Source organism: Butyrivibrio sp. LC3010 (assembly GCF_000424385.1).
Classification (GTDB): domain Bacteria; phylum Bacillota; class Clostridia; order Lachnospirales; family Lachnospiraceae; genus Butyrivibrio.
The window spans coordinates 1-115,343 of the sequence record NZ_AUJU01000004.1 but is presented as its reverse complement, the minus strand read 5'-3'; the positions used below and the strand labels follow the sequence as shown (position 1 = coordinate 115,343).

Sequence of the window (115,343 nt, the reverse complement as noted above, 5' to 3'; positions counted from 1 at the left end):
CGATTGATTCTGTAACAGCATAAGCAGCTCCGTGATAAGGGCTCCAGGATGAAAGATAAGGATCAAAGCCATAAGCCATCATGGTTACTGTATCTGTTTTACCACCGAGAACAGGAAGCTTTGCAACCATAGCCTGTGTTTCTGTGAGCTGGTATTTTCCACCGTAAGGCATTGTTACAGTGCCTGCACCGATTGATGAGTCAAACATCTCAACAAGACCTTTTTGTGAACATACATTGAGGTCTTCCATAAGTGAAAGCCATGCCTTCTTTACATCATTTGTTTCGAAAGCCTTTGCAACGCCTTCGCTTGCATATTTATTGAAGTAGTTATCATCTTTTTCAGGAAGAAGTACCTCTACCTCTGTCTCCTGATGTGCGCCGTTTGTATCAAGGAATGAGCGCTTGATATCTACAATCTTCTTACCTCTCCACTTAAGGACAAGTCTGGGCTCCTCTGTTACTACAGCAACCTTAACTGCCTCAAGGTTTTCTTCAGCAGCATACTCAAGGAACTTATCTACCTGTGAAGGATCTACTACAACTGCCATTCTCTCCTGTGATTCAGAGATAGCAAGCTCTGTTCCATCAAGTCCAGCATACTTCTTGGGCACCTTATCAAGATCTACGTCAAGACCATCTGCAAGCTCACCAATGGCAACTGAAACACCGCCGGCACCAAAGTCGTTACACTTTTTAATAAGCTCTGAAACCTCAGGTCTTCTGAAAAGTCTCTGCAATTTACGCTCTGTAGGCGCATTACCCTTCTGAACCTCAGCTCCGCAGGTAAGGATTGAATCAGCTGTGTGAGCCTTGGAAGAACCTGTCGCACCGCCGCAGCCGTCACGTCCTGTACGTCCGCCAAGGAGTACTATGATATCTCCGGGATCTGAGCTCTCTCTGATAACATGCTCCTGAGGAGCAGCACCCATAACTGCACCGATTTCCATACGCTTTGCAGCATAATCAGGATGATAAACTTCCTTAACATAGCCTGTTGCAAGTCCGATCTGGTTACCATAGCTTGAGTAACCTGAAGCAGCGCCTCTTACAAGCTTCTTCTGTGAAAGCTTTCCTTTAAGTGTGTCAGCAACAGGAACTGTAGGATCTGCCGCACCTGTTACACGCATAGCCTGATATACATATCCTCTGCCTGAAAGCGGATCTCTTATAGCACCGCCAAGGCAGGTTGCAGCACCACCGAAGGGTTCAATCTCTGTAGGATGGTTGTGAGTCTCGTTTTTGAAAAATACAAGCCAGTTCTCTGTAACAGGGCCGTTGCCATAATCAACGTCTACAGGAACAACAACTGTGCAGGCATTGTTCTCTTCAGACTCTTCCATATCTGTGAGTTTTCCGTCTTTCTTAAGCTTTTTCATACCCATAAGAGCGATGTCCATAAGTGAAATGAACTTCTCTTCGCGCTTCTTGGGATCAGCATAGATATCTTCTCTTGCGCTTAAATATTTATCATAAGAAGCCTTGATGGGAGCCTGATAGAAGCCCTCTCTGAAGCTTACATTCTTAAGCTCTGTTCCAAAGGTTGTATGACGGCAATGGTCAGACCAGTATGTATCGAGAACGCGGATCTCAGTCATTGAAGGATCGCGCTTTTCATCATCATGGAAGTACTGCTGAATCCACTTAAAGTCATTAAATGTCATGGCAAGTCCAAATGACTCGTAAAGCTTTTTAAGCTCGTCCTCTGCCATATCCTTAAATCCATCAAGAATCTTTACATCCTCGGGCTCATCGAAGTTGTCAACAAGAGTCTCGGGCTTTTCTTCATCTGCAATTCTTGAATCAACCGGGTTCATTACGTACTCTTCTATTTTCTTAAGCTCATCTTCTGTAATATCACCCATGAGCATATATGTAACAGCAGTTCTGATAACAGGCTCTTCATCGCCCTTTATAAAACGTACACACTGAACAGCAGAGTCAGCTCTCTGATCAAATTGTCCGGGGAGTGCTTCTACGCTAAAAATGCACGCACCTTCGGGAATTTCAATCGTTTCATGGTATAAAATATCAACCGGTGGCTCTGAAAAAACTGTGGTACAAGCTTTATCAAAAACCTCATCTGAGATGTTCTCCACATCATAGCGGATAAACTCTCTCACCTTAGACACACTGTTAATTCCAAGATAGCTCTTGATCTCTTTTCTGAGTTCCTTCGCCTTTCCTGCATAGGGTGCCTTTTTCTCAACATACACTCGTCTGACTTTGCTCATAAATTCCTCCTAAAAAGTAATATAAAATGCTCCAAGAAAAAAATCTTGAAGCATTAATTATCAATCGGCACTAAGCCCTCCAATATATATAGCAATTCGCGGTCAACCGCGGCCTCGCTAACACCAATAGTTTTTGCGGATACTTTTAGACCCTCAACCACATACATAAGGTTGCGGGCACATCCGTACGGATCAGCGCAGAGAAATTCTCCCTGTCTAACACCATTTTCAATTAATGTCTGAACAATCTGAACACCTGCATCGAACTGCTTGCGAAGAGGATTATCAGAAGGTGTAACTTCAACAGTAGAAAAATATTCATAGGAAGCTAATACAAGGCTATTCTTCTTTCGAAGTATTTCCTTTTTCTGCTCTTTTAAGAAAAGAGCAAGCATATCTGCTGCTGCCATATCATTATCAAATGCCTGTGAAATAGAATCATCGTCTTCATCATCCGACAATTCAGATAATATCGCCAGAAAGATTTCTTCTGTAGATGAAAAATAAAGATAAAGCCCTCCACGACTGATATCACAAGATTCCACGATATCCTTCATGGTGACATCCTTAAATCCCTTATCTGCAAAAACCTCACGGGCTTTTTCCAGAATGTATTTTCTTTTCTGAGTAGATTTCTCACTCATTCAAAACACTCCTGAAAATACTTAATTAATAAGACATTGTTCCCCAAAAATGAATCAGATCATCCATCTTATATACAAGCTGGTACAGTACTCCGGTGTAAACACCCTCTGCCCAAACAGTTCCTTTAGTCTGACCTTCAAGTATATACTTCGAGAGAATTCCTGCAAGATCATCCATATCAGTGATCTCAGCATCATTTATAAACAAAAGTTCATCCTTGTAATTCGCAATATGATTCCTGGTATAAACATATGTATAATTACGGTTCATCATCTTGGTCTGCTGAGCCTGCTTTACAAAACTAAGCAAATTGGAATCATATGCAGGAAATGGCATTGATTTTTTTAAATCACTGCCAGAATAGCTCTCAGCGACCTGCTGCTTGGTATGTTCCTTAAGCCAGGTCATATACGGTACAAGACTTGCAACATCATCCTTATATCTTGAGATAATATCTTCTACACTGTTTTCGCCATCTTTTCCTTCAAACATATGCTAGCCCCTCGCCTTCACATAACGTCTAAATCTACGGAACTTATCTCAAAGAATTATAACATAAGAAAGAAAAATGTATAGATGGCAATTTGTTCAATAATTGTTTTTGGGTTATACTTGTTGCTAAAAGATTTGTACATAGCAGGTTAGTAGGAAACTTTTCCAAGTGATCTGTTCAGATTTAAAACAAAATAATTATGAAAACGGAGATTTAAAATGAAATATTTTCTTCTATATATAAAGCAAACTTTACGATTTGTATTAAAGCCCATGTCTTTCTTACCGGCTATAGTAATGATGTGCCTTATCTTCAACTTTTCGGGACAGGATGCAGATACAAGCTCGCAGCTAAGCTACAAAGTCGGAATTGAAGTTCTCACCATGACAAATGAGATGCTGGACAAGGGATGGTCACAGTCACATATTTCAGAGCTTAGCACCACATATCAGTTTTATATAAGAAAGCTTGCGCACTTTTCAGAGTATCTTCTGCTGGCAATAACTGTTGCCTTCCCATTATATGTATATGGACTAAGGGGATTTCCTCTTGTAATTATTGCGGGGCTTATCTGCGTTGGCTACGCGGCACTTGATGAGTACCACCAGTCTTTTATCGCAGGCAGAACTCCTCAAAGACGCGATGTCATTATCGACAGCAGCGGAGCTTTTGTAGGAATTATAATAACGAGGGTCCTTGGCTGGACCGGGCGAATGACCATATTCAGGCCCCTTGCATTTGAAAAAAACAAAAAGAAGAAGCGATAATCCGGCAAACCGGCATGATGATAATATGGCAAAAAATCAGCGTACCAATCAACCGGTATTTCATTATTGCCTGATCAGTTTTGAAAAGGGACTTTGTACCATTTTTGTACAAAGTCCCTCTTTTCATTTCTTGTGCTATACGCCCCTGCAATTAGTACTGTGGGCTGTAATATCAGCTAATATAAATTACTTTGAAATAAGTAAGGTGATTATTTATTTACCTTAACCTTGAAAAGAACTTCCTCTTCATGAGCCTCATAGTTCTCATTTCCTGCTGTCGTTATCTTAACCTTTACTTTATAGGTTCCCTTCTTAAGACCCTTCTTGACAGTTATCTTTCCGGTTTTGGAATTAACCTTGATTTTCTTATTTCCACTTATCTTCTCGTAAGTAACATCTCCCTGTGCAGCATCAACATTTACTGCTTTGCTTGCTGAATACTTGAGGGTTTTCTTTTTAACCTTAGACTGTTTTACTTTGATTGTCTTTCCCTTTAAGGAAACAGTATTCTCAGCCTTTTTGATTGTCCATGAAATTGTCTTTGCATCCTTGCTGCCATCACTCCAGGTATAACCATCCTTTAATGTTGCAGTTGCTGTATAAGTACCTGCATTTACTGCTTTATTACCGGTAAGAGTGAATCCTTCTCCCTCTGTAACACCAGTCTGCTCATTACCATTGTAGACAAAAGTTTTTCCCTCAGGAACATTTGTCTCAATTAACACTGACTTAACAGCAGGTGCAGGTTTTGTATTTTTATCTGTCTTTGCTGCTCCGTTACCATTACCGTTATTATTTTTCTGAGCGTTATTTCCCTGGTTGTTATTCTTAGGAGTTACAGGCTTGTTATCCTTGGGTGTTACAGGCTTGTTATCCTTTGGAGTTGCAGGCTTGTTATCCTTTGGAGTTGCAGGCTTGTCTTCCTTTGGTGTTTCAGGCTCGTCTTCACCTGGTGTCTCAGGCTTGTCTACTTCAGCAACATCTTCTGTAAGAAGTATAGTTCCAAATCCTGCTGTAGATGCATAGCCCTGTCCTGAATTATCTGCCCAGTTGAGTGTTCCTATTCTGCTTCCTGTGCTATCTGCATCATTAAGCTGAAGATCAAATCCAACCTTTGTTCCATTTGCAGGCTCAATATCTGTCCACTTGAATGCAGCCTCAATCACATATCCATCAGCTGTTGCAGCAGCTGCAGAGTTTACATTGTCAGCGACACACTTTGTACCATTAAAGCTCGGTGTGTTCTCATAGTTTATTCTGTACTGCTTATCATCCTCCTGATAAGAATTGGTCTTGCCATTATTCTCATCAATGAAGAATTCAACTGAATCCTGCTCCCATGCATTACTATTATCTTTGTTCAGATCTGAATCTGTCACCTTGGCAAGAACATAGAGATTCTCATTATCCCAAAGGATCTTAGCGCTTGCCCTTGATTTTACACCTGTATCAATTGTGAGCTGCACATCTTTAGCGTTAGCCCATGCATCATCTGTAGGATCACCATCTACTACAACAGTACCTTTATTTACTACGAAAAGAGGCTTAACCAGTGTAGTTGCAAAGTACTTGCTGGACTCACTCTGCTTCAGTGTTGTATCTCCAAATGCAAAAGTCTGATCACCATCAGTGAAGATAACATCCATTTTTACCTTATTTGAAGAAAGTGCCTCTGCATTAACATCGATAGCAACCACCTTTTCATAACCGTTTTCAGTGCTTTCAGCATCTGTACGATTAACTGTTACAGGTTTAATTTCTGATCCGTCATCTGTAAAAATTGTAAAGCTATCATTTTCATCAACTGTAGCATCTGCAACTGTTACCTTTACATCAATTTCTCCATCCTTCCACATCGGAACGAATGTAGCTTTGCTGTCACCCTTACCAAATTCGTAGGTCTCTCCTGCTGTAAAATCATCACTAAGTTTCTGAACCAATGTGATATTCTTTATCTCAGGTTCAAGCTCACCTGCATTTGCGATTACATAGAAGCAATCCTTAGCCTTGTAGTAATCATCAAAAAGAAGCGGATACTGTTTTGCATTTCCATTTGAGCCGCCACCATTGTTATTGGCAGTCTGTAACCATGAATGTTTATCTGTAATTCCCCAGATTGTCATTCCGGTGAAGTTAACGCCTTCATCTCTAAGTCTTCTGATTGTGTCATATACATCTTTATATCTCTGTGCAAGCCTTGAATCAGTTGCACTTGATGCACCCTTAAAATCAAGCTCTGTTATCTGAACTTCATCAACTATCTCAGCATATCTCTTAGCTGCATCCTTAATCTGTGAAACAGAAGGCTGCGCTGCATCTATCTGATAATGAGCCTGCATACCCATACCATCAATTCTGGCTCCGGGAGTAGCTTTAACTGCTCTGAGAAGTTCACATATACCGCCAACTTTACTTGAAACAGTTTCATTATAGTCATTGTAGAAAAGCCTTATATCGGCAGGCATGTATCTATTAGCATACACGAACGCATTCTGTATAAATTCAGGAGAATTATATACTCTCCACCAGGATGAGTTCTCACTGCCGTTTCTATAAGTACCTGTTCCATCGCTTACAGCTTCATTTACAACGTCCCAGCCATAGAACATTCCGGCATATTTACTTCCTTCTGCTGTGAAATGCTTTGCAACGCTTCTAATATAGATCTCCAGACGTTTGTTCATAACTTCAGGAGTTACCAAAGGCTTGCTTTCATCATAGTCTTCATGGAAAAAGAATTCAGGTGTCTGTGAGTGCCATACAAGTACATGACCTCTGATTTTTATCTGCTTATCAGGATTCTTCTCATTCCATTCAACAAATTTATCAAGACGGCTTTCCGGAGTTGAATAATCAAGTACAGGGAATGGAACATCTTCTCCATTAAGCTCAACTGTTGTAATCTCTGCACCTTTCTTAATCATTGCATCAGGCTTAAGCTCATTACCAAGTGTTACACCGTTAAAGTGCTTGTAAGCAAGCTGCATATCAAGCTCGTCGCCAAACTCATCATAGCTTGCTGCTGTACCAATGATAAAGTCATCGCCTAAAAGAGCTGTAACCGGATCACGAAGATCAACAATTTCATTCTCAACTCCAGCCTGAGGCCTTAATTCTGCGGGAGTTGTATCGATTACCACCTGAATCTCCTCAACATTGCAGGTAAATGGATAAGTCTGCTCGCTCATAGCCATAATAGCTACCGCATCAACATCTTTAGATACACCGGGATACATAGTGTAGCTTGTCTTTCCACTTTTGCCATAGTCAGCCTTTAGTTCCTTGTGCTTGCCATCTTCATCAAAACCACCATATACCTTAAGGCCAAGAGTCTTGGTAGGCTCGGTAAACTTAAAGGTTACTGACTTTACATCTCCTCCGGGAATTGTCTTTCCAAGATCAAGTCTGTACTCGCGCCATGCCTGCTCAAATTCAAGTTCTGTGCCTTCTACAGCAGTATCTCCCCAGCTTTCAACGAACTTAAGGTCATCACCTTTGAAGGAAAGTGTCTGCTCAAATTTGTCAGCTTCAGCCTCTTCTTTATCAACAGTGATTTCATTAACAGTTATTCCATATGGTGTTTTATAACTATCATCAGTATCATTCGGCTCCATAGCCATAATTCCAATGTATCTTACTGATCCATCGTAATTAGGTGAAATAACATATTCATCTTTTCCTGTAGCGTTATAATCTGCTAATTTCTCATTCATATCTCCATCGTACAGTTTAAGGGCCATTTTACCACCCTGATCTTTTACTTTGATGGTGACATTTTTGATTTGTTCAGTAGGAATAGCTTCTCCAATATCATAGACGAGCTCATCATACTGTGCTGCAAATTCTAATCTACCCTTTGCAGTTCTGCTATTATTCCATCTACCGTAAAATTCCGGAGCATTCTCACTTACTTCATACTCTTTTACTTCTTCATTCTCAGCATTGTCAGCCTTTTCACCAGTTTCACTTTCGGTTACAGGAGCTGTTTCCTCTGACTCCTTGCCCTGTTTATCCTCTGTTACTTCAGGAGCTTTTTCTTCCTGCGCTGCTCCCTGTTCATCTGCGGACTTTTCTGCAACTTCTTCCACTGTTTTTTCTTCAACCTTTTCTGCAGCTTCTTCCACAGGCTTTTCTTCAGACTTTTGTTCTGCTTCTTCCGCTGATTTTTCTCCGGTTTTTTCTGCAGATTCTTCTACAGCTTTTTCTGCAGATTCTTCTCCAGTTTTTTCTTCTGGCTTTTCTGTAGATTCTTCTTTTGCTTTTTCATCTTCTGAACCTGTTTCCCCATTTGGCTCAGTTCCTTCTGCAGCTTGTTCAGCCTCCGGATTTACATTCTCAGCAGTTCCTGCTTCTTCACCTTCTTTCCCCTGTTCAGTTGAATCGGCATTCTCTGCTTCAGCTGCTCCTTCAACTGCCGGTACTTCCTCAGCTGCATAAGCTTGCAGCGTACCAGTTCCGACAGTTGAAACAGTCAGCATTCCTGCCATAAGTAACGATGACAACCCCAACTTCTTTTTGTGCATACCTTTCCTAAACCTCCTTAAAAATAAAGTGTTATTGTGCAATTCCCCAATTTGCACACAGTTGCACTTCTAATTATTCTGTAAATTCTGACAGTACGCTTATCAAAAGATGCTGACTTTTTATCACTTTTTGCCAATAAATTCTTGTTATTTTTTAAAGCACGACTGGATTTTACTAAAGAATATTGTATGCAAGCGTTTCATCTTACGACTTCTTGAATGTAAATAGGAAAATAAATTTAAGAATATGGAAATCTAACAGAAAACTAATAGAAAAAAGGCTCGATATCAATTGATATCGAGCCTGTAGCTAGCAGGGGAAGCAGGATTCGAACCCGCATGAACGGTTTTGGAGACCGCAATACTAGCCATTGTATGATTCCCCTATCCTTGACGTTTTCTGTCGCCAACGAAAGAAATTATAGCATAGCGAAAAAATGTTGTAAACAGTTTTTTTTAATTTTTTCAAATAGTAAAATTGATTAAACTAAAAATTTTTTATAGCTGAGGAGGAGTTATGGAAAACAAAATTATTTCCTGCATTCTTGCAAGTTTTTTTATGTGCACTGCGCTTTCCGGATGCGCTAGTAAAAAGGCACCGGAGATTCCGGTGATCGATGATTTTTACAGAACAACCTATGAAATTTTTGTATATTCATTTTATGACAGTGACGGCGATGGTATTGGTGACCTTAATGGTGTGACCGAAAAACTTGATTACATAAATGATGGTGATCCATCAACTACCGACGATCTTGGGTGTAATGAGATCTGGTTAATGCCTATTTGTCCATCAACAACTTATCATAAGTATGATGTTACAGATTATTTAAATGTGGATCCGGAATATGGAACCCTCGATGATTATAAGAAGCTTGTGGAGGAAGCCCATAAGCGTGGAATACGCGTGATAAATGATACTGTTATGAATCACACTTCATCTTCTCACCCATGGTTTTTGGAGGCAAAAAAATATCTTCAGAACCTGCCTTCGGGAGAAGCTCCGAATCCACAGGATTGTCCTTATATAGATTATTATCATTTTACTGATAAAGCAGATAAGGGCTATAACAAGCTTGAAGGCACAGACTATTACTATGAATGCCAGTTCTGGTCAGAGATGCCTGACCTTAATCTCGATAATGCTTCTGTTCAGAAGGAGTTTGCTGATTACGCAAAATTCTGGCTGGATCTTGGTTGCGACGGCTTTAGAATGGATGCTGTCACCTCGTTTACAACCGAGAATATCGGTGAAAGCACTAAGGAACTTGGCACTTTCGTTAAGGCAGTTAAAGATATAAATCCTGACGCTTATATTGTTGGCGAAGCATGGACTTCATCCAGCAGTTATTCAAAGTATTATGCAAGCGGTATCGATTCTCTCTTCGACTTTGATTTTTCAGGAAGTGAAGGTTTAATTGCAAAATGTGCCAAGGGCAAGATGACTCCCATAAGATATGTTCAGTCACAGATTGATGAGGATGAGCTTTACTCTTCTTACAATGAGAACTATGTTAACGCGCCCTTTTACACAAACCATGACATGGCAAGAAGTGCAGGTTATTATACAGGCAAAAATGCAAAGAACAGCATTAAGCTCTCAGGTGCACTCAATCTTTTGATGAGCGGTAATGCCTTCATATATTATGGTGAAGAGCTTGGCATGAAGGGTTCAGGTCAGGATGAAAACAAGCGTGCTCCCATGCAATGGGCTTCCGAAGGTTCAACCGGAATGACCAAGGGTCCTGCCAATATGGATAAGTTTGAAATGCCTTACGGATCATTGGAAGATCAGAAAGATGACCCTGATTCTATCTATAATTATTATAAAAAGGCAATTAGTCTAAGGAACACTTTTCCTGCAATTGCAAGAGGAAAATGCAGTCTGATTGAAAGTCTTTCAGGAGACAGGAATGTTCTGTGGATCAAAGATGCCTCAGATAAACTGGATGATACTATCAAAGATTCCAAGGTACTCCTTGCGCTAAACAATGGAGATGAATCTATAGAGATTGATCTTAGTAAGGATGCTGCCACTGAAGGTTTCAGAACCCTCTCTGCTACCCTTTCAACGGGAACTGATGAAGCCACGCTGGAAGGTGATAAGCTGATTTTACCTGCAGGGGGAATTGCTGTTATTACGATGTCAAACTAAGTCAAATACAACGCGGTTGTCGCCAGATGAACATGCAATTATGTTCCTCTGGCGACTTCTTTACACGAATAAATAAAGAAAGCCTTAATTCTTTATTAAATACCTCTTTATATAATAAATTTATACTATTTAGGAAGTATAATAAATAATCATGCAAGTGTTAATTGCGTCATAAGGTTACATTATTTATTAACTCTTTTGTTATACGTATAATCGTTATTATTAGGAGGTACTATGGATAATAATACTGTTCTAACCGAAACCAAAAGCAATGTAAAAACTACTCAAGGGGTGAAATTCAAGCTTATTCTGTCCATGGTATTAATAGTTGTTATCCCACTATTAATATCTATAACGATCAGCTTTCTAAATTCGATAGAAAAAGCCAAAACTGATGCTGAGACCATTAATGTTAAGCAGGCAGAAATTGTTGCCAGCGCATTCTCTGATAATCTTTATCAGCAGCTAAGAACTCTTGAGTCTGCAGCAAGCTCTCCGTACACGATTGAATTTGTGAAAAAAGCTGACGCCCTCACGGATGAAGACAAAGCCAGAATGATTTCATTTTTGGATAATCTCAACGTCCCATATAACGATGGCAATAGCATAGTTATTACTGCATCAACCGGTGATCAGCTTGCAAGAACAGGTGATGGAGCTCTTTCCAACATCAGCGACAGAGACTATTTTAAGAGTGCTATTGCAGGTCAGTCAGTTATCTCCGATATGGTTATATCCAAAGCAACAGGCAGCCGAATAATAATTCCTGTAGTTCCTGTTTATGATGACGATTACAAAACTCCTATAGGCACAGCTCAGAGAAGTTATGATCTATCAACTCTTCATAGTCTGCTTAAAAATAATATCGAGCAGTCTCAGCGCGCGTTTATAACAGACTCAAAAGGAATAGTCATTGCACACTCTGACTACGAAATAGGTCCGGACGATCCTGAAGATAACAGAAGTGATAGAAAATTCTTCACATTAGCCAGTCAGAATGGTGAAGGAACATATATTTCCGATGATAAGGGAAGTGAAAAACAGATCGTTTCTTATTACAAAGATCCACTGACAAACTGGGTTGTAATCGTTTCTTCTAATTATGATGCTGTAATGTCGTCCGCATACAGAAGTGCAATAGTAGTAATCATCATAGCTGTTATCATGACAATTATTGCTATATTTATGTCATTTGCCATGGCGAAATCCTTCACCGGTCCTATGCAAGAAGTAAATAAAGCCCTTCATCATCTTGCAGATGGTCAGTTCCTTACAATTAACAAGTACACAGATCGCAAGGATGAATTTGGTGAGATGATAGGAAATACAAATTCAGTTTTGAGTGTACTTGGCAAAATTGTAACAAGTATCAAAGAATCTGCAGTTGCAGTCAATGGTTCATCAGTAGACCTTGCTGATACCGCTAACCAGATTTCTCAGACAGCGGAGGATGTTTCAAATGCTGTTCAGGAGATTGCTTCCGGTGCTACACAGCAGGCTGATGAGATACAATCCGCTACTGAAAATGTTGGCAGAATCGGAGAAGCTATAGCTGATGTTCGGACATCCTCAGATGATCTTTCAGATATCGCAGGCAAAATGAAGGAAGCTTCCGAAATATCCAGTAATTCGTTGCGTTCTCTGCAGAACTCTTCAACTGAGATGACAACAAAAATCGACGATATTTCACAAACAATCCAGGCTACGAAGGATGCTGTTAATACTATCAGCGAAAAAGTTGAAGGTATTACATCCATTGCAACCCAAACCAACCTTCTATCCCTTAATGCGTCTATCGAGGCTGCAAGAGCCGGCGAAGCAGGAAAAGGATTTGCTGTTGTAGCTGAAGAAATCGGAAAGCTTGCTGAAGATTCCAAGCAGATGGCAGATGACATAAAGCTTGAGATGGAACAGCTTCTTTCGCAATCTAATGCTGCAGTAGCAGCCGCCGCAGATGTCAAGCAGGGCAACAATGACCAGCAGATAGCGCTTGGTGAAACTCTTGCTGCCGTTAACGGAATGCTCGAAGATATCAGTAATACGGTTAGCGGAGTTAAACTCATATCAAATGGCGCTGAGACCTGTGATAACTCCAAAAATGCTGTTGTTGATACCATGAGTGCACTATCAGCCATATCTGAAGAGAATGCTGCATCCTCAGAAGAAACCGGAGCCTCCATGCAGGAGCTTTCTGCAACAGTTACTACTCTTGCAGGATCTGCTGACAAGCTTAAGCAAATTTCCGAGAAGCTTAGCGCAGATATAGACTTCTTCAAATAAGATAAAGAAAGACTTCAATGCAACGTACATACTGCATTGAAGTCTTTTTTCATATATTATAAATGTCTTACCACTTCAAATCTCTCAAGGCTTATCTCCTCTCCCTTGGGAATTCCTGCCTTCTGACAGGCGATGTTTATCTGCTGGATTACATCATCAACTCCGTCAAGATTTGGAAGAAGCAGTCCTCTCTTGTGCCCGGAAGTCACTATAACTCCATACCTCTTAACATCAAGATCATCAGGCGAAGATATGGGTTCGGGTTTATCAAGAACATCCACACTTATTTCAAGCCAGGGAAGTTCTTCTCTTGTTATCATGGGAAATCTCGGGTCATTGGTTGCTGCACTTATGGCGTTTTGCAGTATCTCCTCTGCAACACATTCGCAGGTAGGAAGTATTGTTCCAATACATCCGCGGAGAGCGCCATTTTTATGAATTGATACAAAAGCGCCTGCTGTCTGAGTCAGCATTTCCTGTGGCAGATTTTCATAATAAGTTCCCCTTAAATCCTTCACATGATAGGTTTTCCCTGCACTTATGTAGCTTTCAAGAGAAAATCTTGCAAGGCTAACATAGGGATCCTCATCTTTTTGCCTCTCTCTAAGTTCAGACAGTTTCTCTTTTCTCCATTCATCCAGAAAATGCCTGCTATCATCAGGACCGCCAACTTCAAAGGTACAGATTCCATAGCCTACTCCAAAGGTAGCCTCATGAACCAAGGCTTTAGCCTTTACACTAAGTCCGTCCAAAGCTCCTGCCATCATCACAAATGACTTATGCCCACATTCTGCGGCTTTTTCACAAAAGCTTTCGTCAAAGTCAAAAAGGTTTTTAAACTCTCCACTGCCACACACCTCCATGATTCGCTTATCATACTCAGGAGCCTCGGGAGCAAAGCCATATGGACCTTCTTCTTTCATTTTATGCGCAAGGTCTCCACTTGCCACATAAACAACTCTTCTTCCGGTTTCTTCAACTGCCTTCTGAATAATCTGACCCATCTGATAATGAAGCGCAAGAGGAAGCCCTGACAGCCCGATTCTTACAAGCTTAAAATCAGTATATTTTTTACAAATGAAATAAAGCGGAATTAACGTTCCGTGATCCAGGGAAGGATCCCTCTCCCCGAGAGTTCCTGCAGGAAATTCATGAATTGACAGTCCGCCCTGTCCCTTTTGGTTTCCATTTGACTTTTCATGAAAATCGGGTCCACTCTGTCCCATTTTTGTTCTATCTGACTTTTCATAAAAATCGGGTCCGCCCATCTCAGCAATCCGGGAAATTTTCTTCACAAACTCCTCATCATACTCAGCATCAAAGCTCACTTCCTCAGCCTGAAACCTCCCCATATCACCATAGGCATTTTTCCCCGGAGAAATGTGAAAATAATCAGCATACATGACGCTGTGAGGACTTGAAATAATTATAGTTTCCGGCTTTAGAGACGCTATTTCATCAGCAACTTTTTCATAAGCCTCAGTAACGTTACTTATTTTCTTCTCCTCACCTCTTCCTACTTCCGGCAGGATAATTGGCGGATGTGGTACCATAAAAGCTCCAAGAATTGGCATAAGTTACCCCCCTCTTCATCTATAAACAATGGTTTTTATCTGACTCAGACCGGTCTGCTGGCAGTACCGTTACCCAATCATGCTCCGCATTCCTTAACGGTACCAGGCTCTATATTCTTTCAGAGCATGGATTTCGCTATCTTCAGAAATTCATGACTTTGAGATAATTATACACTAAATTATGATATAATCAGATAGAACAAACAATTTTAAGGAGGAGATGAAAAAATGTTTTGTCCTAATTGCGGAACAGAGAATCCGGATTCAACAAATTTTTGTACTAACTGCGGTGCAAAGCTTGTGCCGGATAATGATGCTCAAAACCAGGCACCTCAGAATGGTCCTTTTGGTTTTGACCCTAATAATACTTACAATGGTAATCAGGGGAATCCTCAAGGATTCAATTATCAGAATGATAGCCAAAATGGCGGTTTCAATTATCAAAATGGCAATCCAACCGGATTTAATTATCAAAATGGTGATCCAAACGGTTTCCAGCAGTATCCCTACTACAATCCCAATCCCGGTATAACAGGCAGAAGTATAGCTCTTGCTATAATTTTCTCTCTTATAACCTGTGGTATTTACAATATTTACTGGTTCATTGTTCTTACAGATGAGACCAATGTTTTGTGCAATCGTCAACATGAGACTTCCGGTGTAGTAGCATTTTTACTTTCAATCGTTACTTGCGGAATTTATAGCTGGTACTGGGCATTTAAGCTCGGCGAGAAGGTTGATCAGATAAAAGGTGAGCAGAGTTCAAGCAACTCTATTCTTTTCATCATTCTTCAGCTTATCGGTCTTGGTCTCGTAGTTGAAGCTATAGCACAGGATGCGATAAATAAGGCTGTAAATTATCAGTAATTCTTTTCAGACTATGATGGCTACAGAAGGGGGACAACATGATTCGCGCGATTAAAGATGACATAACAAAGGTCACAGGCTTCGATGCTATAGTTAATCCTGCTAACAACAGTCTGCTTGGCGGCGGCGGTCTCGATGGTATGATTCACCGTGTTGCCGGTCCTCAGCTTAAGACAGAATGCCGCAAATTAAACGGCTGTGAAACCGGAGATTCAAAGCTTACTCTTGGTTATAATCTTCCATCCGAATATGTTATCCATTCTGTAGGCCCTATCTGGATGGGCGGTATAGCCGGTGAGGCTCAGCTTCTTGCCTCATGCTATACCAGTGCTCTCAAATTAGCCTCTGACAACTACATCAGAAAAATCGCTTTTCCTCCAATATCAACAGGTGAATATGGCTATCCCATGGATAAGGCTGCTAAGCTCGCCGTAGCTACAGTCTCTGCTTTTGTTGCAAATCATCCCGATTCCTTTGACGATATATGTTTCGTCCTTCAGGATGACCTTGGATTCAATGCTTTCTCTGAAGAGTTAAAAAATGTTGAGCTGGTCAAAAAGGCAGAGCCTAAGAAGAAGCCTTCAAGAAAAGGAAGAAAAAATGCTTCTAAAGATGTAGATGAGACTGATGAATTATTCTCCGAAAATGGTGAAGATGAAGCTTCCCTGGAGAATGGTGCAGGAACCGCTGCGGATGAGACTTCTCAGAAGGATGATGGAGAAAACAGCGCGGATGAGACTTCCGAAAACAGATTCAGTGCGGAACCTGTTTCTTCTGCAGGTGATACAAATGCTTCAGATAACCTTCAAAACTCAGAAGGAATCTGTAGTGCCACCAACAGTAACTCAATAATCTCTTCAGCTGATACTCAGAGCATTCCGGAGATTGCGCTTCCCGAGACACCGCCGGATTTTCCTATTGCCCTTTACAACAAATATCATATAGACTGGCTTATCGATGAAGTTTCAAATGGCAATCCCCACACCTATGTGTGCTTTTATCTTGCAGAAAAAACCTATGAATTCTGCCAGTTTTCACTCTGGTATCAGGGCGATCCGATATTTATCAATGGCAGGAAATACCTCACAGCCCAGCAGTACATAGCAGCTGAAAAAGCTCTTCTTTTCAATGATTTTAATACCTATGCAAAAATCATGAATGAGCCTGATCCTGCTCTATGCCAAAAGCTCGGTTCAGAGATCAGAAATTTCGACGAAGTAGTCTGGAAAAAGTGCTACCGTGAAATCATATTCAACTGTAATGTGGGAAAATATCTGTCAGATAAAGCCTTTGCCGAAGCTTTAATGTCTACCGGAGACTCCGTTATTATTGAAGGAAGTCCTATGGATGATATTTTAGGCGCAGGATTATCAAAAGAAACTCTTCTGTCCAAGGAAGGAGTTCTGAAGATTCCGCCCCAGAACTGGCACAAAGAGGATTCAGATTTTCAGGCAAAAAATGAACTGGGCTTTATCCTTATGGCAGTCAGAGAATTTTTTAGTAATAGAAACTAATTTCCTAGGCCATCTTTGATGGCCTTATTTACTTTCTCATCCATCTCTGAAGCAACCTGCGTTGTAAGCATATCCATTATTCTGCTACTACCTTTTGAGAAGGTCATTGCAGAATGTGCATCCTTAACATTAGTTTTCTTGTAATCATCTTTATGATTCATGTCATAGCTCTGCCTCATTACCTGATCAAGAGTACGCATAGCCTGCATTGAGTCATAAACCTCATCAAATTCTTTTCCAAACTTACCCTTAAGCTCCTCCCCACGACTGAGCTGGTTTGTTATGGAGTCGATTATATCTTTTCGGTTTCCTTTTCCAAGCGATAAAGTACTGCCCTGCCTGCTACCGCGCCCTGCGTTATCAAGATACAGATCCGTAAGTTTATTCATTGAAGAAGATAAATCATATGACATAGATGTAACCTCTTATTATTTGTTGTGTTGACGATGCACCCTGTGAAAGCCCCAGCCATTGCATGCTTCTGTAATTATATCTAAGCAAGATGACACTATATTCCATTTTCTATATCGGCATGTTCTTATTATTTCATAACAGAGATATCTTTGTGCTGATTCTAAATGTTGAATTACCAATTCAGGAACATATATAATGATGTATGGGTCAAAATTTGGTTTTGGCCTTACTTGAAAGATTCGAATAAGCTCGTTTCTTCAGGATTCTCGCGATTCAAAAAGGATAAGACAAAATTTATATGAACAATACTACAACTTATGATACAACAGAATATACAGGAATTCCCAAGGCCATCCTGGTGGGGCTTTCAACAAGTGACAGAGACACCGGTTCCTTTGACCGCTCCATGAGTGAGCTTTCTGCTCTTACTAAGGCTTGTGACCTTGAACCTGCTATGACGATCACACAGACACTTCCTCATCCTGACCATGCAACTTTCATTGGAAGCGGTAAGGTTGAGGAGCTGAAAAACCTCATCAGCATGCTTGATGCAGATATCATTATTTTCGGTGATACCCTCTCTCCTATTCAGCTAAGAAATCTTGAGAGAATCCTTGATACTGAAGTCATCGACCGCACCGGACTCATTTTACAGATTTTTGCGAAAAGAGCCAGAACCAGAGAAGCCCGCATGCAGGTTGAATATGCACAGCTTCAGTTTATGCTGCCAAGACTTGCAGGTATGAGAACAGAACTAAGCCGTCAGGGTGGCGGCAGCGGCAGACTCTCCAATAAGGGTGCCGGCGAAAAGAAGCTTGAGCTGGACAGACGCCGAATCGAACAGCGATGTGCAGAACTCAGAAGAGAGCTTGAAACCATAGAACGTGAAAGGGATACTCAGAGATCAAAACGAATGAATTCAGACATCCCACGCATTTCATTAGTTGGCTACACGAATGCAGGTAAGTCCACTCTTCTCAATTCATTTCTTGATGCAAGCCATATTGAGGAAAAAGAAAATAAAAAAGTCATGCAGAAGGATATGCTTTTTGCGACCCTTGATACCACAGTAAGAAGAATAGATCTTCCGGGCCACAGACCGTTTCTCTTATCTGACACCGTCGGTTTTATCAATGAACTTCCGACAACGCTGGTAAAAGCCTTCAGGTCCACGCTTCAGGAAGCCATATATGCTGATCTCCTGCTTGAGGTTATTGATTTTTCAGATCCGGATTATATGACTCATATCGAAGTCACAGAGAAGACTCTGCGAGATATAGGCGCTTCTCAGATACCTATAATATATGTGTTCAACAAGGCTGATCTGGTTGTCGGGAACTCAGAGCACACCGCCATGAAGATTCCCCATGTCCGTGACGATAGGATTTATATGTCCGCAGAAAATGCTATAGGACTTGATGAACTGACTACTCTTATTGAGCATACCTTGGAAGGTGAGAAAATAGATTGCGAATTTGTAATTCCCTACTCTGATGGTGCTGCACTTTTTGACATCACTTCGCGTTCTGAAGTTTCAGAGACTGAATATACTGAAAAAGGAACGCACCTCATACTTAAATGCAGCAAGAAAATGGCTAAAAAATACCAAATTTATACAATATAAAAAGCCCGCACTTGGCTCGATATTATCGCGTCGAGTGCGAGCTATTTTTGTTTTACTCAGTAGCTTCAGCCTTAGGCGGAAGTGGTAATCTGCTGTAGGTCTCAGTCATCAGCCTTAGGCGGAAGTGGTACTCTGCTGTATGTCTCAGTCATCAGTCTTATGCTGTTTGCAAGATCTTCAGACAGATAATTAGGTGTAAGTCTCCACTGCCAGTTTTCTTCAGAGGTTCCCGGTGTGTTAATTCTCGCCTCTCTTCCCTTGCAAAGATAATCCTGCAAAGGCACTATGCATAAATCTGCTACTGATCTGTAGGCCTCTCTGATAATATCCCAGACAAAAGCTCCGTAATCGGTATTTATAGAATTAATATACCTTCTTGTAAAATCACGTTCACCTTCGGATATTTCCTGTACCCACGCAAAGGTTGGAGTATTGTCATGCGTTCCTGTATAAACCACACAGTTGTTGATATGGCGGTGATTAACATACATGCTGTCCCAGCTGGTAAAGCCATACTGAAGTACCTTCATTCCGGGGAATCCTGAATCCGCAAGGAGCTTCATGTTTTCCTCTGTGGTATTCCCAAGATCTTCAGCTATCATATTCAACTTCCCAAGTTTTTTCTCAAGAGCTCTGAAAAGATCCATTCCGGGTCCTTTCATCTGTTTTCCGTTTTTGGCAGTTTCATCACCGTAAGGAACCTCGTAATACTCAGCAAAACCATGAAAATGATCGATACGAATAACATCAAACCATTCATAATTTCTCTCAATCCTGCGAACCCACCAGGAATAGCCATTCTTTTTGAGAGCCTCCCAGTCATAAACAGGATTGCCCCAAAGCTGTCCGTCTGCTGAAAAAGCATCAGGAGGACAGCCTGCTACAGACTTTGGTGTAAGATCCTTGTCCATTTTAAATACTTCAGGATGTGACCAGCTGTCTGCGCTGTCCATGGCAACATAAAAAGGCAAATCTCCTATTATTTTGACGCCATGCTTTGCAGCATATTTATGAAGCTTTCTCCACTGCTCGTCAAACTTAAACTGCTCAAAGAAGATAAATTCAATTTCATCCTTGAACTCTTTTTTTGCTTTTTCAAGAGCCTTTGAATCTCTCTGTTTTAACTCCTTTGGCCATTCAAGCCAGGATTTTCCACCCTGATCTTCCTTTATTGCAACATACAGAGCATAATCTTCCAGCCAGTATTTTTGCTCTTTCTGATACTCTTTGAATTCCTTCAGTTCACCTTTTTGCAGGAAATTCTCGTATGCTTTTTTTAGAATAGGCTGGCGGTTCTCATATAACTTTCCATAATCAACGCGCTCGATATCGTTCCCGAAATCTACTCCATTTATATCATCCCAGGTCAGAATTCCGTCTTCTATGAGTCCTTCAAGAGATATAAAATATGGATTACCTGCAAATGCTGAAATCGGCTGATAAGGTGAGTTTCCAAAACCGGTAGGTCCTATAGGAAGTATCTGCCAATACCCTTGGTAAGCCTTTTGCAGAAAATCCACAAAATCATACGCTTCTTTTGAAAAACAACCAATGCCAAAATTAGATGCCAACGAAAAAATTGGCATAAGAATTCCACTTTCTCTGTGCATAAATTCCCCTCCAACAAAACATTCTGTCTATATTATAGCTCTTACATCTGATTAGTGCCATAAAATTACATTTTGTGAGCATTGTTATCTGTGAATTTGTGCTATAATTAAAAAATATTAGTAAAATTTTTCTAAAAGAGAAAGGAGATTTATATTTATGAAGGGGAATAAAAAGTTAGGATTGGCGCTTATGGCATTAGCCATGGCAGTTACCGTTACAGTAGGTGTGAAGGCCAGCGCAAAGGACGAGTTTTACGAGAAAGGTCATGAGTTCTACAATGAGAAGAGCTCAGGTAATGGCGAACTTGCTAAGTCCGTTATGTACAAGGTAACCAAAGTTCCTACAGGAACAAGTGAAGACAAAGCCGGCGAAGTTATCGTAGTTGGCTGCAAGGACGACGCTAAGAAAATCGTTATTCAGGCAAACATTACTGCTCCTGATGGCGCTTATTACAGAACCAAGGGTATTCAGGCCGGTGCCTTTAATGGCAGAAAGAATCTTACATGGGTTCAGATCAATGATTCTGATATTACCGAAATTCCTGAGTCCTGCTTCAGCGGCTGCACAAAATTAAAGACTATCCAGATTCAGGATCCCGATATCAAGAAAATTGGTAAAAAGGCATTCTACAACTGCAAGAATCTTAAAACTTTCAAAACAACATCTACAAAAATCACTAAGAAGAGCGCTGTTGGAAAGAACGCTTTCAAGAACGTAAAGAACGTTAAAGTTTATGCTACTTCAACAAGTCGTGCCAAGAAGCTTGCTTCATTCTTCAAGTCTCGCGGCGCAAAAGCAACCTCTTATGATGACATCGATGACGAAGATGAAGATGATTGATTTTTAGTATAGCAATAGATAACAATAAGGACTCCGTTTACGCGGAGTCCTTTCTCTTTTGTAGAATACTTATTCAGATTATACAAACTCTTGTCTTGCTTGTAGTAGAGTACTTAGCCCCCTAGTGTAGCTGTTTTATATTAACTCGACTATATGCTTGCTAAAATTTGAACTTTTATTATTTGTCTGCCTTCCTGGTAGCCTTCTTTTTCTTAGCCTGATTGCCAATTGCAACACCGGAGCCGATACCAACTACACCAAGCAATGCAAGGAGCCAATATGGCTTGGAATCATTTGCAGGAGCATCTGATTTTGCTGTATTCTCGTCTTTAATTTCTGTTGTCTTTCCTTCAGCATTATCTTCTACACTTCCGTCAATGTCAGCTATCTCGTTCTTTGTCTCTTCTATTGCTGCTTCTTCAGCTTCTGCAATCTCATTTGCAGCATCTGTAGTTTCTGCAACAACAGTTTCAGACTCAGTGTTTGCAGAATCATTATCTGCTGCTTTTGCTGAAATAACTCCGGGTGTTCTCTCTCTTCTTACTCCGAGTACTGCAGGCTTCTCATCTAAAGTCTTAGTTGTATTACCAGAAGTATTGTTATCAGTAGTGCTGTTTACCTTATCAGAATTTTTAGCCTGAACTGATACAGAGTCATTATCGTTTGAGCTTTCCGGATCAGAAGTCTGATTGCTATCATTATTTACATTATTTGAAGTAGCCTTCTTTGACTTCTTATTCTTTTTATCCTTCTTATTATCAGAGACATTTTCATCTGATGCGTTATTTGAAGTTTCGGTATTTGAAGTTTCGTTATTTGAAGTTTCGTTATTAACCTGCTCAGATTCGCCTGCTACAACAGGTGAAGCACTTCCGGTGCTATCACTTACGTTACTGCCTGAACCATTATCAACAATTCCGCTATTGTTCTGTAAATCGTTGCTATCAGATTCGTTATTTCCAGTTCCATTAGAAGGATTAGCAATCACATCATTACCATTTTGATCAGCGACATCTGAACCGTTACCCTGCTCAGTTTCGCCTGAACCATTGCCCTGCTGGTTATCATCAGCACTATTATCATCAATGGTTGCTACAACTTTGAAGCTACCCTCAGCATTGTAAGCATCCTCTGCTCTTTCAGCTTCCTTCTTTGCAAGATCAACGTTTTTTGCCGCTTCCTTAGCACTTTCTTTTGCGCTGTTATAGCTCTTAAGTGCTTCGTTGTAATCCTCTTTCATATCATCAAGAGCCTTGGAGCTAACACCTGCACTAGCCTGAAGCTTTCTAAGTTCTTCTGCAAGAGCCAGTACCTTGTCTCTTGCTTCTTTAACAGCATCACGCTTCTTTTCTGCGATATCCTTAGCTTCTGCAAGCTTTTTAGCAGCCTCATTTGCATCTGACATTTTTTCATTAGCTTTTGTAAGAGCTGAGTTAGCTTTTTCCAGAGCCTTATCTGCTTTAAACTTAGCGCTGTTTGCATCCTCTAATTCCTTATCTGCCTTTTTCTTGGCTTTAAGTTTATTATCATAGTCCTTTTTAGCATCGTTGAGCTTATCTTCTTTTTTAGAAAGCTCCTTATTTGCCTTTTTAAGATCTTTTTGAGCATCTGCAAGTTTTTCCTGCTTCTTTGAAAGCTCTTTTGACATTTTATCCAGATTCTCAGAAGCTTTTTTTGCTGTATCTGAAGCCTTCTTCAATTCTTTTTCTGCATCCTTAGCCTTATCAGATTTATCTCCATAGGTTTTAATTGCCTTTTTATAAGCTTTTTCTGCTTTGTTCTTGTCATCCTCTGCAGCCTTCAGTTTCTTATCGGCTTCATCTTTTTCATTTTTTGCCTTTTTCAGTGACTTTTCTGCTTTCTTAACTTCACCGTTAGCAGTTTCTACAGCTTTTTTCTTTTCATCAACCGCATTTTCAGCTGCTGCCTTATCACTTTCTGCTTTTTCATACTCAGTATTTGCAGTATTCCTTGCTGCTTCTGCTTTAGATGCCTTATCAGCTGCATCATCTGCCACTTTCTGTAATTCAGCCAGACTTCCTTTTTTATTCAAAAGATCATCCTGGGCGTTTATAATGTCCTTATCTTTAGAATCCTTACTATTCTTATAGGAATCAATATCATTCTTAAGTCCTTTGATTACAATATTAGCTGATTCAATAATTTCATTTTGCTTATCAATCACATCCTGAGCAGCCTTCTTAACGGAATTATAATTAGCTATCTTACCCTCTGCTTCTGATTTCTTTGTATTGTTTTCATTCAGCTTATTATTTGCATCAGTTATTGCCTGGTCAGCTTGTTTGATTTTCTCCCCTTCTGCAGCTGCTTTCTGACTAGCCTCACCCTTTAATTTTGAAGCTTCATTCTTTGCTTTCTCAGCATTAGTCTTATCTGTATTAAGAGTATTTATATCAGCTCCTAAGCCCTGAGCCTCCTGCTTCTTGCTATTTACAGTTGTCTGAAGGCCTTCAATTGTCTTATTTACCGCATTATTATTCTCATTCGCTTTAGTTACTTTATCAGCTGCGGCAATGTATTTTTCATTTTCAGTATTAAAGTTTTCCTCAGCTTTTTTAGCAGCTTCACTTGCCGTTGTGGCAGCCTTCCTTGCGTCTTCAGCATTCTGCTTAGCTTTTTGTGCTTCTCGATAAACTTTTTTATTATTGCTAATTACACTATCCAATTTTTTCTGAGCATCAGTCTTTTCTTTCGTTGCATCTGATTTTGCTTTCTCTGCAGCTGCTACCTGCTTTTCTGCCTCATCAAGGGCATTTCTTGCCTCTTGTGTACTCTTCTGATATTCTGTATTACCAGCCTTGAAAGTAGCCTCATCTATTACAGTCTTTTTCGTGTTTTTATCAAAAATTTCAATATGATCCGTCGTTCCTCGATTTATTACTGATAGTTCCTTACCATTTTTATCCAATGTACGGAAATCATATGTGCCAATTAACTTATAATCTACTTTATTCTTTTTCTTTACAACTTCATATACTTTAATGTAATGGTCAAAAATAATATTTGATTCTACGAATAAATCAGTTGCTTTTAATTCTTTATTTTTTTGAAGAATATCATAAACTATTAAAGCTTCAGCAATTTCTACATTATTTTCTGTTTCACCGGTCCATAATAAAAACTTCCCTCGATCGCTATCTTTCTTTGTGATATCATTCATCAGTTTCTCAATATCACTTGCACCTTTATATTCCTTACTGGCATCTTCTAATTTTTTCTCGGCTTCGGTTTTTTTCGAATTAGCTGACTCCAGATTCTCTTCTGCTTTACTAACTTTTCCTTCTGCTTCACTTACAGCTTTCTCAGATTCCTCAAATTTCGTGTTTGCTTCCTGAGCTATTTTTTCTTTCTCTGAAGCATTATTCTCTGCCTCGTTTGCTTCACCTGCCTTAGTATCCCATTCACTCTTAGCAGCATCAGCCAAATCTTTAGCAGTTGAAGATTCATCCTCTAATTTCTTAAGATCTTCTTTACTAACTAATTTCTTTTCCTCTTCTGTAATCTGCTTTTCAGTATTTGTTACGATTTCTTCAGCAGCATTCTTGGCATCTGTTTTTTCTGAGATTTGCTTATCAAGGCCTTCAATTTCTGCAGTCTTATTTTTCTCTATCTCCTCCTGATCTGATACAGTCTTGTCATACCCTGCCTTGGCTTTCTCTGCGTCGGACTTATCTTTTTCTGCTTTATCCTTTGCTATTGTTGCTTCACCAATTGCAGTTTCTGCATCTTTTACATTTTTGTTCTCTTCTCCGATTTTTCCATCAGTTTCTGAGATGATTCCGTTCTGCTTAGTAATCTCTTCGGTTGCTCCTGTTATGATGTCTTCCTGACCTTTAACAGAATTTTCTGCATTTTCAATATCTCCGGTGATCTTCTTGAGCTCTGCAATTGCATCATCAAGTACACCCTGTGCCACTTCCTGCGCATTCTTTGCAGTATTTAGATTATCATCTGCCTTTTTCTTATCTGACTGCTTTTGGGAAAGTTCGTCTTCTAAGCCCTTTAATTTTTCAGCAGCTATAGCTTCAATCCCGGATGCAGTTTTCTTAGCTTCGATAGCCTTGTCAAGTTCCGCTTTAGCTTCTTTCGCATTAGCCTTTTTGTTGTTTACATCAGCCTTTGCATCCTCATATGCCTTATTAGCAGCTTTGGCATTATCAGATTTTTCACCATATTTTTTAGTTGCAGCATCAAGATCTTTCTTCTTTGAATCTACAGTTTTCTCAGCATCAGCAACCTCACCAACTGCCTTATTGTACTTATCTGATTTGTTTATAAGATCTTTAGCAGCGTCATCAAGATCTTTTACAGCAGCGTCATATTTGTCCTGAGCCTTATCACGTTCATCAGTAGCCTTATCAACCTTTTCCTGCAATTTCTTGGCATTCTCTTCGCAAATCTCTACTGCCTGCTTAGCATTTTCGTATTCCTTGCTGCTCTTTTCAAGTTTCTTCTGAGCCTTATTTGCTTCCTTTTCTTTTTCCCTGGCTTCCTCTTCTTTCTCGGAAACCACCTCACTTGCATCCTGAACCTTCTGTTCTTTTTTGGTTACATTAGCTTCAGCCTTTTCCTGAGCTTTCTCAGCTTTTTCAAGATCATCCGCGGCATCCTTTAACTTCTGCTCTGCTTTCTCATAAGCCCTCTCAGCTGCATCAATTGTTGCCTTTACATCTCCGGAAAGCCCAGTATTTTCAGCATCTTCAGAATCATTAAGTCCATTCTTCTCAAGAATCTCTTTAAGTTCGTTCTTCGCATCGTTGACAGCTTCTGCTGCCTTGTCATATTCAGTCTGAGCTGCATCAACCTTTTCTTTTGCGTTGTCTTTCAAAGCCTCTGCTGTCTTAAGAGCACCCTCTGCTGTTTCAAGCTGATTCTTTGCATCTTCTACAGCATCATTGGCTTCTTCAACAAATTTCTTTACTTCTTTCTTTGCTTCATTTGCAGCCTGTTCAGTTTCATATTCCTTCTTGGCTTCTTTCTCAACAGCATCTGCTGCATTCTTCGCATCTATTACATCTTTATCAGTTTTTTCTTTTGCCTTCTTAGCAGTTCCTGCGGCGCCCTGCGCAACATTTTTGTCAACCTCTACAGTCCCTACGACATCCTCATTTGTTGCCTCTTCATAAGCGCTGATAGCCTTATTTGCTTTTTCATTTTTCTCATCAAGGACATTTATATCACTCTCAATATTTTCAAGAGCTTCCTTAGCTTTACCGAGCTCTGTGTCTACTGGGTCATTTGTTACAGCAGAAGCATCATTCTGTGGTGCCTGATTGTCAGCGGAATCATTTACTTCCGGCACTTCCATCTGTGCAGGTGCTACATCCCCTGACTTTATATCATTTTCTATGGATGCCTTAGTGTCTGCAGCATTTCCGTTCTCAGCACTTCCCTGATCTGCTGCAGGTTCTTCACTTTGTACGAAGGTCTGATTTTCAGCAGGCTTTTCACTTTGTGCAGGTGCCTGATTTTCAGCAGGCATTTCGCTTTGTGCAGGTGCCTGATTTTCAGCAGGCATTTCGCTTTGTGCAGGTGCCTGATTTTCAGTAGCTGCTTCGTTCTGTGCCTGTTCATTTGTATCTGTCAGAGACTGATCATCAAAAGTCTCATTGTTACCATTATCTGAAGTATTTTCAGGAGTAGTTACTTCCTGGATATTTTTATCTGAATTAACAGCCGCATCTATAGCAGCTTTAGCTTCCTCAACTGCAGCTAAGGGCTCTTCATTAAGTGAAGCTTCTTCTGTTTTCTCGTTGTTTGTTTCCCCTTCTGCAACCTGCTGATCACTGTTTGGAAGTGCATCAGCTTCCTCAGCCAGTGCTGTTACAGGCTGAATTATCATGGCTGCACTAAGCCCCAATGTTGCAGTTTTTACAAGATACTTGTTGATTGTTTTATTTTTCATAGCTTTCCTCATTTCCCCTTTACTAGCTGCAATGGCTTTTGCCATTTGTTAATTCCTATGTTGAGGAGTATATAATATTTTATTTCAGAAAAAATAGCAGAAAATGAAAGAAAACTTCCAAAACTCGTACTTGAAAAGTTAAAGTTTCCATGAATAATTGAATATTCAAGACTTGGCAAATATCGAATAAAAATCGTAGTTTATTTAATTTAACTATATAAAATTTATTTATGATACAACTAAATGGATATTTCGTTCAAATATCGTCAATTATTAATTGTTAAATAATGCATCAATTAATTCAATATCTATAATACGTTGATATTTATATGTTATATAGTTATAAAAAACTGGGAAAAGAATTATTAGTATGAATCTAAGAAGAATAAAAATAACAAATGTGAAATTCTCGCGAAGCGAAGCGCTTTTTATTTTTAAAAATCCAACAGATTTTCCAGAAGATAAAAAGCCCGTCCAATCTTCATGATTGAACGGGCTGAATATATAATTTTTTTACATTTCTTTTAGCAATGCACACAAGTAGTCCCAGGTAGACTTGGTAGATGCTACACTCAGCTTCTCATTTGTGGAGTGGATATCCTGCATATCAGGGCCTATGGAAACACAGTCCAGATTTTCGATTTTCTCTGAGAAAAGACCACACTCAAGTCCGGCATGAATAGCCTCTACTCTCATATCCTTTTTATAAAGTCTCTTATAAACTTCAAGCATCTTCTCACGAAGAGGAGATTCCTCACGGTATGCCCAGCCGGGATACTCGCCGGTTGTCTCAAATATTCCTCCAAAGCTTTCAATTATGATTTCCATCTTTCTAAGAAGTGCATCTTTGGCAGGTGCAATCGAGCTTCGTACAGAATAATCAAGAAGGAAGGCTTCAGTCATTGTTCCGGCGCTCTGGCTTGCTGCACTGGCCCCTTCTATAGCGCCTGACTGATTGCTTACAATCTTCAGAATTCCAAGGTTAAGAGATGTCTCCACAAGACCTTCAATAGAAGCGCTCATTGCCTGCACACCATAAGGCATTGCACAGATACATCTGGCAAGCTCTATAACTTCTGAGCAGGGTATAATTCCGGATACAACTTCGCGCTTCTCATGAATTTCAGTATATGCGTCAACACTTGAATCCAGATTGACTGATTCCATATTTGAAATATCTGTCTTTTCAGGCGGAAGACTGTTTTCAACAACTTCCTCAACTTCAATGGAAAGTCCGGGATCCTTAATTCCAAGCTCTGCCTTCAGGTCCGCCTCAACCTTATATGCTATTGATGAGAGTTTTCCAAAAAGTGAGAAGAATGATACATCAGGTCCTTTGATCTTGCCATGCATCTGAGAAGCAAGTCCCATAAGGAGAAGCTCTGCTTCACAATCTGAAGCTATCGCATTATCAGCAACTCCGCCGTTTAAGCTGATAAGGCCAACCTCAAGAGCATCTGTTATTTCGAGGAGAAGTCTGCCCATAATCACATTGGCATTTCCTCTTCCCTTAACGATCATTTCACCTGAATGGCCACCCTGAAGACCTTTTACATGTATCTTTACCTTGATTCCACTCTTATTTTCTCTGGTAAGAGGCAGGTATCCATGAAAACGGGCGCCACCTGCACAGCTGACAATCATTACGCCCTCTTCTTCATTATCAAGATTTATCAGTTTTTTACCTGTAATATCAAAGCAGTCAAGTGCAACTGCACCGTCCATTCCAACTTCTTCATTTGTTGTAATAATGATTTCAAGCGGCGGATGAGGTATATCCTTGCTGTCAAGAAGAGCCAATGCATATGCGACAGCTATTCCATCATCACCTCCAAGACTTGTACCATTAGCCCAGACGAACTCACCATCTGTGGTCACATCAAGTCCGTCCTTCTCCATGTTGATCTTAGCACCTTTTTCTTTAACCGCTACCATGTCCATGTGTCCCTGGAGAATTACAGGCTCATGATCTTCATAACCCGGTGTCCCCGGCTTTTTGATTACTACATTCAGTTCCTTATCCTGTCTTACATAGAGATTTCTATCTTTAGCAAATTTTACAAGAAAGTTGCTTATCTTTTTAAGATTCCCTGATCCATGAGGTATTTTACAAATCTCTTCGAACCATTTAAATACTTCTGTTGGTTGTAAATTTTCAAGTGCCATTATTACGTCCTCTCGTTATATAAAAATTATGTTTTATAGTAAACTTCATATACTTTTGACGCTTACTATAGCTTCCTCATAACATTACTTATTTTAGCACATTTATCACTAATATGTTCAACCTCTTAAACCTAGTGCTACTGTCATCAAATAAGTCGAGGTATTTAATGACAGCAGCACTAGCTTACTGTTTGCACTTTGCTGAGTTCAAAGCTACGTGATTTGCCCCATATTTTATTATCTCATACATTTATTTTTACCCATAAACGCTTCATATCATCTAAATTACAGGTTGAGTAAAATTTCGATTTTTATCAATTTTTTATATTATTTTAAACTGTTTTCAGATTTTATTCTTCTCTATCATGTTAAAATCTTATTGATATATAATGATGGCTTAATTGTGCATTAAAAAAAATGCAGAAAGGACAGCATATGAATCCTCAACAGTTCAGACTTGCGAATAAAGTCAGTTTTATAGTTTGCAGCATAATTATAGGATGCGGTGTCTTACTATCAATCGGAGACATTACAAACAGAGGTATTACCGCTGGAAATGCTTCAATCATCTTGAGTGCCATAGTCGGTATGATGATGCTTCTAGCCGGTAATTTCAAATTCCCGGAAGTCAAGATGGGCTCCATTCTTATTATGGCAGGCTCCACAATATTTTACTTTGTACTGATGATCGCTCAGGATAATCTGGTGTATTTTGCATTTGGATTACCTATCCTTATAGCAAGCATCATTTATCTGAACGTAAGACTCTGCCGTGCCGGTATCGGTGCAATATGCATTTCCTTTGCTATCACCTGCATTAAAACAATCGTCAGAACAGGCTCCCTTAACATTTCTTTTATTCCGGCATTCATAACTCTCGGTCTTGCATTTATAACAAGTACAAGTGTCGTAAGCCTTCTCACAAAATTCAATGATGAGAATAATGCGAAAATAAGTAAAAACGCAGAAAAAGCCCTTGAGACCGGTAATAAGATGGCTGACATCGCAAATAATATCTCTGATCTCTTTAACAACTCTCAGGATAGCCTTACCTCCCTGCAGAATATAATAAATGCTCAGCAATCCGGAATGCATGATATAGCAACAAGTATGGAAAGCACTGCTCAAGCCATCACCATTCAGGCTGAAAAGGTTCAACAGATTCAAGATGAAACACTAACTACTGACGAACACACAAAAGAAATGTCAAAAGCATCTCAAGACACTCAGGATGCAGTGCGTGAAGGTGTTCGCGTGATTGGAGATCTGAAATCAAAATCTCAGGATGTTTCAAATACAAGTCAGGTTACAGTAGAAGCTACTCAGGCAGTTATCAATAAGGTTGAGGAAGTTCAGAAAATCGTCGGTGCCATCATGTCGATATCCAAGCAGACCAATCTACTTGCCCTTAATGCCAGTATAGAAGCCGCAAGAGCCGGCGAAGCAGGAAAAGGTTTTGCGGTTGTTGCTAATGATGTACGAGATCTTGCCGGCGAGACCAACAACGCATCTACAGAAATCACCAGGATCATCAACGAACTTACAGAAGATGTGCAAAAGGCAATGTCCAGCATTGATGATACAGTTTCTTCCGTTGCAGAACAAAATGAGATGATTGAGACTGTCGGAAACAGTTTTGACAGTATAAATGAGAATGTAGCTGATATGCTAAGTCGCTTTAGTGATATTGAGCGTGGTATGGATTCCATTTCCTCTTCTACGACAGAGATAAATGACGGAATTTCAAATCTCTCAGCTACCAGTCAGGAAGTTGCAGCACTCTCAAACGATGGTGCCCGCTCCGCTGAAAGAGCTGTTGAAGAATTTGATCAGTTTAAATCCATACTCTCAGATATTTTCAAACAGGCAAATAAACTTAAAGATATGCAGACAGATGATTAACGTAAGCGCTTTTTACTCCCCCGTAGTTACGGGGGTCTCTTTTTGCCATAAAATAGATCTTGTAAGATAGAGCTACACTTCAGCTATGCTATACTGCTACACCATGATGATACATTATGTGTAGTAAACGGCTCACATTTCTTCCAGTCACTGTGTAGTAAACGTATCACATTTACAAGGGGGATTCGCATGACAAAGAAAAAACTGAGTAACGAACAATGGCTTTGCCTGATCCAGGACTGCCGTAATAGTGGCTTGACTGACAGAGCATGGTGTACCCTGCATGACATTCATCCTACATCTTTCTATAGAGCAATTAGACGGCTTCGGGAAAGTGCCTGTTCCATACCAAACAATAGCCACGCTGGGGCGTCACTGCCACAGGAAGTTGTTGAAATCGCTTCAATTGACGAGAATGGAATCATAACACAACCAGTGCATCAAAAGAAACTGCCAGATCTAACTGATAACCATCATGTAACTCAGTTAAATAACAGCCTCTCAGATAGTACTTTTGAAACTACTGTAAGGCTTACAATACCATCTGGAATCAGCATTGAATTCTCCAACGAAACTAGTGCAGCCACTATCAAAAACATCCTGAGTGTGCTGCAGACAGTATGATCGGGGATCTTTCCGGCGTTAAGAAAATATATCTCATAACTGGCAGGACAGACCTTCGCAAGTCGATCGAGGGATTGATGGGAATCGTTAAGGATGTTTACGACCTGGATCCTTATGCCAATGCTGCATTTTTCTTCTGCGGAAGACGCGCAGACAGAATAAAAATCTTACACGCCGAGCCGGACGGCATGACATTGCTATACCATAGGTTGGATGCAGGAAGATACCGCTGGCCAAGGAACAGATCGGAGGCTCTTGAGTTATCAAGGCAACAGCTCAGGTGGCTACTTGAGGGGCTAGAGATTGAACAAAAAAGTTCAATCTCAAAGAGTAAAGGAAAGGATTTCTGAATCATAGAATCAGCTGTTTTTCTCATGAAAAAGTGAACAAAAATCCGTTTCAAAAATGCCGAAAAGTCCCGTATTTTCGGCATTTTAACAACTATTAATCATGATTAATCGATGTTAAAATATATACAGAAACGGAGATAAATCATGTCGGCTTCCGAAAACAATTCCACTTTTACAAAGCCAACTGAATATAAGCCAGATGCTGGACTGAATACCATTGATCAGTCACTTCTTCTGTCACAGGTATTGGAACTGAACAAAAGCCTTCAGGAAACTATTGCCCGCCAGACAGACACTATTGCTGAGCTGACCCGTGAGCTTGAATGGTTCAGAAGGAACATGTTCGGCAAGAAAGCCGAAACTGCCAAACGCTTTGACGAGTATGAAGGTACAGAGTTTAAGCAGCTTGGTCTTTTTGATTCCATGAGCGCAGAGCAAAAGCTCATGCTGGGACTTGAAGAAGAAAAACCAGCGGAAAAGATCACTGTTAATAGCTATAAGCGCACCAAAACTGAGCGCAAAAAGAAGCGTACAAGGGAAGAACTGCTTGCCAATGCCAAGAAGGGCGAAGATAAGCTGATCTACGCTTCTGATGAAGAAAAGATCTGTGTTCTCTGCGAGTCAGAAATGAGTCATTTTGGATGGGAATACGTGCGCACAGAGGTTGAACACATCCCGGAAGAGATCATATATCATGAAGTATATGTAGAAAAGCTGATATGCAAGAACTGCAAGGAAGAAGATGATCTTTTTATTACCAAATGTGCGGTTGCACCTCCTGCATTCATCCCGCACAGCTTTGCTACGCCCTCTCTTGTTTCCTTTGTAGGATATCAGAAATATCAGATGGGAGTGCCTAACTATAGGCTTGAGAAGCACTTTGAACGTAAGGGAATCTATATATCAAGAGCATGTATGAGCAGCTGGCTTATCTGGGCGGCTGAGAACATACTGTTTATACCGTATGAAGTTCTTCATCAGCTCATAAAGCAGCGCTTTATTGTAAATGCAGATGAAACAGTTGCACCGGTAAATAAGATCGTTGAACTTGAGCCTCTTGCAGATGAAAACGGAATGCCTCTTAACGTTGTGGCTGACATAGATTATGTGGAGATCCGGAGGGAATGCGAAGCGGAAGCTGCTGACGAGACTGACGATACTGATGAGGAAAAAAACAAGGCTATCAGCGGACGTCAGAATTGCTATATGTGGATTTATGCATCTGTGTATGGGACTGATAGGCCGCTGCTGCTCTATGATTATCAGCCCTCAAGAGGAGGTTATAACTGCCGAAACTTCCTGGGATCAGATTTTTCGGGATACCTTATGACCGATGGGTTCTCAGGATACAACAAGATGGAGAATGCCAAGAGGCTGACATGCGCAGATCATGTAAGGCGTAAATGGTTTGAGGCAATCAGAAATAAATCAGGACCATTGAACTATGAAGACCCTGCTGTTGTAGGCTTCATGGCCATAAATAAAATATATCAGGAGGAAGCACTGCTGAAAGGCAAAGATCCTGATGTCATAAAGGCTGAACGTTTGAAAAAAGAAAAGAAAAACTGGGATGCCTTTAAGAAATGGTGTGAAACACTTGACCCGGCTGGAGGCTCTGCTCTCCAGAAGGCTGTTAATTACACCCACAATAACTGGGACAAACTCATGCGGTATCTGGAAGACGGCAGACTGCCGCTTTCAAATGCTGCAGCGGAACGCTGCGCAAAATCTTATGCAACCATCCGCAAGAATATGCTATTCCACGATACATCTAGAGGAGCCAGATCCGCTGCCATCATCAAGTCTCTTATTGATACGGCAGCTGCAAATAGCCTTGATCCTGAACTTTACCTGACAGAGCTTTTGGAACATGCCCGAGACTTTAAAGATGAGCCTGCACGGGCAGCCGAGTATATGCCATGGACTAAAAAGATGCAGACAAGGTGTAGACATAAGACCAGGAAGGAAGATCTAGGTCAGTAGGATTCCTGCCTACATGAGATCAAACTTTCTCGAAATTTCAAAAGGCCACCGGGAAGGCTTTATTTTTTAAAGCCACTCCGGTGGTCTGGTTGGTTATGAACGGGGGTACAAAAAGCGCTTACTGATTAACGTAAAAGAGGTCTTCCATCGTGTGGGAGACCTCTTTTTCTATTATTCCTTATCCTCTGAAACTGCATTCTCTATTTCCTTTGTTACAGATGCCCCTGATCCGGGAGCAACCATCTTAACAAAATCACATCTGACAGTCACGCGGCTTGCGCCACCAATAGTGCAGGTAAATACAGTAAAGTCCCATTCACCTTCGTCCATGGCATCCACGTCATATGTACCTATGTCCTCCATATATGTGACTTCATAATAATACTGACGACCATCCACATCTGTAATTATGATGTTATCGCCTGCTACAAGGTTCTTAAGATTACCAAAATGATTTTGATAATTATGTCCTGCAACTATAAGATTATTCTCATAAACTGAACCCTTATATCTGCAGGGAGATGTCTTGGCATTCTGAGATGCCCACTCTGTCTGAATGGGAAGTCTTATATCAATTGCCGGAATCGTGATAATCCCGATAAAAGATTGTCCATTAATATCAATGGATTTCATTTCACCTGTAGGATTTGGATCAATAGGAGCATTGGTAATCTGCTCTTCTACCCCTTCAAGGAGCCCTGCTGCACTGACTCCCGCTGCCAGATCCTCTTTCTCATTATTGACAACAATATTTGCTGCAATTCCAAAGCACAGGAATCCCAGAAGAATCATTATCCGTCCTTTTGTAATTATCTTCATATAAAAGCCCACCTTAATACCGAATTATAATAGAGATAGCATCAGTAAATATACCAATGCTATCCCCATAGATTAAGTTAAGTAAGCCCCAATTTCAAACTTTTCTCATTTATAAACAATCGTTTTTCTTCTACTACATCATCGTTACCCAATCATATTTCGGATTTTTAGTCGATGTACTAATCTGCTACTATCCAAAATGCTATAGATTCTTGTTTTTCCTCAGAAAAACGGGAATCGTATTGGACCAGGTTAATCATTCTTTCTACGACGTTCATTTCTAAAACCAAGAACTATAAGAATAATTCCCATAATCGCAAGGACAGGAATCGGCCACCACAACTGACCTGTCTGAGGAAGTCTTCTGGCACCCAGAACCTCAGGAAGCTCACCAACAAACTTTCTGATAGCACCAAGAACACTTCCGCCATCATCTGGCGGTGTTGAGCCTCCCGGGCTATCTACTGTATCCGGAGTTACAGGTTCGTTCGGCTTGGAAGGTTTACCCGGCTTATTCGGTTTGTTTGGCTTCTCCGGCTCATTTGGCTGATCCGGGCGCTTAGGCTTCTTTGTATTAACTATTACGATAGTATTCTCATTTTGAGAAATAGTAGGAGTATAACCTGTATTATCGTTTTCCTCTTCCACCGTAAAGGTATGACCTTTTTCGTAATTCCATGAATACTTCCAGTTATTTTCATTTGAAAGCTCAACAGTCTCAGCATATGCCCCATCACAGAATATTTTAACTTTGATGGAATCAGGTCTATCCTCTCCTCCATCATCAACCCACTGCTTATGAATTGCAAACACTTCAGGATCCTCTTCCAATCTGTTTGCTGCTCTCTTTGGAATTGCTATAACATCGTATTGGGCATTCGTCCATGTTCCATCCCAAAGATTATTACCATTTTCATCGATACTACTTGGACCTGGAACTACAGAAAGAAAATCAAAATACTTATATTGTATTCCTTCCTTTACCAAAGGATCACTCACTCCGTAATAAAGTCCCTTATCAACTTTGCCCAATCTGGTAAATCCATCATTGCCGGATGTTCCCTGATAACTTGGCTGAATGTTATTCTGAGCAACACACTTACCTGCTTCTGTAATTATAGTATCCCACTTCTCCTGATTAGCCAGTGAACGCATATCACTCACTTCCAATCCCAAAGAGTCGTATGGTGGAAGTAAGGTAAATTCTCCATTCTCCGAGATAGATGCTATCTTATATACCTTGGTGTTCACACCATCCATCTCTCCATATCCCGGAATATCTCCGACAGTATCAAAATAATAATACACGGATAATGTCGTCTCTCTGTTCATATCTATATGACCAGGTCCATTATTATCAGATCCTGCATTAACCGTAGCTCCGGGCAATGCCAACAATGCAGACATGCTTATTACAGTCGCACCAAGTATCAGTTTTTTCAGCTTGCTAAAAATCTTCATAAAGCACCTCAATTACGAAGTAAATCCTCTTTTTTTATCTTTTTCTTTCTAAAACGATCCGATGTACTAATTACAAACCATATAAATAAGACTAGTATTATTGGTCCGGCTATAAATGGAGCAACCACAAGATTATTAATCTTAGCAGCATCCGCCGGTACTATCAGTCTGGTTTCTTCATTATAATCAACACGCCTGCCCCTTACGAGCATTCTGTGGGTGTTAACACCATAAGGTGTACACGTCACAAGCGTGACATAGTCTTTTTCAGGATAAATCGTCAAACTCTGCGTCTCCTCAGGAAGCACTATCTGTATATTGTCTACCTGATAAGCAAAGGTCTGATTCATTATATGTAAAAGGAAGGTATCTCCCTCAATCATCTGATCCAAGTCAGAAAACAATTTAGAAGACGGAAGTCCTCTGTGTCCGGATAAAAGTGCATGTGATCCGGTCGTGCCTGCAGGAAGCGATGTTCCGGGTATATGTCCTATACCGACCTGCAATACTGATTCTGTAACATCATGATAGATAGGAAGGTCAACTCCAAGCTTCTCTATCTCAATATGTCCCATTACTCCTGTTCCCGTAGGATCCAGGGTTGAATGGTACTCAGCCAGTTCTTCCTCTGTGAGGTTGAAATTCATTCCTCTGGCTGCAATTTTCTCATTATATTCTTTTGCTTTATTCCAATATGTTTCATAATCTTCAGCATTCAATGCTGCCAAAGCTTCATCATATTTTGAAATAGCATGACTCTGGTTCTTGCTATTTATATAATTACTTACGGACGGATACATAAATATTCCAAGTCCGACAAGAAAAATAACTGTAAATATGAGGTTTGGTAATTGCTTTGCAAAGCCCTTACTCTTCATCTAAAATCCATCCATATAATAAGTCTATACAGACTCTTCATAAATTGCCTTGAAAAATCTGTATTCCGGTGCGGGCGAATGGGTCCGCACCGGAATTACAGTATGTTTCTATATCTATATGTCTACAGAAACAAGATTCAATTCAAGTAATTTTATTTTGCTTAAAACTTATTTCCTTCTGATCACAGATTACTCTGCATCAGCCTTTCTGCGTACTACGAAGAATACAACAGCAGCTACGATGAGAAGTCCACCGATGATATAGAAGATTGTTGTACCAATTCCACCTGTTGAAGGAAGAACTGCACCTGAACTATTAGGAACGTCAACTATAACTGAATTATCAGCACTAACTGTAACTGCTACTCTCTCAGTAAGCTTATTGTATCCTACAGGAGCATCTGTCTCCTCAAGATAATATGTTACAGAATCTACTCCTTCAACGTGCAATGTTCCATTATCAAGAGTTGTCATCTTTTTGTCTGTAACAACTGTATATCCAGCAGGAATCTTATCCTCTTCATATACAACTCTATAAGTTTTACCATCACTACTTACAGCAACGTTTATAGCATCACCACCATTAGCAGATGTGTAAAGCTGGAACTTGGCACCTGCAAGAGCCTTCTTGGTAGAATCTGTGGCATCATATTTCAAAATCTGGAACTTACGAACGTATGTCTCTGTAGGTGTTCCTGTATAAGTTCCGTTTTCACCCCAAGTGATTTTAGGAGTATTTGTTTCTGCTGTAGCTACAACAGCCTTATCATTTATATTAGCGTTGTACTTAATATAAAGATTAACAGATGCCTCAGCAATTCCATCAAGATATGCTTTTGTAAATGAAACAGTAAATGTTTCAGGAGCTGTTCCTGCTGCAACTGCATAATTTGAAGCAGCAAGTTCTTCAGTACATGCCTCATCAGTATAAACCTTAGTATCAGCTGCACCGGTCCATGTAAGACCACCTGTCATAGTATCATGATAAACAACATTTACAGAGTTCTTTGCAATTACAACTTTTGAACGGAATGTTACTAAATCACCAATCATTCCATCACTTGTTGAACCATATGTATTACCTTCTAATACCTGCTTCTCTGTTGTATTACCCTGGTTCTTCTCAGAAATTACATTATTTTTGGTTGCAGGAGTAGATGCTACTGAAACAGCAGAACCAAGTGTTGATGTAACCATATAATAACCATTTTCAAGTCCTGTCCACTTTGCTTCCGCATTAGCGCCTACTTCTATAGCAGCTGATGAAGGAGCTATGTTATTATCTGCAGCATATTTTGCAGCAGCCTTACCAAAAGCTTCCATCTGCGCTCCGGATTTCATATCTTCTTTCCATACTACATATGTTCTTGTACCAACTGTATTTGTTGTAATATAGCTTGCACCAGCACCAGTGGTCCAGAAGCCTTTCCAAGTATCGTTTATTGTATACAAATATGCATCATCTTCTGTAGTATCTTCAGTAGCTAATCCTGCTGTATCTAAATCAAGAAGACGATAAATATTGTATGTCTCTCCCTCTACTGCACTCTGAACTGTTATTGTATTATCAGCTGCAGCATTAGCTTTCATTGCGGTTCCTGCTGATATGGTCATAGAAAGTGCCATTGCACCAGCAAGGATACCAGTTAAGATTTTCTTTAATCCTTTCATGTAAACCTTTTCTCCTTTTCGTGTTGAATCTTGTCTGTTTTTAGACATTTTGTGAGTTACTTTGTATCTATCGAAGTGCAAATGAGCACTTTTGTTAAAATGCCTTTGGCATCTTAAACCTTATATTTGAGGAACAAATCTCCTCTTTTTTGAGTATTAAGTAATTACTCTCTTTCGCGTTTTCTGCGATAAATTGACATTCCAATCAGTGCAATTACCGACATAACGGCTCCAGTTACTGAGAATGGAAGTGCTCCCATTCCGCCTGCTGCCGGAAGTGTATTTACTACAACTTTCGTGTTGGTAACCTTCACGTGACCGTAGCTTACTTCGTCACTTCCTACATGCATAGCATATCCGGTATCAAATACTGTTACTGCATCTACAGATATCTTTACCTGGTCATTTGCAACTACCTTTGTTTTATTTCCATCTGTATCGGTATATTCATATGTAACAGCATTAGTATTTAGGAAGCTATCTGCTTCTTTTATACAGTATTCATATCTCTTGCCTTCCTTATTCATAAGAGGAAGATCAGTTACTGTATATTTCCAGTTCAGTTCAGGATTATTTTTATTAGCCTGAAGAACAATATCATTACCATACTTTGTCCAGGTAGAAGTTCCTTCAACTCTCTGCCATATACTCAGGTTAAGTGATGACTGGTTAGCCGAATCATCTGTACCATCAAATGTAAGCCAAGCCTTTTCAACGGTTAGGTTACCGCTTCTGGTATTGATGAATGCAACATCCTCAACCTTACCTTTCGTAAAGGTTGCAATAAATTTATTTGTTTTAGGATCAGCGGTATTTACTCCCTTACCCAGTGAAAGATCACATACTGCAATTTCATCTGAATAATTAGCATCACTGCAATATGTTACTACAGCTCCAAGATAATAGAAGTCTTCATCCGGAAGAGTAACGCTTTTATTAGCTTCCTTCTCAGCTCTGTATAAATTCGGATGAGTCATATTTTCAGCTTTATATGTTTTAGAGAATGTAGTATATTTCTTCGTTACATGGATCTTCACATAATAAACAGCTTCATCATATGCGATACCGGGGATACCTGTATCCTGCTCGTAAATCTTATAGTAATAATAGCCTTCAAATCTAAACGGTATCGAAGCAAACAATGCCTCAGCTGTGTAGGAGCCATCCTGCTGCTTAGTCATATCAGCAAGAGTAAGCGTTACAGTATCCTGAGTCCAAGTCGTGTATGTATGGTCATTCGGATTATCATTAACCTTCTTGGACATAATTGGCAAAGGCTGTGCCTTCAGCGAAACTGGATTACCTGCTGAATCAACAGCTGAATATCCTACACCCTCAATCTTGAAGGTAAACTGCATTGAGTCTGTCATTTCACTGCCGGCAAACTTCTTGAACACCTTGATAGGTCCGATCGGCTTACTGTAGTAATTACATACCTGAACGGTCTCTGTATGAGAAACATTTGCAATATCCGCACTACCGACAAGTACATTGCTCGGCGGCAAATCAGTGTGATGATCTTCTCCGCCAAGATTCTTGGAGAATACAACTCTGTAGTTCTCTCCGCCAACTCCGTAAGTATCTAAACCAACTTCCTCTTCATCAACAGTCACATCATACTTCGTTACTCGTGAAAGGTCTGTCGACTCTATCGGTGAACTGGTGTTGGATGCATAATCATATGCAAGAGTAAGACCATCAGCAACCTCTTCAACAGTATAAGTTCCTGCGGGTATACCAATTATTGTCCACTGCGCACTCTGGTTATAGATAACTTTATATGTCTTATTTAAGAAGTTATGATTCTTATCATATAACTGAGCTTCGCCCTGATCCTTAGCATGTCCGGTAAATGTCTTAAATACTATATAGTTACCGGTTTTATTGTCCGTTATACGATATATGATATTTGACAGAAGCGCACGTCCCTCTTTACTGTCTCTTACAAAATCAGAACCAAAATCGTTTACTACCATCTTGTGGATTCTGAGATTGCCCTGACCTCCAATATAGTTTCTGAACGCTAAACCGTTTCTATCTGTAACCTTCCTGGCCTGATCGTTACATATTCCAGACAGGAAATCTTTCACAAAGTTCGAATTTTTACTGTCAGTAGCCTCTTTTAGCAGATTTACCCAATAACTGAAATTACTCTCATTCTGATTCAGTCTCCAATAAGTTACTTCCGGCTCCTCAGCACTCTTAGAATAATCAACCTTTATAAAGATGATTGATTTGTCTATCATGTAACCCTTAATGGATTCCTCTGTAACCTTGAAATAATATGTCTTCTTTGAGAAAGGATCCATCGACCATTCAACAGGATCAATAGAATACTTTATCTCATCCTTCTCATTATGAATGAGGTTATTTCCATTTCCGTTTGACCATCCTGTAAAATCGTCCTTAATACGCTTGATTTTGAAATCAAATACCACGTCTCCGGGATTTTCATTATTAAGAAGCTTATAAAGGGTTATATCTATAGGTCTCTTAATCGAGTTTTTAAATTCCGGCTTATCACCTGCAATAGGTGAACCCAACTTATTAATATTACACTTATCAGCACTTATCTTATAGTAAGTAACTGATTCAGGTGCATAGGTGATTGTTGAACCATCAATATTCTCTCCGATAACTACCTTCGCAAGATAATAGCTATCATCATAAACAACTGATTCATCACCTTCCTTTGCAAGCTCATGAATTCTGAAGTAATAAGTAGCCTTTTTCTTCTCGATAAAGTCTGAAACATCAGCACTTACTTCCTCGATCGTATTGCTTACAGTAATGGCATGCTCACTGTCAAATGTGAGATTACCTCTATCATCAGCTGTTCCATGCTCAACAACGAAATCATATACCTGCTCAGCAGTCGGATTCTGTCCATCAACCTTCTTTGTTGCCTCAATTCTTACAAGTGCTTTCTTCTTAGTAGTTCCTACAAAGTCTCTTCTATGAGTTTCACCGGAAATAGTAACATTCTCTGCGATGAAGTTACCATTTCCTGTGTTGACTTCGAGGTTAGCACCAAGAGCAATTACCTGTCCGAATATCTCCTGAAGCTTGATATTCTTACCGTTTCCGGTGGTCTTATCAACGTTGAAGAAGTTGTAAACAACTCTTCCGGCCTTTATTGCTGTTTCTTCACTAGTTGAAAGTATTTCATTTCCAACTTTAATCTCACTAGCCTTATTAGGCATCTTGATTTCACTTGCACCGGCACAGTCAATATTGATAATAATTGCTTCATCAGGATATACATTTCCACCCTGATCGAAAACAAATTTCAATTCTTTGTTTGCTACAAGATTGTTCCAGTCTTCAGCCTTATATGTCTTATAACCTGCTCCGCCTTCACCTGTATATCTTATAGTAACCTCGGAAGTAGAATTTTGTGAGTCATCCACTCCGCCGTCAGAGGTCTTTGACATCTCTTCGGATAATCTTGTGATATCTTCCTTAACAGCTGCCAGATCAATATAAGGATTATCAATTGTATTCTTATCCTGAATTATATTGAGAGGCATTGTAATTTTCTGAGGTTCGTTACCATTTCCTCTTGTAGTAACACCAAAGAAATTCTCATTTTCAATGATGTTAAGTGTAACAGTACTTCCAACAGCAAGTACATGATTGTCAGCGGAAGCCATATTTCCGTTAGCTTTGCTAATGCTCTGAACATATGAAAGCTCGTCATCAAGATTCTTGGTTCCGAAATTGGAATCTGCATAGAGTGTCTGCGCAAGCACATTACCATTTGTATGTGTGCTAAGTCTTGCAGTATCAAATGCAACTATGTGGAAGTTACCTGCTACTCCAAATACAAGCTGTCTATCGAAGTATGTGCTGCTCTTATAGGCATCCTTCTCCTCATTTACCGTATATGTAAGTATTCTTCCGTGATTATTAAATACTTTTGTTCCGGTAAAGTTTGTTGTAAAACCTACAAGTGAAAAGTTATCAAGTGAAATCGCAACCTCTTCGGTTTCTGAAACAACCTCTGTTTCAACAGGGACAGTAGTTATGTCTGTAGCTTCAAGTTCAGTTGCGTCTGCTGTTGTATCAACGCTTTCTCTGATGCTCTCATCAAGAGGCATATGAACTACTTCAATTCCATTTTCCTCGCCTGATGTAGCGTCAAGATTCTCAAGCTGCTTCTCAAGGAATTCAAACTTAATTGAAACGCTTCCCTCTTCAGGCTGATATTCTATCTTTTCTCCTTCGATGACATTGCCGTTCTCATCCTTCTTATCAACAAGGAATGCAACGTCATAGAGAATTGTATTTAATTCGTTATGATTAGCAAGTGATGACTCTTCTCCGTTATTGAGAGCCTTCATATATGCATCGTAGTCATATCCGGGTGTCTCAGATGTTACCTCGGTAACAACAAACTCAGCATCATCCGGGATTGCACTTGCCTTTTCAAGAGTAGCTACTACTCTTACTTTCTCATTTTCAAATACGTACTCAGTTCTGGAAGCTTCTATCTTATTGTAGGTAAGAACAACTGTCTTGTTCTCCTTTATTACAATAACTGTTGCTTCTTCTGTATTCTCTGAAGCGTTTCCGTCTGAAACAGCTTCTGATTCTTCATTATTATTTGCAAGAGTTACTTCATAATATTTATGTTCGTTTGCATCGAGCTTCGCTACGATCTTAGTAATAACATTTCCATCAATTGAAGCCTGCTTGAACTCGTATCCTTCCTGCACAGGTGCCTCAGTGTTGAAGTCAAGACTCTCAGAAAGGCTTATCTCTTTTTCATCTGCGATTGAATTATTTTCTTCATCAACATAAGAAACTGTAAGAACCACATCCTCAGTAAGTTCTACTTCGTTCCCTGAAGCAAGTGTACCTTCCTTAGCTTTGCTTTCTTCAGCTTCTTTGCCTTCTTTATCTTCTGTCTTCAGCTCATCTTCTTCTGAAGTCAAAGCCTTATCAGCTGCATTCTCACCCTCAGCTGGTGCCTGTCCTGCTAAAGAATTCTCTGTTGAAGAATTATCTGTTGTTGGATTTTCTGGAGAAGTCCCCTCTTTAGTTGAATCAATTTCTGATGAATCAGTGTTCTCACCTATTTGATTATCAGAAGATGCCTCAGAACTTGCATCTGAGCCTTCTTCTGTTGAAGATGAATTGTCATCAGTTGTTTCCGTGGATGCTGCGTTATCTTCTGTAACTGAATTGTCAGATGAATTTTCATCAGAAGTCGCATTGTCAGAATTATCAGTTGTATCTTCTCCGGAAGCGTCTGAATCCGCAGAAGCAGTTTCTGATGAATCTGATGTATTTGCTGATGCATCCTCACTTGAAGTTGCATTTTCTTCATCGCCGCTTTCAGAAGTATCTGCTGCGCTTTCCGCTGATATTTCTTCCGTGGAATAAGCTACATCAGAATCCTCCCCGGAATTATTCTGATTAAGAACCATTCCCACATCCTCGGCTGTTTCCTCAGATACCGCTGATGCCACTTTATTAAGTGAATACATCGTAGCTGTCGTGACAAGGAATGCAACCACCAGCATTAATGCACCCCACCTTTTCAAGAAAGCATGTTTTCTTAAAAACCCTTCTACTCGACTGTTGTCTAATTTCCTCATTTCTTCTTCCCTTGATTTCCCCTGTATTACCTCAATTACTGCAATTCCGGCTCTTCCATGTTCTCAGTACCGGTACTCGCCTTACTCTCGATACCGCCAAAATCCTTAAATGGATAAAGTCTGAAGAACACTCCGCCTATCAGCTGTTCTGCAGAGACGCAACCAACTGTCATAGATCTGCTGTCTATTGATACCGATCTATGATCTCCCAGAACAAAGTACCTTTTATCAGGAACCTGATATGGGAATGTGATTTTATCTCCTTCACCAACTGATTCTGCATACTGGCTAAAATCTGATACATATGGCTCATCGAGTTCGACACCGTTAACCGAGACTCTTCCATTGTCATCAATGTTGATCCAGTCTCCCGGTGATCCTATAACCCTTTTTACAAGAACCTTGTTATTGTAATAAAACGCTATCAGCTCTCCGGTCTTCAGTTCTGCATAGTTATTGGCTATAACAATCTGCCCTGTCTCAAGAGTCGGCGTCATACTATCACCTGTTACTCTGAGTACAGTTATGAAAAAGCTGGATACAAGTACTGAAAAAGCTGCCACAACTATGATTACGATGATTGTGTTTCTAAGCGTTCTCTTGTAATCACTTTTTCTGTATTCCCGCTTTAGTTCTGCTCTCAGTTCATCTAACGATGGTCTGTCAGATTGTACAGTCTGATTTTTTTCTTTTGGTAAATTTTCTACTTCTTTGCTCATAATGCCTTCATTTTTCTTACCTTATGCGCATAAGTATTTTATGCGCAATATACTTCAACATTATAAATAATTGTTATTATTAAATGTATACTGAATATGCATAAACTAATGCAAAATTCGTACTTGACAAATTGGAATTTTTATGAATTATGTCTGACTAAGTATTTACAAATTCCCTTTATGTAAACAAATTAGATTAGATATTATTTTCAGATGTTTCTTCGACTACTTTTTTTCTTGTAGTTCTGTTTCTTTTGACTTTTGTCTCTGCAGAATCTGTGATCTCACTTCCGTTTAATTCTATATCTTCAGCTTCTGCTTCCTCTCCCCAAATAACATCAGGTATCTCCCTGTTTTCATTACCGACAGAATCCTCAATGCCGGCCTTAACTCTGCTCTTGCGACCGATTCCGGCTAGTTTCTTGATTCTTGTTAGTTCAGGAGCTTCCTTCTTTTTGGATGACTTCTGTTCTGCACTACTCTCATCCTGTTGTAAAACTTCTGTACTGTTCAGCGTCTCCTGAAACTGTATTGCAGCCTTCTGTGCTGCCTCAAAAAATCCATTTATTGAAAGTACAGCTTCCGCAAGTGTTCCTGCGGATTCTATCTGCCTGAGCTTTTTATCGGTTTCCTCCCGGAGAGCTGCTTTTTCTCTCTCCAGTCTTGCCTGAAATCCTTTAAACTCTCTGTCGTGTCTTGCTCTAAGTCCAATCATATCTTTTTGGAAAAGTGCTTCCGACTTTGCTTTCTGCTCATTGAATTTCTTGCGCATCTCAGCCTTTTCCTGATTGAAGCCTTCCATTAGTGCTGCTCTCTCATTTGCAGCCTGCTGTATATATGCAGCCTTCTCTCTTGCAAACTGTGCGAGCAATTCATTTTTCTGCTCTGCGAACTTACTTCTCATTTCAGCTTTTTCATCATCAAACTTTGAAAGAAGTTCTGCTCTCTCATTTGCCATCTGATCCAAAAGCAGTTCTCTTTCTCTATCGAATTGCTCCTGCATCTCCTTTTCATGCTCTCTTATACTTTCAGCTTCCTCTGAAAACTCTACGAGCATCTGCAGCAGCTCTTTTCTGTTAAGCCTTCGTAATTCTTTTTGTGCCATATATCTCCTTGATTAACGCATATATATGTCCACATTTTTATGAACTATATCCTGGAAAAATCGATTCATATCGTATTAATTTCAACTATCAAAGATAATTTTATACAAATATCAGAAATAATTTATATTTTTTTAATAATTAAGCATAATATATTATAGCATTAGTTCGGCAAAATGGAATAATTAATTATTGCTCTAATTTTTTTCGTAAAATTAAGTAAAAAGCCCTGTTTGAAAATTATTCAAACAAGGCATTAGTAACAATAATTCAACACCCCGGATAAGAAGCACTCTCACCTTATCAAGTGTCGGCAACTGGCTGTCTGCCATATCGGCAGACCCTGTAGCTTTGCGTCACTACCTTGCGGCAGCTTTGCCTTTGAATAAAAACTATTTTATTACAATAACTACTACAATATCCATTATGTAAATCATAATTAAAACTTGTTTTTACGTCACAGCGCTGTTTTATGATAAATCATTTGATTATAAAAATCAAGTGTATTATCATGATTTAAAATTTTTATTCAAGTCATATAATTTCTGGTTTTCTCCTTAAAAACACGAGCTGGAAAGACATGCAATCATATCATTCCGACTCGTATTTTATCTCACCCGGAAACAAGCATTTTATCTGACTCAGACCAGGCTGTTTCCAATACCTTTACTCAATCATGTTTCATATACTTGAACGCACTGTTAAATAAATAGATTGCATCATTTACAGCTATTCACTTCTTTTTGTTTTTTCCTACTATACATCATTTTAAGGAATACAGCCGCCACCATAAATATAAGTCCTCCAAAAATAAATCCGTCTGTTCCTATTCCTCCCGTATCAGGAAGTCTATATGCCGGAACGTCATTTCGGTCATTTGTTATCCAAAGTTCGCCGGAATTAATTGGTCCCATCCTGGATTCATCCTCAACTACAGAATAATAGACTGTATTAACCTCTGAAATATAATAAAGATACTCGTATTTTTTTCCGTCTTCACTTCTATATTTCTCAAGATCATTAAGTGTTGTTGTCCAACCGCTTTCAGCATAAAGCCTTATTTCTTTTGAAAAAGTCTCATCCTCAACATAGTCTGATTTCCCTCCTCTTTGTGGTTCCGGGGTCTCTATAATCGGATTCGTATAGTCTATCTCCTCATAGCCAATGGAATTAATGACAATATTCAGATTCTGAGTCACAGGTATCGAATACCTGACTTCCTGTCCTCCACTTTTATCAAATAGTGCTGCCAGTTCTTTTTTATCCACTTCTTTACCATTGATTTTTACAGATGGCATAGTTGTGTTCCATTCATCCTTAAAACCTTTAATGGTAAATGTAAGTACTGAACCGGTCCTTACAAAAGGAAAACCTGTATATCCTATTATGTAATTGTTATGATCTCTGCTATCAACATTGACTGATTTGAATGAAGTTGCCGCCCCTTTGCTGTCATTTCCTTTAAGATACATTCTCTTAAGATTAAAGGTCACTGTACTCGGGAGCGTTGCGTTGTCAGTATTCTTCCAATATTTTGAAATCTTAATCCGGGTATGTTCACTTACATTCGCAAAGTTCACTTTCTGTCCGGATGAATAAGCAACTCCAAACAGATCAGCAAAATTATCCGGCAAATTCATAGGATATTTGTTCTTATCCGCTGCTCCTACATAAAACACCAGAGGCTCATCGCTCTTTAAATATCCTTTAGGTGCTTCTGTTTCCTCAAGCTTATAAGCTGTGTTGAATACCAACGGACTAAGTGATATTTTGCCGTCATCACCTGTTACCAGATTAATTTTTGTGCCGTCAAGTTCAGATATTTCCTTCCATCCTGTTTGATTGTTTGTCCATATGTAGAGCTTAAACTTTGCTCCGGGCAGCTTTAAACCATTATTATCCTTATCAACCTTATAGACTTCTATTCCTTTCGTGTTAGCTGCTGCTCCTACTCTCTGAACAGCGAACTCGGTTTTATCCTCAGAGCTGCTTCCATCATTGCCTATTCCTATTAGCTTAGCGCTATTTGACAGTTCTATCTGGGTCCCCTGATCCCCATTAAACGTATATCTATAAACGATTTTAAGATGTTTTCCATCCGGAATCGTAAATGATATAAGTCCGGAATTAATGTATTTATTCCAGTCTGATGTTTCGCTTGAATAAGATGACACCTCGTAGGAATACTCATCCTTTCCCAGTTCACGAAGTACTTCTTCTCCATTTTCCCCACTTACTTCATACACTGCTATTGAGTTTTGCAAAAGAGAAACTGTAACTTTTCCATCCGCCTTTGATATAAAGGTGTCCTTCAAAGTCAGTCTGTCCCCACCGGACAAAAGATCAGCAGCATTAGGGTTAACATCAATGCTGTATTCAATGGTATTTGTAGCATCAGCAAGATTTTTATTGCTGGTTTTCTTAATAATGTTTTTAGTCTTTGTAATTATCTGTGTCTGAGAAGCTTCCAGCAGCTGTTGCTTATCTTTTGTTTCCAAAATAACCGTATTCCTAAAGGTTCCCTCTTTGATTTTTTCAAAATCTACAGAGTCATTTATTTTTGCCCGCACTCTCACATATATCTCTGCTGAAGAACTATCATACATATAAAGCTCATTAACAAGCTTATCCGGAAGCTCACCCGGGGTAACATCTATCGAAATTGTCTTATCTGTAATATTATAATGAAGTCCATAGGCTTCAGCCTGGCTATTCAATACAATTGTTTTGCCACTTGGAAAAGATTTATTTGTTGATATTTCAACACCATAAAGAATCTTTTCTCCATGTTGTTCCCCATCACAGCTTAAAAGTGTAATATCATCTGGCAATGTGTCGGTTAAAACAAGATTTTTGTAAGATGTATTCTTCGGGTATGTCAGATTAATTACCCATGTAAGAATGCCCTCACCAAAGAGGTCCTCAGAATAATAGTCATATCTTGACTCCTTTGAATTCCCTCTTCCATCTGACTTGCCAAGTCTTATCATATCAAAAGGAATGTTATCGCCCACAGTTTTCCCATGAACAGTTGCATTGTTATAAAATCTGACATCGGATTTACTCATGGTTGTATAGCCGGATGATATATAAGAAAATTCTACATTCTTATCCAGATCACCATAAAATTTTATCGTAAATGCTTTGTAGCCTTTTCTGCCTTCAACTTCCCTTTTATATTTATTCTCTTTGATAATCTCATATTTACCGGAGTAACCACTTTTTGAAAGAGCAGCTTTCAGATTATTTTCAAGAATCTGAAATTGTTCATCGGTTATAAGCTGTGTGCCATCAATTATCTCATCAAAGTATGTCCAATACTGGGATTTATCCCAGCCTTCATTGTTCTTTATAGGAGCAAGCAGGGTAATATTCCAGGTCATATCAACCCACCCGGGATTGTTCTGATCGTAGGATATGTCTCCATGCTTTTTTGAAACATATTCTATGTTTCCAACTTCAACAGAGGCTGTCACGTCTTTGCCTGTGGATGGGTCATTTGGATCAAGTCTTATTGATGCTTCATTAGTAAGCTTTCTGCCATCAATAAGATGTGACTCATCATAAGTATATGAATATGTCAAAGTATACGTATTATAATCATCATGCCAAAATGTATAGCCCTCCTTTAAAGAAATAGTGTTTTTTCCATCAATAGCAGGCTCCACCATTATTTCCACATCAGGAGTAACTTTCTTATTATTTTTCTTCTCATCTATCTTCCGTATAAAGTCAGTAAGAGTAAATCCCTTCAGATTTCTATTAGATGAATTTAAACTGATTTTCCATGTTACGGTCTTGGATGCTTTATCTACATTTCCCCATTTATTTATATCAGGGAATTCACCATTAAACTTTATCTTTGCAACATCACTGGCGCTGTTTCTATTATCTTTTGCCAGAGCTTCATTTTTTAAATTCAACCCTGTTCCATTACTCACTATGAAATCCGGCATATCAAATGTATATGTTATTGTATAGCGTTCCCCTTTAGTCATCTCCGGCAGAGTCATGCTCATTTTTCTGCCATCGATTGATGGATTGATACTGATTTCCGCACCATCACTGTCTTTAACAACAAGATTTTTGAATAATTCGTTTTTGGCTAATTCATTCTCAAAATCCGGGTTCTCATTTGTATCATTATTTTTATTATTATAAACTCTGATAATATCCTCTAATAATACAGGTCCATCAGTACCATGGTTTGTACTTATAACAATATTGTAGGACGCTTCTTTTGTCTCTTTGTTGTAATTAACATCTTTTGTGAGGAAAAGATCATAATATCTGTCTTTTATATACCTTATTTTGAAAATAAGCTTGTCACCAAAGTCATAGGTTATATCCTTTTCTGTCTCATTCTCGTCAAGGTCTGCTTTCGCTGTAAAGTAAAAATTTCCATAAATGATCTGTGAAGAATTCTGCTTAGCAAATTCCTCATAAAAGTCAAAGGTGACAATTCCGGTACCTCTTGCTACAGAAAAAGTACCAACCTTTACATTATCAGAATTAAAAATATAGTCAGAAACATCATCTTTTACTTTAATTCCACGTTCCTCAAGGTTAAATGTAATGACTCTGTCATTTTCATTTATAGTTCCTATTCCAAGCAGATAATCGAGAGTAAACAGTATTGTGTCATTTACACTAACCTGTGCCCCGGACTCTATTTCTGTTCCTCCGCTATAAGCAAGGTTACCATTTTCCCAATGTGTTTCAGGATTTTTAGTTATGGTCACATTTCTGATTTTCATTCCATCAACACTTGAATAGACCACAAATTCTGACTCTTGTGTCTCATCTGATGCTGCATGGGCTGTCATAACAAATATTTTTCCTAGAAGATCATCAATGCCCTCAGTGTTTTTTACATCCTCATTGCTTTTTGAATCCTCATTAGTTTTCTGAGAATCTTCATTTACAGCATCATTGCTTTCTGTAGTCTCTTCACTTGCAGCAGTAACTTCAGTCAGCAGCTCATTTTCTATTATTTCATCATCATTTTCAGTGGTAGCTTCAGTCGATGTCTCATTGTTTAGTTTTTCATCATTATTGTCAGTAGTAGCTTCAGTCGATGTCCCATTGTTTAATTTTTTATCATCATCATCAGAAATTACTTCGTTTAGTGTTTCTTTCTTATATTCATCACTGTAATGTATTTTTATCTGATTTCCATCAGTAACCTCTGCACTGGCATCAGCATTCTCTATAGGTGTTGTCTGGGTCTCGGCTACTCCATACTGCTCAGGCAGTTCATAATAAATGTTGTCACTAACAGTAGCTTCCTTAGGAAGAATGTACTTGATTGTTATTCTAAGTCTGTCACCGGGTCTTATATCTTCCTCCCCAATTTCTTCCCAGCTTCCATCTACTAATTCTCGTTCAATTACAGTTTTTGTAATGTACTCTGCCACATCAACAGATTCCGGTATATCAGTTTCGCCACCATTTTCCGTTGAATCAGACTTGCTATTGATCCCCTTGGACTTGTCTGCACTATCAGAACTATCCTGAGATTCCTGACTTTCTGCAGATGTATCTTCTACAGTGTCATTTCCAGTACCTTTCGATGATGTATTTACATCATTATATACAGTGCTTCCATTAGAGAAATCTTCTTTGTTATCCCCGGAACTTCCTGAAGTGGAATTCTCTACATTATCCCCTGTAATTCCTGATGCAGAATTCTCTCCATTATCCCCTGTAATTCCTGATGCAGAATTCTCTCCATTATCCCCTGTAATTCCTGATGCAGAATCCTCTCCATTACTGCCAGTGCCATCTACTGAAATACCTTCATCATTGTCTCCGGCGATTTCTGATGAATTCTCTTCATCATTGTCCTCACCACTATCTGTCGAGATATCATCACTATCTCCAGAATTGTTATTATCAGTATTATCATTTACTGCACTATCGGTTTCAGATCCGGTATTTCCTGCAGCATCACTATCTGATTGATTGTCGCTGTCTGAATCACTTTGAGCATTTTGATCAGTATCATCACCGGTATTGCCTGCTGTTCCTTCAGAATTATTCAGTACCATACCCACATCCTCTGCACCATCCTGCGTTACGGCGGAAGCTGACTTATTCATCGCATACAAAGTCGCTGTAGTTATGAGTATTGCAACGACTATCATTGTATATACCCACTTAGTAAGAGTTGTATGCCTTTCTAAATATTCCTGAAGTTTTTCAAATACCTTATTGTTTCCTGACATTTTAACACCTTCTCAAATAAGAATTTCGCTTGCGAAATTTATGATAAAAAAAAGCCTTGCTTGAAACAGATATTCAAACAAGGCAAAATAAACCATATTCTACGCTTCCTAGCGCAGGCAGCTGGCTATCTGCCCCTCATGACAGACCCTCTAGCTTTGCGTCACTATCTTGCGATAGCTTTGCCCCAAATAGCTAACTAATTTAATTACTAAAAATATCCTAATAAAAACAGAAAATTCTAATTTAATAAAAAACGTTTTTCATAACAAACATGTTTGATATCATAAAACATTTGATAATAATAATCAATGCTTTTGGGGAAACTTCAAAAAATAATTTCATTTATAGTTTCCTGAATTCGCACTAAAAAAGTCTTTGGAAACGCTATCCAAGTATAATGTTTCCAAAGGCTCTCTATTTAGTGCGTGCTCAACAATTAATAACCACTGATATTTACTGACTTTGTAGGCAATCCGTGAGATAATAGATGCAAGGAAATCATTACTATTGCCTCAAAAACCTTGCACCTTTCGCGGAGAATCCCATGTACAAAAAGAATCAAAATCGTCAAATAACCCTCAAGGATTTCAATCAGCCGGTTGCTGAGCATACACTATTTACATAAAAAATATGTAAGAGATACTATTGGAAATAACGTCATAGAGCACAGTAATGGAGAGAGTGCTCTGCAGTATTTTTCTGAGAAGATTAAAGATGATGGACTATATTTGCTGGATGAGCCTGAAAACTCACTTTCGCCCCAGAGGCAGCTGAAACTGCTTGAGTTCATCCAGAATTCAGCAAGATTCTTCGGATGTCAGTTTATAATTGCTACGCATTCACCTTTTTTGCTGGCACTTAAAGGCGCGAGAATTTATGATCTTGACGAAAGCCCGGTAGATATAAAGAAGTGGACGGAACTTGAGGGAGTAAGGACATATTTCGATTTTTTTGAAAAGCATAAAGATGAGTTTTGAAAAATGCGCAATTGCAGAATAAGGCTGTTGCGCACTTTTAATACTTATTTTAGATTATCACATGACGAAATATAGTAGAATTAAAGAGGCTTAAAACACCGATGGTTATGCAATTTGTTTAATAGAAGGATGTTTAATGAATAAGAAAAGAAGAAACGGAATGCTTTCAAAAATCTTAGTGTTTGCGCTTGTTTTGTCATGCACATGTCTAAGCGGATGTGGAAATGGAAGTACAAAGGCACCAACTTCCGTCAGTGAAAAAACGGATGAGAATGTGTTATCAACACTTTCAAGGGAGGGCTATACCCTGGAACAGGCAGTGGTTCTTAGCAGACACAATATTCGTGCACCCCTCTCAGGTGAAGGGTCTGCCCTGGATACAATAACTCCGAATAAGTGGTTTGAGTGGTCGGCTCCCGCAAGTCAGCTCTCTGTAAGGGGAGGAATCCTTGAAACTGAGATGGGACAGTACTTTAGAAAATGGCTCGAGGCAGAAGGCCTCTTTGAGCCAAACTATCAGCCCAAAGACGGGGCGGTTCGCATATATGCCAACTCAAAGCAAAGAACTATAGCCACAGCACAGTTTTTTTCCGCAGGACTTCTTCCTGTTGCCAATGCAAAGGTTGAGTACAATGCAGAATATGACACCATGGATCCTGTGTTCAATCCGGTGTTTACCTATATGTCTGACGATTACGCTATGGATATTGAGGAAGAGATAAAAAAGCTTTATGGTACGGCCATGACTGATCTTGGTGATAACTATGATCTGATTTCAGAGGTGATTGATGTCCGGGAATCAGATGATTACAAGAATGGAGTCTTTACAGGGTTTGATGCAGGAGACTTTGAGTTTTCCTTTGAAGAGGGCAAAGAACCTTCGGTGAAAGGGTCACTTAAGACTGCATGCCAGATATCTGATGCGCTGGTGCTTCAGTACTTTGAAGAGTCAGATCCTGTTAAGGCAGCTTTTGGTCATGATCTTTCCGAGGCTGACTGGGAGACAATCTCAGAGATCAAAGATGTTTACGGCGACGTTCTCTTTTCAGCTCCCTCTGTTTCTGTTAACGTGGCACATCCGCTTCTTAAAGAAATTGAAAAAGAACTGACTACACAGGGAAGGCAGTTCACCTTCCTGTGCGGACACGACTCCAACATGGCCAGCGTTATGTCGGCTCTTGAAATTCGGGATTACAATCTTCCTGAAACGCTGGAAAAGACACCTATCGGAGGTAAGCTTGTAATCAGCAGGTGGAAAGACAAGGATGGTCAGGAATTCATAAGCCTTGACATGGTTTATCAAAAGACACATCAGCTGCAGGAGATGTCACTTTTAAATGATGATAATCCGCCCGGAATCTACAATCTGAAACTTAAGGGAATAAACTCAGATGCAGGCGGATTGTACAAGGCAGAGGATGTAATGGAACGCTTCGACAAGGCAATTGGAGCCTATGACAGTCTGGTGGAAGAATACGAGGCAGAAGACGCTGCTTAAGCGTAGTAATGTCCTTTTCATAATGTGGTTCTATTTGGATGAATATAGAGAATATGAAGAAAAAAAGAATGGTGATAATTGGCTTTGTCTGTGGGGCACTACTTACCGGATGCGGCAAAACAGGACCCGTTTGCGAATATGAGCTTTCGGATGTTCATCCTGTCGCAGGCAGGCAAGGTGTATGCACTGAAAGCGGATACTACTGGATAAGCGGGTCTGCTGCACTGGCCAAATACGACAGCACTTGGAATCTTGTTGCGGAAAACAAGGATCCCTTTGAGGGTTACACACTGGAAGTTAACCATATCGGCGATATTGATGTATATAACAATGAGCTGTATCTGGGAGTGGAATACTTTTTGGACGGCGAAGGAAAAAATATACAGGTCGCAGTCTACGATGGTGATACTTTAAAACTTAAGAGAGTATTTCCATTTAGAGCCGATACGGGTCAGCTTGAGTGCAGCGGAATTGCCGTGGATGCCGGTTCCCGAACAGTGTATATGACCTCATGGATCGATGATGAATCCAGTGGATATCTCTATATGTACGATCTTGATACGGGAGATTTTAAAGGTAAACTGAAGATGGAGCCAAGTCCTAAATGGCTTCAGGGCATAGCTTGTTTTGACGGAAAACTGTATGTAACCTGTGATGATGGAAATGCTGATAATGATGAACCGGACCACATGTATAGAATTGAGCTTTCAGGCAGCAAAAACGTCGGAAAGGTCATTCTCGAAAAGACCTTTGACGATGTGATAAAACAGGGCGAGATTGAAGGATTGGCCTTTGATAAGGACCGCAAACAGCTGCTGCTATTATATAACAGGGGAGCGAAAATCGTTGTCGGCATGCCCACCGGATTCTATGAAGGCTATAGTGAAGAGTTACATGAAGTGTTTGTCTATAATTTAGTGGTGCTCAACAATTAATAACCACTGATATTTACTGACTTTGCGGGCAATCCGTGAGATAATAGATGCAAGGAAATCATTACTATTGCTTCAAAAACCTTGCACCTTTCGCGGAGAATCCCATGTACAAAAAGAATCAAAATCGTCAAATAACCCTCAAGGATTTATTTTATGCGAAAACATCGGCTGAAAAATCAGCCGGTTGTTGAGCATACACTATTTAACTTATTTTTCATGAATAGCTTGTCTTTTTTGAACGCGCTAAGAGAAAATCAAAAAAAACAGCTATACAGGTTAATCCTGTATAACTGCTCCTAATTCTCTATATCTATTAAGCGATCTTCTGCTTAGCGATCTCTGTAAGTGTCTTGAATCCTTCAGGATCATTTACAGCCATCTCAGCAAGCATCTTGCGGTTGATCTCAACCTCTGCAAGCTTAAGACCGTGCATAAGGTTTGAATAAGACATACCATTAAGACGAGCTGCTGCATTGATACGTGTGATCCAAAGAGATCTCATATCTCTCTTCTTCTGCTTACGTCCAGCGAAAGCTGATGTAAGTGCTCTCATAACTGACTGCTTAGCAACTCTGTACTGTTTTGATCTAGCGCCTCTATAGCCCTTAGCGAGCTTTAAAACTCTTTTATGCTTTTTCTTGGCGTTCATGCCACCTTTAATTCTTGCCATTTCGGTTTCCTCCTAAATATTTTCGAATAACTGGTACTGCTCTTAAGATTAAACGTAAGGCAGAATCTTCTTCATTGTCTTAACATTAGTAGCATCAACTACTGCCTGCTGTCTAAGATTTCTCTTTCTCTTTGTAGACTTCTTTGTAAGAATGTGACGCTTATACGCCTTGTTACGGATCAGCTTACCTGTGCCTGTTACCTTGAAACGCTTGGCAGCAGATCTGTTTGTTTTCATCTTGTGCTGCATAACTAATATCCTCCTATGCTGTAAATACTAAATGCTCTGCTATTCTAGCAGTGTAATCATCCAATAAACATGGTGCTGAATAATTACTATATATGTAACTCTCCTATTGGGTTATTGAAGAGATACAAACAAATTACTTCTTTTCTGTAAGGAACATGGTCATACTACGTCCCTCAACCTTAGGCTGCTTATCAATTACAGCCACATCGCCAAGTGCCTCAGCGAAATCTGTAAGAATATGAACGCTGGCACCCATATGAGCCATCTCACGTCCTCTGAATCTAAGTGTTACCTTTACTCTGTTTCCTTTTTCAAGGAACTTCTTAGCAGAATTAACCTTAGTATTGAGATCGTTTGTATCAATATTGGGAGACAAACGGATTTCCTTAATTTCAACTGTCTTCTGCTTTTTACGAGCTTCCTTCTCTTTGCGAAGCTGTTCATATTTGAACTTACCATAGTCAACGATACGACATACCGGTGGTTTTGCATTGGGAGCAATCTTAACCAGATCAACTCCTGCCTCATCTGCAAGTCTTCTTGCTTCCTGGATTGACATTACTCCAAGTTGTTCATTGTCGGCCCCAATTACTCGAACCTCTTTGTCTCTGATCTGTTCATTGATGAATAAATCGTTGTTGCTAATTGTTTTGTACCTCCAATTCAATAAACGAAACAATAAAAAAATGGATTCTCGCAAAAGAATCCACTTAACACTCAAAAAATACGACAAACTATATATGTCTTATTTAAAATGTATTAACCTCTGCCAGCTGTGCCGCAGGGTGAGAGTGGAATCCTCTGCTTTGTTTTCATACTGTAATAAAATAACACTATTGATAATTGATGTCAATATATTTTTCACATAATTATCGTAATTCTTTATTACCACTGTTTTTCTAATTAATTCTGACATATATCAGTTCCAGCAAACTCCAAGTCTGTTGAGTTCAGAGTCAACCTGTTCATAGTTTTTAAATACAATACCATTAAACCCAAGTGCTTTTGCAGCTGCTATATTCTTCTCAGTATCATCAATGAATACACATTCCTCAGGATTAACATGATTGCGTTCAGTCAGCAGATTAAATATTGCCGGGTCAGGCTTGATCACTTTATCTCTGTAGCTAAGGATTCCGCCATCCACTTCATCAAGAAACTCATTCATAAAGGGATTGGCTTCAAGGGCTTGCTTTGAGAAATTTGAAAGTACAAGTACCTTATATCCATTCTCTTTTAGTGACTTTATCCAGGGAAGCGTGCGCTCTCTTTTTCTCAAAAGTCCGCTAAAATCTGAAAAAGCATCTCTTATCTCCTTTTCTATGGAAGGATCGTTTTTTACAAAACCATCAACAATACCTTTGGTATCTAGTACACCTCTGTCGAATTCATTCCATTCATCAGTGCGAACACTGGCATCTCCTATCCTCTGAACCATTTCTTCCGGGAAGCCCTTATTCCTTAAGAAATCCTCCCAGCAGAAATCCACCAGTACATTTCCGATATCAAAAACTACAGTAGAAATCTTCTTTCCTTCTGATTTATCGCCAGAATCACTAACTGAATCGGATTCAAATCTTCCATATGGGTCTGCTGAAGCTACTGTTCTCTTTCCTGTAAGTGCTGTGTAAACCCAGAGAATAAGCCAGACAAGTATCGGAATTGCAACAGTTGCGGCAGCACAGGCAGCAAAAGCGCTTCCCGGACCTGTTTTTCCAAAAACAGCCTGAATGAAGAACACTACATAAACTCCAAGAAGTAATACTATCCCAAGAATCGCAAGTACACGCTTAAACATAGGTGTCTTATTATTTTCCATCGCTTTATCTCCATAATAAAGGGCTGTCACAAGCGTGGCAGCCCGGTGAAATCTTTAAATGCCTAAAACATATAATTCAGACACAAAAACTTATTCAGAATAATTACTTATTTGCTCAAAGGGCTCTCACGATAGATGATATCCTCTCTTGCGGGACCATTAGATACCATTGTGATCGGATAGCCGATTTCCTTCTCGATAAACTCGATATACTTGCGGCAGTTCTCAGGAAGATCCTCATACTTCTTAATTCCGCGGATGTCAGTCTTCCATCCGGGAAGTGTCTCATATACAGGCTTAGCCTTCTCAAGAAGATGTGTTACAGGGAAGTCCTTAGTAACTTCGCCGTCAATCTCATAGCCTACGCATACCGGAATCTCATCAAGATATCCAAGTACATCAAGTACAGTGAACGCAACATCTGTTGCACCCTGAAGTCTGCAGCCATACTTACTTGCTACGCAGTCATACCATCCCATACGACGAGGACGACCAGTAGTAGCACCGTACTCACCGCCATCTCCACCGCGTCTTCTGAGTTCATCTGCTTCATCACCAAAGATTTCAGAAGTGAATGCACCTGCACCAACTGCTGATGAATAAGCTTTATTTACTACAACAATCTGCTTGATCTCATAAGGAGCGATTCCTGCACCTATTGCACCGTATGCTGCAAGTGTTGAAGATGATGTAACCATAGGATAAATTCCGTGGTCAGGATCTTTCATTGTTCCAAGCTGACCCTCAAGAAGAACTGTCTTGTTCTCTTTGATTGCCTTCTCAAGGAAAAGTGCTGTATCAGCAACATAAGGCTTAACCATATCTCTCCACTCATGAAGAGTATCAAGAAGCTCTGCAGGGCTGATCTCAGGCTTATGATAAAGCTCTTTTAAAAGGATGTTCTTTGTTACAAGAACTCTCTCGACCTTTTCTTTAAGAAGCTCCTCGTCAAAAAGCTCATTAACCTGGAAACCGATCTTTGCATATTTATCTGAATAGAATGGTGCGATGCCTGATTTGGTTGAACCAAATGACTTTCCACCAAGTCTCTCCTCTTCATACTGATCAAAAAGGATGTGATAAGGCATAACTATCTGGCATCGATCTGATATAAGAAGGTTAGGCATCGGAACATTCTTATCTGTTACGCTCTTAAGTTCTCCGATAAGAACAGGAATGTTAAGTGCAACACCGTTTCCAATAATATTTGTTATATTCTGATGAAATACTCCTGAAGGAAGTGTGTGAAGTGCAAATTTGCCATATTGATTAACTATGGTATGTCCTGCATTTGCGCCTCCCTGAAAACGTACAACCACATCAGCCTGGTCGGCCATCATATCTGTGATCTTACCTTTTCCCTCATCACCCCAGTTTGCTCCAACTACTGCTTTTACCATGATATCTCTCCATTCTGCTTCACATGATTATGGATATGAGCATAATGAATGTTCATATCCATAACAAGAATTTACTAATTAACCAAGTGATAATATACTACAGAATGGTTCATAAGTAAAACACAATATTAAAGAAAAATAGCTTAAATTCAAATATTGTTATCTTCTTAATCAGTACCATTGACTATAATAGTACATTTCTCGCTCTTTTGCTTTTTGGAATCTGTATACTTACTGCTCTATTTCGTAATCATATGTTGCAAAGTCAGCCTTAAGTGCTACTCTGTGTCCATCTTTTTCCCATATGAATTTAAGAACAGAGCCATCCTGCTCAAGTGTAAGCTTTGATTCGAAGCCAAATGCAGGATTTGTGTTTCTAAGTCTCAAGAGTTCAAGCTGCTTCTGAACAACCGGCTTATTCATCAGCTCTCTAAGCTGTTCATTGGTCAGATTGGTACGGTTGATTTCCTTATGTCCGCCTGCACCTGCTCTCTTTACAGCCTCGTGATCATTTTCACCTGCAAAAAGGTCAAGATACCAAACCTGCGGCTTTCCGGGCATAAACATCTGCACTGCTCTTGCAAAAAGCATCTTCTTATCTTCTGCACCAAGAGCACTGTAATATGTAGAATTAACCTGATAGTACATGTTCTTCTGGCCGTGAAGATTCTTTACAAGGCCACCTCTTCCAACAACCACATCAATGAGCTTTTCAATCTCATCATCAGGAATAAAGCCCTTAAGATCAAGAACCGGTATACCATCATGGCATCCGAGCATATTAACGACGCGGATGTTTTTATCCATAAGTTCTTTAGCCCATCTGGCAAGAACTTCGCCGTTCTTCTTCTCCATAGCATAAATAAGAAGTCCGGGAAGGAAGAAGTCATAGGTCATGTAGCCCTTGCCGGCAACCTTCTCGTAAATTCCTGCACCGTAGCTGTCATGTATTTCCGGAAGAAGTCTGAGATTATTCTTATCAGCGATGCCCTTAACTCTCTCAAGAACATCCCATGTATCAGGCTCGTTAAGGAAATTCTTTTTGCCGGGTTCCTTAGGTGCATAAGCAAATGCATCAAGTCTTACTATTGCGGCACCATACTCAGAGAGGGTCCTTAAAGTATTCTCATAATGTTCCCAAACAAGATCAGACTTTATGTTCAGATCCATCTGACCAAGATATTTTCTTCCATTTGCAAGATACTCAAGAACTGCATCACGGTACTCTTCGTATTTGCCAAAATCTATTTCCTCAGGCTTTTTGCCCTCATCAAGACCTTCGCAGACAATCTTTGCGATTCTCTCTGCAGTCATATACTGTAATCTTCCGCCGCCCTGTCTATCCTCTTCAGGATTAGCAGAGCCGTTCTTTTCCTTGTACTCCTCTACCGCTTCAATAATATCCTGAGCGTCGGGTCTTCTGTACTGAACTTCCTGATAAAAAGTGTTCCAGTAAGGAATCTCTTTTCCATCGGGCATGCGAACCATAAGGATAGGAAGTCCCGGCTTTCTGAAAAACATATCCTTGATATATTTCTCATCAGGCTGAATGTAACCTTCAGGAGTCATCTCTCCGCAGCCATCCCAGAATTTATTCCAGTTTATGAAAAAGTCAGCATACTTAGATTTTTCACCATTTTTAAGTAAGTCCTGAAACTGAGGTGAAAGAACTGAAGCATGGTTCAAAATAAAATCGAGTTTAAGATCAATTCCAAGTGCACGAAGTCTGTCAAGATCACTCTTTGAACCAAGTTCTTTATTGATGCCATAGTCAATAACAGAAAATCCTCTGTCAAGATCTGTGTTATAAATGCTGGGAAGAATGTAAAAAGAACTGAATGTGTCCTTAAATTCCTCCTTCTCAAGCATGGTTACTATGTCACCAAGTGTACCGCCACAGCTGTCCGGATATGCATTAAGCATAGGACCGTTATCTACAAATTTACTCATTTATATTCCTTTCATACTTCACTTTTTACCGTTTTAATTAAGGCGTAGTATCGTTATATTTTTTCAAGATACAGTGCTTGAATAATCCAATGATTCCCTTTAATTACTTTCAGAAATCGCCAAAATTTCTTACATTCAGGAATCTGACTTTAAATATTCATAAGCTTTTTGAATTCATCATAGCTTATGATCTCGCCCTGCTTGCTTACGATGATCTTAGCCTTATGTGCCTGTGCGACCAGCTTGTTCTGCTCAAGCTCAAGAACCATCATTGTGAAAGGACTGTCAACCTTACCATCGCGGGCACGGCTTCTTCTATGCTCTAATGTCTCCTGGGGAGTGGAGTTAAGTAATATCGGAATATCAACTTCATTCATACAGTCTGTATTTCCGTGTGTCCACTCAATAATAAGAACCTGCTTCTTAGACATATCAACTTCATCGTACCAGAGAGTTGTCTCATCTCTTCCCATTCTCTTAAGCCAAAGCTTGTCTGCACCATTCTTAAATGCTGCAAGAATTGTGTCAACTTCAGCAAAATCTGTTTCATTAGGGGTTCCAAGATAAGCATCAAGTCCCTTCTTACCTGCATCAAGATATGAAGCAAACCAGGGATATTCCTTAACATGCTCTGCATTTGCATCGTCATTCTGTTCCTGAAAAGCTTTAACTATTTTGTAGTTCTCTTCATTCATGGCACCGCCATCGACCATGCCTCTTATACCACACTGTCTGAAAGTGTGAAGTCGCTCTGCGTCATTGTACATAGGAATTCTGTGAGGATAGTTATCTCCTGACATTGTGTAGCTTCCGATGCCAGACTGTTCAAGCATATATGAAAGCAGTGATGCTATTTCAGATTTACCTACTCCTGATCCTCCGCAAACTGTAATAACCGCTCTTCCAAAAGGGTTAGCAGCTGTAACCTTGGAAAGCTCCTTAAGCAGCAACGGGAAAATTGTCTTAGCCTTGGCAATATGACTCTCTCCAATCTCTATCTTATCTCCGGGCATATCGCCGTGGGGAATATCAGCAGGGATTTCTATTACTTTATCACTTAGTGATGTTACCATCTCCTGTGTAATCGCATTCATAGGGTTTATTTTGCCGTAAACTGTGTTCATTCTGGATTCCTTTCAAAGAAAAATTTGATTTGTTGCAACTTTAACGCAAAAGTTTCTTATATTATGTGCATTTTCGAATTTTGACAGCGCATTTTTGCTGTGATATTTTTACACTATAATCATTTTTAAACTTTTGTAAAGTTAAATTTTTTTGGTGATGGTTTTTTATGATAACAATTAAAGAGATTGCAAAGCAATTAAATATGAGTACCACCACAGTTTCCAACGTGATTCACGGGAAAACCAGAGAGGTCTCCCCTGCCACGATAAAAATTGTAGAGGACTATCTGAAAAAAGTTGATTACGTCCCCAACATCAATGCAAGAAATCTTGCACAGAACGAATCCAAGATAATCGGAGTTGCCCTTAAGGCAAGAGCTGATAAATATGAAAATCTGCTCATGGATCCTTTTGTATCTGAGCTTATTGGTGGTATTGAGGAATCAATCAGGAATGCAGGCTATTTCATGATGCTTTATATTTCCCGTGATACCGACGAGATCATGAGGCACGTTTCTACCTGGAACGTAGATGGACTTCTTCTATTCGGAATGATTGATGATGACGGAATTCGTGTCAGTGAGAAATATAAAAAGCCCATCGTCTGCATCGATACTTATAGTATTGAAGGATTGAAGCATTTTATAAATGTGGGACTTAATGACAGACAGGGCTGCTTTGATATGGTCAACTATATGATTAAGCAAGGTCATAAAAAAATAGCCTTCCTGTCTGATAATATGAATGGTGTCGATTATGAGCGATTCTCCGGTTATAAATATGCACTTGAAGGTAATGGCATTCATTTTGAGGAGGATTGGTTCCTGAAGATTCAGCCCAGAAGTGATGAAATAAATGAATCTCTGGAGTATATTTGCAAACGCGCAATGGAGTTTGATGCGATAATGTGTGTTTCAGATCTGTATGCTGTTCAGGTTATGTGTGCACTTGAGGACAGAGGAATCCATGTCCCGGATGATATCTCAATCGCCGGTTTCGATGACACTCTTCTTGGTCAGCTGCACCGCCCTGCCCTTACCACTGTTCATCAGAATGTTAAGCAAAAAGGCATCATGGCTACAGATGTTCTCCTAAAGAGAATAAATGGTGAAAAAACTCCCAAGCAAATTCAGCTTCCAACTGAGCTTATAATTCGCGATACTGTTAAAACCATCAGCTGATACACAATATATTCAGTTGTTACATATCCATTGGTACAAATTAGTGTATCCGGCAGATTTACCTCACATAATAAGGTTCATCCGAAGCGTTTTTTGTGTTTGTAAGAAATTGTAGACCTATACAACCTACACAATATTAAATCGTATATTTCTGAATCGTTTGAGCAATGTGTATATTAATGCACATTGCTTTTTTTATAAAACTTTTAGAATTATTAAAAATTGCCCAAAGCCAGTTATAATCAGCTTTCGCGCATAAGGTGTGATAAAATACGGAAAAAGTTTGCTTTTTTTACTTGTAATTTTCCAGTTTGCGTGGTATTTTTATTTCAGCATAAAACTTATGCGCAAAAGTAACCGCTAACCAATTTACTTGGTTAGCAAAGTGCACAATAAGGAGGGTAACATGAAAAAGAAAGTATTATCTATTCTTCTTGCTGGAACAATGGTTCTTAGCATGACAGCTTGTGGAGGCTCAAGCGCTGACACAGCATCTGACACTACAGCATCTACTGACGAGACTGCTGCAGAAGAAACAACTACTGAGGAATCCACAGAGGAAACAGCTACTGAGGAATCCACAGAGGAAGCAGCTACTGAGGAGACAGCTACAGAGGAATCATCTGATTCTACAGCATCAGCCGGTGCTATTCGTCTTCTTAATGGTAAGCCTGAGATCAACGATCAGCTTTTAGAGCTCGCTGAGCTTTACAAGACTGAGACCGGTAATGAAGTTTCTATCGAGACAATCGGCGGTGACACAAATGCCAGTGATGAGCTCAAGAAAATGTACCAGGCTGACAACATGCCTGACATCTTCGTTATCGAAGCTAACCAGGCTGCTACATGGGACGGCATGCTTGCTGACCTTGCTGGTGAAGAATGGACAGATAAGACAGGTTTCGAACTTGTTGATGAGAACATGGGCACAATCGGCTTCCCTTACACAGTAGAAGCTACAGCTCTTGGCTACAACGCAGACGTTCTTAGCGCTGCAGGTGTTGATCCCGCTTCTCTTACAAGCCCTGATGCTTGGAAGAGCGCTTGTGAAACACTTGATTCCAAGAAGGATGAGCTTGGCATCACAGCAGTATTTGGCTGGTGTGCAGAGCCTGCAAACCTTGGATGGTCTTCAGGTACACATGTATTTGGTCAGTATCTTGATGCAGGTCTTAAGGCTGACGACACAACTTACATCGACATGCTTAATGACGGTGGTAAGATCGATACAGACAGAATGACAAAGTTTGCTGAGTTCATCGGCATGATGAATCAGTATTCAGATCCTAACCTTCTTGTAGACGGTACATATGATAATCAGGTTGCAGGCTTCAAGGAAGGCAAATATGCATTCATCACACAGGGTAACTGGTGTGTAACATCTCCTGAAGATGTAAGCTTCGAAGTTGGTTTTGCTCCTTATGCATTTGAGGATGGCATCAACACAATCATCGCTGGTCCTCCGTCATACTGGGTAGCTTACAAGGACGGTAACGTTGACGCAGCTAAGACATTCTTCAACTGGTGCGCAGGTGATTCAGCTCAGGATATCCTTGTAAACAAGGCTGGTCTTGTATCTCCTTTCGATGATTGCAAGTATGAAGCAACCAATCCTTTCTACAAGAGCATGAAGAGCTATATCGATGCAGGCAACTACAGCGGATGGCACACAATGCTTAAGAAGGACGGTCTCCAGAACGAGACATGTCAGGTATTCGCAGATTATGCTAAGGGAACAATTGCAGACGCTGCTGAGTTCACAGACAAGATTTCTAAGGTTATTACAGGCTATTACAATAACTAATAGAAAATAGACAACCGGGGCAGGGCTAAATGCTCTGCCCCCTATTATTCAAAAATACAAATTTTGTTAGTATCTTTACAATTTGGGGCAAAAGCAAAGAGCCTCCTTCAATAATTAAAGGAGATTAAGTTTATGAAAACACCATCTGCTAGTAAGCAAGTAATGTCAATCCTACTCATGATTGCCGGTGTTGCACTTGTAATATGGTCTCTGGCGATGGATATTAAGGGATCGGATGTATCGTATCGCGGAGCTACTTTAGTGCTTGGGGCTGTTGGAATCATTGCAGGTTTATACTTCTATCCTACTATCAAACATCATCGTACGATCATTAATATTATTTTCCTGTTCCCGCTTCTTTTTGCTTTTGCGGTAACAGTTATCATTCCTCTTGTTCTTGGTATTGGTTATTCCTTTACAGACTGGGATGGAATCAGAGTAAAAAATGTAATCGGTGTTTCAAACTACACCAGAATGTTTACACAGGCAAGCTTCCTGTGGTCAATATTCATCACATTTCTTTTCGTAGTATTTAATATGATCCTTGTAAATCTGGTAGCATTTTTACTTGCTCTTCTTTGCACATCCAGAATAAAAGGACTTGGCTTCTTCAGAGCCGCTTATTTCCTTCCGAACCTTATCGGAGGTATCGTACTAGGCTATATCTGGAACTTCATTTTCAGTAACGTTGTTACAGAATTATTAAAGACCCAGTACTCTATGCTTGCGGATACAAAAACAGCATTTATGGCTATTATTATCGTATATATCTGGCAGTATGCAGGTTATATAATGCTTATCTATATCACAGGTCTTAACACAATTCCCGGTGATGTACTTGAGGCATCTGCCATCGATGGAGCAAATCCTCTTCAGACTCTTTTTGAAATCAAGATTCCTATGATCGCTCCTACAATTACAATTTGTACATTCCTTACACTTACAAGTGCATTCAAGCAGTTCGATGTAAACCTTGCACTTACAAATGGTACAGGCTCAGTTGATATATTTGATAACTATCTTACAAATGGTACTGAGATGCTTGCACTTAATATTTACAACACAGCAGTTATCAAGAATGAATATGCATTCGGTGAAGCTAAGGCCGTTCTGTTCTTTATCATTCTCGCATGTGTATCTATTCTTCAGGTTCGCATATCTAATAAGAAGGAGGTTGAATTATAATGCATACAAAAGAAAAAACTTCAAGCGTTGTAATCAGACTTATCATAGCAATTATTATCGCTGCATATGTTCTGTTTCCCTTCTTTCTTGTTTGTGTAAACTCTTTTAAACAGTCTGCAGACATTACCTCAAATCCTATCGGATTTAACGGTGTTTCATTCGGACAGTTTGCACAAAATATGAATGATGTTATAAACAACAAGAGCTTTACTTTCTGGCAGACCTTTGGATATTCAGCTATTATAACAATTCTGTCACTTGTACTTTTGGCAGTACTTGGATCAATGGCAGCATGGGTTATCTGCCGTAATAAAACAGCATGGTCAAATGTAATTTACTTTACATTCATCGCATCAATGATCATTCCTTTCCAGGTAGTAATGCTTCCTCTTATCTCCACTTTCAGAGATGTAGGTAAGTTTGTTGGCATTCCGATGCTGAAATCCGTACCCGGTATAGTATTTGCTTACCTTGGATTCGGTGGTGCAATGACAGTATTTATTCTTGTAGGATTTATAAAGGGAATTCCTTTTGATCTTGAAGAAGCAGCATCAATCGATGGATGCTCACCTGAGCAGGTATTCTTCAAAGTAATCTTCCCTCTCCTATCTCCCGTTATTACTACAGTAACAATTCTTAACGGTATGTGGATCTGGAACGATTACCTTCTGCCTTCAATGATGCTTGGTCAGAACGGACCTGTTAAGACACTTCCTGTTGCAGTTCAGGCTTTTGTAGGTTCTTATGTAAAACAGTGGAACCTGATCCTGGCAGCTGCACTTCTCGCAATCCTGCCTATGGTTATTCTCTTCCTTATCGCTCAGAAGCAGATTATGGAAGGTATGATCGAAGGTGCTGTAAAGGGTTGATAATCTTAGCTTACTAACCCATTTCCATGTATAAGAATTTCGCAAGCGAAATTCTCGCGCCGTGCGCAGTTGCTTTGGCAACACTTAAAGTAAAAAAGAACCTGACAGTTTCGCCGCTGTCAGGTTCTTTTGTTATTTCTTTAATTACAATTCGTAGCCAGGAAGTATAGCTGAGATAAGCTCTGCACACTTTTCAAGATCAGCGCTCTCTTCATTTGCATCAGTAAATCTTCCCTGTGTATTACTATCTATATCAAGGACTCCAATCACTTTACCATTCTTATCGCGAAGAGGGATTACTATTTCTGATTTTGCTTCACTATCACAAACTATATATCCTTCAAACTTTGACACATCAGGTACAATCAATGTCTTATCTTCTGCTGCAGAAACACCGCATACTCCCTTTCCAAGACCTATATGTGTACATGCAACCTTTCCCTGGAAGGGTCCCAAAATCAGTTCTTTATCATCTCCCTGGGAGAATAATTTGCTGTCTTCTGTCTCACCTTTATTTGCCATGAAATAAAATCCAACCCAGCTTACATCCGGTAGTTGATCCCATAGACAAGCAGCCACATTAGAAAGATTAGTAATATACCAATCCCTTTTATCAATTACTGCATCAACATAACTTGAAATTGCCATACTGTTTTTATTCCTCCGTAAATTTTCTTGCCTTCCCTCATAAAAAGTAACTCAGCTGATAAAGCAAGCGCACTTCAATGTTTCTATTTTCCCTTCAATGGAGCGTGCAATTTAATCAGCAAAAATATATTATCACATCTTTTAAACAACTGCTAATTATTTCATCCGCTCATTAAAGGCTCTGCTCAAGAAATCTCCACTAAGCTCGATAATGCCTCGCTAAGTTGGCTTGCATGGCTCGCATTAAGCTCTACAATACCTCACTAAGTGCTCTACTCAATGAATCAAAAAGTCGCATCTCATAAGTTTTCATATGAGATGCGACCTGTCCAGTTTTCTATTTGCTATGCTGCCTAGCAAACAACTCTGATAAGCTTTAATAAAATCTTATTCAGATATTTCAATATTTAATTTACATTGACCTTCATAGCTGCGTCTTTTCCAGCCTTCTGGCAGTGAATAATTGTTGTGCCATGTCCTACAGCTCTGATATTGCCATGATCATCAACTGTAGCGATGTCACTGTTCTCACTTGTCCATCTAAAGCTTCCTGCGCCGTTATCTCCGCTGGTATAAACCCTTGCAGTGTAGCCCTGACCAAGATCAAGTGTAATTTCAGGCTTATCTAACCAGATTTTATCAACATGGGCGCCTTTGCCACTTCCGCCACCTGTTACCTCAACATAAACAGTTGCTGTAAAATCACTATTCTTATCCTTGATCTCTATTTCTGCATCTCCGCTCTTCTTTGCGACGATAAGTCCACTCTTTGAGCAGGAAATAATGGATTTGCCACTTACTTTATATGTTACAGTCTTCCTACCTAAAGTCTGTCCGTTCTTTTTAACCTTCAGCTGGATTTTCTTTCCTCTGGACATTTCAATGTCTTTTTCTCCGCCGCCCTGCTCAAGCTTAACTGATACACTCTTGGTAGCAGCCCTTACCTGATATGCAGGAACAGCCAGCATGCATAGCATTGCGACCATCATAAAAGCCAGCACAGTTGATAGTACCCTCTTTACTCTCATTCCCATAAGAAACACCCCCTTAATTGCGGTATTTATTATTTTTACAGGCCAGGACCACCCTGACCAGTGCAGCCGCTATTTCCCTTCAAAATCCAAGATATCATGAACACAAACGATAAAAAGCAACCTGCATCCCAAATGAAACCTCTTCGTGTTGCCGGATATTGTCTATCGCATTAATGTATTACTGAGACACATATACCATAATACAAGCATCTTTGCCATCTTTATTAGCGTGTATTCCTACCTGTCCGGGATTCTGAGCCTTGATCACACCACCACTAACTGTTGCGATACTATCATCATCACTGCTCCATTTAACATTTTCTACAGTTGCACTTCCGTCAGGATCTGAGAAAACCTTGCAGTTAAAGGTCTGTCCAACTTTAAGATTTACAGAAGCCTGACTGAGCCATAGTTTTGTAGTTTTCTTTCCTGAGCCCTGCCCCTTCTTCTTTACTTCAACATAAATAGTTGCAGTAAAGTCAGAATTCTTATCCTTAATACTAATCTCGCAATCTCCGCCCTTCTTAGCTGTGATTACGCCACTCTTGGAAACGGAGGCAACAGATTTCTTGGATGACTTATAGGTTACAGACTTCTTGGAAAGCGTCTTTCCATCTTTCTTAACCTTGATTTGAAGCTTCTGTCCCGCATTCATCTCAACGTCCTCTTCTTCACCTTCCTGGGAAAGAGTAACCTTAACCTTCTTAGTTGCTGCCTGCGTATGATAAGACGGAATTGCCATAAAACAAATCATGGCAGCCATCATAACTGCAATTGTTGTTGAAAGTACCTTTTTGAAATTAATTCTGTTGTTCATTAGAACCACCCCTTTCAGTATTTGAAAATCACACCAGACTCAAATGAATCTTGCAATGTGTTCTGTAAAAAATCAAATACTTATTATTTTTTGTATTACTATTATGCCTTATTATTAACACGCTTTTATCCATATGTAAACTTCATCGGAATCGACTTAAGCAACATTTAAGATTTCCTTTATAGTTCCTTAAAACAAGGCATTTTTACACATAATAATTTTATAAAAAATGCGCCGGACAGCAATTTATGTGGTAAAAAACATTATCACCACACAAACTGCCATCCGGCGCATAATTCTGTTTTTACAAATATTTATCTACTAAAAAAAGCAAACAAAAATCTATGACTTCTTGCGGGCAAAAGCGGAAATCGCCCGCAAGAATCCTGCTTTGCAGGATACGCCCCTCGCTTTGCGAGGACCTAGTCCAATACGATTCCCGTTTTTCTAAGGAAAAACAGGAATCTATGACTTCTTGCGGGCAAAAGCGGAAATCGCCCGCAAGAATCCTGCTTTGCAGGACACGCCCCTCGCTTTGCGAGGATCTGGTCCAATACGATTCCCGTTTTTCTGAGGAAAAACAGGAATCTATGCCTTTATCTTTCGAAAGTGTACTCCATAATGGGGCGATTTTTATAACTCTGAGATACCTCTCTTAAACTCCTCTTCAAGGCTCTTCACCATCTTCAGCTTGGCTGATTTTATTTCAAGTCCACCCTGAGCAAAATAAAATTTAAGGTAAGAGTTACTCATAAACAAAGGATTAAGATCTATTGTAATGGTCTTATATTCCTTTTCCATTCCTGTCAAAGTCACAGTTTTTACAAGCATCTTATCCTGGAAAACTGACATAGGAAGCTGAGCAACATCTGGCTGATTTGCATCTGCTCTCATTTCAAGCTCAAGCTGAGCTATGCATTTTTGCTTTGAAGAAATAAGGAATGCTGTGGTTTCTCCCTTTTCTACCTTTATGCTTGCAGGATCAAGAATAAGCTCGTCACCTGCAAAGGTAACATCTATCATATCCTGGAGCTTAGCATCTTCATCTGAAATAGTTGCTGCCAGCTCTTTATCAAGTGCAGATTCCTCACCCAGCATATGTCTGTATACAGGAGTCTGCAATAAGAATCTGCAAATGTTCATTGCACTTCTTACAAGCTCTGCTCTCTTAAGCTTTCCGAGCTTTAATGCTGCAGAAAGATCATCACCATTTGAATTTTCTTCTGCATTTCCATTGACCATGTTGAGGTCATTCTGAGCCCTAACCTGAGCTGATACATTCTGGTAGCTTCCGGGAGCTCCAGCTTCGTCATTACCCATAGCCCACCAGTCGGTCATTACTATTCCTTCAAAGCCCCACTCGCCTCTAAGAATTGTAGTCAAAAGGTCATAACTGCTGGCTGTCCAGATTCCATTTACAGGACCATAAGTACTCATGATTGCGCGAGCCCCGCCTTCACGAACAGCAATTTCAAAGCCTTTAAGATATATCTCACGGAGTGCTCTCTCTGAAACAACGTTATCTACATTGTGTCTGCGATACTCCTGAGTATTTCCTGCAAAATGCTTAATAACTCCGGTCACATCATATTTATGCATACCACGAAGCTGAGCAGATACCAGCTTACCAGTAAGAAGCGGATCCTCTGAGAAATACTCAAAGTTTCTTCCGTTAAGAGGGTTTCTGTGAATATTCATTCCGGGGCCAAGCAGAGCATCAATTCTGTTTCTTCTAAGATCAAGAGCTTCAAAGGTAAAAAGCTCCTCATTTATTTCTTCATTGAATGAACTTGCAAGGCAGGTTCCATTAGGAAGAGAGAATGCATGAGTTCCGCAATCCATACGAATACCACTTGGTCCGTCGGAGCAACCTGCAACCGGTATGCCAAAGCTCTTAAGCCTCTCTGTCACGCCACCGAAAGCACCTGCGATACCTGCAGTAACCTTGGGAGAGCACATACCCTCGCCACGCATCATAGCACACAGATCCTCATCAGAAAGCTGTGCAACAAAGCCTTCAAGGGATACCTTTTTATCCTCTACATCTTTTAGTTTATAACCCTTATCACCGGTATAAGGAAGCGCCTTGGGAAGTCTGTCATTACGCTTCTTGTTGGGATCAAGAGTTCTTACAGGAGCCTTTTCAAGCACCTTGGCACAAAGACCTATAGCCTCCTCAGGTTTGATACGGTCAAATTCCTTAACAGGAGCATATGCCTCTTCACACTTATAGATAACTTCAAGCTTTTTAAGTTCAAACTCTCCTGCAAGTTCAGCACTTCTAACATCGCTTCCGGCATAAATTCCGTAAGTTCCCTTTTCCATAACATAGCAGGACTTATGCTTGGTAGCACCGCTGTCATCATATGAGGACAACCAGTATTTGGGAATATTGAATTCAAGGCACTGCATCTGGCCTGGCTTAAGCAGATCTGTTTTAACAAAACCACAAAGAATTCTCTTCGGCTTTCCCAGTACTCCCTGAGGCGCCTCAAGATAAATCTGTACTACTTCTTTACCGGATTTATCTCCTGTATTGGTAACCAGTACCTCAAGACCTACACCCTCCTCATCATCGTAAGAAAACTCACCGATGCCAAGATCAAAGGAAGTATAAGAAAGACCGTATCCAAAAGGATAAAGCACTGAATCCTTATCAAAGGTTTCAAAATAACGATATCCAACATAGATATCCTCTTCCTGGAAGTTTCTCTTATCTGAGCCAAAATTCGCTGTTGAAGGATAATCTTCTATGTTTTTAGCGATTGTATCCGGAAGTTTTCCTGAAGGATTAACATCACCGGAAAGCACATCAAGAACAGCGTTTCCACCTTCCTGTCCGCCCTGCCATACATATAAAACAGCTTCAGGGTCTACATCTTTAACCCACTTCATATCAATGATATTTCCAACATTAAGAAGTACTATGGTCTTGGAAAAAGCCTTGCTTATCTTCTTTAATGCCAGAACCTCTTCATCAGTCAGAAGATAGCTTCCCGGCTCATTCTTATTATCCTGGTCTTCTCCGGCTGTTCTACCGATTATAAAAACTGCTGCTTCAGATTCTTCAGCTGCTTTTTTTACAAAATCATCGCTAAGAGGCATCTCCTTTTGGAACCAGGGTTCTGCTGCCCAGCCGATTCCTGTATCAAAGGGATTGTCCTTTACAAAATCCTCATAAGCTTTTCTTACTTCTGTATTAAGCTTAAATTTCCCGGATTGCTCAAGAGCTTCATAAATACCGACAACATAGTCTACGTTAACCATGCCGCCTGATCCTGTGCCGCTCTTGTAATAATTCATCTGGCTTCTGCCAAATACTGCAAGCTTTGTATTCTTTTTAAGAGGAAGCGCCTCATTATCATTTTTTAAGAGTACAATACCCTCCGCGGCAGCTGCTCTTGCTGTCTTTTTAAATTTCTCTATATCCCATGTTTTTGCCATTACCTTCACCTCTATACCTATTAGTTCATATCTGAATCATTCCGTTCAGATAAAAAAATTCCAATACGATTCCAGTTTTCTGAGAATAAAGGAATCTATATATTTTCCATATATACAGATGCCTTCCCCTGCTACAGGGAAGGCACATGCAGTTTCTACCCTAAATTAGATTGTTGAACATCCTTAGACATTGATTTCAGCAGTAAGACCGAGTTCTTCCTTATTAGCTTCAAGAATCGGATTTACTACTTCATTTAAAAATCTCTCTACCTGATGAGCGCTGCATCCGGTGTATTTCTTAGGATCCATGCACTCCTTGATCTTCTCCTCAGTCATGTGGAAAGCAGGATCCTTAACGATCATTGAAAGCAAATCATTGTCGAGACCATCCTTCTTAACATGGTCACCTGCGATCATTGAAAGCTCTCTTATCTTCTCATGGAGTTCCTGCCTGTTTCCGCCAAGCTTAACTGCATCCATCATGATGTTCTCTGTTGCCATGAAAGGAAGCTCAGACATAAGTCTCTTTTCAATAACCTTGGGGTAAACCACAAGACCATCTGTTACGTTCATGCAAAGATCAAGAATACCATCTATTGCAAGGAATCCCTCAGGAATTGAAAGTCTCTTGTTAGCAGAATCATCAAGTGTTCTCTCAAACCACTGTGAAATCTCAGTGATTGCAGGATTCAAAGTATCTACGATCACATATCTTGAAAGTGAGCAGATTCTCTCACTTCTCATAGGATTTCTCTTGTATGCCATTGCAGATGAACCGATCTGCTTAGCTTCATGAGGCTCTTCAACCTCCTTAAGATGCTGAAGAAGTCTTATATCCTGCGCCATCTTGGTTGCAGAAGAAGCAATACCTGCAAGAACATTAACTACCTTCATGTCAATCTTGCGGCTATAGGTCTGTCCTGATACTGCCATACATCCCTTAAATCCCATCTTATCTGCAAGCATGGGATCAAGCTTATCAACCTTTGTAAGATCTCCATCAAAAAGCTCAAGGAAAGAAGCCTGTGTACCTGTGGTTCCCTTTGATCCAAGAAGCTTCATATTATCAAGAACATAATCAAGGTCCTCAAGATCGATAGTAAAATCCTGAAGCCAGAGTGATGCTCTCTTACCTACTGTAGTAGGCTGAGCAGGCTGAAAATGAGTAAATCCAAGAGTAGGAAGATCCTTGTATTCATCAGCAAACTTAGCAAGGCTCGCAATAACATTAAGAAGCTTTTTGCGAACCAGCTTAAGTGCCTCTGTCATAACAATAATATCTGTATTATCTCCCACATAGCAGCTTGTTGCACCAAGATGTATGATTCCTGCAGCCTTGGGGCACTGCTGACCATAAGCATATACATGGCTCATTACATCATGACGTACTTCCTTTTCACGTGCCTTTGCAACATCGTAGTTTATGTCGTCCTGATGTGACTTAAGCTCATCTATCTGCTCCTGAGTAATATTAAGGCCAAGTTCCTTCTCTATCTCAGCCAGGGCAATCCAAAGTTTTCTCCAGGTGCGGAACTTCATATCCTGTGAAAAAATGTACTGCATCTCTTTGCTGGCATAACGCTCAGAAAGCGGGCTTGAATATCTGTCTGTACTCATTTTTAATCCTCCTAAATTTTATAACTTAATAGTTATTGCTCAAATTCTCCCCTAATATCTTCTTCGGGAGGAGCAACGGGATAATCACCTGTAAAGCATCCCTTACAAATATCAAATTTATGTCCTACAATCTCATCAAGTCTCTCTTCTCTTAAGTAACCGAGAGAATCAGCTCCTATGATCTTGCAGATCTCATCAACATTTCTATTATAAGCTATAAGCTGTTCTCTTGCAGGAACATCCGTGCCAAAATAGCATGGCCACAGGAATGGCGGGGAGCTGACACGCATATGAACCTCTGTAGCACCTGCCTCCCTGAGCATTCTTACAATCCTGTCAGAAGTGGTTCCCCTGACGATAGAGTCATCTATCATGATAACACGTTTGCCCTTAACTGCGTTACTAAGAGCATTCAGTTTTACCTGTACACTGCTCTCGCGACTCTTCTGACCGGGCTTAATAAATGTTCTGCCTATATACTGATTTTTCACAAACGCCTGTCCGTAAGGGATTCCTGATTCCATTGAATATCCAAGTGCTGCTACATTTCCTGATTCTGGAACTCCCACTACAACATCTGCCTCAACCGGAGAATCAATGGCAAGGAAACGTCCGGCCTTTATTCTGGATTCGTATACGCTGACGCCATCCAGAACAGAGTCAGGTCTTGCAAAATAGATATATTCAAAGATGCAGTGTCCATGCTTTACACTCTGGCACATCTGCCTGTTGGATTCTATTCCCTTCTGAGGGGAAATAGTGACAATCTCACCGGGCTCCACATCTCTTATGAATTCTGCGCCTATAGTATCGAGAGCGCAGGTCTCTGATGCAAGAACATAACAGTTATCTCTCTTACCTATAACAAGCGGTCTGAATCCGTTGGGATCTCTTGCTCCGATAAGTTTTCTGGGAGACATGATAACAAGGGAATAAGCACCCTTTATCTTATTCATCGCATTAGCCACGGCAAGCTCAACGCTTGGAGTATTTAATCTCTCTCTTGCAATGTGGTATGCAATGACCTCTGAATCTATCGTAGTCTGAAAGATCGCACCGGTATATGCAAGCTCTTCTCTAAGCTCAGGAGCATTTACAAGATTACCGTTATGAGCCATTGCAAGTGTCCCTTTAACGTAATTAAGGACAAGGGGCTGAGCGTTTTCTCTGGTGCTGCTGCCTGCTGTAGAATAGCGAACATGCCCAACACCTATATCACCATGCATTCCCGAAAGAATCTCATGATTAAACGCTTCATTAACCAGTCCCATGTCCTTATGACTCGTTACTTTTCCTTTTGGTCCGTTAGTATCACTGACAGCAATACCGCAGCTCTCCTGGCCTCTGTGCTGTAGTGACAATAGTCCGTAATAAATAGACTGTGCAACATCGCCGCCATCGAAATCGTACATTCCGAAAACGCCGCACTCCTCACCTATCTTATCGTTTTCCTTATAAAATATTTCCGCCATAATTCTTCCTGTGAATCTCTTTTAATAATTGCCTTCTTTTACCGGTAATAATATGACACTCACTCTGATAAAAGAATGGTAAATATAATGTTGTTACACACTAATTTAACCAACAAAGTACATACTACAATAACTGATTTTCATTGGCAAGAAAAAAATTGCCGGCAATGCATATCTATGCACACTGCCGACAATTTCATCATGCTCCGGGATATCTCTGTTCAAACCGATCAACCATATCCAGAATTTCCTGCCTGTAAACCGGATATTGTTTTACCAGCTCCTCTATTTCATTCTTAGCATTTCCTGCAACCACATCTCTGTTATAATCCATCTGCTTTCTAAGCTGCTGACGCTGCTCGATAAGCTCGTGGCGTATTTCTACCTCTTCTCCGTGGTTCACAAGGGCTATTGCCTGATGTATCCAGACTTCAGGGTCCTTTATCCTATACTTTCTCAAAGTGAACACCAAAGCCCTCTGATTGATATCCAGCTGCTTTGTAGCTGCAGCATATCTTTCTCTTTCGGTCTTTTCCAGAAGATATTTCTCGTGAAGTGCTAATAGTTCCCTGGAATTGTTCACGTTATATTTCATGCACTCGTAATCTATCAGATTTTTACTGTTGATATAACGGATCTTTACCGTATTCTCAAGCTGAATAAGTCTGGCGGTTGTATTTAACACCACCTTTTTCTCTCTTCGCAGCTCATGAATTTTCTGATTAAGATAAAGAAAGGCAAGTGCCGCAATACATATTGCAACCATATATCCATAAATCACATTGAGCTTTAAGGCAAGCGATAAAATCGCAAGTCCCACGGTTATAACACCAAGTGAAACAGCCACTACCATCATAAGCTTTTGCATGTTATCGGATGTGGCTTCTATATCTGCCTTCCTGAAATCATAGGCCTGTCGCTCCTCGTCCAGGCGCTTTAAGTCATTCTTTACCTTTCTGTGATATTCCTCGGCTTCCTTAAGTGCCTCGGCTCCCTTTTTAATCTGTTTCTGCAGGCGGTCAGCTCTTTCAAATTCCTGATCCGTCATCCTGCTCTTTCTCTTATTAAATGTTTTTTGCTGAGCTTCACTGTCCAGAATTCTCTGAGCACACTGATTGACCTCTGCCCTGTTTTCAGGCGGCAGAGCATCTATTTCCTCCATGTCCCTTAAATGAGAAGTCACAACACGATACTCAAGCTGCAGGTTATCCATGTCCCTGCTCGCCTCAGCCATCTGCTGTAAACAGTTGGAAACATACTCATGTCTCTGAACCGGATCGTCCATGTCTATATTTCTTCTGGTATAGACAATGTCATTCCAGTTCTCCAGCTCATTCTGCTGATGACGTTCTTGATGATATGTACTTTTCTTCTTAAAAAGATCAAAGAACCCCATTATTCAACCAATCCCCGATACTCTTCCTTCATATCCGCTGTAATGCGTTCCACCTCATCGTAATACTCGCTCATCTTAGCCCCGGAGCGATATAATTCAAGACTACGCAGCTTTATGTTTGCACTGCTGGCATCATAAAGATCATTGGCCTCATCCATTCTCTGTTCAAGCTTTAGCGATAAATTGTGTGCTTCCTTGTGAGAGCCCACAAAAGAAACGTATTCCTTTTCATCCATAAGCATACGCTTTGCAGCAAGGAATCCCAGATATGACTCATCATCTCCGCCATCCTCGTATGCCTTCAGGAAAAACTCCGCCGCCCTTTCGTACATGAACAGATGAGCATACATAACTCCCTGATTATGTTCTATCTTGGCACGGGCTTTTTTATCCATCTCAGGCATATGCATCTGCAAATAGCCAAACTCTGCAAATGCCTGATGAAGATGCCCCTGTCTCATCAGATATTCTGCTCTGGACATTCTTTTTTCATAGATGTCCATGTCAGCGTTATTCTTTAATATCTCCTCAACAGAGCTTATCTCCTCCTTGGATGAATAGCCGACATATTCAAGTATAAGTCCTGCAAAAGCTGCAGCAGAACAATTATGGACAAGCATGCTTCTTAGCTCATCAGAAAGCTTTTGAAGCAAAAGCTCATCACCTATCCAGTCCACAAGATTCATATCAAAGAAATCTGTATCTATAAGAAATGCATTTTGCATTATGCAATAGCAAAGCTCTTCTATTGAATAAATCCTGCGGCCTATTTTTTCAAGATAATATGGTTTTAATGCGTACCTTCCGGTACAAAGTATAGGTCCACTCATACCGAAATCTCCTCGTCATAATACATATCTGAAGCTTCAAACAGCTCCCCAAAGCCCATGTCTTCAATATGTACATTTACTTTATTTGCAGAGCTCATGGATATCTTCATCCTTATTCTGGTTGCCCTGGGCGGCCGCTGGGGAAGATCCGTAAGCTCAATGGTGTGAGTATATCTGTCTCCTGCAGTAAGCGGTGTTATAACTATATTCACACTGTTTTCATCATCAAGGATCATATCCAGCTGTGTCCCTACATCAAACCAGTTTTCGCCTGCATCAAGAAGGGCGTGATAAACTTCCTGCCCCTGTTTTTTTACCATGATTCCAAGATTGGACTTAAGCTTTCCGCCATCAAGAAGTACATATTTTTCAGACCTCTCGCTGGCTCCTACCTTTTCTCTGGCAGCAATACTTGCACCCTTACTAAACAGATTGTTTCCCTGGAATACTCTTCTGGTTCTGCATAAAAACTCCAATGACTTGGACATCCACTGATCCCTGAAGCCGTCACCAAGAAGGAATACAGAGCTGACTATCCTGCCATCCATAGTATTCTTGGCAAATTCAAGGAATCTGGTATCAAGTCTTGTAACCTGCTCTGCACGCTCACTTGTATTATCTGAAAGTCTCCCCTCAGAGAGAGCCATTCCGTCGTATACACTCTTATCTATGGTTACTACTATAGGTTTGGTTCTGTGATTTAGCTTCATATCATATACAGTCATCTCTCCGAAGCTGTAATCACAGGCAATCACCGCATGGGTGAGAAGTTCATCAGGCTGGTAGAGCATATAATGATAAAGACTGTCTTCATAACTCTGATAAAATATATTCTTTACATGAAGAGACAACGCTCCCGTAACCTCTGACAAAACCTCTATCATTCTTGAATCCATGGTCTTTGTTGTAAATGCGATGGCATCTACCATATCCATGGACATTTCCATCGATAACAGTGAAAGAGTTCTTTTTACAAACAGTGTTAAAAGTGAAACCGGATCATAGCCAGTCCCGTCGACATCAACACGCTTACCAAGTCTTGCCTTTTCAATAAGGCCGTCAACCTTTACTCCTTCACCTGCTCCTACCTTAGATAATGCTTCTTTACCGTAAAACCACTGGTTAACTTCATTCCTCTTGCAAAGAACAGTAGGAATATTATAAGCCTCTGCACCTGCCAGTGTAGACAGTGTCTCCGGAAGATCCGAATCAGATGCAAGAAAGCTGATCTGCGAGACTTCCTCCCCCAGATCATATCCAAGCACATATCTTCTTGAATTTTTTGTTTTATTGAAAAATGACATAATCAAAGCATCCTAAAGAGTTTATTTGTAAGGAACCTTTTCCTGTAATACTCGGCAAGAAGTCTGTCCACTGTGTCATAATCCTGAAGAGTTTTTCCGATCATAATATCATTAATGATCGAATATCTTCCTGCAACAGTCTCCTGTACAATATCGTTCTTTGAAATGGTTCCGCTTTCAGTGAGTTTTCCTCCCCGACCGTTGTAGTTTTCCTCAGTTATGTAATACTGAATCTGCTCTCCGAAAAACAGGATAAACGAAGCATCATAGATTCCCTGATACATCTCCTGCATGGGCATTGTCTTATATTCCTCATATTCATCTTCACTGGAAATGTAATGAACAATGCAATTTGTTCCGGGTTCCGTGCGATACTCAATTATCGACTTGTCACAGAATCTCTGCATCTGCGGCAATTCATTCTGGTAGTGCATGAAGAATGAAAAATATATATCCTTATCAAGAAGGCTCTTTAAAAATGAACGGACAGTAGCCTGGTCAGGCTTTAAGTTTTCGTGATTTGCTTCTGTAAAAAATCTTAAATAAGCCATTTTGCAAACATCAAGAAGCGTACTTCCTTCTTTTGCAAGTATGCCTATTCTCTCAAATATATAACTGTCGGTCACCATATTCTCTACAAAATAATCATGAGATGATTTTGCGAGAAATGCCTTCTCAAGTTTGTCTCCTCCGCCACTTTTTGTTACATAACCTTTAAACAGCGCCGTCTTATCACCGATATGAGCACCTGTATACAATATCTGTACAAGCATCCTCTTAGACAGTTCAAAAGCATCTATTCCGGTGGAGTCAGCTGTTTTCCATAAATCCCTCATCTGCTTTATGGTTCCGTTATAGCAGCCTGCAAGGAAGGTTATCAGCTGATCATCATACTTAGACTGTGAAAATGCATACCAAGCGATCTTGGAATTATCCTCATTGCTTTCAAGAGCATCATTATCAAGAAGCCTTCCGCACAATCTCATAACAACTCTGGGATCAAGCTTGTAGGTCCCGAATCTGCTTACAAGATTATATGCTTTGGTGTAGTTCCCGGACATAACCATAAGTTCAAACATATTGGTCCTGTCTGTGGTGCCGAGCTTATCCATCTCCACTTCATCCATGTACTCTGAAAGCTGGCGCTCGAAATTATTATCATAATAAAAACGGATTAGACTTTCCCTGATCCTTCTTCTGCAGATTTCTCTTACCTGAGGATTATCTGCAAGATCTCTATATCTTCCCACATTTTCCATGGTGATGGTATAGGCACTCTTTTCAAGCTCACAAAGGAACAGGTCTATACTCTCAGGTCCCTTTTGAATATAAGGAACAACGTAAGAAGCAAGCTGTCCGACCAGCATAAGCTTTGCATTAATGAAGGGTATACCCTCAGCAAATCTATGGTCATCAACATCCGCAAGAAATACAGAGTAATCGCTTCCATAAAGAGGCACAAACGCTGAGCCGTTTACCAAAGGATACTCGACTTCTTCCTGGAGCTTATCATATACAACTATTACTTTGGTCATGCGAAGATTATCAGTCTTTATCTCATTACTGTAGAGAATGCGCATAACCTTATCGCAGTTGCTGGCATCAACCATCTGTCTTGTAAGAAGATTCTTGTATAAATATCCAAGGTCTTTGTTAATGCGGCCTCTGTCCAGCTGCTCAAGAAGATATTTTTCTATCTGCAGTCTGTAGGAGTCGTACAGGTCGGGATATTCATCCCTATGCTCATGAAGATATCTGTAAAGAATCGCATTTTTCTCATAATCAAGATCACTTTGATAAGAGAAAAACATCAGCACCATCTTGGATATATCACAGGGAAGCATTCCATCCTCATCAAGATAGATTGAAGCCATGTAATATTCATAAAGCCTTGTAATATGAAGCTCGTTTTCAACTCCCATAGCATACCAATGGAAGGCAGCTTTGTCAGTTCTGTTACCCTTTATAAGAAGTGAGCAAACAGCCTCAAGTGACTCATTGTCCTCTCTTAGCTTGTAGCACTCCATCAGGATTTTACAGAGTTTCTCGTTATAAGTCCTCTCCCTTGAACCAAGATATACCACCTGATCAATAAGAGGCGACTGCAATATACCTTTTTTGGCTCCATATTGTAATGTCTGAAGCTCAAATTCTCCCATTCTTGAAAGCATGGTAGGAGAATCTGTAAGTATATTCAGACTTTCTATAAAAAGAATAGGGCTTCTGCATCCATCTTTAAACTGCTGCTCCAAAAGCATCCATCTGCTTGACAGGCTTGATGAATACTCCTCTGAAATATACAAAAGGAGCCATGCAATACGCCAATTATCTGAATTTCTCGAAAAGATTCCTTCCATCATTCGGGAAACTTCATTTATAGAATACTCATCTCTTGTCACAAGGGTGGTCAGATACAGGTAATAACAGTAAAGGGTATCATTATCAGGATACTCTTCTTCAAGCACTGTCTTCATCTGATCAAGGATCCATTTTCCCTCAGTAACCCTTGAGGCAGTTATGAGATACTGTGCGGTATATAGTCTGAATGCCGGATCCTTAGGGTCTATGGCATTCATTTTGTTAACAAGTTTCCCACTCTCTGAAAGCCAGTCTCTTGAGCCGATTTTCTTGCTTCTAAAGCTCTCATAAGTCTTCACAAGCTCAACAATCAGCTTCTTTTTATCCATCTCAACTGTTGAAAGATGCTCTATGCCCAGGTTCACCCTAACTGTAACCGGAATTTTCACCTGAGTATATGGTGTCTGAAAAGTTATGGAACCAAAGTTATTCCCGTCATGGAGATGCTCAGTATTTATTCTGAATTTATAGAAACAGTTATTCCCTATAAAATCATTATCTGTTATGTCCTTGGAATCAGCATCCAGAAATTCTCCGTCAAAAACAACTTCAAGTCTCGTATAACCCCAGCCGTTTCTCGCTATCATAACCGTATGCTCAGAAACTGCAGCAGGATTATCAATAACTATCTCCGTGCGATCGGGAATATATGATATAGGTTGCTTCTTCTTAATGGAGATTAAGAATTCCTCCATGTTGGCTTCAGACATAGGTACAGCAGATAAGCCTCTGTAAAGGCTTTCATAACTGTCGTCATTCTCCTCAAAAACATCTATGAACTCATCAGAATAAAAGAGTTTTTTTGCTTCATCCCAATCAGTCTTGGCCAGATTCACAAAGTGGAACATATTGCGTATAGGTCCAAGGCTGGACATAACGTGACTTATCTCCACACTAACTACAAAGGGAAGCTGGTATTCTCCCTGATTTGATATTACATAAAACTCGCCCTTAATGGCATCACCTGCACTAAGACCTGTACCATCAAATCTGTAGCCCACTTCAAATTCATAGCCGGAAAAATTAGCTGTGATAACCTGCATACGAAGCTCAGAAGTCGACACTACCCCCTGTACTGCCTTGTCCTTAGGACCATAGATAATAAAGCTTCCCTCTGCTATCTCTCCGGGCTTAATACTAAGCTCAAGACGAGGCAGAGAAAAACTTAAAGTTCTTTCATTATTTTCAAATTGTCCATTTAATATGCTGTCAATAATACTATTCACGTAAAAGATTCCCCAAAGAGTACATATTCCAAAATATTATATCATAAAACAAAGCCGCTCGAACACGAGTGGCTTCATAAATATTTTACATTTTTTATTCCTGCCTGAGAGCTTCGATAGGATCCATCTTAGCTGCTTTTCTTGCAGGATAAATGCCAAAGAACAGTCCATCAGCAATAGATATGGTAACAACCATAAGCACATCCATAGGACTGATGACCGGCGGAAATGACATAAACAGCTGAACTATTCTGGTAAAGAGATATCCCATAAGTATTCCGATCATACCACCGATAAGTGTTATGACTGCCGACTCAGTCAAAAACTGAATCAAAATATAGGATGTCTTTGCTCCAAGAGATTTGCGTATTCCAATCTCCCTTGTTCTCTCAGTAACGGTAACAGTCATTATATTCATAACACCAATACCGCCAACAAGGAGGGAAATTGCTGCAATAAGGGCAACTACCAGTGTGACAATATTAAGAATATTGTTGTAGGCTCCTGCTATACTTGCGAAGGACTGGATCTGTACTGCGCCCTCACCTCTGACATCAATTAAATTCTCGGTAACGCTCTTTACCTTCAGTGCTGTTTCATCAGCAATTCCAGGTGATGTATATATTTTAAAGCTTGTTATCTTTTCACCGCTAAGTCCAAATCTGCCAGTCAATAATGTGTAAGGGACCTGGATTGTACACCAATTGTATGCCTGTTCTTTCTTCCTGACTGCCTCTCTGGCATTTTTGATGTCTTCTTCATCACTCCTTGTTACTCCCACTATTGAACATTCAGCACTTTTATTACCTATGTTAAGTTGAAAAGACTTATCAACTACTTCATCTGTATTAAAAAGCAAAATAGCATCTTCCTGGGAAATGACGCATACTGCAGCTCCCGACTCAACATCATCCTGTCTGAAGAATCTTCCGTCAAACATACCTTTTGTATTTTCCCTTGCAATATCCGGCAATCCCCCTGTGATACCCACTTCCAGCTGTTGCTTGTCAGTAACAGCTTCACCGTTCGCACTTATGGAATTTGTTATTCCAAGCATCTCAGGAACTACATCTCTTATCTTCTCAAGATCATCGATATTCAGATATCTGTCGGTTTTCTTAGGATCAAGATTTATGGTAACACCCCCGGATGACATTTCATCCAGTGAGGTATTTACATAGCTTTTCATACCGTTACCGATTGAAAGAATGGTTATAACCGATGCAATACCAATGATTATACCCAACATTGTAAGGAAGGTACGTCCTTTATTCTGTTTTATACTTGATATAGCACTTTTTAAATATTCCATTAAACTAATTCCTTGAAAGAGCATCTATAGGTTTTAACTTTGCAGCTTTTCTTGCAGGATAAATTCCAAAAAAGAGTCCGATCATAATTGAGAAAACTGCTGCGCCTGCCACAATAAAAGGATCTATTACAGGAGTTAATTTCAAAAAGACGCATCCAACATAGGCAACTCCGATGCCAAGTGTTATTCCTACAATTCCACCCATCAGTGAAATGATTGCAGACTCTGCAAGAAACTGCACCATTATAGCCTTAGTTCTGGCACCTATAGATTTTCTTATACCTATTTCTCTGGTTCTCTCAGTCACAGATACCAGCATGATATTCATGACTCCGATTCCGCCTACCAGCAGGGATATGGCGGCTACAAGGGACATGAAAGAAGTGATGGCACTCATTATGGAATCAACTGAAGATGATACATCTGCCATACTTACGTAATATACTGCATCCTGCCCTCTTAGTCCCAATCTGTTCTCAAGGAACTTGGTGGTACTTTTTACTATGCTTTCAGACTGGTCTGAATTCCAATATATCTCCATATTGCTAAACTCAGAAATATCCACCCCAAAAGACTTGGCATAGGTGGTAAGCGGCATATCTATCATGCAAAAATATCCCTCTAACTCCATCATCTGAGTTATCATTTCTGACCAGTTTTCTCTGATTCCTATAACCTCAAGTTCAACTGAAGATCCACCAACAGTAAGCTCCAGAGTTTTGCCGATAGCATCCTTCGTGCCAAAAAGATGTACTGCATCATTCTCCATCAGTACACATACCCTGGCACCCTGATCAACCTGATCATCCGAGAAATAACTACCTGTCTTAAGTTTAGTACCAGCAGAGTATTTATAAGATGCGCCGGCACCATTTATAAGTGCATCGAAAGCGCCCTTACGTCCGCTGGCAATTCCGAACTGTGTATCAGAAAAGGATGCTCCCAGAAGTCCGGGAAAGTTTTCCTTAACAGCACTTATATCTTCATCTGTAAAGCCTCTCTCTGCTATTGATCTGTCCAGATATATACCTGCAACATTACCGCCTATAGAACTGACTTCATTGGCTACGTAGGCTGACATTCCGTTTCCTATTGTAATTACAGCTATAACAGAGGCTATACCGATTATGATTCCCAGCATGGTAAGACCTGTACGCATCTTATTGCTGCGAATATTTTTAATTGCACTTTCTATGTATTCTAAAAATGTATCCATAGAACCTTCCGTTATTCTGCGCTGTTATTTTCTACTACACGGGTTCCGGCTGTAAGAGTTGTGGGATCAGTTGTAACAATAATGTCGCCCTCATTAAGACCCTCTGTGATTTCAGCTTCAGTTGTGGTTGAAAGACCGAGAGTAACTCCTTTTCTTACAAGCTCACCGTTCTCGATTTCAAAAACAAAGTCACCTTCTGAATCAGTTCCAATGTATTCGTAAGGAACTACTATAACGCCTGTGGCTTTATCCGTATGAATCTTATTGCCCGCCTCGACACCAAGAATAATGTCGCTGTCAGGATTGTTTATCTTTATCTTTGCATCTACAACAGGAACGCCACTGGCATTGTTCCTGGCAGTACCTGATATCTGTTTTACTTCACCTTCATAGGCTTTACCATTAACAGTAACATCAACCTTCTGACCTGTCTTAATCTTGCTGAGATCTGACTTTGATATCTGTATATCAACTCTTACATCATCAGTACTCTCGATAGTCATAACTTTTGTTCCGGGAGCAACTGTAGCACCTTCTGTTGCTGTAAGCTCTGTGATAACACCGGAAAAATCAGCCTTGATTCCACCAACAGCTTCCTCTATATCAGCAATAGCAGATGTACTTTCAAGCTCTGTAAGCTCTCTTTGTGCAGCAAGTGAACTCTTCTCACCTGATGTAAGCGCTGACATCTCTGCTGATGCCTGCTCGCTGAGATCAGCCTTCTCCTCATTCAATGCCGTTATCTGTTTGTTCCATTCACGAATCTCGGGATCATTCTGAAGCGCATACTGAACATCTGAAATTGCATCTGCAATCTCAAGTGCCATCTGGCTTTCGCCATCTTCAGTTCTTCTCTCATTTGGAGCATCATTTTTAAGTGCAGCATCATAGCCGTCTGATACCCTGTTCTGATCAACGTCCTGACTTACCTTCTGAAGATCTGTCAGTGTCTGATTCATTCTTGAGGTTTTCTCAGTAATCTTGTTATTGATATCATCTATCTGATGTGTGATTTCATCAAGTCGGTTATTGATATCATGGATGCTGTTTCCCTCAAGGACATCCGTTGCTTTTTTATTTTTCTCAAGGCTTCCGTTGTAGCTTCCGTTTGCCTGCTGAAGACTGAGCTCTGCTTTTTTCTTTGATTTCTCAAGTTCAGCTTCATCGTAGGAATAAATAACATCGCCCTTGTTTACCCTGTCACCTTCTGAAAGGCCGTTTATTCCGATGGGAGCACTAAGCTTTGCAAAATATGTCTTGATCTCATCTGATGCAACGTTACCACTAATTGATACGATAACCTCTATATCACCTTTTGTTACATTCTGAGTAGTAACAGGTGTTGGTGCATTACTTGTTTTTATATTCGAATAAACTATAAAAGCAATTAAGGCAACTACAAGCGCCAGCACGATGAATTTAATATAGCCTTTCTTCTTTTTAGGTTTATAGGTTAAATCAGATGAAAAATCAGTAGTGGTATCAGCAACTTCATTTGCTTTTTCTGCAGCAACCTCATTTGTTTTTTCCGCAACCGCTACATCTGACTTTTCAATTACGTTCTCCCCGGCATCTCCACTTTTTTCTCTTTTTTTCCAAGATAACAGATACATACTTACTCCTCACTATCATTATTGGTACTGATTTAGTTACAAAGTGAAATTCTCATTTATTTCGTCTTTGGCAATTTTGCCATCACTTATTGTTATGATACGCTTTGCCTGTTTTGCAATTCCGGGGTCGTGTGTAATCAGAATTACGGTTCGGCCCTCAGCATAAAGCCTCTTTATTATGGAAATGATTTCCTTACTGGATCCGCTGTCCAGATTACCTGTAGGCTCATCTGCAAGCAAAATAGGCGGTGCCTGGGCTATAGCTCTTGCTATCGCCACTCTCTGCTGCTGACCTCCTGAAAGCTCAGATGGCTTGTGAGTCATTCTCTTACCAAGTCCTACATGTTCAAGAGCCGCAATAGACAGCTCACGCCTTTTTCTCTTGTTTACACCTCTGTACATCAGCGGAAGCTCAACATTTTCAAGCGCCGTAAGAGACTGTATCAGATTAAAGCCCTGAAAAATAAAGCCTATCTCTCTGTTTCGTACATCTGACTGCTCATCATCACTCATATGGGAAACATCTATACCATGCAGATAATACTTCCCGCTGGTAGGTGTATCCAAGCATCCAAGCATATTCATAAGTGTGGATTTACCAGAACCTGACTGCCCGATAATGGCTACGAATTCCCCTTTGTCAATGTTAAGGCTCACATGATCGAGAGCCCTGACTTCATTCTCGCCGGGATTATAAACCTTACATATATCCCTTATTTCAACTAATGCCGGCATTACATCTCCTCTTAGATTCAGTACGCCACTACATAAATAACCGAATCAGGTTTGTGCATTTATCTGACAGCACGGTTAAAATAATAGCGTAGTCTGTTTGTAAATATAAAAGATACCTGTATACAATTTACTTTTGCATCCAAGACATCATCTTACTTAGTATATAACGATTTTTGAAAAAAATAACCTTCAAATTAAAAATAATTTTTATATGATATAGACAAACAGGTCGAAATCTACGCTGATTTCGGCCTGTTTTACACTAATAAAAATGTTATACGTATCTAACTAACTTTACATTTATTACTTATTTCGCAAGAAGCATCATAATGTCATTGCTTCTCTGAACAAATTTTGTCATTGACTCAGCGTCCAAAGGAGCATTCTGGATGCGGGCAAGGTCATAAAGCTGCTCACATATTGTATTAACATTATCGCCCTCTTTGTTTTCCATAACATATTTAACAAGAGGATGATTTGCATTAAGAATAAGTGTCTGTCCACCCATTCCAAGATCGCCCATCATCATTCCGTTTGCAGCATACATCTTCATCATATCCTGCATACGACGTGTTTCCTCAGATACTGTGAGCATTGAAGAAATCTTTTTATCTTTAAGTCTCTCAATCTTAACAACAAGCTGCTCATTTTTAAGAGCCTTTTTCATCTGCTCTCCGATATTCTTTTCGATTTCTTCAAATTCTTTCTCAGCCTTCTTAGATGTCTTACTCTTGAAGGTATCTGTGAGATCAGCATCAATTCTCTGGAATCTGATATCCTGGTTCTTAGACTCAAGCTGCTGAATGAAAGGTACATCGATATTGTGGTTAAGAATGAACGCATCCATCTTCTGAGCCTTAAACATATTGATGTACTGGCTCTGCTGCTGCTCGTCAGTTACATAGTAAATTGTACGGGGCTCTTTTTCCTTCTCAGCATCCTTTGAATCAGCATTATCTGATCCCTCTCCTGATACTGTGTTTCCGTTCTCATCAACTACTTCTGCCTCAACCTTGTTACCATTTTCATCCTTGGCTTCCTCAGCTGCTGCAGCTTCCTCTGCCTCCTTATTGATTTGAAGAGCATCGGGAAGTGTGAGGTATTTACCATCCAGATTCTTAAAGAGGATGTAATCATTCATCTTCTCACAGAACTTGTCATCCTTTAAGCAGCCATACTTGATGAAAGGAGAAATGTCTTCCCAGTATTTGTCGTAGTTCTCTTTATCTGTCTTGCAAAGACCTGCAAGCTTCTCTGCCACTTTCTTGGAAATGTAGTCAGAAATCTTTTTAACAAATCCATCATTCTGAAGTGCACTTCTTGAAACATTAAGAGGCAGATCAGGACAGTCAATTACTCCCTTAAGCAACATCAGATATTCAGGTATAACTTCCTTGATGTTATCAGCAATAAATACCTGGTTATTGTAGAGCTTGATAACACCCTCTGCGGATTCAAATTCCATATTAATCTTAGGGAAGTAAAGAATTCCCTTAAGGTTGAAAGGATAATCCATATTGAGGTGAATCCAGAACAGAGGCTCCTTGTAGTCACGGAATACCTTTCTGTAGAATTCCTTGTATTCCTCATCTGTGCAATCCTTAGGTGTCTTAGCCCAAAGCGGATGTGTGTCATTAAGAAGCTGAGGTCTTCTCCGAATCTTAAGCTTTCTCTCCTCTTCCTTCTTTTCCTCTGAAGCCTCGCCATCCTTCTCAGAATCAGATTTAGCTTCTTCTTTTTTCTCAGGCTCAATAACTTCGATTACAACATCGTCATCTCTCTTCTCTGATTCCTTGATGGTCTCTGTGCCTTCCTCATTTTCTCTTGAAAGATAAATCTCATAAGGCATGAATGAGCAGTATTTCTCAATTACTTCACGAGCCTTGTATTCGTTGCAGAATTCAAGGCAATCATCTGAAAGATGAAGTGTGATGGTTGTACCGATTTCCCTCTTGTCACCGTCTGACATCTCAAAATCAGAACCGCCATCGCAGGTCCAATGTACTGATGCGGCATCTGACTTATATGAAAGTGTATCGATATCTACATAGTCAGATACCATGAATGTGGAATAGAAGCCAAGACCAAAGTGACCGATAATCTGATCAGCATTAGCTTTATCTTTATACTTGTTAAGGAAATCTGTTGCACCTGAAAAAGCTACCTGGTTGATATATTCCTCAACCTCGTCAGCTGTCATACCAATACCATTATCAATAATTTTGATAGTCTTTTCCTTATCATTAAGAACGATATCTACACGAGGTTTGAAGCCATCAGGAAGTGTATACTCTCCCATCATATCCATTTTACGGATCTTAGTGATAGCATCACAGGCATTAGATACCACTTCTCTGTAAAAGATATCATGATCCGAATATAACCATTTCTTGATTATAGGGAACATGTTCTCAGAATTAATTGAAAGATTACCTCTTTTTTCCATATTTACTGCCTCCAAATAATCGCGGAAGTCTTGGATAATTTATACCGCGTTTTTCTCATTTGTATGTGGTTAACCTCAACAGGTTCAACATCCCGTATTCATAAGGTTCTTAAGAAATATACTGCAAACAGCATCTCCTATAACCACTACCACAGGATACCCACAAATATGAGTTTAAGACTCGCCGAACTAAAAGTCAATAAAAAATTAGCACTCATCAATTTTGAGTGCTAACAAAAGACAACATCACAATTCACTGATGAACTAAATTCATGGCGTAAAATCATATAGTAAATAATGATTAAATAATTATGAATATGCTTAGTTTTCTATAAACTCCATTTAAGTATCTGATATTTCGTTTATAATTATGTATTAAGAATAAACATCAGAGTCTTTATAGCAAACATACCGGATTCATGGTTCAAGAACTTTTCGAATTCAGTTGTACTATAGCATTTGCTCTGTAAATCGTCAGTGTAGGAGGTTTAAAATGGCTAAGGAAACCAATAATACGAATGCAGGAATACAAGTTAAAGGAGCAAAAGTAAAAAGAAGTATCAGTACCACACTTCTTTTATGCCTTATGCCGATTATCGTTGTAGGCATTGTTGCTATTATATTATTCTTAACATTTAGTGCCAGAAATACCATAACTGAAATAACACTTATGGATTTGGCGGCTGAGACTAAAGCCAATGCCAACGAACTTGGTACACCCTTTAATATGCTTACTTCTAAATTTGGTCAATATTGTGATACTTTGGAGCAGGTTCCCTTCGAGGATCATGATTCCATGCTTAAATACATTGAACCTACTGCCAGATATGATTCTATAAAAAATTCCGGACTCTACATCGGATTTTCCGATGATAGCTATATTTTCGCAAACCATTCTGAGCGTGATGCTTCATGGAAGCCAACAGAACGTGACTGGTACAAGGCAGGTCTTGGAAATGAATCCTTTGTCGCAACAGATCCTTATGTTGATGCTTTAGAAAACGCCCTCTGCGTATCCTTCGTTCGACAAAATGATTTTTCCAGTGGTGAAGTTGGTGTTTGCGCAGTAGATGTTTTCCTCAGTGACCTTCAAAAAACCGTGTCTGAATTTTCTCCTATGAAAGCTGGTTCTTCAATAGTCATAGATAATGATTATCTGATATCTTTCTTTGATCCTTCATTAAATGGCGCAAAGATTGCAGATCAAAACAATCCTTATCTCAATGAATTACAATCCTATGTAAAAAGTGGTTCTCATGAACCAGTTACAATATATGACAGTAATTCAGCTACTAACTATTATGTATGTGCTTATCCTATTGAGGGCACTCCATGGACTCTTATTTCATCAATAAGTGTTTCTGCAGTTCAGGCATCTGCAAACAGATTTACGACTTTTGCCATGCTTGCCATGATAATACTAATCGCCATTATAGTTTTGGTAATACTCTTTACCATAAACAGAGTAATAACAAAACCCGTAACCGGACTTTCAAACAGTATCACAAAGATTTCTGCCGGCGATTTCACTACAAAAATGCCTGCAGACAAAGGTGATGAAATCGGTCTTATCAGCAGAGAAATGGATAATTATGTCCATATAATGAATAATACTATTAATTCTATCCAAAATAAGGCTGAACAACTAAAGTCAGACTCCTCTTCCTCAAGGGATGCCTCAGAGAAAATGTCTGAAGGCGCAAATGAGCAATCAATCTCCATGGGTCAGATTCAGACCACAATGGATGACATTGCCAATGCTGTCAGTGAACTGGCAAATAACGCAACGCAGCTTGCAGGTGCAGTTGCAGATCTTACTGACAGCGGAACAAAGGCCAATGACATAATGCTTGAACTGGTTAATCAGGCAAATATCGGTCAGCGTGATATGAACACAGTCCAGTCGAATATGGACAACATCACCTCTTCCATGAATGAAATGAATGAAGTTGTTACCACTGTCGGTGAATCCGCAGAAAAGATAACTGAAATTGTAGAGATGATAGAATCCATTTCCGAGCAGACAAATCTTCTTTCTCTTAATGCCAGCATAGAAGCTGCCAGAGCCGGAGAAGCCGGAAAAGGATTTGCGGTTGTTGCTGATGAAATAGGAAAACTGGCCCAAAACAGCCAGGATTCAACCAAGGAAATAAGCAGTATTATTTCTGACATTACTCAGCTGATCCAAAATCTTGCTGAGAAATCTCAGAATAATATGGATGCGATAAACGAAAACAGCGAAGCAGTTGCAAAGGCTGGTGACAGCTTTAATAAGATATACCAGGATCTTAATACAACAGCAGACACAATGAACGATATGATCAAAATGATGGGCAATGTCAACGATATTGCTTCCAGCGTTGCTGCTATATCTGAAGAGCAGTCAGCAAGTTCAGAAGAAGTTACGGCAACAGTTACTTCCCTCGCTCAGAGTGCACAGGAAATTGCATCTGAATCCAAGGGTGTTGAAGATGCTGCTAATTCCGTATCCGATTCTGCATTATCAATTAACGATGAGCTGAGTAAATTCATTATAAAGTAAAAAATCTCACTCCTTTCTTATAAATCATTAGCCACAAAAGAGCGTTCCTGCCATTACTTATTGGCAGTGAACGCTCTTTTGTATTGGGCTAAAAGCTAATTAAAACTTGTAATTATTCTTGATTGTGCATTTCTTAAGCTTCGTATTCTTGTGATCATAGAAAGTGCCTTTTATTTTGCACTTATTAAATGTGACACTTTTCCCTGAATAGTTACCAACATCGCCCTTAAAGGTACATTTTGTTATCTTAACATTCTTGGCAACAACCTTATTATTACTCTGGTAATAAGGATTCAAAATATTGAGTGCAAAGAACTGTCCGTTTTTCTGATGGGCTTTCTTAGACTTCACAGTAGTATTCTTTATCTCGATTGCGGAGCATACAGCTTTCTTAGGAACATTCCCCTGATTGGTGTTTGGTTCAATAAGGATTCCGCACTGTGGTGAGGCCCCATTTGCGCCTGATATATTACATCCGTCAATTACCACGTGATCTGCATCTACTATTGCGATGTTATTTCTTCTATTATTTTTAACAACACAGTTAGTTACGGTAACATAGCTGCAGCCCGGATATGAACCATCACTTTGCACCGAACCAAGGTATATGCCATCACCCCAGTTATCAGAAACGGTAAGATTGGAAATCTGTACATTTTTACAATCCCTTACTCCAATGCCATGACCATCTGCTCCGTCTGACCCCTTGTGATTACTTCTGTCCCCGACTATACTTCCACCGGAAATCCTGAAATTATCACCCTTTACATCTATCGCACAAAACTCTCCCGCGCTTGTAGGTACAACCTTAAAGACAGTTGAATTGGTTAACTCAAAGCTAATATTAGGTTTGGTGACATTAACAGCAACTGCTGTTCCATGAAAATCTATAACATCGATGTCATAGGTTCCTGCACCAAATACTATTGTTCCTCCTCCGGCTTCACCAGCAGCATCAATAGTTCTATTGATAGCTTCGGTATCTCCCTTACCATCATTTGCCACAGCACCATAGTCTTCCGGTTTAAATTCTCCTGCAGCATTAACATCTGCATTCACCGGCACTGCAATACTAAATAACGGAGCTGCCACAGCAGCTGCAATAAATAAAAGTGATGTTCTTTTTAACCTCATAAGTAATCCTCCATCATTCACTAAAATGATTCTTGTACACCTCAAAAAAAGTTCTGGTATTTACATTTTCTTCATCTGTCACATGAATCTTCTTATAAAGATCTTCATTAAGAACTCGGGAAAGCGTAGATGCAAAGGCATCATACTTTTGTCCAAAAACCTCCCGCTTTTTCTCTTCTACTATTCTTACTTTGTTCGCCTCTGTTTCTTCCCTGTTAAAAGTACTGATACATTTGAGAATAACATAGGAATCTTCTGTTTCTATTATGCTGCTGACTTCACCGTTATCAAGATTAAACGCTGCATTTTCTATCTCTTTTTCAACATCACCTTTTCCGATGGAAACCGTACCTTCTTCAGCTTCATTGTACTGTTCCATCAACGTGCTGAACTCTGTGCCATCCCTTACCTGCCTTAAAATCTGAGCAGCTTTGTTTTTAACGGATTTTCTTTCATCATCATTAAACACAGTTTTTTCGCCTTTTGAATCCAGTTTCCATGTGTTCAAAACTATCTGCTCAACTGTTATGGTCCTGGCTTCATCATCGCTTATCTCCGGATTAATATCCTTTATGATATAATCATACAATTTGTCTGCAGTTGCATACTCTGTATACATAGCAGTTAGTGTTTCCTCGGTAATTCCTCCCATAGCCCTGATCTCATCATCATTAAGAGAAGCATAATACTCCGCGGCAGCTGATGCAGCATTTGAAGCTTCAGACTCCGTAAGAGTTATTTCTGATTCAGCAGCAAGAAGATTCATAGCCTTAACCTGCGCAATTGTAGAGAGGCACTTATCTTTGACATAATTCTCCATGTCATTCTCACCGATGTTCACATTCCATACTTCACTGCCAAAACCAGTCTCATAAGTATTCTGCGAATTGATCAGGTACACCATGTATTCAGATTTCATACAGGATAAGTCTTCAATCCTGAAAAGTTCGTTATCGGTAAAGCCGGTAGTAAACACAATCTTCGTATTACTTAAACCTGCACAACCGCTTAGAGGTCCCATCATGCAGGTAGCCAGGGTGATAACCAATGTGCTCCTCAGTATTTTTCTAATTATTCTGTTAACTGACTTTTTATCTCTCATGTGTTAGCTGCAATGTCACCTTTACATTATTTTCCTAATTTATCAAGAATGCTTCTGGCTACCTTAAGTCCATTAGCGCTGGCCTGTTGAAGTCCCCTGGTTATTCCGGCTCCGTCTCCTATTGCGCGAAGATGTCCTACACTGGTCTCAAAGTCCTTATTTACAATAACCTTGTTTGAATAGAATTTCACCTCTACACCATAAAGGAGTGTCTCCTCTGAGGCTATTCCAGGTGTAACCTTATCAAGCGCCTGAATCATCTCATCAAGGTCCACCATTATTCTATGAGGGAATACCAGCGAAAGGTCTCCCGGAACTGCATCCTTTAATGTAGGAATGAGGTTGTTTCTCGCAAGTCTCTCGTCTGTGGTTCTTCTGCCTCTTCTAAAATCGCCATAGGTCTGAACCAGTACTTTTCCATCGCAGAGCATATTTCCAAGCTCTGCTATTTTTCTGCCATATTCGATAGGTGACTTAAAAGGCTTGGTAAAGTTCTTTGAAACCAGAAGTGCGAAGTTGGTATTATCAGTCTTAAATTCCTTACCCTTATAGGCATGTCCGTTTACTACAGCAAGGCCGCCCTCATAATACTCTGTGGCAACTTCTCCGGACGGATTTGTACAGAAGGTCCTGACTTTGTCATCAAAGGTAGGTGTGTGATAGATAAGCTTTGCTTCATAGAGGTTCTCATTAAGGAACTGCATAACCTCATCTCTCACCTCGACTCTGACACCGACATCTACTGTTCCGGGTTTAGTCTCAATCCCAATCTTATCGCACTGGGAATGGAACCAGTCTGCGCCCTCTCTTCCGACAGCAGATACTATTTCCTTTGCTGTAACAGTATCCCCATCATGAGTTTTTACTCCGATGCAGATTCCATTCTCAACAAGAATCTCATCAACCATGGTATTAAAAACAAGCTCAACACCTTTTTCTTCAAGGTGTTCCTGAAGCTTTTTATATATTTTATAGCCTTCCTCGGTTCCAAGATGTCTGATTGGGCATTCTACAAGTTTGAGATTGGCATTTATCGCCTTTTTTCTGATCTCTCTTATTTCCTCAGCCTTGTCAACACCATAAACATTTTGGTCTGCACCGAATTTCAGATATATATTATCAGATTCTTTTATAAGAGCAGTTGCTTCATCATAACCAAGAATGTCGGGAAGTGTTCCACCAACATCAGGTGATAGTGAAAGCTTACCATCGGAAAATGCACCTGCTCCTGCAAAACCGGTAGTAATAGAGCATGGCTTACATCCCATACATTTTCCTGTGGTTCTTTTTGGACACTGTCTGTTTTCAATAGATCTGCCCTTCTCAATGATCATAATCTTTAAGTCCGGACGTTTCTCTATAAGTTCATATGCACAGAAAATTCCTCCGGGTCCTGCCCCAATTATTAATACATCAACGTTTTTTTCCATAAGTTCTCTCTTTCTATATTAAACTCCACCAGGCTCATAAACCAATTGCCAAGTGGACCTCTATGGCTCTCACTAAACCGGCGAAGTACCTCGCTAAGTGCTATGCTCAAATTTAAGATGGCTGCTACAGAAACTGTAGCAGCCATCTAGTCCGTTTGATCAAATTTAAAATATGTCAGCTATTATTTCTTTGTAGCTTTCTTTGCAGTAGTCTTCTTAGCTACTGTCTTCTTTGTTGCTGCCTTTTTAGGTGCTGCGGGCTTCTTTGCAGGCTCTTCCTTGGTCTCAACCTTAGCCTCTGCCTTCTTACCTGCTACCTTTAAAAGCTCTGCCTTTGCAAGGTCACCCTCTGCGTTGATCTTGCCTGCAAGATTAGCTGATACGAAATCTGTCTTACCTTCAAGAATGTCCAGCAGATCTGCAGCTGATGTGTAAACAAGAATGTCTCTGTCGAAATACTCGTAAGGCTCAACATTTATCTTTCCATCTGCGATTTCAACATAGAATGCGCCTTCGCCCTCGCCTGTTATATTGAACTGGTAAGCTGCGTGCTCCTTAACGTTGCTAACATCAGCATCCTTAAGTGCTTCTTTTACCTTTGCTACTACTTCTTCGTAAGTCATTTTTTCCTCCACTTCATAAAAAATTGATTCCCTAAACAAAACCTTAAATATTATAACACTAAAAACAGATTCATAGAATACCTCATCTGATTTTTTGCGCTATCTACTATTACTTCTGTATTGCACCGGAGTCATTCCGTATTTTTTCTTAAAGAGTCTGTTGAAGTGTTCAACATTCTGATAGCCTGCAGCTTCAGCAACTCTCTCAACCTTCATATTACCGTTTTTAAGAAGTATGCTCGCTTTTTTAAGCCTTATCTTCTTTACGTTTTCTCCAAAGGTCATTCCGGATTTTTCCTTGATATACTTTGAAAGATACGGCTTTGATAAATAAAACTCCTTGGAGAGATCATCCAATGTAACAGTCAGATAATTCTCCTGAATATAATTGAGGATTGCGCTTATTCTCTCATCCTTTGCATCGGTACTGGCCCTTACCGCATCCAACTGATTAACGGCAATTGTAAGCGCATTGATTGATGAACGAATGATATCTTCATCAATTCCTACACCCCAATACTTTTTACCATTGCTTGTAATTCCGACATAGGTAACAGCCTTTGAAGATGATCCGCGACTAAGTGCATGCTCCTCATAAACTGAAAGCTCATAGCTGATATTGAAATACTGCTTAAATGCATTGCTTACCGCATCAAGTCGGCCGTTTCCGTTAGCCTCTACTATATGCTCTTTTCCTGCATGAGAAAGAGTTACTTCAGCAAGTATTCCGCTAACCTGCTTAAAGTGACAATCCGCAACTCTGAATACGGAATCATTATGTACATACTTATCTTCAAATATCTGATAAATACGTCCGGGTGCAAGTTCAGCATGCTCCTTGTCAGAAATATCCTTGATAGTGTAGCTGATATCCGCCTGCATTTCTTTGGGAACCATCATGCCATAATTATTCTTAAGGATGTAGCTTACGCCACCTTTTCCGGACTGGGAATTAATTCTGATAACGTCACCATCATACTCTCTTCCAAGGTCCTTAGGATCGATTGGCAGATAAGGAACACTCCATATTCCCTTATCCTTCCCGGCTTCATGCCAGGAGAATCCCTTACTGATAGCATCCTGATGTGAGCCTGAAAATGCAGTAAATACGAGCTGTCCGGCGTAGGGCTGACGCTCAAATATTCTCATTCTGGTAAGACGCTCATAGGCTTCACCAATCTTATTGATATTGCTAAAGTCAAGTCCCGGATCAACACCATGTGAATACATGTTAAGAGCAAGCGTAACGATATCAACATTTCCGGTTCTCTCACCGTTACCAAAAAGTGTGCCCTCAATTCTGTCAGCGCCTGCAAGGCATCCAAGCTCAGCGTCGCTTATGCCTGATCCTCTATCGTTATGAGGATGAAGTGACAGTGTAACGGCATCACGATACTTAAGATTCTTGTGAATATATTCAACCTGGGTTGCAAATACATGAGGCATGGCAATCTCAACAGTTGTAGGTATATTTATTATTACCTTGTTATCCTTTTTCGGCTTCCATACATCAAGAACTGCATTGCAGACTTCAACCGCATAATCAACCTCAGTTCCCGGAAAGCTCTCCGGAGAATACTCAAAAGAAAAGTTGCCCTTTGTCTCTTTTGCAAGCTTATCAAGAAGCTTAGCTCCTTCGACTGCTATCTGCTTAACATCCTCTTTGTTCTTTTTGAAAACCTGCTCGCGCTGAGCAACAGATGTGGAATTATAGAGGTGGATGATTGCTCTGGGCGCGCCCTTTACAGCTTCAAATGTTCTTTTTATAATATGCTCTCTCGCCTGAGTAAGTACCTGCAAAGTCACATCCTCAGGAATCATATTTTTCTCGATAAGTGTTCTGGCAAATTCAAACTCTGTCTCAGACGCTGCCGGAAAACCGATTTCAATTTCTTTAAAGCCCAGTTCAACAAGCATTGTGAAAAATTCAAGTTTCTCATCAAGACTCATGGGCTCGATCAAGGCCTGGTTACCATCTCGAAGGTCAACGCTACACCAAATTGGCGGGTGATCCACATAATCTTTCTTCACCCAGTCATAAGAGACCTTGGGTGGCATGAAATATTGTCTCTGATATTTCTCGAAATTCTTCATAATGCTCCTCCTTGCTGTGTATTTAAGTATTTTCTGTCAAATCTATTTAATTGGTTTGCAAAATATGGAAAATCTTGCCAAGTGCTTTGCGCAAAATAAAAATCATCAATGAATATTGATGATTTTTATTTTAACACTTGTATTTAATTTTAGTAGTGATGAATTTAATCAGTTTTCTTGATTTATATTAATCACATGTTTTAAATATCTTTCTTCCAGAGGCCATGAAGATTGCAATACTCATAAGCTGCAACTGCTTTTTCTCCATCAGCAAGGATGAATTCTGCCACAGGCTTATCAGAAGGTGACAGATTCTTTTGCATAAATCCTTTATCCGTAACAAGCCAGATATACTGGATATAATGATTGTCCATCATAGGATGCTCTACTTCACCGACCTTAACTGTTACTTTGTTGCCATCTATTTCAACAACAGGTACATGTTTCTCATGAGCACCATCTGAAGTTCCGGGTGCCAGAGAAGTCATAGGATCACCACAGCATACAGGTGTACAAGCTGCATCATTGATCTTGATTACCATACTACCGCATTTTTCACATTTAAAAACGTTCATAGAAACCTCCTTTTATTATCTATAATAGATTCCTGATTTTTTCAGGAATTCAACATTCTACTGGACTCAATTATGCCTTGTCCGGTTATAAAGCTCCTTTTAATAGTTTTCAGCCTTAATCTGGAAATAAGCCTGAGGATGATTACATACAGGGCAAACCTCCGGCGCTGCAGGTCCAACTACAATGTGCCCACAGTTTCCACACTGCCAGATAGCATCACCATCTCTTGAGAAAACAAGCTTATCCTCAATATTCTTAAGAAGCTTTCTGTAACGCTCCTCATGTTCTTTCTCAATAGCAGCTACGCCCTCAAACAATTCAGCAATCTCATCAAAGCCTTCTTCTCTTGCGGTCTTGGCAAATGAGGGATACATTTCTTTCCACTCATAGGATTCACCCTCAGCAGCTTCCTTAAGATTCTCAATTGTGCTGCCGATTCCTGTCAGAATCTTGTACCATATTTCAGCATGTTCCTTTTCATTTGCAGCAGTCTCTGCAAAGATATTGGAAATCTGAACAAAGCCATCCTTCTTTGCCTTAGACGCAAAGAAAGTATACTTGTTTCTTGCCTCTGATTCACCGGCAAATGCTGCCTGCAGATTCTTCTCTGTCTGTGTTCCTTTCAGGTCCTCCGACCTGCATCTCCATTTGTTTTCAGCCATTTTCATATCTCCTTCCGGTAATTTTTCCGATAGTCTTTAGAACATCCTTAATGCTCAACCAAGCTTAAAAAGCCTCGTCAAGCAATCTGTTCTATGCAAAAATAATGCCTCAAATGTGTTTTGTGCAATTATTTTACGCAATTGCCATCTGCAATAATTCTAACACATCAAAGGCATTATATTTATTAGATTTTTATTAAAATTTATGTCGATTTTTCGTATTCAGTAATTGTTATTTATAGTTTCTTTCAATTTGATTTCATAGCTTTTTCAATAATCTTGCGAGCCCTGTACTCAGAGAAATTAAACTCCCTTATTGCATTAAATGAAAGCTTCCTATCCTTGACCAGTGAGTATTCATAATTGTTTGCCCTATAATTCATAAGAAGTTCTCTGTTATCAGCAAAAGCAGGCACGGCATCCATTGACAGATCATATGTAAGATAAGTCTGAATACTGTCCGTATTATATCTCTCTGATGATATTCTTTCACTATCGACAAACTGAAGATCATACTTTGCAATCTGATAGTCCGGACTTGAAAATACAAACGCGATGTACATTACGGTAACAGTAACCATGCACCATGAAAAAACCGGAAACTTCTCATATACCAGACTGACTAACAGATACGCAAGCCATAAAGAAATAACAACCAGAAACCAAAGTACAAACAGTCTCATGAATGTAAGATGATAAACGCTGATATACAAGATCATCCTATATGCACTTGATGCAATCATAATGTATGTGCACGCTCCCACTACCATGAGAAGAATTTTAAGCACTATATTTTCCTTGAAAAGTCTCTTGCACAATGTCACAAGAGCAAGATTCATTATACTCACAGCCAAAAGCTGGTAGAAGCCTTCATGCGCATATTGTGCATAGGTATAGCCTTTGGGCAAAGCCATTTTTCCCATAAAAAGACCCGCAATCTGAATCACACTAAAGAACAGATAGACAATGCTCAAAATACCTATAAATGTAATTCCCATCACAGGATTAAAGCCTGCTCTCTTATCTGCATCAACTTCTATTCCTTTTTTCTGAAGGCTTTTGATCACTGTATAAAAAAGCCATATTGACCATATTGCAGATAATGTAATACCCACTAAATCCAGGATGTAATCAAACTCTATGATAAAATCAAAAATGCTTCCGATTTTATTTGAGAATACTGCATCAGCAGAAGAAAGAAGCGGAATTACTATTGCCAGCAGAGGAATTGCAACACAAAGGCCTGCAAGTATTGCAAGAATAGTAGCCTTATTTTCACTGCTAAGTTTGTTTCCGCGACTTTTTACCCAGCCCACAAAGTCGTTAACAGGATCGATGATGTTTATCAGAGGCTTACATGCAGTTATCACTATTGCGATGAACCATCCGACTATATCCCATCCCTTTGTATCAACATACATATAGATCACAAAGCTGAACATGAGCAGATTTATTGCCAATCCGTCAAGCCATAAAAGTTCGGTATTTGTAGTCATGCACTTAGAAACTGAAAGCAGCATTAACGAAATAATGTAAAATAAATTCAGAGCACTTTTACCATTTTTACTTTTAAAAATCGATAATCCATCCCTGCGTCTGGCCCATGCTATAAGTGCCAGCGTTCCTGCCATATAAATCGAATAGGTAATGCCTGACTGATTGCTATAGAGACAAAACACTCGCATTGCTGCATATATCAAGGCTATCAGTCCGTATTTAGCAAAGGATTCCGCATCAGGTGCATATGCATTTTTATTTACAGTTGTCATGTTGCCGTAATGATATGTAGGCCCGTTCCCTTGTGCAACAGGGCTGACCGCAAGATTGGAATTATTGTAACAGCTATTGTTATTCTCGTTATTCCCCACAACTTCATTAATTTGATTTTCCATGGTTTTCCTCCTCATCAGGTACATATTCCAGTATGTCACCTGGCTGACAGTCCAGCTCTCTGCATATTGCTTCCAATGTCTGGAATCTTACAGCCTTTGCTTTGTTATTTTTTAATATTGATAAATTGGCCAGAGTAATATCAACTTTTCCTGCAAGCTCGGTAAGCCCGATTTTCCTCTTTGCCATCATTACATCCAAATTAACTACAATTGCCATTTCTTCCCCCCGGCCCGATTTCAGATTGTGAGATCATTTTCCTCTTTATAACTCACAGCCCTGTCAAATACCTTTGCCAGTACTTTACTCAAAACTCCGGCAAAGAGAAAAACGCCCGCTATAATGATTGCCGCAAATGTGAAGTAAACAAAACACCTAAAAATCTTGATTGCCGCAATGGCAAAAGCATAGTAAGCCATACGATTCAGACTTGTAACATTTTCCTGAACAAAACAATCATCCGAAATAACGGTTTTCATCATTTTCCGAAGTTCATATAAAATCAAAAGTGCAAATGCCCCTACAAGCATTATCGAAATCACCGCAAATAAAAAATGATCATTTATTGCTGCATACTCAGAAGTCTCCCCATTCAGTTTTATAGTCTGCTCCACTGCCTTCCTAAGTCCTATGGGCACTGTCACCTCTATAAAGATTCCTATAATAATACTTAAATCCAGAAACCTCTTAAACCAAACATTTAATCTGTTAGCCATTTTGATGTCTCTCCCTTTGTGTCGTTGAATGCCATAGCTACGAACTAATTTTGTTATATCATGGCCACTATTGAGTGTCAATAACTTTTTATCGTTTTTCGATAAATCGCTATAGTGTTTAATATGATAAAAAAAGGACTACGATCCAAGTGAGAATCGTAATCCTTTCCTAATTCAGTTTAATATTTCAGTACTGTAAAGAAACTAACCATTCAATTATTTAACTGTAGACTTTTTGTTAACCTGCATCTTAATTTTCTGACGGAGTTTTTATTACATATACCTTTATAGACGAAAAAATAAAGTTATCTTAATTATTCTCAGAAGCGTCTTCTGCAGTTTCATCAGTATCTGTTGTCTCTGATGCAGCTTCTGCTGCTGTATCATCTGTAGTCTCTGAAGCAGCTTCTTCTGTTGTTTCAGTATCTCCTGCCGTTGCATTAACATCTTCAGCAGTATCAGAAGTAGGAACTACATCCTCAGAAATCTCAGTATCAGCAACCTGTTCAGCCTGATGATTTGAAGCATACACTCTCCAACCTGCAAAACCACAAACAGCAACTAAGACCAAAACTGAAACGCCTTTTGCTATTTTCATATTTCTCTTGTGCTTTGCAAGTCTGGCCTTTCTGCCCTTCTTTTCCTTCTTGTAAGCATCAACTTTTTCCTGACTCATATCATTCTCCTCCCAAACGAATAATAACTATATTGCCTGAGAATATTATACTACCCATACAATAATCTCAAAACAATTTTTATGATATCAGCAAAATGTGAATTTTTAATGTAAATTATATTTTTATATTTCCGGTCTTTAATGCCAGATCACAGGAAGAGTTTCGTTCTGTGAAATCTGAGTAAGAGACTTGGAATTCCTGACCTCTATAAATACACTGTCTTGTGACTTTGGATCTACTTTGAACACCGGTGTTCCGTCTCCTCTCATAAAAGCAGCCACATATTCCTCAATTGATGATATTTTGTAAGGAAAACTCATGCCTCCCATCGTTATCACTGATAATGCATGTATGTCAGATCCTGCTGCCATTCTGAGGTTTTGATCCAATGCATATTGATATCCAAGGGCATTCTGCCAATCAGGATTCCCCGAATTATATACTTCTGCTCCATCGCTTGCAGAGGGCGTCAGGTGAATTTCTGACAAATATCCTCGTTCTCTGTAGGGATGAGCCTGAATCATTATTCCGCCATATTGATGCACAAGCTCATAAACCTCAGATCTCGATTTTTCCAATAAATCAGGATTGTCCACAAGCCACTTTTTATCCACCCCGTAAAGAAGGAATTCATCACCCTGAAAATTATACTCAATTCCAAACATAACCGTGAGTTCAGTTCCCTCTGCCGCCTTAAGTGCTTTCTCATATCCCTGACAATATCTCTCTACTCTCTCCTCCCATGAGAGCTCTTTGGGAATGCAACTGTTTCCGTTAAAAAAGTGATCAGTCACGATAAAGCCACTATAACCACATTTGATCATATACTCGATGTAATCTTCAGGAGCCGTCGAAGAGCAGGCACTCCCTTCTCTTGTGTGTAAATGTGTTTCATAAACGTAGTTCATCTCTTATGCCATATCCTTCATTTATAGTCGTGTAAAATTCATTGTTTTTCTTAAAAAAGCAGAACCCTATAACCCTATTCGCGCTAGTCTGTCGTAAAACTGGGGATAAAAATCCGCATTAACATCATAATCCATTGCATAAAAAGTACGGAGAAGTCCCATATTTACCGCTTTTAACTGATCTTCTCCCATCTCACCGGTTCTCTCAGAAATACCTTTTATAAAATAATGCCAGGTATCTACATATTTTTCATACTGAGCAAAATTCGGTGTTCCGATCCATTTCTTAATCTTGATTTTTGCCTGTCTCTCCTTTTGACATTCATCAACTTGAAGAAAATACTTATGAGTTTCATTTTCATAAATGCGTCCCAAAGGGAAAAGCCTGCAGAATCCCGGGCGAAATGCATGAATACTACATCTTCCCTCATCATTCAAAAAATTACAGGCCTCATTTTCACCACAGGCACTCCCCGTCATTTTAAGACATGGCAAAATTATACCGTCAACAACTCTCAGATCAATGCTATCTTTCTGCAATTCTTCAAATTTCTTCGACAGCCCCTTTTCCATACTAAAAACATCGTATGGATCAAGGACAACAGTATCTCCCATGCCACAACAGCAGGCATGACAGCCACTGCAATCACCGACGCCAAGTTTTGCCAGATCACCGGCTTCATATTTTCTGCCGTCTGATATGCTGTCCAATTCAACATCTCTTATCATAAACCTAAAACTCCAATATAAGTCATTATTATCTTCACAAAAAATCCAATATCAGACTTTTTATCATCCTCGCGGAAAGTCATCAAACATCTGACCTTTATCATCCTCATGGTAAACCATCAAACATCAGGTCTTGTCATCCTCGCGGAAAGTCATCAAATATCAAGCCTCTGTCGCCATCATCATAATCCTCTTCATCAAAATCCAAACTCTCACTAAGAATCTTTGAATATTCCGGATCTGTCACAATTTTTCTAAAGAGACCATGACATCCTTCTGAGCAGTCATCCCACGTATCATCGAAATTACCAGTGTACCATGGATCAGCTACATCACCATTTCTCCCTGCAAATTCCAGCATCTTATAAACTTTGTTCTCAGGATCTCCGCCAAAGAGCCTCTCCAGATTGCGGATATTTGCACTATCCATACCGATGATAAAATCAAACCTATCATAGTCAGTCCTACTTGTAAGCCTTGCACGTTTCATACTTACCCCAAGCTCATTCTCAGGTGTTCCGATTCCATGCTCTTTAAGCTTTTCCCTAGCCGGTGGATACACAGGACTTCCCTGCCCATTCCATATCTCATCAGTATGTGTTGCTGACGACTCAATATGAAATTCTTCTTCCAAACCTTGTTTTCTAACAATATCCTTCATTATAAATTCTGCCATTGTAGAACGGCAAATATTGCCGTGGCAGACGAATAGTATTTTTATCATGTATTATTACTCCTGAATATTCCGAGACGTGCCGGATATTTTTTTCGATGCCTATCTGTCGTCGCAATAGGACTATGATAGCACAGATTTATGAATAATATGAAATATGGAGTCAAGAAGGAATAGTTAAAGCTTCCTGCCTATATTTCCATATCCTTAAGTTACTACAGGCATTTTTTATCATCTCTTACCAACGAGAACTTGCTCAGTAATTTCTAGCAATTCAGCAGCTGCCTGCTCGTTTTCTACACGAATAAGATTGTCATAAAAATCAGCTTTTCCTAATAGATTCATTCCGCCATGCCACACAAGCTTTTTATCTATCACAGCATAATGCTCACAATCGTTGTCAGTGGTTCTGACAATAATTCCGCTTCGCCTCATCTCATCTATAAGGATATGTATGTCAATTGCATCACCATACCCAACCATATCAGGGCTACTTGTTATGACCGTCACTGCAACACCTGATTCCTGACGATGTTTTATTAGAGAAATCATTCTTTCAACTTTCATTCTGCTTATATTAGGACTTGAAATGATGATTTCTTTATTTGCTTCAATCATATCCTTTTCAAATATTTCCATATAGTCACGGCTATCATAAATAGCATTGGCTACTTGCTTGGTTACTATCGGTTCGGAAATAATCTGATATCCCATCTTTTTATATGATTTGAGTCTGCTTTTGTATTGCTTGTCAAAAAAGCTTATATGTGTATCAACATAGTCATAAACGATAACATCCTTTTTGCCATCATAGGATCTGTTTAGTCTGCCGACATATTGTGTCAGCCTGCCTTCAAATTTGATAGGTGCAGCTAGCAGGAGAGTGTCCAATCTCGGGAAATTAAATCCTTCACCTATCTTTTGGCCTGTAGCTATAAGAATAAGAGACTTATCTTTAGGAATGGAAATCATTTTTTCTTTTATTTCCTGATTCTGTTTAGCACTTTGCCCTCCATAAATCAGGAAAACATGATCCGCCTTACCTTGTAATAAGGAATACAGTGTTTCGGCATGCTTTTTTAGTTTGGTTAAGATTACTGGTGTGCGCTGATTCTGAATGCATTGTTCTGCATCAGAAATTATTTGTTCATTCCTGACACTACTTTCTGCAATAAGACTATCGGCGTTATATATCTCCAGTTTTTCACCGGAAATATTGACGATACGAGTAAATCTGGGATAAACATATCTATCAAGTCCCCATGCATCAGCTTGTTCTTTTACAGAATATCTATGCCTTATGGGGCCTAAGAGCATATATACAATATCATCCAGATGGTCGCTCCTCTCAGGTGTAGCTGAAAGGCCATATACATATTTAGCACGTATTCTGCTCATTAATGCTTGACCTTGTTTTGAACCTACATGATGGCATTCATCACATAGAACCATTCCGTAGTTATCTATATTTTCAAAGAATTGCCCTTTATGATAGGCTGAGCCAATCATTGCAAAATCAATTATTCCTGTCGTTTTATCAACTCCTGACATAAGCGTTCCAAACACACTGTCACGCATTTTTTCACGTCCCGTTTTAGTTTTATATACAGGAGGCATTTCATCTATAGTTAAAAATCTCTTAAATTCATCTATCCACTGCGGGAGAAGCTCTGTGTTTTCAAGCAATATGAGAGTATTAACCTTACGCTTTGCTATGAGATAGGCAGCCAATACCGTTTTGCCAAAAGCAGGCGGAGCACACAAAATGCCATTCTCATACTTCTCAAGTTGCATTGATGCTAACTGTTGCTGCTCCCTAAGTTCACCTCTAAAATCTACTCTGATGGGTCTTCCGTAGGAACGCTTATCATTTATGTCAACTGAGATATTTGCTTCATTGCATTTTGATATGATTTTTTCTAACAATCCAATGGGCACTTTTATATATCCTTCAGTTTCTTTCCACATGGATATAGTACTTAAATTGTAGTAATTTGAATGCCCTATACGCTTATTCTTGGCAAATTCAGGATTATCTATTGTTGCCATACCTTTAATCTGATTTTGGATGGGAGGCAACAGATTAAGTGCATCCACATAAGTACCATCATCTAATACTATGTGTAATTCACCTCCTATAACATTTTGGGCAAAGAAACGTTCATCCTTTTTCCAAGGACGTATTTGCCCATTATCTTTAGCATATTTAGTTACAGGTATAAGGGACATCTGCTCCTTGTTCCACTCTTGTAAATAAGAAGAGACTTCTTCTAATGAAATTTTCTTCATGGATCTTAGCTTTTCCCACTGATCGGGATATGCATTCCAAGATTCATCAATAAATGCGCTATTACCTCTGAGTAACGCACGACCCTGAAGAGGTAGTGCGACAAGATTTCCTAGTTTACTCAAAACATCCTGGGAAGGATACATACGGTCATAGTACTTAAAAGAGGGGAGATTGATATAAGAAGCACCTCTATCTAATAGGGCAAATCCAAAGCTACGCGCTAAAGCTGCTGGAATTGCAGTTTTAAAGAATATCCATATATGAGCACCTTTTCCAGAGCGTGATCTTTCAGTTAGTGCATCAATATTGGCAAGTTTGCAAATATGACGAAGCGCATCGACTTCGCTTTTCCATAAATCGTCTGTATTAGCATCGTCGTTTTTATAAGCGTCCTTTTCATGATTATCGAAGTCAAAGACCAGAAAACGGCATGTGTTATTGGGAAATAACGGATATACACCTATAACATCCGTACAATCATCTCTCTGACCTTTTAGATGATTAAGAATCTTCCATGGAACCAGTTCATCCCACTCCTTATATATACAATCCTCATCACAGAATTTTTTCTTGTCGGCTTTTTTAGGGCAAGAGGGATTATTCCACCATGCTTTGCAACGAGGGAAATATCCGCCCACTTTGCCACGCACTGCGTAAACATCTGTACGTCCCCAGAAATAGCTATAGAATTCTTTGGCCATATCAAGATCAGGTGTGGTATGAATAATTCTACCTGCCTGATCATCATCGTATTCATCGGAAATGTCGACAGTATCGATTACATTATCTGCACTGTAGGAAATGTTATTTTCATCTAATAGCTTTTTGAGATTTGAATTTTCATCCTGAAGATTTCTTATTATATTTCTCAAAGAATTAAGGTCATGTTCTGTCGGACGCATAATTATTCCTTTCAAAATGAAAAAAGAACCCGATGCATCAGGTTCTTCCAAGTGTAATCCGAAGATAGCCACTACGATTCATATAATTATAATAGCAGATAACCCCACATGTTTCAGCACTTTTTTGGCATATAATTCTCTAGTGAAATTTTATCAGAAACTTCCGTGGGAAATTTTATTGTACCTAAATTTAGCCCCTTAGCTACATGTCGTATTTTGGAATATACTTTATTATCTCCATAATCACGTTCAAATATAGCAAGTACTTGGGACGGAGCATTTGTTAATGTTTTAATGTCTTTTTTTAATGCTGATACAGGTACATATTCATGTATTTTCTCGTCCATTCTGAGACCTAAGCATAAATTTACACCACCTACCACTTTTTCTACGTATAGATATGGTTGGTTATTGTTGCTATCACCAACTATTTTGGTTATAGATGTAAATTTGGTTATTGCTGGAAGAGCTTCAAGCTTAAGCTGAGTGGTTCCATCCATTCGCATTACTATTTCATCACAGCTAAGCTTTTTCTCAACACATTTTTTATAAAAGAATTCTGAATGATGATCAAGAAGTTTGCCAGCCTCATCAATCATATTAAGACCTGTTAAATGCTGATAGTTTCTTGCGAGAAAAACAACTTCTATGTGCTTAATCATATTTGTATCTTTGTCTCTATAGATAATGATAAACTGCTTATCCTCAAGAGATGATTTATAACTTGACGCGCAATTTATAGCAATTCTTCTAGCTTCATCTATAGTATATCCGCTCATATAAGCTCCTAAAAAATCTTTACATTTTAAAAGAGAGTGGTCACACCATTGTGTGACTCGCTCTCTTTAATGGCTAATTTTAGTGTTGTCTGCCAACTGCTATAAAGCAAAGTACAGGTTTTAGTGTTGCCTGCCAACTATCGATTGCATCATCAATCGACAAGTGTTTCAGATTATAGTGTTAGCCTCACTTAAGAAAGCACGCTTTCTTAAATAAAATATACCTTTTATAAACAATAAAATCAATGCGTAATATATCCAAAAATAATTGAATTTTTAGTTACGTTTTATACAACAGTCGGGAGTTCACCATCAAAAGTTGTAAACGAGGTGTAAATCAGATATCCATCTACCCGGAAATGGCTTATTTATGCCACTTTTAGAAGCGGGTACATATATTGCCGTGGCAGATGAAAAGCACTTTTATCATTATTTCTCATATCCTCTCATAAGGCCTCATATCCCACTATTACTGGGCTTTCGACCACTATTCATAATCACCGTAAAGTCTCATAATCTACCATAAAATCCCATAGAATTTTGGAAAAAGGGGTCTGCTGGGGGTACGTTTTTGATACAAATTTAAATCACAGATACCCTCTTCATCTCCGCCTCTGCATCCTCGAATTTCACATGCGTATATGTATTCAATGTAACGCTGATGTCCGAATGTCCCATGATATACTGCAGGCTCTTTGGATTCATACCGGTCTTAGCCATCTTGGAACAGAACGTGTGTCTGCACACATGAGAAGTCACCTTAGGCATTTCTAATATATAAATCTTTTCTTAATCCAGATGGAGTAATTTCATATAAGTGTTTCAGATATTTCATCTATATTCTCAGCGATATTAAAATTCTTGGTCCATTTTTCAACATTTGCTTCGATGTTGTCCTGGCTTTGTAGAAGATAATTCAGGAACAAACTATTCATTGTTTTCTTTACCATAAACACCACGCCCTTCACTCATCATGCTTCACAACATCAGAGAGCATTCCTTTCCTCCATTTTCGATCAAACAGCTACTAAACAACAGAATTTCACCATATAACCTTTTCTATTACTTATACAGAAAACTTATATTTCCCTTTTCCCATTCCTTCTACCGGAACAATGATCTTCAGTTCATCCTCCATCCTTTTCAAATAGGACGTTGCTGTCACTTCCGAACATCCCAGAATTTCGACTACTCGAGAATTCCCAAAAACCTCTGTCCCGATTTCCTCATATAACTTCAATACGTTTTGTTTTATTTTATTTGTATACCCCGAATCCAAGATTTTCTGCTTGAAATCTTTGGTTTCAGTCTCAATCCAAACTTTTTTCTTTGGTTTGGAGCCATTTTTTATTTCATAGTATTCTTCATTTACAGGTATAACCACAGAAGTAACGTTGTCATTTACATCGAAAGTCTTATAAAAAAGATCCGGAGATCCATTTTCCCGCATTGATCTTTTGGCTTCCCCGATACCTGTTCCGAAAGATTCTATAATGCCTAATGCTTTAAACATATCCCTGATTTCAGGATTTTCCGTGTCTCGTTCGTTAAAGAACGTTCTCTCATTCAGATCACTTATACGTATAGGCGGTAACGGCTTGTTATAATTCACAATGTTTATCTGTTTTTCAGACACATATATTTGGATTGGCTTACCATTTTCATAGTTGTTATGAACAATGGCATTTGCAAGCAATTCTTCCAGTGCAATAAACGTGAAGTTCTCAATTTTACGATTATCTGAGTTGCCATCATCACGTATAACCAATTCATTTAAGAAATTGTTATTGATGTACTCTAACGCAGCATAATACTGTTTCCAAACTGCACCTTTCAATACTTTGGATTCCATCTTTCTTTTTGTGCCAAACATATCAACAATAAGTTCCGTATATGCATATGGAATACGATCTTCCGGATGCTCGGAAAACATGAGTACAGCATAGTTTTTCACGCGTCGATCCGCAGGATCATTTTTATCAAGCAAGTCCAAAGCCTTGGCCAGCTCTTTCTTATCCATTCCATCACTAATCTGTCTTGAGCTTGTCTTGGAAAAATATTCTCTGAGTAAATCAGCGCTTAAATCATCAATCGATGCCCCGGAGCTTACAATCGAGCTATAATGAAAATTGGAAAACTTTCGCAGCAGATCATATTCTTCGTCTACTCTCGCAAGACGGGTGTCAGCTTCAATTCTCACATATCTTCCCGGCTTAAGACTAATCTTTTTGTCTTTTTCAGCTTTTTCAACCACCATGAAAGGACCTCCGGTCTGGCGCTTTACAATAATAAGCAAATAACTGATTCCATCCATATCATTTGCTACTACTTCAAACGCAACATTGGGATATAAAAAGGAACGCAGTGCATTAATGCTATTTTTACATTTTTCCAGTCTCCCTTCAGCAATCCCCTTAATCGGGAGCACAGGGATAGCTTTCTGTTCTTCATTGTTTTCCTCTTCTACACCTATAAAAATATATTGAATATCATTGTTGTAATAGTTATTTCCATACGCGCAGATGGTTTTTAATATTTTATCCAGCTGTTGCTCTGATGCCTTGTATTCTATATACGAGCATTCTGCTGTTTTGTTCTTAAGTATTTCATTTGCCTGTTTTTTTATCTGTCTATAATCCATAGTTTTGTCCTCCGAATCCAAAGAAATTGTATCCCAAACCAAAGTTTTCGTCAATCAATCCAAAGAAAAAACACCCTGCATTATGCAAAGTGCTTTCATCATTCATCGGGTAGTTCACCTCAAAAGGTGTAAACGGGGTGTAAAACAGATACCACTCTGCCCACAAATGGCTTATTTTCGCCATTCTTCGCTTTGGCATTAAATCCTGCCGTGGCAGACGAATAGAATTCTTATCATCCCTGTATTCTCCTAACTTTCAGCGCAACCATGGGCATATCATTCTTGTCAAACCAGCTGGAAATCGAACGGATTCTTTCTTATCAGGTCATCTACAAAAGCCATTTGAAACGCTGGGCGAAGAACACCTCTTATGGAATGTATAGAACTATATCCCCGTCCATTCCTCTGAAGATCAATCAGAAATTTCTTGGCGTCGGACTGCTTTACCTTATCTATACGAAGTTTGCCGAATTTCTCTTCCTTGAGAATGTTTATAACGAATTTGTAGTTTGCCATGGTGTTATGACGCACGCCCGTTTTCAGAGATATGTATTTTTCAACCAGATCCAATACTGTAATATTCCCACCGTTAGGTACTAAGCCAGAGAAGATATCATACTCAAGCTGTTTTTCTTTCTCACGAAGGGAAACTGTAGATTGGCAATTAAAAAACATCTGATGCAAGAATCAAACTCAAATCGCTGTACCCTGTCCTTTAAGGCAGGGAGCGACTTTGATTAATTGTCAATGTGTCAGTACACTAGTGGGCGCGGGCGAAGGCCGCTGCGCTCCGAGACAAAAGCATTATAAAACGTGAATGGTAACTTTAATTCTTGTGCAGTGTAATACATGGGTATGAAATCATGCTATAAT

77 protein-coding genes, 1 tRNA gene, 3 pseudogenes and 2 riboswitches (1 of these 83 running past the window's edge) are annotated in these 115,343 nt (G+C 39.6%); of the genes and pseudogenes, 20 read left to right on the top strand and 61 right to left on the bottom strand.

From position 1 onward, the window contains the following. The 3 genes in view from G622_RS0104485 to G622_RS0104475 are tightly spaced (at most 53 nt apart) and all read right to left on the bottom strand, a layout consistent with a single transcriptional unit that may run on beyond the window. Window positions 1–2,233, bottom strand: partial view of a phosphoribosylformylglycinamidine synthase gene (locus G622_RS0104485; RefSeq protein ID WP_026509696.1) — the 5' portion only. It extends 1,643 nt beyond the left edge of the window; the window shows 2,233 of its 3,876 coding nt (coding positions 1–2,233); the start codon lies at window positions 2,231–2,233; the stop codon falls past the left edge of the window. A gap of 53 nt (window positions 2,234–2,286) precedes the next feature. Continuing rightward, complete coding sequence (locus tag G622_RS0104480; RefSeq protein WP_026509695.1) at window positions 2,287–2,877, bottom strand: TetR/AcrR family transcriptional regulator; 591 nt, start codon at window positions 2,875–2,877, stop codon at window positions 2,287–2,289. Window positions 2,878–2,902: 25 nt separating this feature from the next. Next, a complete protein-coding gene (locus G622_RS0104475; protein ID WP_026509694.1) occupies window positions 2,903–3,370 on the bottom strand; it encodes a hypothetical protein in 468 nt (155 codons plus the stop codon). A gap of 219 nt (window positions 3,371–3,589) precedes the next feature. Here G622_RS0104475 and G622_RS0104470 point away from each other — a divergent pair, with 219 nt between their 5' ends. Continuing rightward, on the top strand, window positions 3,590–4,138 hold the full coding sequence (locus tag G622_RS0104470) for a VanZ family protein (RefSeq protein ID WP_049945678.1): 549 nt from the start codon (window positions 3,590–3,592) through the stop codon (window positions 4,136–4,138). Window positions 4,139–4,347: 209 nt separating this feature from the next. Here G622_RS0104470 and G622_RS0104465 read toward each other — a convergent pair whose 3' ends face one another. Together G622_RS0104465 and G622_RS0104460 are read right to left on the bottom strand one after the other, a co-directional pair. Next, window positions 4,348–8,661 (bottom strand): endo-1,4-beta-xylanase, encoded by a 4,314-nt coding sequence (locus G622_RS0104465; protein ID WP_026509692.1) that lies wholly within the window; start codon window positions 8,659–8,661, stop codon window positions 4,348–4,350. 314 nt (window positions 8,662–8,975) lie between these two features. Further along, a tRNA-Trp gene (locus tag G622_RS0104460) sits at window positions 8,976–9,047 on the bottom strand. A gap of 131 nt (window positions 9,048–9,178) precedes the next feature. On the opposite strand from G622_RS0104460, the gene G622_RS21595 reads away from it, so the two are divergent. Together G622_RS21595 and G622_RS0104450 are read left to right on the top strand one after the other, a co-directional pair. After that, the gene (locus tag G622_RS21595; RefSeq protein WP_049945677.1) at window positions 9,179–10,816 is read left to right on the top strand and encodes an alpha-amylase family glycosyl hydrolase; all 1,638 of its coding nucleotides are present in this window, start codon (window positions 9,179–9,181) and stop codon (window positions 10,814–10,816) included. A 234-nt stretch (window positions 10,817–11,050) separates the two neighbouring features. Continuing rightward, window positions 11,051–13,096 carry a methyl-accepting chemotaxis protein gene (locus G622_RS0104450; protein ID WP_026509691.1) on the top strand — a complete coding sequence of 682 codons (2,046 nt, stop codon included), beginning with the start codon at window positions 11,051–11,053 and terminating at the stop codon, window positions 13,094–13,096. Window positions 13,097–13,152: 56 nt separating this feature from the next. On the opposite strand, the gene amrA is transcribed toward G622_RS0104450, so the two are convergent. After that, window positions 13,153–14,670: an AmmeMemoRadiSam system protein A gene (gene amrA, locus G622_RS0104445; RefSeq protein ID WP_026509690.1), complete on the bottom strand. Its 1,518-nt coding sequence runs from the start codon at window positions 14,668–14,670 to the stop codon at window positions 13,153–13,155. A gap of 228 nt (window positions 14,671–14,898) precedes the next feature. Here amrA and G622_RS25170 point away from each other — a divergent pair, with 228 nt between their 5' ends. The 3 genes and pseudogenes from G622_RS25170 (at window position 14,899) to G622_RS26980 (ending at window position 17,051) form a co-directional block, all read left to right on the top strand. Further along, window positions 14,899–15,537 carry a DUF4234 domain-containing protein gene (locus G622_RS25170; RefSeq protein ID WP_081675176.1) on the top strand — a complete coding sequence of 213 codons (639 nt, stop codon included), beginning with the start codon at window positions 14,899–14,901 and terminating at the stop codon, window positions 15,535–15,537. 38 nt (window positions 15,538–15,575) lie between these two features. Next, window positions 15,576–16,076: pseudogene (locus G622_RS26985) on the top strand (macro domain-containing protein); the annotation flags it as partial. 450 nt (window positions 16,077–16,526) lie between these two features. Then, window positions 16,527–17,051 (top strand): NADAR family protein, encoded by a 525-nt coding sequence (locus G622_RS26980; RefSeq protein ID WP_242832955.1) that lies wholly within the window; start codon window positions 16,527–16,529, stop codon window positions 17,049–17,051. Here the strand turns inward: G622_RS26980 and G622_RS0104430 are convergent. After that, window positions 17,048–17,464, bottom strand: coding sequence for a hypothetical protein (locus tag G622_RS0104430; RefSeq protein ID WP_026509688.1), 417 nt, complete (start codon window positions 17,462–17,464; stop codon window positions 17,048–17,050). The genes G622_RS26980 and G622_RS0104430 overlap by 4 nt on opposite strands. A 299-nt stretch (window positions 17,465–17,763) precedes the next feature. Here G622_RS0104430 and hflX point away from each other — a divergent pair, with 299 nt between their 5' ends. Next, the gene (hflX, locus tag G622_RS0104425; RefSeq protein WP_044957108.1) at window positions 17,764–19,089 is read left to right on the top strand and encodes a GTPase HflX; all 1,326 of its coding nucleotides are present in this window, start codon (window positions 17,764–17,766) and stop codon (window positions 19,087–19,089) included. 101 nt (window positions 19,090–19,190) lie between these two features. Here hflX and malQ read toward each other — a convergent pair whose 3' ends face one another. Further along, the gene (gene malQ / locus G622_RS0104420) at window positions 19,191–20,699 is read right to left on the bottom strand and encodes a 4-alpha-glucanotransferase (RefSeq protein WP_026509686.1); all 1,509 of its coding nucleotides are present in this window, start codon (window positions 20,697–20,699) and stop codon (window positions 19,191–19,193) included. 157 nt (window positions 20,700–20,856) lie between these two features. On the opposite strand from malQ, the gene G622_RS0104415 reads away from it, so the two are divergent. After that, window positions 20,857–21,540: a leucine-rich repeat protein gene (locus tag G622_RS0104415; protein WP_026509685.1), complete on the top strand. Its 684-nt coding sequence runs from the start codon at window positions 20,857–20,859 to the stop codon at window positions 21,538–21,540. 178 nt (window positions 21,541–21,718) lie between these two features. Here G622_RS0104415 and G622_RS0104410 read toward each other — a convergent pair whose 3' ends face one another. Together G622_RS0104410 and G622_RS0104405 are read right to left on the bottom strand one after the other, a co-directional pair. Then, the gene (locus G622_RS0104410; protein WP_155831413.1) at window positions 21,719–27,466 is read right to left on the bottom strand and encodes a hypothetical protein; all 5,748 of its coding nucleotides are present in this window, start codon (window positions 27,464–27,466) and stop codon (window positions 21,719–21,721) included. 513 nt (window positions 27,467–27,979) lie between these two features. Continuing rightward, window positions 27,980–29,632: an aminoacyl-histidine dipeptidase gene (locus G622_RS0104405; protein WP_026509683.1), complete on the bottom strand. Its 1,653-nt coding sequence runs from the start codon at window positions 29,630–29,632 to the stop codon at window positions 27,980–27,982. Window positions 29,633–30,067: 435 nt separating this feature from the next. On the opposite strand from G622_RS0104405, the gene G622_RS0104400 reads away from it, so the two are divergent. The 4 genes from G622_RS0104400 (at window position 30,068) to tnpC (ending at window position 34,491) form a co-directional block, all read left to right on the top strand. Then, on the top strand, window positions 30,068–31,534 hold the full coding sequence (locus G622_RS0104400) for a methyl-accepting chemotaxis protein (RefSeq protein WP_026509682.1): 1,467 nt from the start codon (window positions 30,068–30,070) through the stop codon (window positions 31,532–31,534). 189 nt (window positions 31,535–31,723) lie between these two features. Further along, window positions 31,724–32,158, top strand: coding sequence for an IS66 family insertion sequence element accessory protein TnpA (tnpA, locus tag G622_RS24275; protein ID WP_049945676.1), 435 nt, complete (start codon window positions 31,724–31,726; stop codon window positions 32,156–32,158). Then, window positions 32,155–32,508, top strand: coding sequence for an IS66 family insertion sequence element accessory protein TnpB (gene tnpB / locus G622_RS0104390; RefSeq protein ID WP_026509681.1), 354 nt, complete (start codon window positions 32,155–32,157; stop codon window positions 32,506–32,508). The genes tnpA and tnpB overlap by 4 nt, the downstream gene beginning before the upstream one ends. A 144-nt stretch (window positions 32,509–32,652) precedes the next feature. Further along, window positions 32,653–34,491 carry an IS66 family transposase gene (gene tnpC / locus G622_RS0104385; protein WP_026509680.1) on the top strand — a complete coding sequence of 613 codons (1,839 nt, stop codon included), beginning with the start codon at window positions 32,653–32,655 and terminating at the stop codon, window positions 34,489–34,491. Between the two features lie 171 nt (window positions 34,492–34,662). Here the strand turns inward: tnpC and G622_RS24270 are convergent, their stop codons facing one another. From G622_RS24270 to G622_RS0104345, 8 genes are all read right to left on the bottom strand, one after another. Then, window positions 34,663–35,310: a sortase gene (locus G622_RS24270; protein ID WP_049945675.1), complete on the bottom strand. Its 648-nt coding sequence runs from the start codon at window positions 35,308–35,310 to the stop codon at window positions 34,663–34,665. A gap of 252 nt (window positions 35,311–35,562) precedes the next feature. Further along, window positions 35,563–36,771, bottom strand: a complete 1,209-nt coding sequence (locus tag G622_RS0104375) for a Cna B-type domain-containing protein (protein WP_026509679.1) — start codon at window positions 36,769–36,771, stop codon at window positions 35,563–35,565. An 8-nt stretch (window positions 36,772–36,779) separates the two neighbouring features. Next, a complete protein-coding gene (locus tag G622_RS21575) occupies window positions 36,780–37,649 on the bottom strand; it encodes a class C sortase (protein ID WP_044957105.1) in 870 nt (289 codons plus the stop codon). Window positions 37,650–37,838: 189 nt separating this feature from the next. Continuing rightward, complete coding sequence (locus G622_RS0104365) at window positions 37,839–39,320, bottom strand: SpaH/EbpB family LPXTG-anchored major pilin (protein ID WP_026509678.1); 1,482 nt, start codon at window positions 39,318–39,320, stop codon at window positions 37,839–37,841. 164 nt (window positions 39,321–39,484) lie between these two features. Further along, window positions 39,485–44,923 carry a Spy0128 family protein gene (locus tag G622_RS0104360; RefSeq protein WP_155831412.1) on the bottom strand — a complete coding sequence of 1,813 codons (5,439 nt, stop codon included), beginning with the start codon at window positions 44,921–44,923 and terminating at the stop codon, window positions 39,485–39,487. A 35-nt stretch (window positions 44,924–44,958) separates the two neighbouring features. Next, window positions 44,959–45,642, bottom strand: coding sequence for a signal peptidase I (gene lepB / locus G622_RS21570; RefSeq protein ID WP_044913595.1), 684 nt, complete (start codon window positions 45,640–45,642; stop codon window positions 44,959–44,961). A gap of 196 nt (window positions 45,643–45,838) precedes the next feature. After that, window positions 45,839–46,747, bottom strand: coding sequence for a hypothetical protein (locus G622_RS21565; protein ID WP_044957103.1), 909 nt, complete (start codon window positions 46,745–46,747; stop codon window positions 45,839–45,841). A gap of 307 nt (window positions 46,748–47,054) precedes the next feature. Continuing rightward, window positions 47,055–47,135: riboswitch (cyclic di-GMP riboswitch) on the bottom strand. Between the two features lie 329 nt (window positions 47,136–47,464). After that, window positions 47,465–52,972 carry a SpaA isopeptide-forming pilin-related protein gene (locus G622_RS0104345; protein WP_026509676.1) on the bottom strand — a complete coding sequence of 1,836 codons (5,508 nt, stop codon included), beginning with the start codon at window positions 52,970–52,972 and terminating at the stop codon, window positions 47,465–47,467. A 113-nt stretch (window positions 52,973–53,085) separates the two neighbouring features. Beyond that, a riboswitch (cyclic di-GMP riboswitch) is annotated at window positions 53,086–53,167 on the bottom strand. A gap of 405 nt (window positions 53,168–53,572) precedes the next feature. On the opposite strand from G622_RS0104345, the gene G622_RS21560 reads away from it, so the two are divergent. From G622_RS21560 to G622_RS21550, 3 genes are all read left to right on the top strand, one after another. Beyond that, entirely contained in the window at window positions 53,573–53,950 is a 378-nt protein-coding gene (locus G622_RS21560; protein WP_049945674.1) for an AAA family ATPase, read from the top strand. 136 nt (window positions 53,951–54,086) lie between these two features. Continuing rightward, a complete protein-coding gene (locus G622_RS21555; protein WP_049945673.1) occupies window positions 54,087–55,448 on the top strand; it encodes a histidine-type phosphatase in 1,362 nt (453 codons plus the stop codon). A gap of 53 nt (window positions 55,449–55,501) precedes the next feature. Next, entirely contained in the window at window positions 55,502–56,383 is an 882-nt protein-coding gene (locus tag G622_RS21550) for a YncE family protein (protein WP_081675185.1), read from the top strand. 313 nt (window positions 56,384–56,696) lie between these two features. Here G622_RS21550 and rplT read toward each other — a convergent pair whose 3' ends face one another. From rplT to G622_RS0104290, 7 genes are all read right to left on the bottom strand, one after another. Beyond that, the gene (gene rplT, locus G622_RS0104320) at window positions 56,697–57,053 is read right to left on the bottom strand and encodes a 50S ribosomal protein L20 (protein WP_022760515.1); all 357 of its coding nucleotides are present in this window, start codon (window positions 57,051–57,053) and stop codon (window positions 56,697–56,699) included. A 48-nt stretch (window positions 57,054–57,101) separates the two neighbouring features. Next, on the bottom strand, window positions 57,102–57,302 hold the full coding sequence (rpmI, locus tag G622_RS0104315; protein WP_026509675.1) for a 50S ribosomal protein L35: 201 nt from the start codon (window positions 57,300–57,302) through the stop codon (window positions 57,102–57,104). 133 nt (window positions 57,303–57,435) lie between these two features. Then, complete coding sequence (gene infC / locus G622_RS0104310) at window positions 57,436–57,969, bottom strand: translation initiation factor IF-3 (protein WP_242832954.1); 534 nt, start codon at window positions 57,967–57,969, stop codon at window positions 57,436–57,438. A gap of 252 nt (window positions 57,970–58,221) precedes the next feature. Beyond that, complete coding sequence (locus tag G622_RS26410; RefSeq protein WP_242832951.1) at window positions 58,222–59,121, bottom strand: HAD family hydrolase; 900 nt, start codon at window positions 59,119–59,121, stop codon at window positions 58,222–58,224. 107 nt (window positions 59,122–59,228) lie between these two features. Further along, entirely contained in the window at window positions 59,229–60,521 is a 1,293-nt protein-coding gene (locus G622_RS0104300) for an adenylosuccinate synthase (RefSeq protein WP_026509672.1), read from the bottom strand. A gap of 231 nt (window positions 60,522–60,752) precedes the next feature. Next, window positions 60,753–62,471: an alpha-amylase family glycosyl hydrolase gene (locus G622_RS0104295; protein WP_026509671.1), complete on the bottom strand. Its 1,719-nt coding sequence runs from the start codon at window positions 62,469–62,471 to the stop codon at window positions 60,753–60,755. Window positions 62,472–62,620: 149 nt separating this feature from the next. After that, complete coding sequence (locus tag G622_RS0104290; protein WP_330363563.1) at window positions 62,621–63,595, bottom strand: hypothetical protein; 975 nt, start codon at window positions 63,593–63,595, stop codon at window positions 62,621–62,623. Window positions 63,596–63,762: 167 nt separating this feature from the next. On the opposite strand from G622_RS0104290, the gene G622_RS0104285 reads away from it, so the two are divergent. The 4 genes from G622_RS0104285 to G622_RS0104270 all read left to right on the top strand — a co-directional run bounded on the left by G622_RS0104285 (window position 63,763) and on the right by G622_RS0104270 (window position 68,634). After that, entirely contained in the window at window positions 63,763–64,776 is a 1,014-nt protein-coding gene (locus G622_RS0104285) for a LacI family DNA-binding transcriptional regulator (protein WP_026509669.1), read from the top strand. 406 nt (window positions 64,777–65,182) lie between these two features. Next, the gene (locus G622_RS0104280) at window positions 65,183–66,580 is read left to right on the top strand and encodes an ABC transporter substrate-binding protein (protein ID WP_026509668.1); all 1,398 of its coding nucleotides are present in this window, start codon (window positions 65,183–65,185) and stop codon (window positions 66,578–66,580) included. Window positions 66,581–66,712: 132 nt separating this feature from the next. After that, on the top strand, window positions 66,713–67,765 hold the full coding sequence (locus G622_RS0104275) for a carbohydrate ABC transporter permease (RefSeq protein WP_026509667.1): 1,053 nt from the start codon (window positions 66,713–66,715) through the stop codon (window positions 67,763–67,765). Continuing rightward, window positions 67,765–68,634: a carbohydrate ABC transporter permease gene (locus G622_RS0104270; protein WP_026509666.1), complete on the top strand. Its 870-nt coding sequence runs from the start codon at window positions 67,765–67,767 to the stop codon at window positions 68,632–68,634. The genes G622_RS0104275 and G622_RS0104270 overlap by 1 nt, the downstream gene beginning before the upstream one ends. Window positions 68,635–68,778: 144 nt before the next feature. Here G622_RS0104270 and G622_RS21545 read toward each other — a convergent pair whose 3' ends face one another. The 15 genes from G622_RS21545 to htpG form a co-directional block, all read right to left on the bottom strand. Beyond that, complete coding sequence (locus G622_RS21545; protein WP_044913583.1) at window positions 68,779–69,282, bottom strand: GAF domain-containing protein; 504 nt, start codon at window positions 69,280–69,282, stop codon at window positions 68,779–68,781. Between the two features lie 407 nt (window positions 69,283–69,689). Beyond that, a complete protein-coding gene (locus G622_RS0104260; RefSeq protein ID WP_026509665.1) occupies window positions 69,690–70,316 on the bottom strand; it encodes an Ig-like domain-containing protein in 627 nt (208 codons plus the stop codon). Window positions 70,317–70,494: 178 nt separating this feature from the next. Further along, a complete protein-coding gene (locus G622_RS0104255; RefSeq protein ID WP_026509664.1) occupies window positions 70,495–71,133 on the bottom strand; it encodes an Ig-like domain-containing protein in 639 nt (212 codons plus the stop codon). Between the two features lie 633 nt (window positions 71,134–71,766). Next, window positions 71,767–74,577, bottom strand: coding sequence for a glycoside hydrolase family 3 protein (locus G622_RS0104250; RefSeq protein ID WP_044957101.1), 2,811 nt, complete (start codon window positions 74,575–74,577; stop codon window positions 71,767–71,769). 183 nt (window positions 74,578–74,760) lie between these two features. Further along, window positions 74,761–76,194 carry an adenylosuccinate lyase gene (gene purB / locus G622_RS0104245; RefSeq protein ID WP_026509662.1) on the bottom strand — a complete coding sequence of 478 codons (1,434 nt, stop codon included), beginning with the start codon at window positions 76,192–76,194 and terminating at the stop codon, window positions 74,761–74,763. 32 nt (window positions 76,195–76,226) lie between these two features. After that, window positions 76,227–77,666 carry an amidophosphoribosyltransferase gene (gene purF, locus G622_RS0104240; RefSeq protein WP_026509661.1) on the bottom strand — a complete coding sequence of 480 codons (1,440 nt, stop codon included), beginning with the start codon at window positions 77,664–77,666 and terminating at the stop codon, window positions 76,227–76,229. Window positions 77,667–77,865: 199 nt separating this feature from the next. Beyond that, entirely contained in the window at window positions 77,866–79,062 is a 1,197-nt protein-coding gene (locus G622_RS0104235; RefSeq protein WP_026509660.1) for a hypothetical protein, read from the bottom strand. Continuing rightward, the gene (locus G622_RS0104230) at window positions 79,062–79,892 is read right to left on the bottom strand and encodes a hypothetical protein (RefSeq protein WP_026509659.1); all 831 of its coding nucleotides are present in this window, start codon (window positions 79,890–79,892) and stop codon (window positions 79,062–79,064) included. The genes G622_RS0104235 and G622_RS0104230 overlap by 1 nt, the downstream gene beginning before the upstream one ends. Next, window positions 79,889–81,196: a DUF5716 family protein gene (locus G622_RS0104225; RefSeq protein WP_026509658.1), complete on the bottom strand. Its 1,308-nt coding sequence runs from the start codon at window positions 81,194–81,196 to the stop codon at window positions 79,889–79,891. The genes G622_RS0104230 and G622_RS0104225 overlap by 4 nt, the downstream gene beginning before the upstream one ends. Window positions 81,197–81,198: 2 nt before the next feature. Then, window positions 81,199–84,780 carry a DUF5717 family protein gene (locus tag G622_RS0104220; RefSeq protein WP_026509657.1) on the bottom strand — a complete coding sequence of 1,194 codons (3,582 nt, stop codon included), beginning with the start codon at window positions 84,778–84,780 and terminating at the stop codon, window positions 81,199–81,201. Window positions 84,781–84,874: 94 nt separating this feature from the next. Continuing rightward, entirely contained in the window at window positions 84,875–86,092 is a 1,218-nt protein-coding gene (locus G622_RS0104215; RefSeq protein ID WP_049945671.1) for an ABC transporter permease, read from the bottom strand. A 4-nt stretch (window positions 86,093–86,096) separates the two neighbouring features. Then, complete coding sequence (locus G622_RS0104210; RefSeq protein WP_026509655.1) at window positions 86,097–87,308, bottom strand: ABC transporter permease; 1,212 nt, start codon at window positions 87,306–87,308, stop codon at window positions 86,097–86,099. 11 nt (window positions 87,309–87,319) lie between these two features. Further along, window positions 87,320–88,921, bottom strand: coding sequence for an efflux RND transporter periplasmic adaptor subunit (locus G622_RS0104205; RefSeq protein WP_026509654.1), 1,602 nt, complete (start codon window positions 88,919–88,921; stop codon window positions 87,320–87,322). Window positions 88,922–88,957: 36 nt separating this feature from the next. Continuing rightward, window positions 88,958–89,656, bottom strand: a complete 699-nt coding sequence (locus G622_RS0104200) for an ABC transporter ATP-binding protein (RefSeq protein ID WP_026509653.1) — start codon at window positions 89,654–89,656, stop codon at window positions 88,958–88,960. A 307-nt stretch (window positions 89,657–89,963) separates the two neighbouring features. Beyond that, window positions 89,964–92,102 (bottom strand): molecular chaperone HtpG, encoded by a 2,139-nt coding sequence (gene htpG / locus G622_RS0104195; protein WP_026509652.1) that lies wholly within the window; start codon window positions 92,100–92,102, stop codon window positions 89,964–89,966. Between the two features lie 493 nt (window positions 92,103–92,595). Between htpG and G622_RS0104190 the strand changes: the two genes are divergently transcribed. Next, entirely contained in the window at window positions 92,596–94,644 is a 2,049-nt protein-coding gene (locus G622_RS0104190) for a methyl-accepting chemotaxis protein (protein WP_026509651.1), read from the top strand. Between the two features lie 99 nt (window positions 94,645–94,743). Here G622_RS0104190 and G622_RS0104185 read toward each other — a convergent pair whose 3' ends face one another. From G622_RS0104185 to G622_RS21520, 21 genes and pseudogenes are all read right to left on the bottom strand, one after another. Further along, the gene (locus G622_RS0104185; protein WP_026509650.1) at window positions 94,744–95,778 is read right to left on the bottom strand and encodes a right-handed parallel beta-helix repeat-containing protein; all 1,035 of its coding nucleotides are present in this window, start codon (window positions 95,776–95,778) and stop codon (window positions 94,744–94,746) included. Between the two features lie 13 nt (window positions 95,779–95,791). Next, window positions 95,792–96,880: a peptidylprolyl isomerase gene (locus G622_RS0104180; RefSeq protein ID WP_049945670.1), complete on the bottom strand. Its 1,089-nt coding sequence runs from the start codon at window positions 96,878–96,880 to the stop codon at window positions 95,792–95,794. A gap of 26 nt (window positions 96,881–96,906) precedes the next feature. Continuing rightward, a complete protein-coding gene (locus tag G622_RS0104175) occupies window positions 96,907–98,310 on the bottom strand; it encodes an NAD(P)/FAD-dependent oxidoreductase (RefSeq protein ID WP_026509648.1) in 1,404 nt (467 codons plus the stop codon). Between the two features lie 182 nt (window positions 98,311–98,492). Beyond that, window positions 98,493–98,933 carry an SCP2 sterol-binding domain-containing protein gene (locus G622_RS0104170; RefSeq protein WP_026509647.1) on the bottom strand — a complete coding sequence of 147 codons (441 nt, stop codon included), beginning with the start codon at window positions 98,931–98,933 and terminating at the stop codon, window positions 98,493–98,495. Window positions 98,934–99,032: 99 nt separating this feature from the next. Beyond that, entirely contained in the window at window positions 99,033–101,027 is a 1,995-nt protein-coding gene (locus G622_RS0104165) for a 2-isopropylmalate synthase (RefSeq protein WP_026509646.1), read from the bottom strand. Between the two features lie 200 nt (window positions 101,028–101,227). After that, a complete protein-coding gene (locus G622_RS0104160) occupies window positions 101,228–101,602 on the bottom strand; it encodes a desulfoferrodoxin family protein (protein ID WP_026509645.1) in 375 nt (124 codons plus the stop codon). A gap of 99 nt (window positions 101,603–101,701) precedes the next feature. Continuing rightward, window positions 101,702–102,265: a rubrerythrin gene (gene rbr, locus G622_RS0104155; RefSeq protein ID WP_026509644.1), complete on the bottom strand. Its 564-nt coding sequence runs from the start codon at window positions 102,263–102,265 to the stop codon at window positions 101,702–101,704. A 248-nt stretch (window positions 102,266–102,513) separates the two neighbouring features. After that, window positions 102,514–104,157, bottom strand: a complete 1,644-nt coding sequence (locus tag G622_RS0104150; RefSeq protein ID WP_026509643.1) for a DUF4153 domain-containing protein — start codon at window positions 104,155–104,157, stop codon at window positions 102,514–102,516. Beyond that, window positions 104,141–104,374, bottom strand: coding sequence for a helix-turn-helix domain-containing protein (locus tag G622_RS0104145; RefSeq protein WP_026509642.1), 234 nt, complete (start codon window positions 104,372–104,374; stop codon window positions 104,141–104,143). The genes G622_RS0104150 and G622_RS0104145 overlap by 17 nt, the downstream gene beginning before the upstream one ends. Window positions 104,375–104,394: 20 nt before the next feature. Next, window positions 104,395–104,871, bottom strand: coding sequence for a DUF2975 domain-containing protein (locus G622_RS0104140; protein WP_026509641.1), 477 nt, complete (start codon window positions 104,869–104,871; stop codon window positions 104,395–104,397). Window positions 104,872–105,181: 310 nt separating this feature from the next. Next, on the bottom strand, window positions 105,182–105,547 hold the full coding sequence (locus tag G622_RS21540; RefSeq protein ID WP_044913561.1) for a hypothetical protein: 366 nt from the start codon (window positions 105,545–105,547) through the stop codon (window positions 105,182–105,184). Between the two features lie 138 nt (window positions 105,548–105,685). Further along, on the bottom strand, window positions 105,686–106,456 hold the full coding sequence (locus G622_RS21535; RefSeq protein ID WP_049945669.1) for a PHP domain-containing protein: 771 nt from the start codon (window positions 106,454–106,456) through the stop codon (window positions 105,686–105,688). A gap of 66 nt (window positions 106,457–106,522) precedes the next feature. Beyond that, on the bottom strand, window positions 106,523–107,185 hold the full coding sequence (locus G622_RS0104125; RefSeq protein WP_026509640.1) for a YkgJ family cysteine cluster protein: 663 nt from the start codon (window positions 107,183–107,185) through the stop codon (window positions 106,523–106,525). Between the two features lie 136 nt (window positions 107,186–107,321). Further along, entirely contained in the window at window positions 107,322–107,909 is a 588-nt protein-coding gene (locus G622_RS0104115; RefSeq protein WP_026509639.1) for a low molecular weight protein-tyrosine-phosphatase, read from the bottom strand. Window positions 107,910–108,089: 180 nt separating this feature from the next. Beyond that, window positions 108,090–111,050: a TOTE conflict system archaeo-eukaryotic primase domain-containing protein gene (locus tag G622_RS0104110; protein WP_026509638.1), complete on the bottom strand. Its 2,961-nt coding sequence runs from the start codon at window positions 111,048–111,050 to the stop codon at window positions 108,090–108,092. Window positions 111,051–111,163: 113 nt separating this feature from the next. Beyond that, window positions 111,164–111,829 (bottom strand): PBECR4 domain-containing protein, encoded by a 666-nt coding sequence (locus G622_RS21530; RefSeq protein WP_044957097.1) that lies wholly within the window; start codon window positions 111,827–111,829, stop codon window positions 111,164–111,166. A gap of 582 nt (window positions 111,830–112,411) precedes the next feature. Then, a pseudogene (locus G622_RS0104100) lies at window positions 112,412–112,609 on the bottom strand (tyrosine-type recombinase/integrase); the annotation flags it as partial. Window positions 112,610–112,638: 29 nt separating this feature from the next. Beyond that, complete coding sequence (locus G622_RS25670; protein ID WP_155831411.1) at window positions 112,639–112,779, bottom strand: hypothetical protein; 141 nt, start codon at window positions 112,777–112,779, stop codon at window positions 112,639–112,641. Window positions 112,780–112,895: 116 nt separating this feature from the next. Then, a complete protein-coding gene (locus G622_RS21525; protein WP_049945668.1) occupies window positions 112,896–114,470 on the bottom strand; it encodes an RNA-binding domain-containing protein in 1,575 nt (524 codons plus the stop codon). Beyond that, complete coding sequence (locus G622_RS0104085) at window positions 114,460–114,669, bottom strand: hypothetical protein (RefSeq protein ID WP_026509636.1); 210 nt, start codon at window positions 114,667–114,669, stop codon at window positions 114,460–114,462. The genes G622_RS21525 and G622_RS0104085 overlap by 11 nt, the downstream gene beginning before the upstream one ends. Window positions 114,670–114,761: 92 nt before the next feature. Continuing rightward, window positions 114,762–115,130: pseudogene (locus G622_RS21520) on the bottom strand (site-specific integrase); the annotation flags it as partial. Window positions 115,131–115,343 lie beyond the last annotated feature (213 nt).

Coding starts and splice junctions, on each gene's coding strand:
- G622_RS25170 (WP_081675176.1), top strand. CDS start 14,899: ATGTTTTGTCCTAATTGCGGAACAGAGAATCCGGATTCAACAAATTTT.
- G622_RS0104430 (WP_026509688.1), bottom strand. CDS start 17,464: ATGTCATATGATTTATCTTCTTCAATGAATAAACTTACGGATCTGTAT.
- G622_RS0104480 (WP_026509695.1), bottom strand. CDS start 2,877: ATGAGTGAGAAATCTACTCAGAAAAGAAAATACATTCTGGAAAAAGCC.
- htpG (WP_026509652.1), bottom strand. CDS start 92,102: ATGGAAAAAAGAGGTAATCTTTCAATTAATTCTGAGAACATGTTCCCT.
- G622_RS0104190 (WP_026509651.1), top strand. CDS start 92,596: ATGGCTAAGGAAACCAATAATACGAATGCAGGAATACAAGTTAAAGGA.
- G622_RS0104405 (WP_026509683.1), bottom strand. CDS start 29,632: ATGGCACTTGAAAATTTACAACCAACAGAAGTATTTAAATGGTTCGAA.
- G622_RS0104345 (WP_026509676.1), bottom strand. CDS start 52,972: ATGTCAGGAAACAATAAGGTATTTGAAAAACTTCAGGAATATTTAGAA.
- G622_RS0104375 (WP_026509679.1), bottom strand. CDS start 36,771: ATGAAGATTTTTAGCAAGCTGAAAAAACTGATACTTGGTGCGACTGTA.
- G622_RS0104255 (WP_026509664.1), bottom strand. CDS start 71,133: ATGAACAACAGAATTAATTTCAAAAAGGTACTTTCAACAACAATTGCA.
- G622_RS0104470 (WP_049945678.1), top strand. CDS start 3,590: ATGAAATATTTTCTTCTATATATAAAGCAAACTTTACGATTTGTATTA.
- G622_RS0104450 (WP_026509691.1), top strand. CDS start 11,051: ATGGATAATAATACTGTTCTAACCGAAACCAAAAGCAATGTAAAAACT.
- G622_RS21525 (WP_049945668.1), bottom strand. CDS start 114,470: ATGGATTATAGACAGATAAAAAAACAGGCAAATGAAATACTTAAGAAC.
- G622_RS0104465 (WP_026509692.1), bottom strand. CDS start 8,661: ATGCACAAAAAGAAGTTGGGGTTGTCATCGTTACTTATGGCAGGAATG.
- G622_RS24270 (WP_049945675.1), bottom strand. CDS start 35,310: ATGAAGATAATTACAAAAGGACGGATAATGATTCTTCTGGGATTCCTG.
- tnpB (WP_026509681.1), top strand. CDS start 32,155: ATGATCGGGGATCTTTCCGGCGTTAAGAAAATATATCTCATAACTGGC.
- G622_RS0104185 (WP_026509650.1), bottom strand. CDS start 95,778: ATGAGGTTAAAAAGAACATCACTTTTATTTATTGCAGCTGCTGTGGCA.
- G622_RS0104400 (WP_026509682.1), top strand. CDS start 30,068: ATGAATCCTCAACAGTTCAGACTTGCGAATAAAGTCAGTTTTATAGTT.
- purB (WP_026509662.1), bottom strand. CDS start 76,194: ATGAGTACAGACAGATATTCAAGCCCGCTTTCTGAGCGTTATGCCAGC.
- G622_RS21535 (WP_049945669.1), bottom strand. CDS start 106,456: ATGAACTACGTTTATGAAACACATTTACACACAAGAGAAGGGAGTGCC.
- tnpA (WP_049945676.1), top strand. CDS start 31,724: ATGACAAAGAAAAAACTGAGTAACGAACAATGGCTTTGCCTGATCCAG.
- G622_RS0104115 (WP_026509639.1), bottom strand. CDS start 107,909: ATGATAAAAATACTATTCGTCTGCCACGGCAATATTTGCCGTTCTACA.
- G622_RS0104145 (WP_026509642.1), bottom strand. CDS start 104,374: ATGGCAATTGTAGTTAATTTGGATGTAATGATGGCAAAGAGGAAAATC.
- lepB (WP_044913595.1), bottom strand. CDS start 45,642: ATGAGCAAAGAAGTAGAAAATTTACCAAAAGAAAAAAATCAGACTGTA.
- G622_RS26410 (WP_242832951.1), bottom strand. CDS start 59,121: ATGGAAAATAATAAGACACCTATGTTTAAGCGTGTACTTGCGATTCTT.
- G622_RS21555 (WP_049945673.1), top strand. CDS start 54,087: ATGAATAAGAAAAGAAGAAACGGAATGCTTTCAAAAATCTTAGTGTTT.
- G622_RS0104180 (WP_049945670.1), bottom strand. CDS start 96,880: ATGAGAGATAAAAAGTCAGTTAACAGAATAATTAGAAAAATACTGAGG.
- G622_RS0104230 (WP_026509659.1), bottom strand. CDS start 79,892: ATGAGTGGACCTATACTTTGTACCGGAAGGTACGCATTAAAACCATAT.
- G622_RS21565 (WP_044957103.1), bottom strand. CDS start 46,747: ATGGCACAAAAAGAATTACGAAGGCTTAACAGAAAAGAGCTGCTGCAG.
- G622_RS0104295 (WP_026509671.1), bottom strand. CDS start 62,471: ATGAGTAAATTTGTAGATAACGGTCCTATGCTTAATGCATATCCGGAC.
- G622_RS0104360 (WP_155831412.1), bottom strand. CDS start 44,923: ATGAGGAAATTAGACAACAGTCGAGTAGAAGGGTTTTTAAGAAAACAT.
- malQ (WP_026509686.1), bottom strand. CDS start 20,699: ATGCACAGAGAAAGTGGAATTCTTATGCCAATTTTTTCGTTGGCATCT.
- G622_RS0104415 (WP_026509685.1), top strand. CDS start 20,857: ATGAAGGGGAATAAAAAGTTAGGATTGGCGCTTATGGCATTAGCCATG.
- G622_RS21550 (WP_081675185.1), top strand. CDS start 55,502: ATGAAGAAAAAAAGAATGGTGATAATTGGCTTTGTCTGTGGGGCACTA.
- G622_RS0104140 (WP_026509641.1), bottom strand. CDS start 104,871: ATGGCTAACAGATTAAATGTTTGGTTTAAGAGGTTTCTGGATTTAAGT.
- hflX (WP_044957108.1), top strand. CDS start 17,764: ATGAACAATACTACAACTTATGATACAACAGAATATACAGGAATTCCC.
- G622_RS21530 (WP_044957097.1), bottom strand. CDS start 111,829: ATGAGCGGATATACTATAGATGAAGCTAGAAGAATTGCTATAAATTGC.
- G622_RS0104300 (WP_026509672.1), bottom strand. CDS start 60,521: ATGGTAAAAGCAGTAGTTGGAGCAAACTGGGGTGATGAGGGAAAAGGT.
- G622_RS0104275 (WP_026509667.1), top strand. CDS start 66,713: ATGAAAACACCATCTGCTAGTAAGCAAGTAATGTCAATCCTACTCATG.
- G622_RS0104365 (WP_026509678.1), bottom strand. CDS start 39,320: ATGAAAGGATTAAAGAAAATCTTAACTGGTATCCTTGCTGGTGCAATG.
- G622_RS0104260 (WP_026509665.1), bottom strand. CDS start 70,316: ATGGGAATGAGAGTAAAGAGGGTACTATCAACTGTGCTGGCTTTTATG.
- G622_RS0104170 (WP_026509647.1), bottom strand. CDS start 98,933: ATGACTTACGAAGAAGTAGTAGCAAAGGTAAAAGAAGCACTTAAGGAT.
- G622_RS0104215 (WP_049945671.1), bottom strand. CDS start 86,092: ATGGAATATTTAAAAAGTGCTATATCAAGTATAAAACAGAATAAAGGA.
- G622_RS0104125 (WP_026509640.1), bottom strand. CDS start 107,185: ATGATAAGAGATGTTGAATTGGACAGCATATCAGACGGCAGAAAATAT.
- tnpC (WP_026509680.1), top strand. CDS start 32,653: ATGTCGGCTTCCGAAAACAATTCCACTTTTACAAAGCCAACTGAATAT.
- G622_RS0104110 (WP_026509638.1), bottom strand. CDS start 111,050: ATGCGTCCGACAGAACATGACCTTAATTCTTTGAGAAATATAATAAGA.
- G622_RS0104235 (WP_026509660.1), bottom strand. CDS start 79,062: ATGGGGTTCTTTGATCTTTTTAAGAAGAAAAGTACATATCATCAAGAA.
- G622_RS0104250 (WP_044957101.1), bottom strand. CDS start 74,577: ATGGCAAAAACATGGGATATAGAGAAATTTAAAAAGACAGCAAGAGCA.
- G622_RS21595 (WP_049945677.1), top strand. CDS start 9,179: ATGGAAAACAAAATTATTTCCTGCATTCTTGCAAGTTTTTTTATGTGC.
- G622_RS0104285 (WP_026509669.1), top strand. CDS start 63,763: ATGATAACAATTAAAGAGATTGCAAAGCAATTAAATATGAGTACCACC.
- G622_RS0104165 (WP_026509646.1), bottom strand. CDS start 101,027: ATGAAGAATTTCGAGAAATATCAGAGACAATATTTCATGCCACCCAAG.
- G622_RS0104150 (WP_026509643.1), bottom strand. CDS start 104,157: ATGGAAAATCAAATTAATGAAGTTGTGGGGAATAACGAGAATAACAAT.
- G622_RS25670 (WP_155831411.1), bottom strand. CDS start 112,779: ATGGTAAAGAAAACAATGAATAGTTTGTTCCTGAATTATCTTCTACAA.
- purF (WP_026509661.1), bottom strand. CDS start 77,666: ATGGCGGAAATATTTTATAAGGAAAACGATAAGATAGGTGAGGAGTGC.
- G622_RS0104410 (WP_155831413.1), bottom strand. CDS start 27,466: ATGAAAAATAAAACAATCAACAAGTATCTTGTAAAAACTGCAACATTG.
- G622_RS21575 (WP_044957105.1), bottom strand. CDS start 37,649: ATGAAGAGTAAGGGCTTTGCAAAGCAATTACCAAACCTCATATTTACA.
- rbr (WP_026509644.1), bottom strand. CDS start 102,265: ATGGCTGAAAACAAATGGAGATGCAGGTCGGAGGACCTGAAAGGAACA.
- G622_RS0104210 (WP_026509655.1), bottom strand. CDS start 87,308: ATGGATACATTTTTAGAATACATAGAAAGTGCAATTAAAAATATTCGC.
- G622_RS0104475 (WP_026509694.1), bottom strand. CDS start 3,370: ATGTTTGAAGGAAAAGATGGCGAAAACAGTGTAGAAGATATTATCTCA.
- G622_RS21545 (WP_044913583.1), bottom strand. CDS start 69,282: ATGGCAATTTCAAGTTATGTTGATGCAGTAATTGATAAAAGGGATTGG.
- G622_RS0104225 (WP_026509658.1), bottom strand. CDS start 81,196: ATGTCATTTTTCAATAAAACAAAAAATTCAAGAAGATATGTGCTTGGA.
- G622_RS0104160 (WP_026509645.1), bottom strand. CDS start 101,602: ATGAACGTTTTTAAATGTGAAAAATGCGGTAGTATGGTAATCAAGATC.
- G622_RS0104280 (WP_026509668.1), top strand. CDS start 65,183: ATGAAAAAGAAAGTATTATCTATTCTTCTTGCTGGAACAATGGTTCTT.
- G622_RS0104085 (WP_026509636.1), bottom strand. CDS start 114,669: ATGCCAAAGCGAAGAATGGCGAAAATAAGCCATTTGTGGGCAGAGTGG.
- G622_RS0104175 (WP_026509648.1), bottom strand. CDS start 98,310: ATGGAAAAAAACGTTGATGTATTAATAATTGGGGCAGGACCCGGAGGA.
- G622_RS21540 (WP_044913561.1), bottom strand. CDS start 105,547: ATGAGTCAGGAAAAAGTTGATGCTTACAAGAAGGAAAAGAAGGGCAGA.
- G622_RS0104270 (WP_026509666.1), top strand. CDS start 67,765: ATGCATACAAAAGAAAAAACTTCAAGCGTTGTAATCAGACTTATCATA.
- G622_RS0104200 (WP_026509653.1), bottom strand. CDS start 89,656: ATGCCGGCATTAGTTGAAATAAGGGATATATGTAAGGTTTATAATCCC.
- G622_RS0104290 (WP_330363563.1), bottom strand. CDS start 63,595: ATGAACACAGTTTACGGCAAAATAAACCCTATGAATGCGATTACACAG.
- rpmI (WP_026509675.1), bottom strand. CDS start 57,302: ATGCAGCACAAGATGAAAACAAACAGATCTGCTGCCAAGCGTTTCAAG.
- amrA (WP_026509690.1), bottom strand. CDS start 14,670: ATGCCAATTCTTGGAGCTTTTATGGTACCACATCCGCCAATTATCCTG.
- G622_RS0104205 (WP_026509654.1), bottom strand. CDS start 88,921: ATGTATCTGTTATCTTGGAAAAAAAGAGAAAAAAGTGGAGATGCCGGG.
- rplT (WP_022760515.1), bottom strand. CDS start 57,053: ATGGCAAGAATTAAAGGTGGCATGAACGCCAAGAAAAAGCATAAAAGA.